This window comes from Pseudomonas sp. WS 5011 (assembly GCF_012985775.1).
GTDB classification, from domain to species: Bacteria; Pseudomonadota; Gammaproteobacteria; order Pseudomonadales; family Pseudomonadaceae; genus Aquipseudomonas; species Aquipseudomonas peli.
On record NZ_JAAQXA010000003.1, the window covers coordinates 230,686 to 326,250 of the forward strand.

Genomic DNA, 95,565 nt, shown 5'->3' on the forward strand with positions numbered 1-95,565 from the left:
CCACCAGCCTGCGCATGAGCGATCTGGGCTATCAGAGCACCGCCCAGTCCGGTCTGACACCCTGCTACAACGACCTGGCCAGCTACACCGACAGCCTGCGCCAGGCCGTCGGCACGCCCTACCCGCCCTATGTGGAAATCGGCGCGAAGAAGGATGGCGAGTGGCTGCAACTGAACACCAATATTCTGCAGATCGAAAACGAGTACTACTCGAATATTCGCCCCAAGCGCGTGACCTACAGCGGTGAGCGGCCAATCCAGGCACTGATGGCCCGTGGCGTGCAATACGTTGAAGTGCGCTGCCTGGACATCAACCCGTTCCTGCCGCTGGGCATTGATCTGAGCGAATCGCGCTTCCTCGACGCCTTCCTGCTGTTCTGCGCATTGGCCGACAGTCCGCTGCTGGAAAGCGGCGAATGCCATGCCTGCACCGACAACTTCCTGGCCGTGGTCAAGGAAGGTCGCCGGCCAGGTCTAGAGCTGCAGCGCAATGGCCAGCCAGTGGTGCTGCAGGCATGGGCCGATGAGTTGCTGGAGCAGATCCGTCCGCTGGCCGAACTGCTCGACCAGAACCACGGCGACAACGCCCATAGCCTGGCCTTGCAGGCGCAACAGGCCAAGGTTGTCGACCCCAGCCTGACGCCTTCCGCTCAAGTGCTGGCGCAACTGCAACAGGGCCAGAGCTTTACCGAGTTCGCCTTGCGCCAGAGCAAGCGGCACGCCGAGTACTTCCGCAGCCAGCCGTTGAGCGCCGAACAGCAAGCGGCCTTCGAAGCCAGCGCCGCCCAGTCGCTACACGACCAAGCCGAACTGGAAGCCCACGAAGAAGGCGACTTTGACAGTTTTGCCGCGGCGTATCAGGCCAGCATCCTGGCTCTGGCTGTTTAACCTGCGGAGAATGCCGGCTCGCGCGCAGCCGGCATTTCGCCAACTGCATCACATAAACTGCCAGCGGTGGCAAAAGCGAGATCAGCGGCGCAGCCCTGCCCAAGCGATGCGGCTAGCATTGCACGGGTAAATCCACTGCGAGCTGCCGCCATGGCCTGCGCCGACCTCAACACGGAAGATGACCAGCACTGGAGCCTGGAAAGCCTTAACAAGGCTTACCAACAGGGCTACATGGCAGGGCTGACCGGGCAAACCAACACCCCACGCGCGCTCGCTGCCGATGTGCTGATCGCTGCCTGGGAAGCAGGCTGGGACGACGGCCACGAGCAATTCGAGCTGCACAAACGCTACAGCGCCTGATCCCTCGCTCTACCCAACCCTCATCTGCACACACCGTTCACGCCCGCAGCACGTCAATCTGCGCGGCTGTGCATCGCCTTGCCTTTGATCGGCGACTGCTTTGCCATAGCGCATTAATTCGATTTTTATTCGATATAAGTCGATAAAAACTCATATAGCGTCTTATATTTTGCTTTTAAAGCCGATTTTTATCGGATATAAATAGGCCATCCACTGTCGTGACTCGCCCGCGAGGCATGGCACAGTCGCCGGCCTCTGCTAGTGTCAGATGACCGCCCCAACTGCTCTTGAGGTGCCAAATCATGCCCCGTATCGTTACTGTCGCCGCCACCCAGATGGCCTGCTCCTGGGATACCGCTGCGAATCTCGCCAACGCCGAGCGCTTGGTGCGTCAGGCCGCCGGCAAGGGCGCACAGATCATCCTGCTGCAAGAGCTGTTCGAGGCGCCGTACTTCTGCCAGAAGCCCAACCCGGACTACCTGCAGCTGGCCACCCCGGCCGAGAGCAACCCGGCGATCCTGCACTTCCAGAAAATTGCCAAGGAACTGCAGGTGGTCCTGCCGATCAGCTTCTATGAACTGGCCGGCCGCGCGCGCTTCAACAGCATCGCGATCATCGACGCAGACGGCAGCAACCTCGGGATTTATCGGAAAAGCCATATCCCGGACGGCCCGGGCTACCACGAGAAGTACTACTTCAACCCCGGCGATACCGGTTTCAAAGTGTGGAACACCCGCTACGCCAAGATCGGCGTGGGCATCTGCTGGGATCAGTGGTTCCCCGAGTGCGCGCGCAGCATGGCGCTACTCGGTGCCGAGATTCTGTTCTACCCAACCGCCATCGGCAGCGAGCCACATGACCCGAGCATCAGCTCGCGCGACCATTGGCAGCGCGTACAGCAGGGCCACGCCGGTGCTAACCTGATGCCGCTGATCGCCAGCAACCGCATCGGCCGTGAAGACCAGGGCGACTACCACATCAACTTCTATGGCTCGTCGTTTATTGCCGACCAGTTCGGCGCCAAGGTGCAGGAAGCAAACGAAACCAGCGAGGCGGTGCTGATGCACAGCTTCGATCTGGATCAGCTGGAGCATATCCGCAGCGCCTGGGGCAGCTTCCGTGACCGCCGCCCGAACCTCTACGGCCCGCTAAAAACCCTCGACGGCCATCTGGCCTCCGAGTAAAACGCCCCTGTAAGAACGCCCCGATAAGATGGGTTGCGACGCGCAGCGTTAATACCCATCCGTCCCCGCTCAATGTTTTGGTGAATTTATGACAACCCTGACGACTACCCCACGCGCCGACGGCTTCCGCATGCCCGCCGAGTGGGAAAGCCACAGCCAAACCTGGATGGTCTGGCCCGAGCGCCCGGACAACTGGCGCTTGGGCGGCAAGCCTGCGCAAGCCGCGTTCACCGCCGTGGCCAGGGCGATTGCCGAATTCGAGCCAGTGACCGTTGGCGTATCCGCCGGCCAGTATGAGAACGCCTGCGAGCGCCTCGCCCACGCCAATATCCGTGTGGTGGAAATCACCACCGACGACGCCTGGGTGCGCGACACCGGGCCGACCTTCGTCACCAACAACAGCGGCGAAGTGCGCGGTGTGGACTGGGCGTTCAACGCCTGGGGCGGCCTGAATGGCGGCCTTTATGCCAACTGGGTACGTGACGATCAGGTAGCCCGCAAGATTCTGCAGATCGAAGGCTGCGCGCGTTATCGCACCGATGAGCTGATCCTCGAAGGCGGCTCGATTCATGTCGATGGCGAAGGCACCCTGATCACCACCGAGGAATGCCTGCTCAACCCCAACCGCAACCCGCACCTTAACCGCGAGCAGATCGAGCAGTACCTGGCTGATCACCTGGCCATCGACACGGTAATCTGGCTGCCGGACGGCCTGTTCAATGACGAAACCGACGGCCACGTCGACAACTTCTGCTGCTACGTGCGCCCCGGTGAAGTGCTGCTGGCCTGGACCGACGACGCCACGGATCCCAACTACCCGCGCTGCCAGGCCGCCATGCGCGTGCTGGAAAGCGTGCGGGATGCCAAGGGCCGTCAGCTGATCGTGCACAAGATGCCGATTCCCGGCCCGCTGTATGCCAGCGATGAAGAATGCGCCGGCGTCGATCTGGTGGCCGGCACCCAGGAGCGTGATCCGTCGATCCGTCTGGCGGGTTCCTACGTCAACTTCCTGATCGTCAACGGCGGCATCATCGCGCCAAAGTTCGACGACCCCAAGGATGCCGAGGCCGAGGCAATTCTGCGTCGCCTGTTCCCTGAGCATCGCGTGGTGATGGTGCCGGGCCGGGAGATTCTGCTGGGCGGCGGCAATATTCACTGCATCACCCAGCAGCAGCCGGGCCCGCAAATGGCTGGTTAAACATTCAAGGTAGGATGTAAAGTTTCGCCCTGCCAGTCCGATACAGTTCTGGTGAGCGCCAGTGGGCTGGCAGGGGAAAATGATGTTCAACAAGGCAATTAAACAAGCGCTCAGCAGCGCGCTGGCTAAACTGCGGGCCGCAGAAGCCAGGAAGATGGCCGTCGACCGTTCGACCGCCATGATTGAATTCAAACCTGACGGCACCATCGTCAGCGCCAACGAAAACCTGCTGGCCACAATGGGTTATCGACTTGAGGAAATCGTTGGTCAGCATCATCGCATCTTCTGTTTTCCCGACTACCAAGCCAGTGCCGAGTACCGGAAGTTCTGGCAGCGCCTGGCCGCGGGTGAGTTCATCCGCGAGCGTTTCCTAAGACGCCACAAGCAAGGCCAGGAAGTCTGGCTAGAGGCCAGTTACAACCCGATCAAGGGTCCTGATGGCCGTATTGAAGGCGTGCTCAAACTGGCTACCGACATTACCGCGCTGGTAGCCCGCGAGCAGGAACAGAACAGCATGGTTGAGGCCATTAGCCGTTCCATGGCCGTAATTGCCTTCAACCCCAAAGGCGAAGTGCTTGAAGCCAATGAAAACTTCGAGCAAACCATGGGTTATCGCCTGAATGAGATTCGCGGCAAACACCACCGCATGTTCTGCACCCGAGAGGAGGCGGACTCCGCCGAATACCGCCGCTTCTGGGAGCGCCTGAACAAAGGCGAGTTCTTCTCCGGTCGCTTCCAGCGCATCAATCGGCATGGCGACACCGTTTGGCTGAGCGCCACGTACAACCCAGTGTTTGACGCCAGCGGCAAGCTCTACAAGGTCGTCAAATTTGCCCGCGATGTCACGGGCCTGGTACGTCAGCAGCAGGCCGAGTCAGAAGCCGCCAAGCTGGCCTACGAGATCTCCCAGCAAACCGATGAAAGCGCCCGCCATGGTGCCAAGGTGATTCGTGAAACCGTTGATGTCGTGCGCGGCATCGCCGATGAGCTGTCACGCGCCGCCGAAGGCATCACCGCTGTCAGCCAGCAATCGGAGATGATCAGCAGCATCGTTCAGGTGATCCGCGGGATTGCCGAGCAAACCAACCTCTTGGCGCTCAATGCGGCCATCGAGGCGGCGCGTGCCGGTGAACAAGGCCGTGGCTTTGCCGTGGTGGCGGATGAGGTGCGCAACCTGGCCGCGCGCACCAGCCAGGCCACCGTGGAGATTGTCGAAGTCGTCAAGCGCAACCATGAACTGGCGCAGGTTTCGGTCGATAGCATGCAGGCAAGCCGTCACAAGGTCGACCAAGGGGTGAACCTGGTCAACCAAGCCGGTGATGTCATCGAAGAAATCCAGAGCGGCGCACGGCAAGTGGTGGATGCCGTACGCCAGTTCGCCGACGCCCTGGAAGAGCACTGATTGCGGCGCGCGAGTCGCGCCGCTAGACCGCTGAGAGCAGCATGCCCGGCCGCCAGCGACTGGGCATACCTCAGTCCTGCATGGCCTCGGTGAATTGCCCAATAGCGTCCACCACGCGCTGCGCTTCGTCGCGGATCTCCAGCATCACCTCGCCTGCTTTGTTGGCGAGCAGCACACCCTGCTCAGCCTTCTGTTTACTGCCTTCCATCCCGCTCACAGCCTGCAAGGCCAGGTCATGATTGAGGCGTACCACGTCATTGATCTCCACCGTGGCCTGGCTGGTGCGCGCCGCCAGGTTGCGCACCTCATCCGCCACCACAGCAAAGCCGCGGCCTTGTTCACCAGCTCGTGCCGCCTCGATGGCCGCATTGAGCGCCAATAGATTGGTTTGTTCGGCAATCCCGCGGATCACCTGAACGATGCTGCTGATGCGTTCTGACTGCGCGCTCAAGGCCTCGATATTGCCTGCTACCTTTGAAAGCTCATCGGCGATGCCGCGCACCACCTGTACCGTCTCTTCCACGGTGGCGGCGCCCTTGATCGCGCTTTCATCGGTTTCCCGGGCGATATCAAACGCCAGTTGCGCGGCAGCGGATTCGGCCTCACGGTGCTCAATCTGATGGGTGATATCAGTGGCGAACTTGACCACGCCATACAGCCGACCACTCGCGTCATACAGTGGGTTGTACGTCGCCCGCAGCCAGACCACACGCCCGCCTTTGGCCAAGCGCTTGAAGCGATCAGCAATGAATTCGCCCTGGTTCAGGCGTTGCCAGAAGCGCCGGTACTCATCACTGGCGGCCTCCTCATGGGTGCAGAACTGGCGGTGATGCACGCCACGGATCTCCTCCAAGCGATAGCCCATGGTGCTGAGGAAGTTTTCATTGGCCTCCTGCACCTCACCCGCCAGGTTGAACTCGATCACGGCAGTGGAACGGTTGATCGCCTGCAGATAGCTGTCGTGCTGATGCTCAACGTGCATGCGCTCGGTGATATCTGCGGCCAGTTTAATCACCTTCACAACCTTACCCTGGGCATCCCGTACTGGCAGGTAGCTGGCTTCCAGCCAGACTTCACCGCCGCCCTTGGCAATGCGCATGTAGCGGTCACTGAAGCTCTCACCGTCAGCCAGACGCTGCCAGAATTTTGCATAAACCGGACTGGCCAGCTGCGCTTGGCTGCAGAACATGCGGTGGTGCTGACCGCGTACTTCTTCCAGGCGATAGCCCATGACGGCGAGAAACGGCGCGTTGGCATCGAGAATCTCGCCCTGGGCGGTGAACTCGATCATGGCGAAGGTTTGTCGGATGGCCCCGATTACTTGCTGGCTGGCCGCCAGCTTTAACTGGCACTGCTGTAATTCACTGTGACTCTTTGATCCGAACATTTAAGCGCCTCAAGCAGGACAAAATTGCTCAGGGCAGATGATCAATAACTCATCCCTGATCAACCAGCGTATCGACACGCGGTGGATAACGTTTAGCTCAGATTCACTGCGCGCGCATGGCCCGCGCCGTACTTTCTGCATCCAGCGTTCGCAACGCCTGGTACTGGCTGACAAATACCTGCCCGCCAAAGCGTTGCAGAAACTCCGAACGCTGCAGTCGATCCATCACCGGCCCCTTCACTTCGGCCAGGTGCAGCTGCACGCCTGCGCTGTGCAGACGCTCGCTGATCGCCTCCAGGGTATCCAGCGCGCTGGCATCAATCTGATTGACCCCGGAGCACATCAACACCAGATGCCGCACGCTTGAGCGCTTGGCAATCAGCGCGCCGATACGCTCTTCCAGAAACCGCGCATTGGGGAAGTACAGGCTTTCATCGACGCGCAGCGACAGCACGCTGGGACTTTCCACGACCTGATAGCGCTCGACATTGCGAAAGTGCTCGCTGCCGGGCAGCTGGCCGACCACCGCCATATGCGGCCGGCTGGTACGCCAGAGAAACAACAGGAGCGACAGACTCACCCCAAGCAGAATACCGGCCTCAACACCGTACAACAGCACGCCGACCAGCGTTGCCAGCTGCGCCATCCCTTCCTGCGGTGAATAGCGCCAGGTGCGGCGCAGGCTGGATACATCAATCAGCCCCATTACCGCGACAATAATGCTCGCGGCCAATACCGCTTGCGGCAGGTGCTGCAGCAACGGCGCCAGCCCCAGAACCGCAGCCAGCATCAACCCCGCCGCAAACACACCCACCAACGGCGTGGCCACATTGCTTTGCAGCGCCAGCGCCGAGCGCGAAAAGCTCGCCGCGACCGGCATGCCACCACTGCATGCGGCAGCGATGTTGGCGGCGCCCTGACCGAGCAGTTCCTGGTCAGGGTTGATCGACTGACGCTTGCGCATCGCCTGACTCTGGGCAATGGACACCGACTCGACAAAGCCCACCAGGGCAATCAACACGGCCGCTGGCAGCAACTCGCGCAACAAGCCCAGCTCCAGGTTCGGCAGCCCCAGTGGCGGTAGACCCGCGGCCACCGTGCCGACCACCCGCACGCCATACGCCTCCAGTTGCAGCAGCGCGCCGAGGGCCATCGCCAACAGCATCAGCAACAACGCACTCAACTGCCTGATACGCAGCGCCAGCGCCTCAGGCACACCGAACAGGCCCAGGTTACGCAGCAGCACCAGCAGCGCCAGGCTACTCAGCCCCAAAAGCAGCGTCGGCAAATGCAGCGCCGGTAACTGCGTATACAGCGCGGGCAGCACCTGAAACAGGGTCAAGCCGTCGGCGGAGATGCCCAATAAATGCTTGAACTGGCTGACCGCAATCAGCAGCGCCGAACCGCTGACAAAACCGGAAATCACCGGATGGCTGAGAAAGTTGGCGACAAAGCCCATCCGCAACAGCCCCATCAGCAGCAGGAACATGCCGACCAACAGGGTCAAGGTGGTGGCCGCTGCCAGATACGCCGCAGTACCAGCGGCAGCCACCGGGGCCAAGGCCGCCGCAGTCATCAGCGATAGCACCGCCACCGGGCCGAACGACAGTGCCACGCCGGGACTGGCCCCGATCAAGGCATAGACAACCAGCGGCAGAATGCTCGCGTACAACCCCGCCACCGCCGGCAACCCGGCAAGCTGCGCATAGGCCAACGCCTGTGGCACCAGCAGCAGACAGACCAGGCAGGCGGCGAGCAGATCGCGGCCTGCCTGATCGCGGTCGTAACGAAGCAAGGTAGTCAGCAGCGTCCACCTAGAGAACATTCAGCGGCACCTTGAGGTAACGCACACCATTGTCTTCGGCGGGCGGCAAATGGCCGGCGCGCATATTCACCTGCACCGAGGGCAGCATCAACGCCGGCATGCCCAGGCTGGCATCGCGGGCCTGACGCATGGCGACAAAGGCCTCCTCGTCGACGCCCTGGTGCACATGCACGTTATGCACGCGCTGCTCGGCCACGGTGGTCTGGTAGCGATGCTGCTCACGCCCCGGCGCCAGGTAGTCGTGGCACATGAATAGTCGGGTGCTGTCTGGCAGGGCAAACAGCCGGGCAATCGAGCGGTACAGCGCACGCGCATCGCCGCCAGGAAAATCGCAGCGCGCGGTGCCGTAATCCGGCATAAACAGGGTGTCCCCAACAAACGCTGCATCGCCGATCAGGTAAGTCATGCAGGCTGGTGTATGCCCAGGGGTATGCAGGGCACGGGCATTTAGCGAGCCGAGCTGAAACACCTGCTCATCACGGAACAACTGATCGAACTGGCGGCCATCAACGGCGAACTCGCTACCGGCATTGAACAACTTGCCGAAGGTGTTCTGCACCACGCGGATCTGCTCACCGATTGCCAATTGCCCACCCAAAGCAGCCTTGAGATAGGGCGCGGCGGACAGGTGGTCGGCATGCACATGGGTTTCCAGCAACCATTGCACGCTTAGGCCCTGCTCGCGCACGTAGGCGATCAAGCGGTCGGCGCTGGTGGTGGCGGTTCGCCCGGCCGCCGCATCGTAATCCAGCACCGAATCGATAATGGCGCAGTGTGAAGTGGCTGGATCACTGACGACATAACTGTAGGTCGAGGTGGCAGGGTCGAAAAAGGCCTGAATGAGCGGGGACATGGCAGCTCCAACCGACCGGCGGTGAAACCGGTCGGTATTGCAGTGGGTTAAGCCTTGGTCTTGCAGGTGCTGATACCCAGCAGCGGGTATAGCGGACAGAAGCGAAACAGACCGGTTGCCAGCGGCACGATGCCGATCAGCCCCCAGAGGCCAATCACGCCGCTCAGGCTCAAGCCCAACAGAATCAGACCTGCGGCAATGCGCAGGCTACGGTCGAGGGTGCCAACATTTGCTTTCATAGTGATCTCCCGATCATCAATTACCCGCGCCGGCGTTCCAGCGCAGCAAACACAACCATTCCCACCAGCATGGCCGCCACGAACAGCAGCACCTGCCAGCGCCCTGTGAGCAGAATCGCCACGGCTGGGCCCGGACAGATGCCAGCAATCCCCCAGCCGACACCGAACAACAGGCTGCCGCCGATCAACCGCCGATCCAGCTCACGTTTGCCCGGTAACTGCATCGGCGCACCAAGCAGACTGCTGCGCTGCGAGCGCGCCCAACTGAACGGCAGAAATGCCACGCCAATCGCCGCCACCATCACCAGGGCCAGCGATGGATCCCAGGCACCGGCCAGGTCGAGAAACGCCAGCACCTTGGCCGGGTTGGCCATGCCTGCGCTAAGCAGGCCGATGCCAAAGGTCACACCGGCGAAAAAGGCCAACAGTTTGCGCATGCTCAAGCCTCCAGCAGATGACGCAGGACAAACACCGTGGCGAAACCGGCGGCCATAAAACTTAAGGTGGCAGCCAGGGAACGCGGTGACAGCCGCGATAAACCACAGACGCCATGCCCGCTGGTGCAACCTGCGCCATAACGGGTGCCGACACCGACCAGCAGACCGGCAACCGTCAGCGCGAGCCAGCCGTTGTCGATCTGAATTTCAGGCAGACGGCTAAACAGCTGCCAGAGCAGCGGCGCGATCAGCACGCCCAGCAGAAATAGGCCCTTCTCGCCCCGCCCTTCACCGCGCTCGAGCAAACTGCCGAGCAGGCCGCTGATGCCGGCCACCCGGCCATTCATTACGGCAAACAAGCTGGCGGCCAGGCCAATCAATGCGCCACCCGCCAGGGCGCTCCAAGGTGTGAAGTTGTACCAATCGATACTCATTGCTCACCTGCGCAGAACAGCTGATACAGGGTGTTGATCACCGCCAGCGCCGCCGGGCTGCTGATGCAGTAATAGATCTGCTTACCCTCACGACGGGTCGCCACCAGCCCTTCACGGCGCAACACCGCCAGTTGCTGCGACAGCGTCGGCTGTTGAATACCCAGCAGCGTTTCCAGCTCGCTGACATTGCGTTCGCCCTGGGAGAGCTGACACAGCAACAACAGGCGATCCGGATTGCCCAGAGCCTTGAGCAACTGCCCCGCCGCATCGGCATTGGCGCGTAGTTGCTGGATATCGAGAGGCGGATGTTCAGGCGTCATGGCAAGCAACTCAATTAAGATAAAAACAATCTATTCTTTTATATATTGAATAGCAAGTACCGCCCGGCCTTCATACAGCGGTCAATCGCAGGCGATAAAAAACCCGGAACGGAGTCCGGGTTTTTTGTTCAGTGCAGGCAGGGCTGGATGCAACAACTCAGCCTACAGCCACCGCAATCAGAGCAGTGGCAGGGTGTAGCTGACGATCAGACGGTTTTCGTCGATGTCGTTCGCGAAGTTGGAACGCACCGACGCGTTACGCCAGCGCACGCCCAGGTTCTTCAACGCCCCCTCCTGGAACACATACATCAACTCGCTATTGCGCTCCCACTCCTTGCCTTCGGAGATCCCGCGACCACGATCGACATTGTCGCCGGTCAAGTAACGAGTCATAAAGGTCAGGCCCGGAATACCGATCGAGGCGAAATTGAAGTCATAACGTGCCTGGTAAGACTTTTCGTCTTTGTTGGCAAAGTCGCCGATCTGCACGTAGTTAACCAGGAACGGGTCAGTGCCATTGATATAGGCGAAGCCGGTGTCACCGCTCATTTTCTGGTAGCCCAGGCCGAAGGCGTGACCATCCAGACCATAGGTAACCATGGCACCTATAGCTGTGTTGTCGATGTTGCTACGGTTGCCGTCGTCAGTGGAGCGCGCATAACGCAGGTCAGTTTTCAGGCTTTGCTTATCGCCCAGAGGCAGTACATGCACGGCGTTAAAGGAATGCTGCTTATACAGCTCGTCCAGGTTGGAATAGTAATAACCGGCCGTCAGATCCTTGGTGATTTTGTAGGTACCGCCAATGAAATCAAAAGCATCAGTCGTGGAACCACCGCTCAAGCGGATACCACGGGTACCTACAGTGCCACGGGTGCTATTGAAGCTATTGGTAACCGAAATATCTTCGTAGTCACTGGAGTTACGATTGTTCACTTCACGCACGTGTGCAGCTTCAAGCATCAGCCCATCGATCTCTTGCGAGACCAGGTGGCCAGCTTCAAACACCTGCGGCAGAAGGCGACTGTCGCTGGATGCGATAGCAGCATTTTTGAACTGCATCTGACCTACGCGCAGGGTGCTGTTGGAAATCTTCGCCTTGGCAGCAACTGCCAGGTCTGAGTAGTTGTCCTGAGAACCACCGGAAGAATTATCAGGGACCAGCAAGCCACTGCCGGCGGTACCGTCACCAGAATCCAGTTTGAAACCGAACATGCCAATAGCATCAGCGCCAAAACCTACTGTACCGTCGGTAAACCCAGAGTTCGCACGCAGAATAAAACCTTGCGCCCACTCTTCTTGCTTGGACTGGCTCTGCGCAGGCGCATCGCTATTGCCCTGGCGGAAATCACGATTGAAGTAGAAGTTACGCGCTTCGAGAGTGGCTTTGCTGTCGCCAATAAAATCGGCATGGGCGACTTGGCTCAGGGACAAGCCCAGGGTGCTAGCCGCGACGGCCAGGGCCAGGGAGGTCTTTCTCATTATGTTTTCTCCAGTTGTGTGTGGGTTGCACATCGGTGCGGGTACTGTCTTCACGGATGAAGCGGCAGGCGCGCACCGAATTCGGGGGTTATTGCAAAGCCAGGCGCCGGACAGGCGAACGGGGGCCGCAGCCAGAGCGGCCTTGCAATAAGCGAGATCAGGTGAGCGCGTGAGAACAGTCAGCGCGAGCTGGGGAATGAGGGCATGGCAGCGGACAGGTCAGCATAATGGCGCAGGTCTCTTCATTTTTATTGTCGGCCCATCAACCAGGCCGTTATGTAGAGAGCCCTACGCAGATACTGTGCCAGCCGCCAAAAACAGCTCGCCGACACGTCTATTACAAGGTTTTACAGGCTTTCCGGGGGAGTGCCGAAGCCTGACCGAAGCAGCGATAAGCGGATTTTTGCCGATAGCAAAATATGAAGAGGCGGTTTATCGCCAGCACGCAGACCGTCATTCCTCGGCGCGTGATCAGTCCACCACCACCTGATTCTTGCCCTGGCGTTTAGCCCGGTACATCGCGGCATCCGCCCGGGCATACAAGGCATCCAGGCTTGCATCTTCGGGGCGCAGGCTGGTGAGGCCCTGGCTCAGGGTGATGCCGAACGTTGTCCCGGCATGGCTGAAACTCAGCCGCCGTGTATCGCGCTGTAACCGCTCGGCAATCTGCTCGGCCAAGGCCGGCTCGCAGCGCGGAAACAACGCGGCAAACTCCTCCCCACCGATGCGTCCGAACAGATCACCACGGCGCAGAGTGGTCGCCCCGCAGTAGGCCAGACGCTGCAGCACCTGATCACCCATCTGGTGGCCATAGCGGTCATTGATCTGCTTGAAGTCATCTAGGTCGAGCAGTAGAAAGGCCAGTGGACTGTTGTATTCACGGGCCTGCTCGAACTCGCGCTGAGCGCATTCGAAGAAGTGCCGACGGTTACTGCTCTGGGTCAGCACATCGGTGGTGGCCAGGCGGTGCAGCTCACCTTCCAGCTGTTTCTTCTCAGTGATGTCTTCGGCAATGCCAACAATAATATGCGGCTTACCCGGCGAGCTTTCACGGCTGACAAAGCACTTATCACTCAGCCAGCGGACCTGGCCATCACCACGGATGATGCGGTACTCGCGCGCTTCGACGGCGCCGGTTTCCAGCACTTGGGCAAAACTTTCGGCGGCGTATTCCAGGTCATCGGGGTAGATGTTGTTGCGCCACTCGTCGTAGCCGGCCAGCAACAGCTCGGTGGAGCGTCCGAAGACGCGCTCATAGGCGGGGCTGACGTAGACCACCCGCTGGGCATTCCAGTCAAATGCCCAGAGCACCGCGTTCACACTGCCAAGTAGGGTGCTGAACAGCTGCTCGCGTTCCTGTAGCCGCGCCACCTCGGCACGCGTGTGCAACAACGCCAGTGTCAGCTCTTCCTGCTCCAGCTGCTGCCTGTTGACTTCATCCATAAACACCGCCGCCGCTCTCAGATAACGGGGATATGACAGCAGCATACGCCAGAAGTTAAAAAGCCCGCCAATAGGCGGGCTTCGTGGGCGTAAAAGACCGTCAGGCCGTCGCCGGACGCAGCGAGTAGGTCTTCAGTTGTTCGGCGAATTCACGCAGCGACTGAATGCCACTGGCTTCGGCCTCAGTGACCCACTGCTTGATGGCTTCAAGCATGTCATGACCATTGGCGCTGGTTTTCACCCAGATTTGCTGCAGGGCCAGGCGCTTCTCGTAGATCACCTTGAGTGCCTGGCTCTGCTCCAGCATGCGCTGGATGCGCGCCTGGTGACCTTCGTCCAGCAGGCTCGGCTCACGCGAGAGCAAACGCTTGGCGCGGTGGAAGTGGTGACGAACCGAAGCATCTGCCTTGGCCAGTTCCTGCTGCACCAACGGTGCGATCACCAACTTGCGGTACTGCGCCATGATCTGGAAGCGGTTGTTGAGGATGGCCATTGCAGTATCCATGTCCAGGCTACGCTTGCCTTCTACCCGGTGGGCGATCGGCGCAACGCGCTGCACCTGGGCCAAACCAAGCAGACTGAACAGCTTGATCCAGAACCAGCCCATGTCGAACTCCCACTTCTTCACCGACAGCTTGGCGCTGTTTGGGTAGGTGTGGTGATTGTTATGCAGCTCTTCACCGCCAATCAGAATGCCCCAGGGCACCAGGTTGGTCGCCGCATCGCGGCACTCGAAGTTGCGGTAGCCAACGGCATGACCAAGGCCATTGATCACGCCCGCCGCCCAGACCGGAATCCACATCATCTGAATAGCCCAGATGGTGATACCAGCAGCACCAAACAGCGCCAGGTCGATGGCGCCCATCAATGCCACGCCGCCAACCGGGAAGCGTGAATAGAGGTTACGTTCGATCCAGTCTTCGGGGCAGTTTTTACCGTAGATGCGCAGGGTTTCCAGGTTCTTCGCCTCTTCGCGGTACAGCTCGGCACCGGTACGCAACACCGTGCCCAGGCCCTTGATCACCGGACTGTGCGGATCATCCACGGTTTCGCATTTGGCATGGTGTTTACGGTGGATTGCCGTCCACTCGCGGGTGTTTTGTGCCGTGGTCAGCCACAGCCAGAAACGGAAGAAGTGCTTCAGCGCAGGGTGCAATTCAAGCGCGCGGTGCGCCGAGTAGCGATGCAGGTAAACCGTGACACTGACGATGGTCACGTGCGTCATCAGCAGAGTGACTGCGATCAGTTGCCAGACCGACAGATCGAGAAAACCGTTGTACCACATGGATCACGTGCCTCATGAAAAAGGAAAGACATGGCTGCTTTTTAGCGCACATCTGTACACATTATCCCTGACCCGGATCAGAAAACCAGTTGGTCTTTTGCATAAGAATGCCGCGCCCTATCTACATCTATAATGCCGGCCTTACACAAAGGACTGACTTTTACCCCATGAATATCCCGCAAAGCCCTTGGCGCTTGACGCTCACCTATGCCTTGGCCGCTGGCCTTTGGGTGTTTTTCAGTGATCGCTTGCTGGCCACTCTGGGCCTGCCGCTGGCGCAACTGGAACGCGTACAACTGCTCAAGGGGCTGGGCTTTGTGCTGCTCACTGCTGGTTTGCTGTACGCCGTTCTGCGCACCCATCGTCAACAGCACAACCAGGTCAACCTGGCGCTGAGCAGCAGTAAGCAGCGCTTGCATCAGGCATTGGAGGCGGCCAAGGACGGTATGTGGGACTGGGATCTGCAAACCCAGAAACTCTATTTCTCCCCCGGCTACTCGGCACTCTTGGGCGTGGGCCCTGAAGCACTGGGCGATGACCCCGACCTCTGGCGGCAGCGACTGCACCCCGATGACCGCGTGCTCTTCGAGCGTAACCTGGAACAGCGCCTGGCCGCCTGCAACCCTGCGCCCTATGAAGTCAACTATCGCCTGCTGCACCAGGACGGCAGCTACCGCTGGATTCAGTCACGCGGACGCCTGTTGCTCGACGAGCATGGCCAGGCCGAACGCCTGATCGGTACCGCCAGCGACATTACCCAGCGCCGCTACGACGAAGACAGCCTGCGCCAGGCCGCTGCGGTCTTCGATGCTACCCAGGAAGGCGTGCTGGTCACCGATGTGCAGCAACACATCGTGCACTGCAACCCGGCTTTTACGCGTATCACCGGTTACAGCCAGGATGAAATCCTCGGCCAGTCACCGGCCATTCTGAAATCCGGACGGCATGACCAAGCCTTTTACGACAGCCTATGGCATGCCCTGCAAAACCGCGGGGCGTGGAGCGGCGAAATTTGGAATCGGCGCAAAAGCGGCGAAATCTACCCGCAGTGGCAATGCATCCGCGTGATTCACGACGAGCAGGGCGAGATCAGCCATTACGTCGCAGTGTTCTCCGATATCAGCGCGTTGAAACGCTCACAACGCGAGTTGGATTACCTGGCGCATCACGACCCATTGAGCAACCTGCCCAACCGCCTGCTGTTCACCGAGCGTGTCGAGCGCGCCCTCGAGCGCGCCACGCATGATGAGCAGCGTGGCGCGGTACTGCTGATTGACCTCGACCATTTCAAGCACATCAACGAAAGCCTCGGCCACACCATCGGTGACATGCTACTCAAGGAGGTGGGCGAGCGCCTCGGCCAGCAGCTCGGCAAGCGTATGACGCTCGCCCGCCTGGGCGGCGACGAGTTCGGCCTACTCGATGAGAGCTGCAGCAGTGCCGAGCAGGCCGCCGTGGTCGCCCAGCGCTTGCAGGCGTGCCTGACCCAGGCCTTCCGAATCAATCAACAGGAGCTGTTCGTCACCGCCAGCATCGGCATCAGCCTCTACCCTGCAGAGGCCACTGATGTCGGCCAGGTGTTGCGCAATGCCGACTCAGCGCTGTTCAAAGCCAAAAGTAACGGCCGCGAAAGCTATGCCTTTTACAGCCAGGAGCTGACTGAACACGCCCGCCAACGCGTCGAACTGGCCAGCGCCCTGCGTCATGCCCTGGATCATCAGGAGCTGCGCGTCTACTACCAACCGCTGGTCTGCCTGCACAGCCAGGAAATGATCGGCGTTGAAGCCCTGGTGCGCTGGCAGCACCCGCAACGCGGGCTGGTGCCGCCCGGCGAATTTATCCCGATTGCCGAAGAAACCGGGCTGATCGGCGCCATCGACGCCTGGGTACTGGAGCAGAGTTGTCGGCAGATGGTCGCCTGGCAGATCGCGGGGTATTCGCTGCGCTTTGTTTCCGTGAATGCCTCCAGTCGCCTGTTCAGCCGGGGTGGGCTGGACCGACGAGTGGCAGAGGTACTGCGTGATACCGGCCTGGCCCCGGCATACCTGGAGCTGGAAGTGACCGAAAGCGCGGTGATGGAAGACCCCGACGCCGCGCTGGCCTTGCTTGAGCGCCTGCGCGCACTCGGTGTCCGCCTGGCGATTGATGACTTCGGCACGGGCTACAGCTCGCTGGCACGCCTCAAGCGCCTACCCGTGCACAAACTTAAACTGGATCAGAGCTTTGTCAGTGGCTTACCGCATGATCAGGACGACGTGGCCATCACGCGAGCCGTCATCGCGTTAGGTCATAGCCTGGGGCTCAAGGTACTGGCCGAAGGCATTGAGCAGCTCGAACAGGTCGAATTGCTCCAACAACTCGGCTGCGACCATGCCCAGGGCTACTATTTCGGTCGCCCGCAACCGGCAGAACACTTGATCGCACACCTGGCGCGCAGCGCCACAACCACGAGCTAAGGCAGCACGCATGCGCGTCATGATTCTGGAAGATGACAGCTGGATCGCCGATCTGCTCAAGCAGATCGTCCTCAGCCTGCGCCCTACCAGCCACGTGGTATGCCTCGACAGCGTCAGCGCGGCCCTGCGCGAATGGCAGCAGCGCCCCGCTGAGCTGGTCATTTGTGATTGGAATCTGCCGGACGGCCCCGGCACCCGCTTGCTTGAGCAGGTGCGCCGCGACAACAGCAGCACGCCGCTGGTAGTGATCACCGGCCGTTCCGACCGCGCCAGCGTACTGGCCGTGCGTGCTTTGAAAATCAGCGCTTTTATCAGCAAGCCCTTTCAGGCCGAGCATGTCGCCGCCAGCCTGGCCGTCTTGCTGCCCTCGACAGGCGATGAGTTACACCACCCGAGCACCGCACACCAGGACCTGCTCAGCCACCTGGCCAACGTGCCCAGTCATGAGCTGCAGTTACCGCTCAAATCACATGTTCGCGATCATCTGCTGCAACGCTTTAGGGGTGAGTCTGTCGACTTACGCCTGTTGGCCAGCAAATGGCAGCACGACCCCGCACTTACCGCACGCCTGCTCGCCGTGGCCAATAGCAGCGCCTACAACCTGGCGGGTAAGCCCTGCATCAGCCTGCTCGACGCGTTGCAGAAACTGGGCGCAGACAACAGCTTGAACCTGGCATTGGGCCTGGCATTACGCCAATGCAGCGTGCTGGATAACGCCCTGCTGCGCCTGTTTGCCCAGGCCCACCTGGACAGCACCGAGTTACTGATTGAGCGCAGCACTCAGCTCGCCCGCCAATGCGCCCTGGACCCAGCGCCGTTCCACACCGCGGCCCTGCTGCACCGCATGGGCGAATTGTGTGTGCTGTACCTGGCGCAGGTTTGGCAGGACAGCGGGCAGTGTTTCAGTGAAGGCCATGTGTTACAGTCCCTGGACCAATTCAGCGGCCCGTTTGCCATCAGTATCAAGGCACAATGGCACGTGCCATTGCAGCTGCGCGAGCTGATCGGCGCGTGCTACAACCTGCCTGCCCACAACCTCAAACGCGAGAACATCCTCATGCGCCTGGCCGCCTGTGAACTCAACAGTGCACCTGATGACCCCGAGTTGGCCCGCCTACGCCGGCTGGCGGGGCTGATCTGAATGGCACTCTGCCTGGCTAGACGCATGACGGAGCTGAAGGATGTTTAAACCCTTCAAACTCAACGCCATCCACGGGATTATCGGCTTGGGTAGCCTGGGCCTGGCGCTGCTTTTCAGCGTGCTCGGCGGTATTGCGCTGAACGAGCGGGAAACCCTGTGGACCCTGCAAATCGCCAAACAGCATGAGCTGCAACGCCTCACCCTGTACAACAGCCAGCATGAGCTGGAGCAACAGGCGCAGCTACTGGCTGAAACCTTAGCGGCCGACGCCTGGCTGGTTGACCTGGTGCGTCAGGCACAGACGCTAACAGGCGGTGCGCCCGCAGACAGACAACACCTCAACGCTATCCGCGACCAGCTCTACACCCGCCTTGCGCCGCGTTGGCGCAACCTGCAAGGCATTCGCCCGTTTAACCTCTCGATCCACCTGGCTCCTTCGGCCGAAGTGCTGCTGCGTGTACATGAACCGCAGTCGTTTGCCGACTTCCCCAGCGCGCAGCGCCCCATGTTGCTCGACAGCCTGAGCGAAGGTGCCGCCAAGGCAGGCCTTACGGTGGATGGCGACGCCCTGAGCATGCGCGCCATTGTGCCATTGACGGTGGACACCCCTGACGGTCGCATGAATGTCGGCGCGCTGGAGGTCAGCCTGGATGTATTGAATAACTTGCCACAGCTGGACCGTGAGCTGGATGCCGGCGTAGCCCTGTTGGTCAAACGTCAGATTCAAACGTCCGCCAGCAGCGATGACGCGCGCAACGCTCCGGCAACACCGCACGCTTACTGGCACCTGGCGGGCTTCTCACAGGTGCAGATACAACACTGGCAAGCAGAGCATCGCCTGCCCGCCCCGGACGCAGGCAATACCTTCACATTGCTGGAGGACCGCGGCCGCACCTACCTGCTCAACCAGGTGCTCTTGAATGACTACCAAGTCGAGCCGGCCAACCCCGAAAGCAGCGTTACCGTCCTGAGCTGGCGTGACATCACCACGCTGTACAGCCTGCACCTGCGCGACAACCACTGGCTGGTGGCCAAGTGGTTACTAGCCTGGCTGGCCGCCGAAATGCTGTTGCTGTTGCTGCTCCAGGCCACACGTCACAGCAGTCAACGGTTTATTCAGCGCCACAACGCCGAACTAGAGGCCAAGCACCAACAAAGCGAAGAGGCGCGCCAGCTACTGGCGTTGATCACCGAAACGCAGGCGGCCTATATCAATGCCGACAATCAGCGCGAATCCTTCGAAACGCTGCTCGGCCGTATTCTGCAAGTCAGTGCCAGTCAGTTCGGCTTTATCGGCGAAATCCGTCGTGACGAAGCCGGTGCGCCCTACCTGCGTACATTCGCCATTAGCAATATCGCCTGGGATGCCCAGAGCAGCGCGTTCTTCGCCGCCCATGCGCCGCAAGGCCTGGAGTTTCGCAACCTCAACAGCCTGTTTGGCCAGGTGATCCGCAGTGGTCATGCACTGATCAGCAACGACCCGGCCAATCACCCGAACCGTGCCGGATTGCCCCCCGGTCACCCGCCGCTATTGGCATTTGCCGGCTTGCCCATTCATGCCAACGGCGAGCTGCGCGGCATGCTCGGTTTGGCGAACCGCGAAGGTGGCTACGACGAAGAGTTCGCCACACAACTGCAACCGCTGCTGACTACTCTCGGCCAGCTGCTCGAAGCCCTGCGCCGCGACCATCAACGCATGCAGACCCAGCAACATATGCAGCGTCAGCAAGCAGCCTTACGCGCGCTCAATGAAATTGCTGCACTGCCTAAGCTGAGCAGCCACGAACAACTGCGCCAGGCCCTGCAACTGGGTGCACAATTCTATGACATGCCAATCGGCATCATCAGCCAGATCGAGGCGGACACCTACCAGGTCAGGGTTCAAGTGTCGCCGCCCGACACCCTGCAGGACGGTCAATGCTTCGTCCTCGGTGACACCTATTGCAGCATTACCCTGCGCAGCAATGATGTAGTCGCCATTGCAGCCATGGGCCAGAGTGAACATGCCGCCCACCCCTGTTACCCGCTGTTTGCCTTGGAAAGCTATATCGGCACCAGCATCTGGGTCACCGGTCAGCGCTTCGGCACCCTGTGCTTCGCGTCCAGCAAGGCGCGCGCGACGCCCTTTGATGAGGCCGATGAAGAGTTTATGCGCCTGTTCGCCCGCTGGGTCGGCGCCACCCTGGAGCGCATGCGCCATGAAGAACAGACCCGCGAAGCGCGCAGCTTTCTGCAGGCGGTGCTCGACTCTGCGACCGGAGTCAGCATCATCACCACCCATACCGACGGCCTGATTACCCTGTTCAACTCCGGCGCCGAACGCCTGCTGGGTTATCGCAGCGCCGAAGTCATTGGCCGCCACACCCCAGCCTTGTTCCACCTGACCGAGGAAATTCAGGCGCGCGGCCAGCAGTTGACTCGCCAGCTGGGCACGGACGTCAGCGGCTTTGCGGTGTTCACCCGCGTTCCCGACCAAGGCGAGCCGGAAACCCGCCAGTGGACCTACCGCCGTAAAAACGGCGAGCTGCGCATCGTCAACCTCACCGTCAGCACCATGCGTGATACACAGGGCGTGATCACCGGTTACCTGGGCATCGCCAGCGACATCAATGACCAGCACATGACCACCCGCGCCCTGCAAAAGAGTGAAAGTCGTTTTCGCGGTCTGGTCAGCAATTTACCGGGCGCGGTGTACCGCTGCCGCAATGACGAAAACTGGTCAATGAGCTACCTGAGCGAGGAGATTTATGCGCTCAGCGGCTACCCTGCCCACGACTTTATCAACAACCGCGTGCGCAGCTTCTCCAGCGTGGTGCACCCGGATGACCTGCCGATCACCTACCGCGCAGTGGCTGCGATTGAGCGTAAGGAGTCCTTCGAACTGACCTACCGCCTGTTGCATGCCGACGGCCGCAGCGTCTGGGTACGGGAAAAGGGCCGCGGCGAATACGACAGCCACGGCGAGTTGCAATGGATTTCCGGCTTCATCTGGGACATCAGCGACCGCAAGGCCGTGGAAGACCAGCTGCGCCTCAGTCAACAGCGTTTCAGCAGCGCCTTCAGCACCGCGCCCCAGGGCATGGCGCTGGTCTCGCTGCAGGGGCAATGGCTGGAGGTCAACGAAGTGCTCTGCGAGATGCTTGGCTACAGCCGCGAAGAGCTGCTGCGCAGCAACTTTCAGCAGATCACCCACCCTGACGACCTGGATGCCGATCTGCAGCATATCGAAGAGCTGCTGGCCGGCGAGATCAATACCTATCAGATGGAGAAGCGCTACCTGGATAGCCAGAGGCGGATCATCTGGGTGCTGATGAGTGTGTCACTGGTACGCGACAGCAACGATGCGCCGGTGCACTTCGTGGTGCAGATTCAGGACTTCAACGAACGTATCGCCGCCGAAATGGCCATCCGTGAGCGCGAGGATTACCTGCGCACCCTGCTCGACAACGTGCTCGACGCAATCGTTACCATCGACCAGCAGGGTTATATCGAAACCTTCAACCACGCCGCCGAGCGCATCTTCGGCTACAGCCACCTGGAGGTTTCCGGGCACCGGGCCACCCTGCTGCTGCCTGAGCCGCAACGTTCAATGCGTGCCCGCTACCTCAACCATTTCCTGAAAACCGGCATCCAGCAGATTCTGGGCAAGGAAATCGAGCTGACCGCCCTGCGCAAGAATGGCGAGAGCTTCGCCATTGAGCTGGCCATTTCGCAGATCAGTCACCAGGGTGAGCGGCGCTTTATTGCGGTCATCCGCGATATTGAAGAGCGCAAACGCATTGAGCGGATGAAGAACGAATTCGTCTCCACCGTCAGCCATGAACTGCGCACGCCGCTGACCGCGATTGCCGGCTCCCTAGGCCTGGTCAATGGCGGCGCGCTGGGAGACGTGCCGGCGGGCATGCAACAGATGCTGCAGATCGCTCAGGACAACAGCCAACGCCTCAACTTGCTGATCAATGACCTGCTCGACATGGAAAAACTGGTGGCCGGCAAGATGCTCTTCGAGCTACAGGACGAAGCACTGCAACCGCTGCTGGAACAGGCCATTGAAGAAAACCAGCCTTACGCCAGCCACTACCAGGTGCACTTGCAGCTACACGACCTGCCTATCAAGACCCGCGTGCGTGTCGACAAACTGCGTCTGGCTCAGGTGCTGGCTAACCTGCTGTCCAATGCCGCGAAGTTCTCACCGCAGGGCCAGACCGTTGATGTGCGCGTGCACGAACAGGGCACGCGCGTTCGCGTCAGCGTGACCGACCACGGGCCCGGTGTTCCAGAGAATTTCCAGGCGCGCATCTTCAGCAAATTCTCCCAGGCGGATGCCACCGATACCCGGCAGAAAGGCGGTACAGGCCTAGGCCTGGCGATCAGCAAGGAAATCATCGAGCGGATGAACGGTCACATCGGTTTCGACTCAAGCCCCGGTCATGGCGCGACTTTCTGGTTTGAACTGACTACCCTGGCCCAAGAAGCCAGCCCTGAGGAAACCCGGCATGTCTGAGCTACAGCGTATTCTGCACGTGGAAGACGACCCCTCCATCCAAGCCGTGGCCAAGCTCGCGCTGGAAGCAGTGGGCGGTTTTCAGGTGCTCAGCTGCTCATCCGGCCAGGACGCCCTGGATCAACTGCAGGGCTTCGCCCCGGACTTTATCCTGCTAGATGTGATGATGCCGGACATGGACGGCCCGCAAACCCTGGTGCAGATCGCCCGGCTGATCGACATCAACCAGGTGCCTGTGGCCTTTATGACCGCCAAGGTGCAACCGGCGGAAATCGCCCATTACCGCAGCCTCGGCGCCCGCGATGTGATCATCAAACCCTTCGACCCGATGCAGCTGGCCGCGCAGGTGCGCCAGATCTGGAGCCTGGCCCATGAGTAAAGGCAAAAGCACCGCTGATGAACTGCAGCAACACCTGCAGCAGTTAAGCAACGCCTTCGCCGTGCGCCTGCAGGTAGAACTGCCCGCCCTCGCACAGAAAGCCGAACGCCTGTTGCACGCCGCCGACCCGCAGGAGCAGCTGCAGCACCTGCAAAGCCTGCGCGACCAATTACACAAACTGGCCGGCGCCGCTGGCACCTTTGGCTTCAGCAGCCTGGGCCAGCGCGCCCGCGAGCTGGAACAGGAAGCCGATCAGTGGCTGGAAACCCTGCAGAAGGAACAACAGAGCCTGCAGGACTTCAGCCACAGCCTGCAGCAACTCGCACTTCAGCAGTTTCAAGCCGAACGTGGGCAGGAAGCCGCCACTCGCGCGGTTAAACCACCACGGCCTAACAGCAGTGCGCGGCGCATTTATATCCTCGAAGATCAATTGGCGATTGGCGAAAACATGCGCCTGACACTGAACAACTTCGGCTATCACGCCGAACACTTCAGCCATATCGCCGACCTCGACCACGCACTGCAACAACAACTGCCCGATGCGCTGATCGTCGACGTCAACCTGCCTGATGAAAGCCTCACCGGCCTGGAATATGCCGCCAGCCTGCAACAACGCCTGGATGAACCGCTGCCGCTGTTGGTGATCACCACCCAGGACGATTTCGCCACCTACCTTGAAGCCGTGCGCGTTGGCGCCATGGGTTTTTTCACCAAGCCAGTCGACATCCCACAACTGGAAAACCGCCTGGAGCGCTGTTTTGCCCAGCAACAGGGGGAACCGTACCGGGTGCTAATCATCGATGATGACCGCGAACTGGCCAGCCGCTTCAGCCTGATTCTGCGCGGCGCCAATATGCTGGTGGAGATGCTTCACGAACCGGCTGATATCTTCGCCCGCATGCGCAGCTTCAACCCCGAGGTGGTGCTGCTGGACGTGAGCATGCCCGGCTGTACCGGTCCCGAGCTGGCGCAGATCATCCGCATGAACGACGACTGGCTGCGTGTGCCCATCGTTTACCTGTCGGCGGAAACCGATATCAACCGGCAGATGAACGCACTGATCAAGGCCGGCGATGACTTCGTCACCAAACCGATTTCCGACAACGCCCTGGTCGCCGCCGTGTTCTCCCGCGCCCAGCGCGCGCGCCTGCTGAGCAATGCGCTGTCGCGCGACAGCCTCACCGGGCTACTCAAACATGCCGACATCAAAGAGCAGGCGGCAGTCGAGCTGGAACGTGCGCAGCGCAGCGGAAAACCCGCCAGCGTGGCCATGCTCGATATCGATTTCTTCAAGAAGGTTAACGACAGTTACGGCCACGCCGCCGGCGACAACGTGATTCGTGCCCTGGCCAACTTGCTGCGCCAGCGCCTGCGGCGCATCGACAGCCTGGGACGTTACGGCGGCGAAGAGTTCCTCGTGGTGCTGCCGGACTGCCCGCCCGATCAAGCCTTACGGATTCTTGATGAAATCCGCCAGCGGTTTGCCGACCTGCACTTTATTGCCGACGGCCAGCAATTCTCGGTCACGCTGAGCGCCGGCATTGCCTCCACCGATGATGCCCCGGCAAGTGCCGACGACCTGCTGGATAAGGCCGACCGCGCGCTCTACACCGCTAAACACGGCGGACGCAATCAAGTGCGATAGCCGCCGTCGAACAGCCCTCTCGACCTGCCAACACCTCACACCCCTGGCCAACGCTCAGCAGGGATGTGCTGCGCCTGCTCGCCAGACAAGCTTTACAAATCATGTCGAAGCCTGAACTCTGCGGCATATTGTTGTACAAAGGTTGTGCAAAACAAATAACCCTGTATCAGGAGATTTTTATGTTTGCCCAACTGACTTCGACCACTCAACGCCTCAAGCGCACGCTCATGCTCACAACTGCCGCACTGACATTCGCGGCAATGCCAGCATTCGCCGACATGCACGGTGACAAGAAAGACATCGTCGACAGCGCGGTTGCCGCCGGCCAATTCAACACCTTGGTGACCGCTGTAACCGCCGCCGGCCTTGCTGAAACCCTCAAAGGTGAAGGCCCTTTCACCGTTTTCGCCCCCACTGACGCGGCGTTTGCCAAGATCCCTAAAGCCGACCTCGATGCTTTATTGGCCGACAAGGAAAAGCTTACCGCCGTGCTCACTTATCACGTCGTACCCGGCAAGCTGATGGCCGCTGACCTGGCCGGGAAAACCAGCCTGAAAACTGTACAAGGTGGTGAGCTGACGCTGGACACCAGCAATGGCGTGACCGTCGACGGTGCAGCCGTCACGAGTGCCGACATTGAAGCCAGTAATGGTGTGATCCATGTCATCGACTCAGTCGTACTGCCCAAGTAAACCGCACCAACGCTGCACAAAAGCCGACCCTGTTTAGGGTCGGCTTTTTTGTTGGCGGACCAATGAGATGTAGCCAGACTTGGCTTTGTGAAATTTATCGCGTAGATTTTCATGAAATTATTTAAATAGAATTTCATGAGGCGCGCCATGTTCAAACAATCCGCCCAGCACATCGGCACCTACTACGCCGGCACCTACCCCGGCGCCATCCCGCTGCGCCCGCGTCTGCAGGAAGCGTTGCAATGCGATGTGCTGATTATCGGCGGTGGTTTCAGCGGGCTGCACACGTCGCTGCGCATGGCACTCGCCGGCAAGAAGGTGGTGCTGCTGGAAGCCAGTCGACTGGCCTGGGCGGCCTCCGGGCGCAACGGTGGTCAGGCGCTGCCGGGTTGGTCCTGCGATATGCCACCGTTTGAGAAGGCATTAGGCCTGGAGCGCGCCCGCCGCCTGTGGGACAGCATGGTCTGGGCCGCCGAAGAAATGCGCGAGCTGCCCGAGCGGCATCAGTTCGATATTGATTACCGCACCGGCGCGATCTATACCGCCGTGCTGCCGCGTCGTGTGCGCCAGTTGCAGGAAAGCCTGGAAGAAGCCGAGCAGAAGTACGGCTATACGCAGCTGAGCTTTATCCCCAAGGACGAACTGCCGCAGTGGATCGCCAGCCCGCGCTACCTCGCTGCCCTGTATGACAGCGGCGCCGCGCATCTCAACCCGCTGAAACTGGCCCAAGGCCTGGCCGATGCTATCGAGAAGGCTGGCGGAAAAATCTTCGAGCAGAGCAAGGCGCTGAGCTATCAGGAAACGGCTGACGGTTACCTGGCCCGCACGGAACAGGGCGAAATTCGCAGCAACGTGCTGGTACTGGCCTGCAATGCCTATATCGACAAGCTCGATCCGCAACTGTCGAAACGCCTGCTGCCGGTCGGCTCCTACCAGGTCGCCACCGCGCCGCTGGACCCGGAGCTGGCGCGCTCACTGTTCCCGCGTGGCACCTGTGCCATCGACAACCAGTTCGTACCGGACTACTTCCGCGTTACCCCGGACAACCGCCTGCTGTTCGGCGGCGGCTGCACCTACCTGGGCGGTATCCCCGCGGACGTGCCAGCAGCCACCCGACCGTACCTGGAGCGGGTGTTCCCGCAACTGCGCGGCGTGCAGATCGACTACGGCTGGGGCGGGCATATCGACTGCACCATGCACCGCACCCCGGATGTCGGCCGCAGCAGGCAGAAGTATTGGCTACAGGGCTTCTCCGGCCACGGCATCCTGCCGACCTTGGCCGCCGCCCGCGCGGTCAGCGACGCGATCCTCGGTGACGCCGACCTGCTCGATCTGTACCAGGGCCTGAGCAACCCGCGCTTCCCCGGCGGTGATCTGCTGGCGGCGCCGATCGAGGCCGTGGGCAAAGCCTGGTATCGCCTGCGCGATGTAATTTAAGGAAGTTGACCATGGATATGCAGGAAGAAGTCGAAGGTCTGGCGATCCTGATCCGCGACCTGCGCAAGCACAAGAACCTCACCCTGGGCGAGCTGGCCGCGCGCATCGACCGTTCGGTGGGCTTTCTGTCCCAGGTCGAGCGCGGCCTGTCGCGCCCAACCGTGGCCGACCTCACCGCGATCTGCGAAACCCTCGGCGTGCCGACCACCTATTTCTACAGCCTTAGCAAGCCGCGCGACGTGCCCTGGGTCACCCGCCCCGGCGAGCGCCGCACGCTGTATTACGCCGGCGGCATCACCGACGTGCTGGCCTCGCCAACTATGGCTGGCGGCTTCTCCATGCTCGAAAGCCGTTTGGACCCGGGCGCCACCAGCGGCGACGGGCATTTGAACGATAGCTCCGAGCAAGGCGGCTTCGTCCTCGAAGGCGAATTGACGATCTGGTACGGCGACGCCGCCGAGCCAGTCATCCTCGGCCCGAATGACAGCTTCCAGCTGCCGCCGCATGCGCAGTTTCGCTACGCCAACCTTTCCGATTCCCCCACACGAGTGCTCTGGGTCTTCACCTGACCCGCGCAGATACCGCCATGACAATAACAACAGCATTCCCCGACCTGCTCAGCGAAGTCCGTGCCTTCCGCAGCGCCCACCCCGAGGTGCGCTATGTCGACCTGATCAGCCTGGATATTCCCGGGCATTTCTACGGTAAGCGCTACCCCATCGACATGCTCGAGAAGGTCGCCGCCGGCAGCCCGCTGAAAATCCCGCAGAACTGCGTGCTGCTCGGCGTGCAGGGCGGCCTGCACCCGATTGGCGATTACTGTTTCAATGACGGCGACCCGGATGCACCGCGCCGGCTGATCCCCGGCACGCTCAAGCCGGTGCGCTGGGAAAGCCAGCCGCTGGGGCAGATGCTGATCAGCTCCGACGGCACCGCTGCGCCCATCGAATTCGAACCACGTGAAGTACTCGCTCGCGTGCTCAAGCGCCTGGCCGCACGCGGTATCCGTCCGGTGGTGGCCTTCGAGCTGGAGTTCTACCTGTTTGATCGCAAGCTGCAGGACGGCCTGCCGCAGTTCCCCCGCGACCCGCTGTGCGGCGATGAAGACGATCAGCCGAACATGCACATCGAACGCCTGTCGCGTTTTGCCGATGTGCTGCACGAGATCGTCGACGCCGCCAATGAGCAGGGCGTGGACGCCAACGTGATTACCGCCGAACTCGGCCCTGGCCAGTTCGAGATCAACTTCGGCCATTGCGACGACGGCCTGCGCGCCGCCGACTGGGCCGCATTGTTCTGCCGCAGCACCCGTGGCGTGGCGCTCAAGCACGGCCAGCGCGCCAGCTTTATGAGCAAGCCCTACCTGCACGCGCCGGGCAGCGGCATGCATGTGCACGTCAGTCTGTACGACGCGGCCGGAAACAACCTGCTCGACGGCGACAACCAGCGCCCGCTGCGCCACGCCGTGGCCGGCTGCCTGGAACTGCTGCCGCACTGCATGCCGATCTTCGCCGCCAACCACAACGCCTTCCGCCGCTACGGCGCCATGGTCAACGCCGCAAGCCGCGCCAGCTGGGGCTTCGAGGACCGCGATGCATGTATCCGCATCCCCGAGTCGGATGGCAAGAACCTGCGCATCGAACACCGCCTGGCCGGCGCCGATGCCAATCCATATCTGGTACTGGCGGCGATTCTCACCGGCATGGAGCACGGTCTGGATGCCGGCCAGGAGCCGATTGCCCCGCTCAATGAGAACCGCCAGAGCGGCATCGACTTCCCCCAGGACATGCTCGGCGCCGTCAGCGCCATGCGCGACCACCCGGTGGTCAACCAGGGGCTGGGCAGCGAGTTCGTCATGGTCTACTGCGAGAACAAGCGCCAGGATCATCTAGCCTTTATGCAGGAAGTCAGTGCGCGGGAATACCGCTGGTTTCTCTAAGAGACAGCGCGTCCGTTGCCTTGGCAGCGGACGCGCGACTTCAACGCAACAGATACACCGCCAGCCCGGCCAACGCCGACACCAGCAACACCTCCATCACCCCGCGTTTGAAGTGCAGCAGCGCCAGCGCCGCGCCCACGGCCAATAGCGCCGACGGCCAGTCGAAAGTGCCGGCAAAACCCTGCGGCCAGAACACGTGATAGGCAAAGAACAGCGCCAGATTAAGGATCACCCCCACCACTGCCGCAGTAATCGCGGTCAGGGGTGCGGTGAATTTCAGCTCGCCGTGGGTGGATTCCACCAGCGGCCCGCCGGCGAGGATGAACAGAAAGGACGGCAGAAAGGTGAACCAGGTGACCAGCGCTGCCGCCAGCGCACCACTGACAAAACCCGAATCGCCGCCGAACACCGGCTGCAGGTAAGCCCCGACAAACGCTACGAACGCAACCACCATGATCAGCGGCCCCGGCGTGGTTTCCCCCAGCGCTAGGCCGTCGATCATCTGCGTCGGGGTCAGCCAGCCGTAATGGCCAATGGCACCCTGATAGACATACGGCAGCACCGCATAGGCGCCGCCAAAGGTCAGCAGCGCCGCCTTGGTAAAGAACCAGGCCATCTGCGTCAGCGTGCCGTCCCAGCCGAACAGCCAGGTCAGCAGGCCCATCGGCAGCAACCAAAGCAGCGCTCCCACCACCACCAGCAGCGCCAGGCGTGATGCGCGAAAGCGCGTATGCGCCAGCGGCGGGCTGTCATCATCGATCAGCGCCGGGCCATAGTTCGCGTCCTGCGCCACATGACCGCCCCCCAGGCTGAACTGTTGCGGCAACAGGCGACCACCGAGATAACCGAGTAGCGCTGCACCAATCACGATCAACGGAAACGGCAGATTGAAGGCAAAGATGGCGACAAAAGACGCACCGGCAATGCCCCACAGCCAGTTGTTCTTCAACGCCCGTGAGCCGATGCGCCAGGCCGCCTGCATGACGATAGCGGTCACCGCCGGCTTGATCCCATAGAAAATCCCCGCCACCAGCGGCACATCACCGAAGGCGATATACAGCCAGGACAGGCCCATCAGGATAAACAGCGACGGCAGCACAAACAGCACCCCGGCGATCACCCCGCCCCAGGTGCGGTGCAACAGCCAGCCGATATAGGTGGCCAGCTGCTGCGCCTCTGGCCCCGGCAGCAGCATGCAGTAGTTCAGCGCATGCAGAAAACGCCGCTCGGACAGCCAGCGGCGCTTCTCCACCAACTCCTGATGCATGATCGCGATCTGTCCAGCCGGCCCGCCGAAGCTGATCAGCCCCAGTTTCAGCCAAAACCAGAAGGCCTCGCCCAGGCTGACGGCGGGTGGCGCAGACGGTGCGGACGATTCAGGCATACAAGCTACTCACGGCAATAAACGCGGTCGCACTATAGCGCGAGCGCGTGACGATTTAAGCGCGCACCGCTCAAGCCCGGACGCAGATTTCCGTATACTGAGCGCCGCTGCATCCCCTTCAACCTGCCCGTGAAGCGCCCCGTGAAAATCCGCCAATCGATAGTAAGCCTGCTGCTGATTTGCAGCTGCGTTGTAGTTGCATCGAACACCCAGGCTGCACCCGCCAAACAACAGGACCTGGCCGCCGGCAGCGCGCTGCTGGTCGATCTGCAAACCAATCAGGTGCTCTACGAGCGTAACGCCGACAGCGTGGTGCCAATTGCTTCGGTGACTAAACTGATGACCGCCATGGTCACCCTCGACGCCAAACTGCCGCTGGATCAGCAGCTGCCGATCATGATTCGTGACACCCATGAAATGCGCGGCGTGTTCTCCCGCGTGCGCGTGGGCAGCGAGCTGAGCCGCCGCGACATGCTGCTGCTGGCCCTGATGGCCTCGGAAAACCGCGCCGCCGCCAGCCTGGCACACCACTACCCGGGCGGCCACGCGGCCTTTGTCGCGGCGATGAACGCCAAGGCCCGCGCCCTGGGCATGAAGCATTCGCGCTTTGTCGAGCCCACCGGCTTGTCGGAACACAACGTCTCCAGTGCCCGCGACCTGGTGCTGATGCTCAAGGCCGCACGCCAGTACCCGCTGATCAGCCAGTTCAGCACCACCTCGGAAAAGACCCAGGCGTTCCGCAAACCCAACTACACCCTGGGTTTTCGCAACACCAACAACCTGGTGCGCAAACCGGGCTGGAGCGTGCAACTGAGCAAAACCGGCTACACCGGCGAAGCCGGCCGCTGCCTGGTGATGAATACCGTGATGAATAACCGCCCGGTAGCGTTCGTGGTGCTGGATGCCTTCGGCAAATACACCCACATGGCCGACGCCAACCGCCTCAAGCGCTGGCTGGAAACCGGCAAGGTCACCGCCGTGCCGCCAGCGGCCATCAGCTACCGCCAGCAGAAACTGGCGCAGCGCCAGGCCAACGCCGCGCAGTAAACCACCCATGCAATAAGGCCCGCAGACAGCGGGCCTTATTCGTTCTGGCAGTCGCTCAGCCGCTGTTCAAGCTAAACAATGGTTGACGTGTGCCGAACACCAGAAAGCGCGCCAGCTCAGGGAGCGGCAACGCCTTGCTGATCAGGTAGCCTTGCACCTGATCGCAGCCGTATTGGCGCAGCAGTGCCAGTTGTTCGGCATTTTCTACGCCCTCGCCCACCACCTGCAGGTTGAGGTTGTGCGCCAGGTTGATCATCGCCCGCACCAATTGGCGATTCTCCGCACGCTCACACATGCCGCCGACAAAGCTCTTGTCGATCTTCAGCAGGGTGATCGGCAAGTTGTTCAAGTGCACAAAGGAAGAGAATCCGGTGCCGAAGTCGTCCAGCGAGAAGCGCACACCGAGGCGACCGAGGGCCAGCATGGTCTGCTGCACCTGATCACTGCGGCGCATCACCGCGGTTTCGGTTAGCTCGAATTCCAGCCACTGCGCATCAACGCCACGCTCTTCGATCAGCCGACTGAGGGTTGGCAGTAGCTGGCTGTCCTGAAACTGACGAAATGACAGGTTGACCGCCATGTGCAGCGCTGGCAGACCACGCCCGCGCAGCCACTGCATATCGCGCAGCGCACGGCTGATCACCCAATACCCGAGCGGTACGATCAGTCCGCTTTCCTCGGCCAGCGGTACAAATTCATTGGGCGCCAGCAGACCATGCACGCTGTGGCGCCAGCGCACCAGCGCTTCCAGGCCGAGGATGCGTCCGGTTTGTAAACACAGACGCGGCTGGTAGTGCAGCTCCAGCTCGTCCCGGCGCAGGGCGCGACGCAGCTCGCTTTCCAGGTCAGCCTGGTTGCGCGCACTGCGGTTGATCCGCTCGTCATAAACATGAAAAGAGCAGCCCTGCTGGCTCTTGGCCTGTTGCATGGCGATATGCGCGTGCCACATCAGTGGGTCGGCGCTGCTCGTGGCGCGGGAATGGGCCAGGCCGAGGCTGCAACCGATCAGCAGACTTTCGCCGTCAATCCAGTAGGGCTCGCCAAGGGCTTCGGTAATCTGCGCGGCTAAGCGCTCTGCGCGCTGCGGGTCGCGTCGGCTGTCGATCAGCAAGGCAAATTCATCGCTGCCCAGGCGCGCCACCTGGTCGCCTGCCTGCAGCTGCGCCTTGATCCGCGCCACCACTTGCAGAATCAGACTGTCGCCACCCTGGTAGCCGAGGGCATCGTTGGCGTGGCGGAAGTTGTCCAGATCGAGGTGGCCGAGGGTCAGGCCACGGCCTTCATACTCGGCCAGGCGCGCGGCCAGTAGGGTCTGGAATCCTTGGCGATTGGCAATGCCGGTAAGGGCATCCTGATCCGCCAGGCGGTGCAAGGTGTCGTTGAGTTTGCCGTACTCACGGGCATAGCGCAGGCAGCGACGCAGCACTTCACTGCTGAGCTGATGACGCACCAGCCAGTCGCAGACACCCTCGGGCTCGACGTCGGGCTCGGCATCCAACAGCAGGACAATCGGCAGGGAACAGCGCCCGGAGGCAGGCAGGTATTGGGGGGTGGTGAGGAGCAAGGCGTTGCTGGGTTTATCGAACAGCGCGCTGGCCGCCTCCCAGGACGGTGCGGTGATCAGCGCATAACCGCTGCCGAGCGCACCCAGACGTTCACGCAGCAACTGCGCCCAGCCCGGCGTTTCCGCCAGCAACAGCAAGCGTAATGGTTCGACGAACGCGGACAAACAACTTCCCCCACAGCACAAATAAAGAGCATTACAACCGCTCGGATGCGTCGTAATCGACGTCTAATCACGCACATCCTTGTGTCAGTGGCGCGTGTCCTGCGGCGAGGCTGGACCCGAAAGTGGCACCAGAGTACTGGAATAGGAAAATTAACCAAGCCTGGCGGTTTGCCATTATGTGCACTGCGACACACTTCCAGATGGTCACGGCACAATGCGCCAGGCCTGTTAAAATGCGCGCCCACTTCACCTGACGATTGATTCCATGTCCCGACTGAACCCCCGGCAGCAGGAAGCCGTGAACTATGTCGGCGGCCCACTTTTGGTGCTCGCCGGCGCAGGCTCCGGCAAGACCAGCGTGATTACCCGCAAGATCGCCCACCTGGTGCAGAACTGCGGCATCCAGGCCCGCCATATCGTCGCCATGACCTTTACCAACAAGGCGGCGCGCGAGATGAAAGAGCGCGTCAGCTCTCTGCTCAAAGGCCCAGAAGCCCGCGGCCTGACGGTCTCGACCTTCCACAACCTGGGCATGAACATCATCCGCAAGGAATACGCGCGCCTGGGCTACAAGCCGGGTTTCTCGATCTTCGATGACGGCGATATCAAGGCGCTGCTCACCGACATCATGCAGAAGGAATATGCCGGTGATGACGGTGCGGACGAGATCAAGAACATCATCGACAGCTGGAAGAATGACCTGATCCTGCCCGAGCAGGCCCTGGCCGGCGCACGCAACCCCAAGGAGCAGACTGCGGCCATCGTCTACCTGCACTACCAGCGTACCCTGCGCGCCTACAACGCGGTGGATTTCAACGACCTGATCCTGCTGCCGGTGATGCTGTTTCAGGAACACGCTGACATCCTGGAAAAATGGCAGAACCGCATCCGCTACCTGCTGGTCGACGAATACCAGGACACCAACGCCAGCCAGTACCTGCTGGTAAAGCTGTTGGTGGGCATGCGCAACCAGTTCACCGTGGTCGGCGACGATGACCAGTCGATCTACGCCTGGCGCGGTGCGCGCCCGGAAAACCTGATGCTGCTGAAAGAGGATTACCCCTCGTTGAAGGTGGTGATGCTGGAGCAGAACTATCGCTCCACCAGCCGCATCCTCAAGTGCGCCAACATCCTCATTGCCAACAACCCACATGCCTTCGAAAAACAGCTGTGGAGCGAGATGGGCATGGGCGACGAGATCCGCGTGATCCGCTGCCGCAACGAAGACGCCGAGTGTGAACGGGTGGCACTGGAAATCCTCACCGAGCACCTGCGCACCCAGCGCCCTTACAGCGATTACGCCATCCTCTACCGCGGTAACTACCAGGCCAAACTGATGGAGCTGAAGCTGCAGCACCATCAGATTCCCTATCGCCTCTCGGGCGGCACCAGCTTCTTCGCCCGCCAGGAGGTGAAGGACCTGATGAGTTACTTCCGCCTGCTGGTCAACCCAGATGATGACAACGCCTTTCTGCGCGTGATCAACGTGCCGCGCCGCGAAATCGGCTCGACCACCCTGGAAAAGCTCGGCAACTACGCCACCAACCGCAAGATCAGCATGTACGCTGCCGCCGGCGAGATCGGCCTGGGCGAGCAACTGGATGCGCGCTACACCGAGCGCCTGGCGCGCTTTACCAAATGGATGGACCGGGTGCGCCAGGAATGCGCGCAGAACGATCCGATTGCGGCGATCCGCAGCATGGTGATGGACATCGACTACGAGAACTGGCTGCGGCAGAACGCCTCCAGCGACAAAGTCGCCGACGCGCGAATGGGCAACGTCTGGTTCCTCGTCGAGGCGCTGAAGAACACCCTGGAGCGCGACGAAGAGGGTGACATGACCATCGAGGATGCTATCGGCAAGCTGGTGCTGCGCGACATGCTCGAACGCCAGCAGGAAGAAGAGGAAGGCGCCGAAGGTGTGCAGATGATGACCCTGCACGCGTCCAAAGGCCTGGAATACCCCTCGGTGTATATTCTCGGCGTGGAGGAAGAAATCCTCCCGCACCGCTCCAGTATCGAGGCCGATACGGTCGAAGAAGAGCGGCGTCTGGCCTATGTCGGCATCACCCGCGCCAAACGCAACCTGACCATGACCTTTGCCGCCAAGCGCAAACAGTACGGCGAAATCATCGACTGCTCGCCGAGTCGTTTCCTTGATGAATTGCCGCCTGAAGATCTGGTCTGGGAAGGCCTGGAAGACGCTGCACCGGAGGTCAAAGCCGCCACCGGCAACTCGGCGCTGGCCAATATGCGCGCCCTGCTAAAAAAATAACCGGCAACACGGCGCGGGCACAGATAGACGTATTTCGTCACCGCATGCATCCGCGCTACGCTGCACCATTACATCCCGGCGCAGACCGGGTATCAGAAAGAACGATGAGGGTAACCGCGTGGAAGCGCTGAAACAGAAGATTCGCGATGAAGGCACCGTGCTCTCGGAGCATGTACTCAAGGTTGATGCCTTTCTCAATCACCAGATCGACCCCAAGCTGATGCAGCAGATCGGTCATGAATTTGCCCAGCGTTTTGCCGGCCAGAACATTACCAAGATCGTCACCATCGAAGCCTCAGGCATTGCTCCGGCAGTGATGGCGGGCCTGGAGTTAGGCGTACCGGTGATTTTTGCGCGCAAGTACCAGTCACTGACGCTCAAGGACGACTTGTACATCTCCAAGGTGTTTTCCTTCACCAAGCAGACCGAAAGCACGCTGGCCATTTCGGCCAAGCACTTGGGCGCCCACGACCATGTGCTGTTGATTGACGATTTTCTCGCCAACGGCCATGCCGCCCGCGCCCTTATTGATCTGATCGGCCAGGCCGGCGCGAGCATTGCCGGTATCGGTGTGGTGATCGAAAAATCCTTCCAGCGCGGCCGCGCCGAGCTGGACGCACAGGGTTATCGGGTCGAGTCGCTGGCGCGCATTGATTCACTCAAGGATGGTCAGGTCAGCTTTATCGACTAAGAGCTGTAGCCCACCGGGAATTGCTTTGAGCCGTTTCTAGCGCCCACAAAAAAGCCGCCTTTTCAGGCGGCTTTTTCACAGCAGCGTCAGGCGACTTACAGGCCGGACATCTTCTGGATTGCGCCACGCAGCTCGTCATCCGAGCAATCGGCACAGGTGCCTTTCGGCGGCATGGCGTTGATGCCGGCAATCGCGGTTTTCAGGATAGCGTCGATACCACCTTCTTTATCAGCACGTGCCTTCCAGGCAGCGGTGTCGCCAATTTTCGGCGCACCCAGGATACCTGGGGTGTGGCAGGCACCGCAGTGCTTGGCAATGATGTCATCGGCAGTACGCGCACCGCCGCCAGCAGCAACGGCTACAGCACCCACGCCCTTGCATTCTTCACCCATCACACAGACTTGGCCAACCGGCTTCAGTCGGTCAGCAATGGCATCGTCGGTCGTGGCCTGAGCAGTCACTGCCCACAGGGCCAATACGGTAGCCGGTGCTACCAGGAGCTTTTTAATCAGGTTCACGGTACACCCTCTTCGTGGCTAGTCACGCTCGCGGCCACGGTTTCGCGAGCGGGTAGCAGTATAACGGCAAGCCGGGCTGGCCGAAACAACCCAGATTGTCGCAGGGTTATTTAGAAATTGGCCGGCGTAGTCGCACTGATCAGCCGGGCAGGCTGTTCGAATGGGTTACGGAAACGGTGCGGCTTGCTGCTCTCGAAGTAGTAGCTATCGCCCGGTTCGAGGATAAAAACCTCGTCGCCGACGGTCAGTTCCAGCTTGCCTTCAACCAGCATGCCGGCCTCTTCACCTTCGTGGGCGTACATCTCATCACCGGTGTCAGTGCCGCTCGGGTAGGTTTCATCGAGGAAGGAAATGGCCCGGCTGGGATGCGCCTTACCCACCAGTTTCATGGTGATGGCCCCACTGCAGATATCGGTGAGTTCGGCGGCGCGATAGACCACCTGAGCCTGGCTATCCTGCTCCACATCCAGGGAGAAGAACTCCACCAGGGACATGGGGATACCCGCCAGCACCTTTTTCAACGAACTGATCGAAGGGCTTACGCTGTTCTTCTCGATCATCGAAATGGTGCTGTTGGTGACGCCCGCCCGTTTGGCGAGTTCACGCTGGGAAAGGCCTTTGAGTTTGCGAATGGATTGCAGGCGTACACCGACGTCCAATGCTGGAGTCCCCCTTGGGAGTGATACGAAAAAGTCGCCGTATCATGGCATAGCGTTCAGAATTTACAACACTCGCGTTCAAACTCGTCCACAGCGTGGCTGTTAGTGCTCGAGGTAGAGCAGCGGCGCCCTTCGCAGGTTGCAAAAAAGCTGATAAGGAATACTGCCGGCCTGGGTGGCCACGTCGCTGGCGAGGACCTGTTTACCCCACAGTTCGACCCGGCTGCCCAGGCCCGCTTGTGGCAGATCAGTCAAATCGACGGTGAGCATGTCCATCGACACGCGGCCGATCAGGCGGGTCAGTTGGCCGTCCACCGCCACTGGCGTACCGGTAGGTGCATGGCGTGGGTAACCGTCGGCATAGCCCATGGCAACTACGCCAACGCGTGTAGGCCGCTCGCTGACAAAGCGTGCGCCATAGCCCACCGGCTCGCAGGCCGGCAGTTCGCGCACGCTGATGATCTTCGACTCCAGAGTCATCACCGGCTGCAACCGCGCAGCCACGGCCTGCACCTGTTCGAACGGTGTGGCGCCGTAGAGCATGATGCCGGGACGCACCCAGTCGCTCGGCACATTGGGCCAACCCAATACGGCTGGCGAATTGCGCAGGCTGACCTCGGCGACTATGCCCTGGCGCGCCTGCTGAAACACCGCCAACTGCTCAGCACTGCGCGGGCAATCCAGCTCGTCGGCACGGGCGAAGTGGCTCATCAGCACAATCTTCGCCACCTTGCCGCTGGCCAGCAGGCGCTGATAGGCCGCCTGGTAATCGGCCGGGTGTAGGCCGACGCGGTGCATGCCGCTGTCCATCTTTAGCCACACCGTCAACGGGCCACGAACAGCACTGCGCTCAATCGCCTCCAGCTGCCACAGCGAATGCACCACGCACCACAGCTCGTGCTGCTCGATCAGCGGCAATTCGTCGGCCTCGAAAAAACCCTCCAGCAACAGGATCGGCCCGCGAATACCGGCCTCGCGCAGCTGCAGCGCTTCCTCGATACAGGCCACGGCAAAACCATCGGCCTGCTCCTGCAACGCCTGGGCACAACGCACCGCGCCATGGCCGTAGGCATCCGCCTTGATCACCGCCAGGGCGCGGGCGCCGCTGACTTCACGGGCCAGTTGGTAGTTGTGACGCAAGGCTTGCAGGTCGATCAGGGCGCGGGCAGGACGCATGACGTTCTCGGCTATCAGCAGTTTTCAGAAGTAAAAAAGCCCGGTGTGATGGCCGGGCAAACACTTATCGCAAACGGGACGGGCCGATTTACAGGGCGGCCACGATCATCATTTCCACCAGCACCTCAGGCTTGTACATCTTCGCCTCGACGCAGGCCCGAGCAGGCGCCGCGCCTGGCGCGACCCAGGCATCCCAGACCTGATTAAGCCCGGCGTAATCGCGGTCCATGTCCTTCAGGTAGATGGTCACGGAAAGGATCTTCGACTTGTCGCTGCCGGCCTCGGCCAACATGCGGTCGGTGTTGGCCAGGGTTTCGCGGGTTTGCTGCACGATGTCGCCGCTGTAGTCGTCCGCCAGTTGCCCGGCCAGGTAGACCGTGCCGTTATGGATGACGATTTCGCTGTAACGACTTTCAGTGTGCAGGCGCTGTACTGACATGCTTGTGACTCTCCTGGGAACGGCTGTAACGGGAAATATCCAGGCCTTCGGCGCTGATCTGCGGACGCTTTTTCGCCATCAGATCGGCAAGCAGGCGACCGGAGCCGCAGGCCATGGTCCAGCCCAGTGTGCCGTGACCGGTGTTGAGGAACAAATTGCGCAAGCCGGTGGCACCGACAATCGGCGTGCCGTCCGGGGTGGCCGGGCGCAGGCCGGTCCAGAATTCGGCCTGGCGCAGATCGCCGCCCTGCGGGTAGAGATCGGCGGTAATCATTTCCAGGGTTTCGCGGCGACGCGGGTTGAGGCTCAGGTCAAAACCGGCAATTTCCGCCATGCCGCCCACGCGGATGCGGTTATCAAAACGGGTGATCGCCACCTTGTAGGTTTCATCGAGGATGGTCGAAGTCGGCGCCATCGCCACATTGGTGATTGGCACGGTCAGCGAGTATCCCTTAAGCGGGTATACCGGCGCCTTGATGCCCAGCGGCTTGAGCAGTTGCGGGCTGAAGCTGCCGAGCGCCAGCACGTAGCGGTCGGCGGTTTCCAGCTTGCCGTCGATCCACACGCCATTGACCCGGTCGCCCACGGCGTCGATCCGCTGAATGTCCTGACCGAAGCGGAATTCCACCCCCAGCGCCTTGGCCATCTCGGCCAATTTGGTGGTGAACAGCTGGCAATCGCCAGTCTGGTCGTTGGGCAGACGCAGCGCGCCGGCCAGTTTGTCGGTCACAGCAGCAAGGGCCGGTTCAACGCGGGCAATACCGGCGCGGTCGAGCACTTCATAGGGCACACCGGATTGCTGCAGCACGGCGATATCTTTCGCCGCGTTGTCCAGTTGCGCCTGGGTGCGGAACAGTTGGGTGGTGCCCAGGCTGCGGCCTTCGTAGGCGATGCCGGTTTCCGCGCGCAGCTCGTCGAGGCAGTCGCGGCTGTACTCGGACAAACGCACCATGCGCTCCTTGTTCACCGCGTAACGGCTGGCGGTGCAGTTGCGCAGCATCTGCGCCATCCACAGGTATTGGTCGATATCGGCGGTGGCCTTGATCGCCAGCGGTGCGTGTTTTTGCAGCAGCCACTTGATCGCTTTCAGCGGCACGCCTGGGGCAGCCCATGGCGAAGCGTAGCCAGGAGACACCTGGCCAGCGTTGGCGAAGCTGGTTTCCATGGCCGGGGCGTGCTGCCGGTCGACCACCACCACTTCAAAACCCTGACGCGCAAGGTAATACGCACTGGCTGTACCAATCACACCGCTGCCGAGAACTAAAACCCGCATGCCGCTCTCCTCGCCGCGACAATGCGCGACGGATAATTCCTGAGATCACAATTGAGCGCAGTATAGGAAGAGATCAGCAGTGCTTTTCACTATATAAATAGCTATATTTGGCGACAATTCTTGGCAAAATCGCCTTATACAGAGGGGTATCCACCGTGCGCACCCAACATCAGAGCCGCCGCGAACTGGACAAGATCGACCGCAACATCCTGCGGATCCTGCAGGAAGATGGGCGCATCAGCTTTACCGAGCTGGGTGAGCGGGTCGGCCTGTCGACCACGCCCTGCACCGAACGTGTACGCCGCCTGGAGCGCGAAGGGATCATCATGGGCTACCACGCCCGGCTCAACCCGCAGCAGCTCAAGGCCAGCCTGTTGGTGTTTGTCGAGATCAGCCTGGACTACAAATCCGGCGACACCTTCGAGGAGTTCCGCCGCGCGGTGCTGAAGCTGCCGCACGTGCTCGAATGCCACCTGGTATCTGGCGACTTCGACTACCTGGTGAAGGCGCGGATCAACGAAATGGCCAGCTACCGCAAGCTGCTCGGCGACATCCTGCTCAAGCTGCCGCACGTGCGTGAGTCGAAGAGCTACATCGTGATGGAAGAAGTGAAAGAGAGCCTGAGCCTGCCGATTGCCGACTAGCCGTCAGACTAGAACTTGGCGGGTAGTCGCAATCAACTGATGCACCTGCTTTGCCACAGCCGGTTCGATCATCTGCTCCGGTCCCTGGCCGCGCGGGCACGGCAGGCTTGGCGTGGTGCCGAACAGCCGGCAGATCAGCGGGCGCTGGTCATACACCGTGCACCCTTGCGGGCCGAGGTGTACGCAGTTGTACTCAGCCAGCGCGGCGTCATGCTCGGCATCACTCTTTACCGGCAGCCGCGACATCTCTTCGGATGAGGCCGTGACCGGGCCGCAGCAATCGTGGCAGCCTGGCACACAGGCAAAACTGGGAATCTGCAAACGCAGCTGATCGATCTTGCGACTGGTGCAACTCATGGACGTGATCCTGAAACACAGGCCGGCATAGTAACCGTGCCCAAAGTTGAATCGCGACAGGAGCAGCGGCTAACCGACGAAAATCCGCTTATTTCGCGATTGCCTCTTGGCGTTTGGCAAATTCGACGCTTATGCTTCGTAAAATTTTCCAAACACAATAATCAGGATTCCACACATGAACGCCCGCGTTCACCAGTCGGTTCACAGCAGCCAGCACGCCAACTCCTATTACGCCGCCAGCGCCAATCGCCAACTCGACTACCCCGCCCTGGGCGGTGAGTTGCGCACCGATGTGTGCATCGTCGGCGGTGGTTTTTCCGGCCTTAATACAGCCATTGAGCTGGCACAGAAAGGCCTCTCGGTGGTCCTGCTGGAAGCGCATAAGATTGGCTGGGGCGCCAGCGGGCGCAACGGCGGCCAACTGATTCGTGGCGTCGGCCATGGCGTGGAGCAATTTGAATCGGTGATTGGCGCGCAAGGCGTGCGCGAGCTGAAACTGATGGGCCTCGAAGCGGTGGAAATCGTCCGCCAGCGTATCGAGCAGTTCAACATCGACTGCGACCTGACCTGGGGCTACTGCGACCTGGCCAACAAACCTAGCCACCTCGCCGACTTCGCCGAAGACATGGCCGAACTCAAACAGCTGGGTTATCGCCATGAAATGCGCCTGCTGCAACCGGAGCAGATGCACGAAGTAGTCGGCTCCAACCGCTACGTGGGTGGCATGATCGACATGGGCTCCGGCCACCTGCACCCGCTCAATCTGGCCCTCGGCGAAGCCGCCGCGGCGCAGAGCCTGGGCGTACAACTGTTCGAGAATTCGGCAGTGACGCGCATCGACTATGGCAGTGAGGTCAAGGTTCACACTGCCCAAGGCGTGGTGCGCGCAACTACCCTAGTGCTCGGTTGCAACGCTTACCTGAATGGCCTGAACAGCAATCTGGGCGGTAAGGTGCTGCCCGCCGGCAGCTACGTGATCGCCACAGAACCGCTGTCCGAAGCCGAAGCGCAGGCGATCATTCCGCAGAACATGGCACTGTGTGACCAGCGCGTGGCCCTGGATTATTACCGCCTGTCCGCCGACCGGCGCTTACTGTTTGGCGGTGCCTGCCATTATTCCGGCCGCGATCCTGCAGACATCGCCGGTTATATGCGACCGAAAATGCTGGAAGTCTTCCCGCATCTGAGCGACGTGAAAATTGACTACCAATGGGGCGGCATGATCGGCATCGGCGCCAACCGCCTGCCGCAGATCGGCCGGCTCAAGGAACAGCCCAACGTGTATTACGCCCAGGCCTACTCGGGCCACGGCGTCAACGCCACGCACCTGGCCGGCAAACTGCTCGGCGAGGCCATCGCAGGCCAGGCCAGCAGCGGATTCGACCTATTCGCCAAGGTGCCGCACATGACCTTCCCCGGCGGCAAACACCTGCGCTCGCCGCTGCTCGCCCTGGGCATGCTCTGGCACCGGATGAAAGAGCTGGTCTGAGAATCAACTTATGATCTGCTGCGCGTCGGCCCTACTGCGTTAAAAACAGGCTCGGAATGCTCATGTACAGCTCGTACACTCCGCTTCCTCGCCTGTTTTTGCCTTGCAGGACTCTAGCTCGCGAGATCCTAAGCAGATTCTGAGCGTTTTGCGCATTCCCCTCACAGCTTCCAGAACGGCAGCTGCGCCTCGCGCAGGGCCTGCCTGCGGCTTAGCCCGATATCCTTGAGCTGTTCATCGGTCAGCCTCAGCAGCGCGCGGCGAGTCGTCAGGCGCTGCCAGAATGCGTTCCAGCGGCGTACAGCTTGCTTCGCCGCATCCTTTTGAGCATACAGATGCCCGCCCGCAGACTGCTGCAGCTCGCCTGATTTCATTGTCAGCCTGACATCACTCAACCCGTTCATCGCCTGCTCCTGCCCGTAAGCCTGATGGGAGGTCATGATGAGTGACACGGGAAAAGCATGACAGATTCAAAGATATACTTTTAAATCCATACAGATTTCAGAAGCCAAGCTCTGAATGGTGGATTTATCGCCTATCTGTACTGGCTTGGTGCGCCACACAGAGAAATTGCGAGGCAACTGTTATGACGCTTTACGTCAACCTGGCCGAGTTGCTCGGCGCCCGTATTGAGCAGGGTTTGTATCGCCCCGGCGATCGCCTGCCCTCCGTGCGCGCCCTCAGCCTGGAACATGGTGTGAGCCTGAGCACCGTACAGCAGGCCTACCGCCACCTGGAGGATCAGGGCCTGGCCACGCCCAAGCCCAAGTCCGGCTACTTTGTGCCCCAGGCTCGCCAGCAGCCGGCGCTGCCGATGGTCAGCCGCGCCGCCCAGCGACCGGTGGATATTTCCCAGTGGGACCAGGTGCTCGAACTGATCAGCAGGCCGCCAGGCGGTGATGTGCTGCAACTGGGGCGTGGCATGCCGGATATCAGCAGCCCAACCCTGAAACCGCTGCTGCGCACCCTGTCACGCATGAGCCGCCGCCAGGAGGTCAAGGAGCTGAGCTATGGCAGCCTGTATGGTGACCCTGGCCTACGCGCACAACTGTCACGCCTGATGCTCGATTCCGGCTGCCAGATCGCCATTGAAGAAATCGTCACCACCACCGGCTGCCACGAAGCCCTGTCCGTGGCCATTCGCGCCGTGTGCGAGCCGGGCGACATCGTGGCCGTGGATTCACCGAGCTTTCATGGCGTGATGCAAGCACTCAAGGGCTACGGCATGAAGGCCCTGGAGCTGCCCACCGACCCGCTCACCGGGATCAGCCTGGAGGCGCTTGAGCTCGCGCTGGAGCAATGGCCGATCAAGGCCATCCAGCTCACCCCCAACTGCAACAACCCGCTCGGTTACATCATGCCGGAGGCCAACAAGCGCGCCCTGCTGGCCCTGGCGCAGCGCTATGACGTGGCGATTATCGAGGATGATGTTTACGGCGAGCTGGCCTACAGCTACCCACGCCCGCGCAGCATCAAATCATTCGACGAGGACGGTCGCGTGCTGTTCTGCAGCTCGTTTTCCAAAACCCTGGCGCCCGGCCTGCGGGCTGGCTGGATTGCCCCGGGTCGCTACCTGCAACAGGTGCTGCACCTCAAATACATGAGCACCGGCATGGCCGCACAACTGCCCCAGCTCGCCCTGGCCGAGTACATCGCCAGCGGGCATTACGAGCCGCATCTACGCCGCATGCGCAGCCAATACATGCGCAACCGCGATTGCATGATCGACTGGGTCAGCCGCTACTTCCCCGCCGGCACGCGAGTCAGCCGGCCCCAGGGCGGCTTTATGCTGTGGCTGGAGCTGCCAAAGGGCTTTGACAGCCAGCGCCTGAACCGTGTGCTGCAGCCATACAACATCCAGATCGCGCCCGGCAGCATCTTTTCCGCCGCCGGCAAATACCGCAATTGCCTGCGCATCAACTACGCCGGTCAACCCACTCCAGCACTTGAACAGTCAATTCGCCAGGTCGGCGAATGCGTGGCAGCGCTGCTCGCCGAGCAACAACTCGTACACAACAGCGCAGAAGTTGCGGTCACGCCTTGATGGCCGCCACCTCGCTGAATGCCCCCCGCTGAAACGCCAGCCAGACAAACAGCGCCGCGCCAATCGCCATCAGGATCGGCAGCGCATGACCGCTGACCCACTGACTGGCGGCACCGGTCGACAGCGGCCCGAGCAGACAACCCGCACCCCAGAGCAGGGCAATGTGAGAGTTGGCGCGCACCAGCGCATCGTCACGATAGCGCTGCCCGACCAGAATCAGCGACAGGGTGTACAGGCCGCCCGCGCTGGCGCCAAACAGCACCAGCACGACCCAGATCAGCGGCGTGTGCAGCAATGACGGAATGCTCAGGCTCGACAGCAACAGCACCACCCCGCAGCAGCGGAATAGCGTCTGCCGTGGTACACGGTCGGCCATCCAGCCAATCGGCAATTGCAGCGCCGCATCGCCCACCACCACCGCACTGACCATGATCAACGCCATCTGCTGGGCAAAGCCTTCGCGCACCAGGTACACCGGCAGCAGCGTCAGCACCATCGCCTCGAACGCGGCAAACAGCACCACCGCCCAGGCAATCGCTGGCGAAGTCCGGCAGAACGCCAGGATGCCGCGCCCAGACGCACTCTGCGCATCGACCTTGGGCGCTCCATCGCGGCCCAACAGCAGCAGGCTACCGCCCACCAGCAGCGCGGCAGAGAACCAGAAGCCGCGGTCACTTTCCGTACCCAGCAGGGTCAGCAGCAGCGGCCCGCACAGCTGGCTGAGCGCAAAGCCGGTGCCGTACAACGCCACCAGACGGCCACGCAGACGGTCCTCGACCAGCTGATTGATCCAGCTTTCGCCGAGCACAAACACCACGGTCAAGGAGATGCCAATCAGCAGACGCAGCAGCAGCCACAGCGGATAGCTCGGCATCACGCTCAGCAGCGCTACCGAGGCGGCGCTGGCCAGTAGACACAGGCGCAGGGTCTGCGGCGTGCCGAACCAACCGGCCAAGTGCCCGGTCAGCCGCGCGCCGAGCAACACACCAACGGCCGGCATGCCCGCCATCACACCAATCGCAAAGGGGCCATAACCCCAGGACTCAAGGCGAAACGACACCAACGGCAGCGTCACGCCCAACGCCAACCCGACGATTACCACCGCCGCACTGACGGCGAAATAGGTCATCCAATTCATTTTTCTCACTACATTCCCTGGCTCGCTCAACACCCGTTGCACAGATGCAAAACGGCCGGGCTCCATAGGAACCCGGCCGCAAATGGATTTAGTGGACCAAACCCGTCAGAGCTACGGGACTAAGGCCAGGCAAGGCGCCCCGGAGCTTTTAAGCGCAGCGTACTGCAGTACGTGAGCATTAAAAGCGAGGACGCAACGCAGCATGGCCGACGGCCCGGAGGTCGTCCCGGTAGCGTTACAGCTTGATCCAGGTCGCCTTAATCTCGGTGTACTTGTCGAAGGCATGCAGCGACTTGTCACGGCCATTACCGGACTGCTTGAAGCCGCCGAACGGTGCGGTCATATCGCCGCCGTCGTATTGGTTGACCCACATGCTGCCAACACGCAGCGCCTTGGCAGCCAGGTGCGCCTTGGACAGGTTGCTGGTCCAGATGGCGGCTGCCAGGCCGTAGATACTGTCGTTGGCGATCTGGATCGCTTCTTCGGTGCTGTCGAACGGAATCACCGTCAGCACCGGGCCGAAGATTTCTTCCTGAGCGATGCGCATGGCGTTGTGCGCGTCATCGAAGATGGTCGGCTCAACGTACTGGCCGCCTGTTTCTTCCAAGGTGCGCTTGCCGCCGCAAAGCAGCTTGGCCTGATCCTTGTGGCCGGCGTCGATATAGCCGAGCACGGCATTAAGGTGACCGGCATCGACCAGCGCGCCGACTTTGGTGTCAGGGTCCAGGGCATGACCGGCTTTCCAGTCCTGCATGGCTTCCAGGACCATTGGCATGAAGGTGTCCTTGATCGAGCGTTCCACCAGCAAGCGCGAGCCAGCGGTGCACATCTCGCCCTGATTGAAGCAGATCGCTGCAGCAGCGGCTTCGGCCGCGGCTTTGAGGTCCGGCGCATCGGCGAAGACGATATTCGCGCTCTTGCCGCCAGCTTCCAGCCAGACGCGCTTCATGTTCGATTCGCCAGCGTAGATCATCAGCTGCTTGGCGATCTTGGTCGAGCCGGTGAACACCAGGGTGTCGACATCCATATGCAGCGCCAGCGCCTTGCCAACGGTGTGGCCGTAACCTGGCAGCACGTTGAGTACGCCAGCCGGGATGCCAGCTTCCAGCGCCAGCTGGGCCATGCGCAGGGCGGTCAGCGGGGATTTTTCGGACGGTTTGACGATCACCGAGTTGCCGGTGGCCAAGGCCGGGCCGAGCTTCCAGGCGGTCATGATCATCGGGAAGTTCCACGGCACGATGGCCGCAACGACGCCAACCGGCTCACGGGTAACCAGGCCCAGCTCGTCATGCGGGGTGGCGGCCACTTCGTCATAGATTTTGTCGACTGCTTCGCCGCTCCAGCGAATCGCCCGCGAGGCACCCGGCACGTCGACACCCAGGGAATCGCTGATCGGCTTGCCCATGTCGAGGGTTTCCAGCAGGGCCAGCTCTTCAGCGTGCTGATCCATCAGGTCGGCAAAACGGATCATGATGCGCTTGCGCTGCGCCGGCGCCATACGCGACCAGACGCCGGACTCGAAAGTGGCGCGGGCATCAGCGACGGCCAACTCGGCATCGGCCAGGTCACAGCTGGCTACCAGGCCGAGCAGGCGTCCGTCGACCGGGCTGATGCACTCAAAGGTGGCCCCGGAGACGGCGGCACGGTACTCGCCATTAACAAAGGCGCGGCCTTCGATCTTCAGGTTCTTAGCGCGCTGCTCCCAGTCGGCACGAGTCAGGCTAGTCATTGCTACATCCTCTATCGCTAGTAAAGCGCCGCTGGTGGTCGCTGCGCTGTCAATTATTCTGCATGGGGCCGCAAGAACCTGCTCACCCAATCCTGCCGGCAACACTAAACCAGCGGCCTGCACACTTCCAATATTTTTTACAAAAACTGGCAAAGCCGCCTTGTTATGTGTGCTTTATTAAACATAGACTGCCGAAATTACCGCCCAAACCGACAACAAGCCTGGCCTAAACCGGCGCTCAATTCCTACCGGACATGCTTATGAATATCGAAAAGATCGTCGACTTCGCCACCGCCACCACTACACCTGAACATTACCGTCCGGCAGCAGAGAAAGTGCTCAAGGGCGACCCCGAGCAAAGCGTGCGCAACCACTACGGCAGCCCGTGTGGTCAGTTCAATACGGGGATCTGGGAAGGCGACGTCGGCCACTGGACCATCAACTACACCGAACACGAGTACTGCGAGATTCTGCAGGGTGTCTCGGTGCTGCGCGACCAGGACGGCAACGCCAAGACCCTGCGCGCCGGCGACCGTTTTGTTATCCCGGCCGGCTTTTCCGGTACCTGGGAAGTGCTGGAGCCCTGCCGCAAGGTCTATGTGATCTTCGAGCAAGCCAGCCGCTGATCAGGCCACTCTTCATGCGTCATCCTTTGCCCGCCTTTATGGCGGGCTTTTTGTGGCCTGCACATCACGACAGTAAATCGCAGGCAAGAAAAAGCCCGCTATAAAAGCGGGCTTTTTCGGCAAGGCGCCAGATCAATTACTTGATCTTGCCTTCCTTGTACATCACGTGCTTACGCACAACCGGATCGAATTTTTTGATTTCGATTTTGTCCGGAGTGGTGCGCTTGTTTTTGTCGGTAGTGTAGAAGTGACCAGTACCGGCACTCGAGATCAAACGGATCAATTCACGCATGACTTTCTCCTTAAACCTTTTCGCCGCGAGCACGCAGCTCGGACAGAACGACGTCAATACCACGCTTGTCGATGCAACGCATGCCTTTGGCAGAAACGCGCAGACGCACGAAACGGTTCTCAGACTCGACCCAGAAGCGGTGATGCTGCAGGTTCGGCAGGAAACGACGACGGGTTTTGTTGTTTGCGTGGGAAATGTTATTCCCGGTTACCGGACCCTTACCGGTAACTTGACAGACTCTCGACATGCCTCAGCCCTCTAAAACCACATGCCCAACCCGGCATGGGTTGGCCGCTAATTATTCAATCTTGGCGCTCAGCGCCGCGTATCTCGAGGGTCTTACCGGCCGTACCTGAAAGCGCAAGAACCGGGCCCCTACAAAAGAGCGCTGCTTTATACCAGAAAGCCCCCAGCGCAACAAGGTTAAACGCACATCTCCCGGCGAGCTTCGCACTGCAATTTCCGCTTCCAGACCTGCCAGCAACAGCAATAGCGCAGATCGACCGCTCGTCGCCAAGACTGATTGCCCTGCCCTCAGTTAATAGCCTAGGGTAAGACCTGCGCCAGCGTCCCCACGCGACCAAGGAGTTTGCCATGCGTCTCGCCGCCCTACCGCTACTGCTCGTTCCACTGATTACGCCCGCCCTGACCCAGGCCAGTACGCTCAGCGTCTGCACTGAGGCCAGCCCAGATGGCTTTGATGTGGTGCAGTACAATTCGCTGACCACCACCAACGCCTCAGCCGACGTGCTGATGAACCGCCTGGTGGATTTCGATGCGACCAGCGGCACACTGCAGCCGAGCCTGGCGCAAGCCTGGGAAGTCAGCCCGGATGGCCTGAGTTACAGCTTCACCCTGCGCCCGGACGTGCAGTTCCACAAGACCGAGTACTTCACCCCCAGCCGCCCACTAAATGCCGATGACGTGCTGTTCAGCTTTAAGCGCATGCTTGATCAGGCGCACCCGTGGCACAAGGTCGCCCCCAGTGGTTATCCCCACGCCCAGTCGATGCAGCTGCCCAGCCTGATCAAATCCATCGAAAAAACCGGCGAACACAGCCTGCGTTTTAGCCTTAATCGCCCGGATGCCACCTTTCTCGCCACCTTGAGCATGGGCTTCGCGTCTATTTATTCCGCCGAGTACGCGGCGCAATTACTGGCAGCCGGTACGCCGGAAACCCTCAACAGCCAGCCCATCGGCACAGGGCCGTTTGTCTTCAAGCGCTTCCAGAAGGACGCCAGCGTGCGCTACAGCGCCAACCCTAGCTACTTCGCAGGCAAGCCTGCGGTGGACAATCTGGTATTCGCGATCACACCCGACGCCAACGTGCGCTTGCAGAAGTTACGCCGCGGTGAGTGCCATATCGCACTGTCGCCGAAACCACAGGATGTTCAGGCGATCAGCGCTGATAACAACCTGAAAAGCGCCCACACCGCAGCCTTTATGACCGCCTTCGTCGGCATCAACAGTCAGCATCCACCGCTGGATCAACCCGCCGTACGCCAGGCGATCAACCTGGCGTTCGATAAATCCAGCTATCTCAAGGCAGTATTCGAGAACAGCGCCGAGGCCGCCAACGGGCCCTACCCGCCCAATACCTGGAGCTACGCCAGCGAACTGCCTGGTTACCCCCACGACCCGCAGAAAGCCCGCGACCTGCTCAAGCAGGCCGGCCTGGCCGATGGCTTCAGCACCACCATCTGGACCCGCCACACGGGCAGCGTACTCAACCCCAACCCGAGTCTGGGTGCGCAGTTGCTACAGGCAGACTTAGACAAGGTCGGCATCAAAGCGGAAATCCGCGTGATTGAATGGGGCGAGCTAATTCGCCGCGCCAAGGCCGGCGAGCACGACCTGCTGTTTATGGGCTGGGCCGGCGACAACGGTGACCCGGACAACTTCCTCACCCCGCAGTTTGCCTGCGCCTCGCTCGAATCCGGGCTGAACTTCGCGCGTTATTGCGACCCGCAACTGGATAAGCTGATCAGTGACGGCAAAAGCACCAGCGACCAGATTCAGCGCAGCCAGGTATATAAGGAAGCGCAGCAAATCATCCAGCAGCAGGCGCTGTGGCTACCACTGGCCCACCCGACGGCCTACGCGCTAACGCGCAAGCAAGTCGAGGGTTATCAGGTCAGCCCGTTCGGTCGCCAGGACTTTTCCAAGGTACGCCTGGCGCCTTAGAGCCAACCGTACTCGGCCATCGACAGTGGCTCACCGTCGCCGACGATAAAGTGGTCGAGTACGCGCACATCCACCAGCTCCAGCGCCTCTTTAAGGCGGCGGGTCAGCACCCGATCCGCCTGACTGGGCTCGGCGACACCGGACGGATGGTTATGGGTCAGAATCAGCGCAGCCGCGTTGTGCGCCAAGGCGCGCTTGACTACCTGACGGGGGTAGACACTGGCACTGTCGATGGAGCCATGAAATAGCGCTTCAAAGGCCAGCACTCGGTGCTTGGAATCAAGAAACAGACAGCCGAACACCTCATGCGGCTCATGCCGCAGTAACGCCTTCAGGTAATCACGCACAGCCTGCGGACTTTCTAACGCGGAATCGCGGCGCAGTTGTTCGGCCAGGTGCCGACGTGCCATCTCCAGCACCGCCTGCAGCTGGGCGAATTTGGCGGGCCCCAGGCCTAGCCGCTGACTGAACGAAGACAGGTCGGCCTGTAACAAAGCACGCAGGCTGCCGAAGTCGCCCAACAGGTGACGCGCCAGATCCACAGCGCTCTGCCCGGCCACCCCGGTGCGCAAGAAAATTGCCAACAACTCAGCGTCGGTGAGCGCGGCGGCGCCTTGAGCGAGGAGTTTTTCCCGTGGGCGCTCGGCCGCCGGCCAATCACGAATACTCATCACACCTCCATGTGTGCTAAAAGGCGCGACAAAGCGCCACGTCAGCGAGCGCAAAGCCAAGCCAGGCAAGCACTTGGCAGCGCTACTCGCATACAACCCTTGTGCTATCGTAGCCCAACTTTTACGCGGCGACCGGCCTGGGGAGGTGTCAGCGTCGCGGTGTATACCCATCTCTATAAAAGGCAGGCCTATGCAGCGGCTGTATCGGAAACGCATCATTGTTGGCGTGGGCGGCGGTATTGCCGCGTATAAAAGTGCTGAGCTGATTCGCCGACTCAAGGACCAGGACGCCGATGTACGCGTGGTCATGACCAAAGGCGGCCGTGAGTTTATTACGCCACTGACCCTGCAAGCCCTGTCCGGGCATCCGGTGCACCTCGACCTGCTCGACCCCGAGGCCGAAGCGGCCATGGGCCACATCGAGCTGGCACGCTGGGCTGACTTGGTCCTCATCGCCCCCGCCACCGCCGACCTCATGGCGCGCCTGGCTCAGGGTGTCGCCGATGACCTGCTGACCACGTTGGTACTGGCCACCGACGCCACCGTCGCTCTCGCACCGGCAATGAACCAGGCCATGTGGCGCGACCCGGCGACCCAGGCTAACGCAGAGCTGCTCAGCGCGCGGGGCCTACACCTGTTTGGCCCTGCCGCCGGCAGCCAGGCCTGCGGCGATGTCGGCCTGGGTCGTATGCTCGAAGCGGAACAGCTGGTGCAGTGTGCCGCTGACTGCTTCCAGCATCAGGCACTGACCGGCAAGCATGTGCTGATCACAGCGGGCCCTACCCAGGAAAACATCGACCCGGTGCGCTACATCACCAACCACAGCTCCGGCAAAATGGGTTTTGCCCTCGCCGAAGCGGCAGCCGAGGCCGGCGCTAAAGTCACCCTGATCAGCGGCCCAGTACACCTGCCAACCCCTGAGCGCGTTACCCGCATCAACGTCACCAGCGCCCGCGACATGCTCGCCGCCTGCGAAGCCGTGATGCCCTGCGACCTGCTGATCGCCGCCGCTGCGGTGGCCGATTACCGCCCGGAAGTGGTCGCCCAGCACAAATTGAAAAAAGACCCCACCAGTGGTGATGGCCTGCTCCTGCAAATGGTCCGCAACCCGGATATTCTCGCCACCCTGGCGGGGCGCAGTGATCGGCCGTTCAGCGTCGGCTTTGCCGCCGAAACCGAGAATCTGCTGGAGTACGCCTCGCGCAAACTGCGCGACAAGAATCTCGACCTGATTGTCGCCAATGACGTGGCCAACCCCAGCATCGGCTTCAACAGCGAAGAAAACGCCATCACCATCATCGACCGTGAACTGCAACAAAGCAGCTTTGCCCAGACCAGCAAGAGCAAGATTGCCCGCCAGCTGGTGAGCTTTATTGCCGAGCGCATGGCCAGCTGCTGACGCCCACTTACCGAATAGAGCCCGATATGCACGCCTTACAAGCCAAGATCCTCGACCCGCGCCTGGGCACCGAATTTCCGCTGCCGCACTACGCCACACCGGGCTCCGCCGGCCTCGACCTGCGCGCCATGCTCAAGCAGGAGCTGGTGCTTGAGCCGGGTCAAACCGTGTTGATCCCCACTGGCCTGTCGATCTACATCGGCGACCCCGGCCTGGCCGCTATGATCCTGCCGCGCTCGGGCCTGGGCCACAAACACGGCATCGTGCTGGGAAACCTCGTCGGCCTGATCGACTCGGACTACCAGGGCGAATTGATGGTGTCTTGCTGGAACCGCGGACAAAGCGCCTTCACCATCGCCATCGGCGAACGCATCGCCCAGCTGATTCTGGTCCCGGTGGTGCAAGCGCATTTCGAACTGGTTGAACAGTTCGATGAGAGTCAGCGCGGTGCAGGCGGCTTTGGCCACTCCGGTAGCCATTGATTGCCTTAATCTAATTTCCAGGATGAATTGCCGAGGAGACGCTGCATGAAACTCTTCAAGCGCACGGCCAAGGACACTGACGAGACAACCGCCAGCGCCCAACTGACCAGCGCCCCCGCCGAGGCCAAAGCGGCCAAGAACAGCCCCAACGCCCTGTTACCGGGCATGCTGGCTGCCTTGATCGGCATCATCCTGGCCGGTGCACTGCTGTGGTTTGGCCCGCTTAACAGTGCTTACCAGCAGCAACTGCAACAACTCAGTCAGGCCTGGGGCGGTGGTCAGGCGACTGTGCTGCAGAAAGCCCTGCAACAGCTGAGCGCCGACACCCAGGCGGCTGCGCGCAACCCGCAACTGCTGCAGGCCCTACAAAGCCAGGACGTCACTCAGGTACGCGCAGCCGAACGCAACCTCACCTACTGGTACGGGGTAGTCGACGCGCACCTCAATGCCCGCGGCCAGGCTGTGCAGGACATGGGCCGCAGCGCGCCGATGAACTTCGCCGCACTGGACATGCTGCGCCGCGCCGAAAACGGCCAGACGCCTGCACCCGAGGCCTACAAGGTCGGCCAACGCTGGCTGGTGTATAGCGCCGCGCCGCTGCGCCTAAGCGAAGGTGAGCCGCTGCATGGCACCCTGCTGCTGGCTGTAGACTTGGAGCGTCTGCTCGCTAGCCTGCCAGTAATGCCTGCCGAAATCGGCCAGATCCAGCTGATCCAGCAATTCAACAACACCGCTGCCCAAGTCCTGGCCCAGCGCGGTGACGCGCAAGGCAACGCGCAAGCATTCAGCACCGGCAACCCCAACTGGACGGTCAGCTTTACGCCTGGCCCGTCACTGACCAACCCGGTGTTCTCGCCGCTGCTGCTGGCCATCGCCGGGCTACTGGCTCTGGCTGGCGCCATTACCGGCCTTTACCTGCTGCAGAGCAGCCTGCAACGCCACCTGCGTGACGACGTGCTGCAGCTGGGGCAGATGCTCAAGGAGCTGTCCGCCGGCAAGGCCGTCAAGGCGTTCAGCCTGAGCCTGCCTGCTCTGGATATCCTGGCGCAGAACCTCGCACGCATGCCGCGCCGCGCCACGGAACAGGCCGCCGCCCCGACTGCCAATGCAGGCGCAGCCAATCCAGGCGTCGCCGCTATGCAGACGCCTGCCAGCGCCATGGTCGACCCACTGTTTCAGGACACCGACATCCTCGATATCGATATTCTCGATGAAGACCAGGACCTGCTCGGCCTCGATGAACCGGCGCCAGCCCCCGTGCAGGCGAAAGCACCCAAACTGCCGGCCGATATCTTCCGCGCCTACGATATTCGTGGCGTAGTCGGTCGCACCCTGAATGCCGAAACTGCCTACTGGATCGGCCGCGCCATCGGCTCGCAAAGCCTGGCCCAGGGCGAGCCGAACATCGCCGTCGGCCGCGACGGCCGTCTATCCGGCCCAGAGCTGGCGCAGCAGCTGATCCAGGGTCTGCTCGACTGCGGCTGCAACGTCAGCGATGTCGGCATGGTGCCGACGCCCGTGGTGTATTACGCCGGGCATATCCTCACCGGCAAATCAGCGGTGATGCTCACTGGCAGCCACAACCCACGCGATTACAACGGGTTCAAGATCGTCATCGCCGGCGACACCCTGGCCAACGAACAGATTCAGGCGCTGAAAGCACGCATCGACAACAACGATCTGGCCAGTGGCGTCGGCACGGTCGAGCAGGTTGACGTGCTGGAGCGCTACTTCAAGCAGATCCGCGACGATATCGCCATGGCCAAGCCCATGCGCGTGGTAGTCGATTGCGGCAACGGCGTAGCCGGAGTGATCGCCCCACAATTGATCGAGGCCCTTGGCTGCTCGGTTATTCCGCTGTACTGCGAAGTCGACGGCAACTTCCCCAACCATCACCCGGACCCCGGCAAGCCGGAAAACCTGGCGGACCTGATTGCCAAGGTGAAAAGCGAGAAAGCCGATATCGGCCTGGCCTTCGACGGCGACGGCGACCGCGTCGGTGTGGTGACCAATACCGGTACCGTCGTCTACCCCGACCGCCTGCTGATGCTGTTCGCCAAAGACGTGGTGTCACGCAACCCCGGCGCGGACATCATCTTCGACGTCAAATGCACGCGCCGCCTGACCCCGCTGATCAGCGGCTACGGTGGCCGCCCGGTGATGTGGAAAACCGGCCACTCGCTGATCAAGAAAAAAATGAAAGAAACCGGCGCGCTGCTGGCCGGCGAAATGAGCGGGCATATCTTCTTCAAGGAGCGCTGGTTTGGCTTTGACGATGGCATCTATGCCGCCGCCCGTCTGCTGGAAATCCTCAGCCAGGATCGCCGCGACGCCGAACACGTGTTCAGCGCCTTCCCCAATGACATTGCCACCCCGGAAATCAACATCCAGGTCACCGAGCAGAGCAAGTTCAGCATCATCGAACGCCTGCAGCGCGACGGTGTATGGGGTGAAGGCAATATCACCAACCTCGATGGCGTACGCGTCGACTACCCCAAAGGCTGGGGCCTGGTGCGCGCGTCCAACACCACGCCGGTGCTGGTACTGCGCTTCGAGGCGGAAACCGAAGAAGAACTTGAACGGATCAAGGAAGTCTTCCGTGCCCAGCTGTACAGCACGGTGCCCGACCTCGATCTGCCGTTCTGATTGATTAGCGAATTTTCTACTGGAGCCCTGCATGACCCTCGAACGTGATGCCGCCACCAACGTCGCCAAGGTACTGTCCGAAGCGCTGCCGTATATCCGCCGCTTCGTCGGCAAGACGCTGGTGATCAAATACGGCGGCAACGCCATGGAAAGCGAAGAGCTCAAGCAAGGCTTCGCCCGCGACATCGTGCTGATGAAAGCGGTGGGTATCAACCCGGTAGTCGTCCACGGCGGCGGCCCGCAAATCGGTGATCTGCTCAAGCGTCTGTCCATCGAAAGTCACTTTGTCGACGGTATGCGCGTCACCGATACCGCGACCATGGACGTGGTGGAAATGGTCCTCGGCGGCCAGGTCAACAAGAGCATCGTCAATCTGATCAACCAGCACGGCGGCAGCGCCATCGGCCTGACCGGTAAGGATGCCCAGCTGATCCGCGCCAAGAAACTTACCGTGACCCGGCAGACGCCGGAGATGACCCAGCCGGAAATCATCGATATCGGCCATGTCGGCGAAGTCACCGGGGTCAACATCGACCTGCTGAACATGCTGGTCAAGGGCGACTTTATTCCGGTCATTGCACCGATTGGCGTCGGTCAGGATGGCGAGTCATACAACATCAACGCTGACTTGGTGGCTGGCAAGGTGGCCGAAGCGCTGAAAGCCGAAAAGCTGATGCTGCTGACCAACATCGCCGGCCTGATGGACAAGCAAGGCCAGGTGCTCACCGGCCTGACCACCGAACAGGTCGATAGCCTGATCGCGGACGGCACCATTTATGGCGGTATGCTGCCGAAGATCCGCTGCGCCCTGGAAGCGGTGCAAGGCGGGGTGACCAGCGCACATATCATCGACGGTCGCGTACCGAACGCCGTGCTGCTGGAAATCTTCACCGACAGCGGTGTGGGTACCCTGATCTGCAACCGTAAGCGCCACTGAGCGCCTGCGTAAAATGCGAATCAGCCGGGTAATCCTGGCTGATTCAGCCGCCTGATAGCCTGCTGCAACCCTTGCAGCAGGACGCCGCAACACCGAAGCTCAGTGATCCCACTGCCAGCCAGAGGTGTACCGCATGCCAAACGCGCCATCCCGTGAAATCTTCAGCTTTTTCCACACGCTGCGCGTGCGCTGGGCCGAAGTCGACCCGCAGAGCATCGTGTTCAACGGTCACTACCTGACCTACGCCGATGTCGCTATCACCGAATACTTCCGTGCCCTGGACATCCGCTATCCGGACGATTTGAGCCGCGACGGCGGGGATTTCTTCGCCATCAAGACCGTGTTGGAGTACTTGGCCCCCGCCCGTTTTGATGACGAGTTGAACATTGGCATCCGCGTCGCACGCCTGGGCCGCTCCAGCCTGAGCTTTGCCATGGGCATCTGGTGTGGCGAGCAGGCGCTGACCGCCGGAGAAGTGATTTATGTGCACGCGGACAATGCAAGCCGCAGCAGCAGTCAGCTACCGGCATGGTTGAGGGAGAAGATTCTGGCCTTTGAGCGCTGCGCGCCCGAGCAATAAAGCTACCGGTTGCGACCCAACAGCTCCTTGAGGCGATCACGATCAGCATTGAAACTGCTGTCCGCCTCTTTACGTGCAGCCTGATAACGCAGGATGTCGCCCTTGAGACGTTCCTGTTCGGCTTTCTGGTTATCGATCTGCGCCAGCAAATGTGCCGGCACTGCACGCCCAGCACGCTCATGATCAGCGGCCTGACTTTGCAGGTTGGCCTGCTGCGTACGCACCGACTGCAGGTTGCCGCGCGCCACACCAATCAAGCCATCCAACTCGGCCAGCTTGCGCTCACGCGCGCGCTCGACATCGTCTGGCGTGCTGTATAGCCGCAGCAGCTGTGCATCAGAGCTGGCGCGGGCCTTCTCAGCAAGGATGTGCTTCATTTCCTCCGGGCTGGGCGCCGGCGGAATCACCTGAACCACTCGTCCCTGGTCATTCAGTACTTCATAGCCCTTGCTGATGTGCTCCGGCGGCACACCCTGACGGCTAAGCACTGTGGTGCCCTTGTCATCGACGTAGCGGTACAACTCAGCCGCACCCGCCACAACCGGCAGCAGTAGGCCTAGCAACAGCGAACAGCAGGTCAGGGCAGGTCTATGCATCGATGCAGCACCTTATCGACAGGTTAGATTCCGTATTCGGCGCGGTAAGCTTGTACCGCCGGCAGATACTGCTTGAGTTCAGCATCCTCTGCCAGATATTCCAGTACCTGCTCGAGTGACACAATGCTCACCACCGGCATGCCGTAGTCACGCTCGACCTCCTGAATCGCCGAAAGCTCACCTTTGCCGCGCTCCTGGCGGTTCAATGCGATCAGCACACCGGCGGCCTGTGCACCCTGAGCCTGAATGATCTGCATCACTTCACGAATCGCCGTACCAGCGGTAATCACGTCATCGATGATCAGCACACGACCCGCCAGCGGAGCGCCCACCAGGGTGCCACCTTCGCCATGATCCTTGGCTTCCTTGCGGTTGAAACACCAGGGCATATCACGCTGATGGTGCTCGGCCAGCGCCACCGCCGTGGTCGCCGCCAGCGGAATGCCCTTGTAGGCCGGGCCAAACAGCACGTCGAAGTCGATACCGCTGTCCACCACGGCCGCTGCATAGAAACGCCCGAGCTGAGCCAGGGCCAAACCGCTGTCAAACAGCCCGGCATTGAAGAAATAAGGACTGATGCGCCCGGATTTGAGAGTGAACTGACCGAAGCGCAGGACCCCACGCTCGATGGCAAAACGGATGAAATCACGTTGATACGCTTGCATTAAAAAGCCCCGGACAGCACGGATTTACTAGGTAATTTAGCTAATAGAGGTGAGCTCGGGTATCATACACGCACGTGATTTTGGGGGCCATTTATGCGGATAATCAGTGTGAACGTGAATGGTATTCATGCTGCAGTCGAGCGCGGTTTGCTCAGTTGGCTGCAAGCACAGAATGCCGACGTCATCTGCCTGCAGGACACCCGCGCCTCCGCCTTTGAACTGGACGACCAAGCCCTCCAACTGGATGGCTATTTCCTCTATGCCTGCGATGCAGAAGTGCCCAGCCAAGGTGGCGTGGCGCTGTATTCGCGGTTGCAACCCAAGGCGGTAATCAGCGGCCTCGGCTTTGAAATGGCCGATCGCTACGGGCGCTACCTGCAGGCCGATTTCGACAAAGTAAGTATTGCCACCATGCTGATGCCTTCGGGACAGCAGGGTGATGAAAGCTTGAATCAGAAATTCAAGTTTATGGACGACTTCACCCATTATTTGGACAAGCAGCGCCGCAAGCGCCGCGAGTACATCTACTGCGGCTCGTTCTACGTGGCACACCAGAAGCTCGACGTGAAGAATTGGCGCGACTGCCAGCAATCACCCGGCTTCCTCGCCCCTGAACGCGCCTGGCTGGATGAAGTGATTGGCACCATGGGCTATGTCGACGCACTGCGCGAAGTCAGCCGCGAAGGCGACCAGTTCAGCTGGTGGCCGGACAGCGAGCAGGCCGAGATGCTTAACCTCGGCTATCGCTTCGACTACCAGCTGCTCACGCCCGGCATGCGCCGCAGCATCCGCAGTGCCCGCCTGCCGCGTCAGCCACGCTTCTCGCAGCACGCGCCGCTGATCGTCGATTACGACTGGATGCTCAGCGTATAGCCTGATCTGCAGACAATAAATAGCCGGCATTTAGCCGGCTTTTTATTGTCTGCAGAGCGCCTATTTCACCAAGCGCCAGGCGAATGGATAGCGATAGGCCTGGCCTTCATTGGCTTTTATCCCGGCAATAATCGTCAGCACCAACGCCGCGATGCTAACCAGCAGCAGCAGCGGGAAACCGATTACCACCACCATCAGCAGGAAGCACAGCAGCGCAGCCAGAGCCACGCTGATCTGGAAGTTCAGCGCTTCCTTGCCCTGAGCATCGACGAACGGATCAAGGTCCTTCTTGATCTGCCAGACGATCAACGGCCCAAGCAGATTGCCAAAGGGAATCACCAGCCCGAGAAAGGCCGCGAAGTGGCAAAACATAGCCCACTGACGGGCTTCAGGACCGGGAACCGGTTGTGGCGCTTGGAACTCGTCGCTCATGGTGCTTCTCCGTGCGTGATGGGCGTGTAATACAGCTCAATCAGTCTGCCAGTGCTGCTTGTTGCAACTCGAACAGCTCAGTCATGCCTTTCTGCGCCAACGCCAGCATGGCGTTCAGCTCCGCAGGCTGGAACGGCGCGCCTTCGGCAGTGCCCTGCACTTCGATAAAACCACCAGCGCTGGTCATCACCACGTTGAGGTCGGTCTCGGCGGCGGAATCTTCCAGGTAATCCAGATCCAGCACCGGCTCGCCCTGGTACATGCCCACCGATACGGCGGCAATCATCTGCTTGAGCGGATCACCACCTTTCAGACCGCCACGTTTCTTGATCACTTTCAGCGCGTCGACCAGGGCCACCATGGCACCGGTGATGGACGCGGTGCGAGTGCCACCGTCAGCCTGGATCACGTCGCAGTCAACGTACAGGGTGTTCTCGCCTAGCTTCGACATATCCAATGCGGCGCGCAGCGAACGGCCGATCAGACGCTGGATTTCCAGGGTGCGGCCGCCCTGCTTACCACGGCTGGCTTCACGCTGGTTACGGTCGCCAGTGGCGCGCGGCAGCATGCCGTACTCGGCAGTCAACCAACCCTGGCCCTGCCCTTTGAGAAAGCGCGGAACGCCCGACTCGACACTGACCGTGCAAATCACTTTGGTATCGCCAAATTCCACCAGCACCGAACCCTCGGCATGTTTGGTGTAGTTGCGGGTGATGCGAATCGAGCGCAACTGATCGGCGGCGCGGCCACTAGGACGTTTCATCTAGGAATTCCTGCTCTGAATAAAAAATCTGCTCGGCATTATAGGGCCGTAAGCCCGTAGCGGGTGTGCCGAATTGGGAGCGGCCGACGCACTGCGCTACAATCCTGCGCCTTTCGTTCCGACTTTTCGCGAGGTTCACCCATGATCCACAGCATGACTGCCTTCGCCCGCGCCGAACAGGCGAGCGCCAACGGCACCCTGAGCTGGGAGCTGCGCTCGGTCAACCATCGCTACCTGGAACCTCATCTGCGCCTGCCGGAAAGCTTCCGCGACCTCGAAGGTGCGGTGCGCGAAGCACTGCGCAACGGCCTGTCGCGCGGCAAAGTCGAATGCACCCTGCGCTTTAGCGACGACAATGCCGGCAAAGCCCTGCAAGTGGATCTTGAACGCGCCGCCCAGCTGGTCGCCGCCGCCGAAAGAGTGGCCGGCTTGATCAAGCAACCTGCCGCACTCAACCCGCTGGAAGTGCTGGGCTGGCCAGGCGTACTGGTGGCCGATGCAGCTGACCCACAAGCATTGAATCAGAGCGCCCTGAGCCTGTTCACCGAGGCCTTGAACGAACTGAAGAACGGCCGCGAGCGCGAAGGCAGCGAACTGGCCAAGCTGCTCAATGAACGCCTGGATAGCATTCTTGAGCAGGTAGTCGCCCTGCGCGAACTGGTGCCGCAGATGCTCGCCGGACAACGGCAGAAGATTCTCGACCGCTGCGCCGAGATGCAGGCCGAGCTGGACCCGCAGCGCCTGGAACAAGAGCTAGTGATCCTGGCGCAGAAAAGTGATGTCGCCGAAGAGCTGGATCGCCTCAGCACCCACGTCAGCGAAGTGCGCCGCGTGCTGAAAACCGGCGGCCAGGCCGGTCGCCGCCTGGACTTCCTGATGCAGGAACTGAACCGCGAAGCCAACACCCTCGGCTCCAAGGCCTTCGACACCCGCAGCACTCAGGCGGCAGTAAACCTCAAAGTGCTGATCGAGCAGATGCGCGAACAAGTGCAGAACATCGAGTAAGACAAACCGCTACTGCTACTCTTCGAACAACGCGTTCCAGGATTGATCCATGAGCATAACCACCGGCACCCTCTACATCATTTCCGCCCCGTCCGGCGCAGGCAAAACCAGCCTGGTCAAAGCGCTGATCGACAGCGAGGCGCAGATCCGAGTCTCCGTGTCGCACACCACCCGCGCCATGCGCCCGGGCGAAGTGGATGGGGTGAATTACCACTTCGTCAGCCGCGAGCAGTTCCACGCCATGCTCGACAAGACCGAGTTCCTTGAGCACGCGGAAGTCTTCGGCAACCTCTATGGCACCTCGCAGGAATGGGTCAAACAGACCCTGCGCGACGGCTTCGACCTGATTCTGGAGATCGACTGGCAAGGCGCGCAGCAGGTACGCCGGCTGATGCCGGAAGCCAAATCAATCTTTATTCTGCCGCCGACCCAGGAAGCGCTGCGCCACCGCCTGACCAACCGCGGCCAGGACAGCGGCGAGATCATCGAGCGACGCATGCGTGAAGCCGTCAGCGAGATGAGCCACTACGTCGAATACGACTACCTGCTGATCAACGATGACTTCGCCCACGCCTTGAGCGATCTGAAGGCGATTTTCCGCGCCAATCAGCTGCTGCAAGGCCCGCAACAGCAACGCCACAGCGGCTTACTCAGCGAGTTATTGGTCTGACTTATTACGCTGCGGCAAATCAAAGCTTCCCTTAATGCTGGTGATTTTTTAGACTATCCAGTCCGCTCGCCCATTTGGGCCCAGCTCTATTACGCATTTGCTACGAGGAACACCATGGCCCGCGTTACCGTCGAAGATTGCCTGGATCACGTTGATAACCGCTTCGAGCTGGTCATGCTCGCTACCAAGCGCTCGCGCCAACTGGCTACCGGTGGCAAAGAGCCGAAGCTGGCTTGGGAAAATGACAAGCCAACCGTAGTCGCGCTGCGCGAAATCGCTGCTGGCCTGATGAGCTACGACGTCATCGCCCAAGACGATATCGTTGAAGAAGAACCACTGTTTGCTGCATTCGAGGAAGAGGCTAACGAGCCTCTGTAAGCCTATGCCGGGTCGACGTCGTCAGGCGCATGGTCATCTGAATCGGCAAGGGGAACGCCCATGCCGAGCATAGACGCCCTCGCCGACAGACTTTCGACCTACCTCGACGGCGACCAGGTCAACCTGGTTCGCCGCGCCTATTTCTACGCCGAACAAGCCCACGACGGCCAACGCCGCCGCAGCGGCGAAGCTTACGTCACCCATCCCTTAGCGGTGGCGAGCATCCTGGCAGACATGCACATGGACCATCAGAGCCTGATGGCCGCGATGCTGCATGACGTGATCGAAGACACCGGTATCGCCAAGGAAGCCCTGGACGCGCAGTTCGGCGAATCCGTGGCTGAACTGGTTGATGGGGTCAGCAAACTGACCCAGATGAACTTCGAGACCAAAGCCGAGGCCCAGGCCGAGAACTTCCAGAAAATGGCCATGGCCATGGCCCGCGATATCCGGGTGATTCTGGTCAAACTGGCCGACCGTCTGCACAACATGCGCACCCTGGAAGTGCTGTCCGGCGAAAAACGCCGACGCATCGCCAAGGAAACCCTGGAAATCTACGCACCGATTGCCAACCGTCTGGGCATGCACAGCATGCGCATCGAGTTCGAAGACCTGGGCTTCAAGGCCATGCATCCGATGCGCTCCGAGCGCATCCGCACAGCGGTCAAGCGTGCTCGTGGCAACCGCAAGGAAATCGTCAACAAGATCGAAGAGTCGATCACTCACTGCCTGGCCCGCGAAGGCATGGAAGGCGAGGTGATGGGCCGCGAGAAGCACCTCTACGGCATCTACCAGAAGATGCGTGGCAAGCGCCGGGCGTTCAACGAAATCATGGACGTCTACGCCTTCCGCATCGTCGTCGACAAGGTCGACACCTGTTACCGCGTTCTCGGCGCCGTGCATAACCTGTACAAGCCCCTGCCCGGCCGCTTCAAGGATTACATCGCGATCCCCAAGGCCAACGGCTACCAGTCGCTGCACACCACACTGTTCGGCATGCACGGCGTACCGATCGAGATCCAGATCCGTACCCGTGAGATGGAAGAGCTGGCCAACAACGGCATCGCCGCGCACTGGCTGTACAAATCCAACGAGGAAGACCAGCCCAAGGGCAGCCACGCCCGCGCGCGGCAGTGGGTCAAGGGCGTGCTGGAGATGCAGCAACGCGCCGGCAACTCGCTGGAATTTATCGAGAGCGTGAAGATCGACCTGTTCCCCGACGAGGTCTACGTGTTCACGCCCAAGGGCCGCATCATGGAGCTGCCGAAAGGCTCCACGGCGGTCGACTTCGCCTACGCGGTACACACCGATGTCGGCAACACCTGCATCGCCTGCCGCATCAACCGCCGCCTGGCGCCGCTGTCGCAAGCCCTGGAAAGTGGCTCTACGGTGGAAATCGTCACCGCTCCCGGCGCTCGGCCAAACCCGGCCTGGCTGAGCTTCGTGGTCACCGGCAAGGCCCGCACGCATATTCGTCACGCCCTGAAACTGCAGCGCCGCTCGGAATCCATCAGCCTTGGCGAACGCCTGCTGAACAAAGTGCTCGCCGGTTTCGACAGCCGCGTCGACAAGCTCTCGCCCGAACGGGTGCAGGTGGTGCTCGCCGAGTACCATCAGGACGTCATCGAAGACCTGCTCGAAGACATCGGCCTGGGCAACCGCATGGCCTATGTGGTGGCGCGTCGCCTGCTGAGTGACAGCAACGAAGCCCTGCCGAGCAGCGAAGGCCCGTTGGCGATTCGCGGCACCGAGGGCCTGGTGCTGAGCTACGCCAAATGCTGCACGCCGATTCCGGGCGACCCGATTGTCGGCCACCTGTCCGCCGGCAAAGGCATGGTGGTGCACCTGGACAGCTGCAAGAACATTGGCGAGATCCGCCACAACCCGGAAAAATGCATCCAGTTGTCCTGGGCCAAGGACGTTACCGGCGAGTTCAATGTCGAGCTGCGCGTCGAGCTGGAACACCAGCGCGGTCTGATCGCCCTGCTGGCAGGCAGCGTGAATGCCGCCGACGGCAATATCGAGAAGATCAGCATGGACGAGCGCGATGGCCGCATCAGCGTCGTGCAGCTGGTGGTCAGCGTGCATGACCGCGTACATCTAGCCCGCGTGATCAAGAAGCTGCGCGCCCTGACCGGGGTGATCCGCATCACCCGCGCGCGCGCCTGATCGGCGAATACCCGAATTGAACAGCGCAATCAGCCGCCAGCTGTACTTTGACAGCCGCTGTGGCTTTCACCCAACCTAGGCAATCTAACTGGCAGCGTGCCGATGGCGCTGCAGTGTTCCCCCACATCAGCTTTACAGGAGTTCCCATGAGCAAGAGCGTTATCACCAGCGACAAGGCCCCAGCCGCAATCGGCACCTACTCCCAGGCGATCAAAGCGGGCAACACCGTGTACATGTCCGGACAGATCCCGCTGGACCCGAAAACAATGGAGCTGGTGGAAGGCTTCGAAGCCCAGACCGTGCAGGTATTTGAGAACCTCAAGGCCGTAGCCGAAGCCGCTGGCGGTTCGTTTAAGGACATCGTCAAGCTGAACATCTTCCTCACCGACCTGTCGCACTTCGCCAAGGTCAATGAAGTCATGGGCCGTTACTTCGAGCAGCCCTACCCGGCCCGCGCCGCCATCGGCGTAGCCGCCCTGCCACGTGGCTCGCAGGTAGAAATGGACGCTATTCTGGTTCTCGAATAAGCCCCTCGGCGGGGTCGCGGTCCCGCCCTTCTCTCTTGAGGACGCCGCATGCGTTGCCTGTTTGTTGCCCTGCTCACCGGCGTCCTGCTCAGCGGTTGCGCCAGCACACCGCAAGACCCAAGCGGCACTTGGATCAACCAGGCCGCCATTGAAGCTGCCGTCGAAAGCGGCAATCTGCGCGAAGCCTTGCTGGCTTATGGGCCTAACCTGGAGTGGCAGCTCGACAGCCCGCGCCAGCTGGCCAGTTTCAGCAACGGTTTTGAACGTGGTGAAGGGCGTTTTAAACGCCAGGCAGATGGCGAGCTGCGTGTGCACTTCTACGGCGACTTTGAAGAAAGCCTAAGCCTCAACAATGACGAGCTGATTCAGGCGCAGAGCGATACCTGGCCGGAGCAGCGCTTTGTCCGCGCACCGACAGCCCCAGGTCCACTTACACCGCCAGGGAGCAGCTTCGAGCAGGCGTTGTACAGCGCCTACCTGGGCGGCACCTGGTTGATTGAGGAAGGTCTGGGCCAAGGCGGTCTGGTACTGTTCCAGGCCGACGGCAGCTTGCAGGGCCTACCAGGCGCCGAGCGTTATGCGTTGTGTCTCGCAGGTGATTGCGCGGCTATGAGCGGCGAGTTCGACAGCCTCTGGCTGCAGCTGGGCGACCAAGGACAGGGCTGGCTGTTCGAGCGTGAAGGCGACCAGTTGCGCGTCTTTGAAGCGCTCAATCGCTCACAGATCGATGAAATGCCCAACTACTACAAAGGCCAGCAGCGCTGGCTGCTGGAGTTGCGCTAGATAGTTAGGCCGAACTCGATAGGCGGTGAGGGAAGGCCCCATGCATGCCACGCCACTGGATCAGCGCCGGTGCAACTAGATCGACTCATCCAGTCGCTCATCGACGCAAAAGGGGAGGTATAGCAGGCATATATCTGAATCTGTCAGTGAATATGCCGAACTGCAGCGGCCAATACGGTCAAGGGCACTGGATCGCCGCACTACTGGCCTGAACCCATGCCGTCTGCCAACCCATATCGTGGGTTGCATCAACCTCGACTACCTCCACGCAACGACCCTGTAACTTCCGTGCGTACCCTTGCGCCAGCGAGGGCGGAACAACAGTATCGGATCGGCCAACCAGATGGCGTTGCTCAATGTCTTTGAGCTTCTCGACGTCGGCCAAAGGGTCCAGTGAGCCTTTCAGAGTAGAGAGGCCGTGCAGTACCACCCAAGCCTCTGGATCGATGTTGCCGGCCATTGTCTGAATCTTACTGACGTCGTCGCGCTGCGCGGCCAAAAGCAGAGCGATAGCGCCGCCTCCCGAGTAACCAATCAACTCCAGGCTGTGGGATTGATAGGTGTTCTTCAACATGTCCAGCGCCTCGCTCATGCTTTGAATCACGCCTGGAGCGAAACGGCCGTCGGTCCAGACTTGCACATCGCAACCATCGTTCTGAATGTATTGGCAAGGTCTGGCCAAGTAAACCGCTGGCGTAGCGTCACCTATGGCCAGCAGGGCAACCATGGGGTTATGCGGCGTCGGATCGAGACTTGGCTGAGAAGATGTCGCCCAGGCATGACCATCACCTTCGATATAAACTCGCAAAATCGGCAGTTTCCGTTGCAAACGCTGTTCCGGCACCAGCGCTTGCAGGGGGAATGGGCTGCTTGGAACGCTCAGAACGCTGTGCCCGGCCTCGCCGCTCAGGTCCTCTAGCCGTACCGCAGATGAACAACCGGGCACCAGCGAGGCAATAATAAGCGCGGCGATCAGTTGATTTTTCCCCATGCAGGCTCCTAATCAGGGGGTGGCTCGTATAGGCACACCGAGCGAAAAAGCCCGCCAAGGCGGGCTTTGCAAGGGCCGTAGACTAGGGTTAGAAGTCGTAACGCACTTTGGCGCTAAAGGTATCGGCGTTGAAGTCGGTTTTGCCCAAGTAGTTATAGCTGGCACCTAGGGTCACCGCGCCGAGGTAGTAGTCCACGCCCACCGCGGCTTCATAGCTGGTGCGCGCGGGCTTGGCACCAGATGTTACGAACGGCGTACCGCCGAGCACAAAGGTCGAGGTGCTGGCAGCCTGATCAGCGATGAAGTCGTGGTACGCCATCAGTGTGGCTTGCGGCTCAAGGGTGCCCTGACCGAGGGGGAAATTGCCGGCCAATCGTACACCCGCCCCCAGTTCGCCGACTTCAAAACGCTGCTCCTCGATCATGAGCGCAGCAGAAGACCCCTTCTCACGATAACCGTCGATATTCACCTGGCTGTAACGAGCGGCAAGACGCGGCTCGACTAACAGTTCGTCACTCATCTGATAGCTGTAGCCACCGATCAGGTTAAGACCCAACAAGTCGCTGTCGTAGTCGCCCTTGGCCGTGGTGCCGGCGACTTCACGCTTGCCGCTGTTGTCATTGAACCCATAGGTGAGGCTACCATCGAGGAAGAAATTACCTTGTTCGAAGCCGCTATAGAGGGTGAAGGCATGCCCGTCCACTTCGGTCTGGTTGCCAATCTCGCCATTGACGTCGGTGTTTACAAAGCTATAGGCCAGCCCCATTGTGAGCTGGTCATACAGCTTTCCGTCGGCGCCCACGGCAATGCCGCGGCTGTAGGCGTTATAACCGGCAACGCCGTCGCGCAGATCCTGGTCTGCATCGCTGTATAGCGCCTGTAGCCAAACACCCGTTTCCTTCAATACATCCCCCGAGGACTGCCCCTCACGGGTGCTACTAGTGCGGTTGCCCGCGGCGCTGGCGATCAGGGCCTGGCCGGTCAGCGCGGCCTGAGTGGAGCTGCCGCTGACCTCTGGTACCAGTTGCTCGGCGAGCGCGGCGAGCGCCACCGGATCTTCCGAGGCGGCGATAAAGGCTAAACGCACGGGATCGTTCGGCGCGCTTTGCGCCAACTGGTTGATCACCACCCCGCTAAACGCAGCACCGGCGGCCTGTGCATTGCTCGAAGCGCCGCCGCTCGCGATGATTTCGCCAACTTCGGTTGCATTCTTAGTGGTGACCCTGGCAATAACCTGGGTGCCCGAGACCTGGAAGGTGTCGACGTTCAACAGCGTAGAGCTGCTGCTCACGCTAAGCCCGGAGTCATCGACACTGCCGGCTTGGATCAGGGTGTAGCTGTTGCCCTGGGCGGAAAAATCAGTGCCATTGACGCTCAGCTTGATTTGCGCACCCTGGTCGAATTCGGCAAAGCCCGACACGTCCAATAGCGGTGTGTTGGCCTGGGTGGCACCACTCAGGTTCAGGCCCAGGGAAGAGTTGCCGGCGACCCACAGATTACCGTCGATGACGGTATGCACCTGCAGTAACTCGAGGTGACCGGGGTTGCCGCTGTTGTAGCCACCGACTTCGACCGCTTCGGCGGTTTCAATCCGTGCACCGTCGAATTCGACATTATTCTCGACTGTCACATAAGTGCCGAGCCCAAGGATATTGCCCTGGATCTTGCCACCCTTCCAGTCGAGGCCAATGTAGCGGCCATTGGCCTGGATAGCTGCCTGGCCACCGCTGATCAGCCCGCCATTCTGCTCGATGTAGATTTCATGATCCTGTTCGCCAGCGTCCAGGCCATCGATATAAATGCCGAAGTTTTCACCACTGATGGTGCCGTCGTTGGTGATCGCATACAGAAACGCATTGTCGACATGGATACCATTGGCACCAGATCCTATCGCCGCCACGGTGCCGTGATTGATTACATCGAGAAGAGTACTGTCGAGCAAAAAAATGCCTCTGGCACGGGCACCCTCGGCGGTGATGCTGCCGTTGTTAATCAAGGAGTCGACTGCCGATTGCGAACCGGAGAACTCCAGCCCGCGGACGACCTCCTCCTCCTCGTCCGGGAACGTCCATGGCTCGCCCGTGGCACTCAGGTTGGCGTTATTGACCAGATTGCCCCAGATAGAGGTGTCTTCAAAATTGGCCGCTGCAGCCAGCAAGCGATTCACGGTGATGTCGCCGTTAAGCGTCAACCCGGTATGAATAACCGTACCCTCCCCCATATCCACACCGTCGGCATTGTCATAGACCAGATCGTCGATCGAGGAGCCAACGGTGATAGAGGCATCGATGGTCAGTCCATTCTGGAAGGTAACGCCTCTCAGCTCGATGGCATCGAATCTGTTCTGATCCACAGCGCTGCCCAGGTAGCTGCCGGAAATCGTGACCGGGTCGGCATGGTAGGTACCCACCTCCAATATCGCGATATTGGCCAACGTCAACGTTTCAGCAGATGTAGACAGGGTGGCGCTGGATACGGCGAGGGCGAGCAGGGTTTTACGCAAGGTAGCAGGCGTCATGAATCATTCCTTTAGCGGTGACCAGGGTTTCACGGCGAGTAATACGAGCCTGTCGTTCCTGCTCTGGTAACAGTCGCTTCGCTGTTCGATCCCTACGCGGCAGGCGCCTATATGCGGGCGCATCGAATACAGACGTGGCCTGTTGCAAGCGCATCAGTAACGGAACTAGCCAGTTGCCACTAGTTTTTGCCAACAGCCCATGGCTGCGCATCCCCAAAATTGGCTAAGGGCGATTGCTTGTCGGAGCTGGCGGGCGCTAGAGTGGCTGGATGGCATCACTCCGTGCCGAACCGAGGATCAGTGGATGGAAATTTCTGAACCCGCAGGTCTCGGGAGCCTTATCGGCAGCATTTACGAGGCTGCCCTCGATAGCCAACGCTGGGATAGTTTTCTGGCGGGATTCTCCGCACGGTTGAGATCTCATGCGGCGATTATCTGGGCTTATGATTTCAGTGATCGCAGCGCTGAGATAGATGGCGCCGCTGGTGTGATTTCCAACGTCCATGGTATCGACCCGGCTGCGCTGGGCAGCTTCGCCACCTACTACTCCGAACGCAATGTCTGGACCGAAGACCCGCAGCTCCACCGCAGCGGACAAGTAGTCACCTCCTCCAGCCTTTATCCGGATAACCAGTTGAAGCGCTCGGAGTACTACAACGACTGGCTGCGCCATCAAGACTTTTTCTATTCCTCTGCCGCCATCGTCGAGAAGCGCGATGACCGCTCGCTGAACGTGACACTGCTGCGCTCTGAAGCAGCGGGTGGCTATAGCGAACAGGAAACCCGCATCATCGCTGCGCTGATGCCCCACTTGCAGGCTGCTTTCGCCCTGCACCGCCGGCTGTATCGGCTTGATGCGCTATCGCAAAGCTCGATCAGCGTGCTTGAGGCCAGCCCATTCGGCGTGGTGTTGCTTGACGATCGCGCTCAGGTACTGCATGCCAATACGCTGGCGCACAGCCTGGCGAAAAGTTCAGGCCTGCTGCATCTGGGTATGAGCGGCAGCATTCGCGCAACCTATGCTGCGCAAGACGCGCAGCTGCAACGTCGCCTGCACCATGCGGTACAAACAGGTGACGGCAATATAGGGGATAGCGGTGGCGCACTGCGTCTGCGTGGTCTCGCGGGTACACAACTCGACCTGATCATCACGCCATTACCCAGTTGGGCCTCACCATTCGGTGAACGCAGTGCGGCAGCAGCGTTCCTCAGTAATCCGCAAGCGACTATAGGCTCGCTGGCGCAGATGCTACGCAGTCTCTATGGCATGACACCGGCAGAGGCGCGTCTAACCGAGGCACTGGTCAATGGTCTGACGCCCCAAGAATATGCCGAACGCCAACAAGTCTCGCTGCATACGGTGCGCGCCCAATTCAAATCTGCCGCGGCCAGAGTTGGTACTACTCGCCAAACAGAGCTAGTACGCATCGTACTAACCGGCCCAGCTGTACTGCGCCAGGCAGGATCAACCACCTGCTTGGCCTTAGCAGATGATTGCTGATTGAGGCATTTCTTAGATCCAGGAACTTGTGCGCGAGGCAGGATGAGCGCGAGGAAATAGAATCAGGCCAGACTGCATACTCTGCACAGAATTCGTGTCGTTATTTGCAACCTCGCCACCCAACTGAATTTAACTTGGCGAAGTAAGCATTACCGATGCCCCGAAACGAATTCAAGGCATATAGCGTGAGCTAACCTTTCGGTGCAGCACCTGCTTTGCTCAATAGCACACCATAACCCTCGCGGTAGCTCGGGTACTGCGGTGTCCAACCCAAGGCGCGAGCACGGGCGTTGCTGCAGCGTTTGCTACCGGAACGGCGCACCGTTGAGTCGTCGGACCAATGACTGATTTCCAGCTGCTCACGCAACCACGCTACCACCTCATGCAGCGGCGCAGGCTGATCGTCGACGCCGATATAGCAGTTATCCAACGCCACGCTACGGGCATCGGCCTGCAGCAGATAGGCCAGTAACCCAGCCGCGTCATCGACATGAATGCGGTTGCCATACAACGGCGGCTCACTGACCACCCGATAGCCCTGACGCACTTGCTTGAGCAACCACTCGCGGCCGGGACCATAGAGGCCGGTGAGGCGCACCAGGCTGGCAGGTAGCCCGCTGTTCAACGCCAGTTGTTCAGCCTCGCGCATAATGCGGCCGGAATAGCTGCCAGCCTCTGCAGGGGACTGCTCATCCACCCATTCACCGAGTTGTTGGCCATAGACGCCACTGCTGGAAACAAACAACACACGCTTGGGTCGTTGGCCCTGTTGTGCCAGCCAGCCCAGGACACGGCGCAGACCGTCGACGTAGGCGGCGCGGTAGCCGGCCTCGTCGTGGTCGGTGGCGGCCGCGCAATACACCAGGTAATCCAGCGGTTCGCTCGGCCAGGCGGCCGGGCAGGCATCGGCATGCAGATCGCCGGCTACCGGGCGAATACCCTGTGGCAGCAGCGCCACACTGCGGCGCAGGCCATACACCGTCCAGCCTGCAGCGTTTAGCTGCTGACCCAGACGGCCGCCGACATCACCACAGCCGGCAATCATCAGTGTCTTACTCATCGTTGCGTATTCCTTAGGGGCTGTTGCTTATCAGGGCAACAGTGCCACCAAGCTGGCCTGTTGCACCAGCTCCAGCAGCGGCTGCGGATACACACCGAGGAAGAACGCCAGCAACGCGACGAACAGCAACATCACACCACCCGCCTGCTGCCCCCAATGCAGAGGCGCGTCATGGCGGCGCAGGTTCGGCTCGACCATAAACAGGGTGACCATCACCCGCAGGTAATAGAACACACCGATGGCACTGCCGATCACGAGGGCGGCGAGCAGCCACCACTGCTGCGATTGCACACCAGCAGCGACCACGTAGAACTTGCCGATAAACCCGGCCGTCAGCGGAATACCAGCCAACGACAGCATCATCACGGTGAGCACCGCTGTCAGGTAAGGGCGGCGCCAGAACAGCCCACGGTATTCATACAGAGCATCGGCATCACGGCCGCTGTAGGGCGTCGACATCAGGGTAATTACGCCGAATGCACCCAGGCTGGTCAGCACATAGGTGGCCAGGTACACGCCAACCGCTTCCACAGCCAAGCCCTTGCTGGCGATCAACGCCACCAGCAGGTAGCCAAAGTGGGCAATGGAGGAATAACCGAGCAGACGCTTGAGGTTGTTCTGCAACAGCGCCAGCAGGTTGCCGAAGATGATCGAGGCGATGGCGATCAGCGTCAGCAGGTCATTCAACCAGCCGCCTGCGGTGGCCGGCGACATCTGATACAGACGCAGCAGCACGGCAAACACCGCGACCTTGCTGGCCGTGGCGAGAAAGGCCGCCACCGGAGCCGGCGCGCCCTCGTAAACGTCCGGGGTCCACAAATGGAACGGCACCAGCGACAGTTTGAACGCCAGACCGATCAGCATCATGCCCACGCCCAACTGCGCCAGCATGCTCGGCAGGCCATCAGCGGCCAATTTGGCGCCGATGCCGGCGAAGGTCAGGTTGCCGGACTCGGCATACAGCAACGCCATGCCGAACAGCAGAAACGCAGAGCCTGCGGCGGACAGCACCATGTACTTGATGCCGGCTTCCAGCGAGCGCTTGTTGAAGAAGGCGTAAGCGATCATGCCGTAGGTCGGCACCGAGAGCAGTTCCAGGCCAATAAACAGGCCTGCCAGATGCTGCGCGCTGACCAGCACCAGACCGCCAGCGGCAGACAGCAGCATCAGCAGGTACAGCTCTTCGCGGTTACCCGGGTAACCCTTGCCGGACTCGCCACCCAGGTAGGCGTGAGTCAAAGTCACACAGGCCAGGGTCGCGGCCAGCACCAGAGCCATGTAATAGCAGGCGAATTTATCCACCAGCAGCAGCGGCGTGACCTCGATGGGCGTTACGCCCAGGGCCGGCAGCAGTGACAGCAGGGCCAGGTTGAGGCCCAGCACCGAGAGGCCGAAGGTCAGCGTGTGGTTGCGCTTCCAGGCGATGGCCAGCATCACCAGCACCACCGTGGCACTGGTGATCAGCAGCGGCAGCAGCGCGATAAAGTGTTGAGTCGTGAATTCCATACGCTACTTACCGGGCCGGAACAGGTTGATTGAGGGCACTACCCAGCCACTGCTGCACGCCTTGCATGCTGGCGGTGGAGGTGTCGAGCACCGGCTGCGGGTAAACACCGAGCAGGATCAGCAGCACAGCGAGGCCGAGCACCATGCTCAGCTCGCGCAGCTGCAGCCCAGGCAAGGCAGTGTCCGCCTTGGCAGGGCCGAAGTAGGCGCGGTGAATCATGATCAGCGAGTAAACCGAGCCGAACACCAGACCAGTGGCGGCCAATACGGTGACCCATGGCGCGCTCTGAAAGCTGCCGATCAAAATCAGGAACTCACCGACGAAGTTACCGGTACCCGGCAGGCCCAGCGCCGCAGCGGCAAAGAACAGGCTCAGCGCCGGCAGCCAGGGCATACGCGCCCAAATGCCGCCCATCTCACGCATGTCGCGAGTATGCAGGCGCTCGTACAGCTGACCGCAGAGGATAAACAGCGCCGCGGCAGACAGGCCGTGGGCGAGCATCTGCACCACAGCGCCCTGCAGGGCGATCTCGCTGGCCGAGTAGATGGCGATCAGCACGAAGCCCATGTGCGACACGCTGGAATAGGCCACCAGGCGCTTGATGTCGGTCTGCGCAAACGACAGCAGTGCGCCGTAGATGATGGCGAACACGCCAAGCCACTGGGCGATCGGCGCAAACTCGGCCGAGGCATTGGGGAACAGCGGCAGTGCAAAGCGCATCAGGCCATAGGCGGCAGTTTTCAGCAGGATACCGGCCAGATCCACGGAGCCTGCGGTCGGCGCCTGGGCGTGGGCGTCCGGCAGCCAGGAGTGGAATGGCACCACCGGGAACTTCACCGCGAAGGCGATAAAGAAGCCGAGCATCAGGATGTACTCGGTACCGGCCGCCATCTTGGTGTTGAGCAGATCGGCATAGTTGAAGGTCAGCACGCCAGTCTGGTCGAAGTGCACAAACACCAGGCCGAGAATCGCCAGCAACATGATCAGGCCGCTGGCCTGAGTGAAGATAAAGAACTTGGTGGCGGCGGTGATGCGAGTTTTGCCGTCGCTGCCGCTATGACCCCAGAGCGCGATGAGGAAATACATCGGCACCAGCATCATTTCCCAGAAGAAGAAGAACAGGAACAGGTCAACGGCAAGGAACACGCCGACCACGCCGCCAAGAATCCACATCAGGTTGAGATGGAAGAAGCCTACGCGGTTCTGGATCTCGTTCCACGAACAGAGCACCGAGAGCACACCGAGCAGGCCGGTGAGGCTGATCATCAGCACCGACAGGCCGTCTAGTGCCAGGTGCACACTGATGCCGAAACGCTCGATCCACGGCAGTTGGAACTCGGCCGCCCACTGCGGCGCAGCACCCGGCGCAGGCGCCAAGCTGAAGTCGCCAGTGGCCCACAGCCACAGACTCAGACCGAACAGCAAGGCCATGGTCAGCAGGGCGATCCAGCGCGGCAGGATGTTGCCGAAGCACTCGCACTGCCAGCACAGCAGGCCGCCGATAAAGGGGATCAGGATTAGCCAGGGCAGAATCATGACGGGCTATTTTCCTTAATTCAGAAACAGGAGAACGGCGAGCACCAGCACGGCGCCCCCGGCTATCGATGTGGCGTACCAACGCACCTGGCCGGTCTCGCTGCTGGCCAGCAAGGCGTTGCCGCCACGCGCCAGACGCGGAATCAGGCCAATGCTGCGGTCGATCGGGTCGTGCCCGAGCAACCGGCAAAGCAACAGGTACGGTCGCACAAACAACTTGTCGTATAGCCAGTCGAAGCCCCAGGCCGCGAACCACCAGGCCGAGAGGAAGCGCCCCGGCGCGCTCTGCGCCACTGCCGTGGCGAAGCTGCGCTTGCCGAGGAACAGCAGCGCAGCCAGGACGATGCCGATGATGGCAATGGCCCCCGAGGCGATTTCCAGGCTGTGCTTAGCATCACCGCCGGCATGGCCGACGCTTTGCGGCAACACGCCCGCCAAGGGTGGGCTGATCAGCGCGCCAATAAAGGTCGACAGCACAATCAGGGTGACCAGCGGCAGCCAGTGTGCGATGCCATGGCCGGCATGGGCTTCAGTCTTCTGCTCGCCATGAAAGGCGATAAAGATCAGGCGGAAGGTGTAGATCGAGGTCAGGAAGGCGCCCGCGAGGCCGGCATACAGCAACCACTGATGACCGCTGGCAAAAGCTTCCCAGAGGATCTCGTCTTTCGAGTAGAAACCGGCCGTGATCAGCGGCAACGCCGCCAGGGCCGCACCGCCGACGATAAAGCTGGCGTAGGCCAACGGCAGTTTCTTCCACAGACCGCCCATCTTGAAGATGTTCTGCTCGTGGTGGCAGGCGTTGATCACCGCACCAGAAGCGAGGAACAGCAGGGCCTTGAAGAAGGCGTGGGTCATCAGGTGGAAGATCGCCGCATCCCAGGCGCCAACGCCCAAAGCGAGGAACATGTAGCCGATCTGGCTCATGGTCGAATAAGCGAGGATGCGCTTGATGTCGGTCTGCACCAGCGCGGCGAAGCCGGCCAGCACCAGAGTCACACCGCCGACAATGCCAACCAGTTCGAGAATCTCCGGGGTCAGCAGGAACAGGCCATGGGTCCGTGCGATCAAGTAAACGCCGGCGGTAACCATGGTCGCCGCGTGGATCAGTGCGGAAACCGGCGTCGGACCGGCCATCGCATCGGCCAGCCAGGTTTGCAGCGGCAGTTGGGCGGATTTACCGACTGCGCCGCCGAGCAGCATCAGCGTGGCGATCCACAGCCAGCTATCGCCTTCCACGTACTTCTGCGGCGCCAGCACCATCAGCTCCTGAATATTCAGGGTGCCCAAGTGGAGGAACAGGATAAACAGGCCGATGGCCATAAACACGTCGCCTATACGGGTGACGATAAAGGCCTTGAGCGCCGCGTTGCCGTTGGCGGTGTGCTTGAAGTAGAAGCCGATCAGCAGGTAGGAGCACAGCCCCACGCCTTCCCAGCCGAAGTACAACACCAGCAGGTTATCGCCGAGCACCAGCAAAAGCATGCTGAAGATAAACAGGTTGGTGTAGGCGAAGAAACGCGAGTAGCCCTCTTCACCGCGCATATACCAACTGGCAAACAGGTGGATCAGGAAACCCACACCGGTAACCACGCCGAGCATGGTCAGCGACAAACCATCCAGGTACAGGGTGAAGCTTGGCGCAAAACCGGCCACGCTCATCCACTGCCACAACACCTGGGTAAACACGCCGTTTTCCGGCGGATTGAGGTTGAACTGCACGATCACCCAGGCCGCCGTCAGCGCGGGCAAGCCCACCGAACCAACGCCAATCAGAGCGGAGAGGTTCTCGGAGAAACGCCCGCGCGAGAAGGCCAGAAGAAACCAGCCCAGCAGCGGAAATACACAGGTCAGGAATAGAAGGTTCATCCGCGCATCTCGCTGGCAGCGTCGACATCGAGGGTGTTGAAGCGGCGATACAGCTGCAACAGGATCGCCAGGCCAATACTGGCTTCGGCGGCGGCCAGAGTGATCACCAGGATAAACATCACCTGGCCGTCAGGCTGGGCCCAACGGCTGCCGGCCACCACAAAAGCCAGGGCGGTGGCATTCATCATCACTTCCAGGCTCATCAGCACAAAAAGGATATTGCGCCGCACCATCAGGCCAATAAGGCCGAGGCTAAATAGCACGCCGGCCAGCGCCAGGCCGTGCTCCAGGGGAATCGCATTCATGCCGTTGGCTCCTTGGCATCGTGACGGCCGAGGTGATAGGCCGCGACCAGCGCAGCGAGCAGCAGCATCGAAGCCAACTCCACCGCCAGCAGGTATGGCCCGTACAGGGCGATACCGACGGCCTTGGCATCAATGGTCTGCAAACCGAGGGCCGCGCCGCTGGGCGACTGAAACAGCACATAGAGCAATTGCCCCAGCAACAACGCCGAGAGAATCGCCGGGCCGGTCCAGATACCGGGCGTCAGCCACTGGCGTTCCTGCTCGACCGCCGCCGGGCCGAGGTTGAGCATCATCACCACAAACACGAACAGCACCATGATCGCGCCGGCGTAAACGATGATCTCCAGCGCGCCGGCAAAGGGCGCGCCGAGGGCGAAGAAGGTCATCGCCACGGCCAGCAGCGAGAGAATCAGATACAGCAGGGCATGCACCGGATTGCTCGCGGTGATCACCCTGAATGTGGCCGCCACGGCAACGCCGGCGGCGAGGTAGAAAGCGAATTCCATGTCCCCTCCTTAGGGCAGTAGGCCTTTGACGTTGATCGGTTCAGCTTCGTTTTGCGCGGCGCCTTTCGGCTTGCCGGCAATGGCCATACCGGCGACGCGGTAGAAGTTGTAGTCCGGGTTCTTGCCCGGACCGCTGATCAGCAGGTCTTCTTTCTCGTACACCAGGTCCTGGCGCTTGAACTCGCCCATCTCGAAATCCGGGGTGAGTTGGATCGCAGTGGTCGGGCAGGCTTCTTCGCACAGGCCGCAGAAGATGCAGCGCGAGAAGTTAATGCGGAAGAAATCCGGGTACCAACGGCCATCCGGGGTTTCCGCCTTCTGCAGCGAGATACAGCCAACCGGACAGGCCACCGCACACAGGTTGCAGGCCACGCAGCGCTCTTCGCCGTCGGGGTCGCGGGTCAGCACGATGCGGCCGCGATAGCGTGGCGGCAGGTATACCGCTTCTTCCGGGTATTGCAGGGTGTCGCGCTTGCGAAAGCCATGGCTGAAGACCATGGCCATGCTGCGCAGTTGGGTGTAGGTGCCGTGCACCACATCCCGTATGTATTTGAACATTCTGTGGTTCTCCTTACTGGGCCGCGGCCAGCACAAGTGCGCCGGTCACCAGCAGGTTGATCAGGGTCAGCGGCAGACAGAACTTCCAGCTGAAGGCCATGACCTGGTCATACCGTGGCCGCGGAATCGAGGCGCGCAGCAGGATGAAGATCATGATGAAGAAGCAGGTTTTCAGGGCGAACCAGAAAAACGGAATCTGCGGCAAGATGCCAAACGGCCCGTGCCAACCGCCGAAGAACAGCGTTACCAGCAGCGCCGAGATGGTGATGATGCCGATATATTCACCGACGAAGAACATGCCCCATTTCATCCCGGCATATTCGATGTGGTAACCGTCGGCCAGCTCCTGCTCGGCTTCCGGCTGGTCGAAGGGGTGACGGTGAGTCACCGCCACGCCGGCGATAAAGAAGGTACAGAAGCCGAAGAACTGCGGAATGATGAACCAGAGGTTTTCCGCCTGGTAATCAACGATATCGCGCATGTTGAACGAGCCAACCTGGGCGACGATGCCCATCAGCGCCAGCGCCAGAAACACCTCGTAGGACACCGTCTGCGCCGAGGCGCGCAGCGCACCGAGCAGGGCAAACTTGTTGTTACTCGCCCAGCCAGCGAACAGCACGGCATACACCGACAGCCCGGCCATGGCGAAGAAGAACAGAATGCCGATATTCAGGTCCGCGACGCCCCAGTTCGGGGTGACCGGGATAATCGCAAAGGCCATCAACATGGCGGCGAAGGCGATCATCGGCGCCAAGATAAAGATGAACTTGTCGGCGAACGGCGGCGTCCAGTCCTCCTTGAAGAACATCTTGATCATGTCGGCCGCGATCTGAAACATGCCGAACGGCCCGACCCGGTTGGGGCCGTAGCGGTCCTGCCACCAGCCCAGCAGGCGCCGTTCGACAAAGCTCAGCAGCGCGCCGCAAACCACCACCACCAGCAGAATCACGATGGCTTTGAGTACGGCGATCAGCACGTCCAGCACTTCGGGGGTCAGCCAACTCATTGCGCGGCCTCCTCAATGCGGGTGACCACGCTACCTGCGATCAGCGCCGGCATGCCCGCCAAACCGACGGGCAAACCGACCACGCCGATGGCCAGCTCTTCGGTGATCTGCAGCGGCAGACGCAGGGTCTGCCCAGCGACTGTCAGGCTCAGCAGCGCGCCATCACTCACCCCCAGACGATCCGCTTCGGCCTTGGCCAGCAGCGCGTAAGATGCGGGAATGCGCTCTTGCAGCGGCGCGGCGCCGGCCGAGGTTTCTTCACTGCCGAACAGGTGATGCAGCGCCACGGCCTGCAAGGTGCCCGGAGCCGGGTTAAAGGCGGCCGGTACGCTGAACCAGGGCAAGACCACGCCTTTGGCTTCCAGCAGACGCACACCGGGGTCACCAGCACGCAGATGGCCGCCGACTTCGTCCTGGAACTTGTTCCAGGCTTGCGGCGAGTTCCAGCCCGGCGACCAGGCGAATGGAATCTGCTGACGGTCTTCCTTGCTGCCGGAATAGCCTTCCATGGAGAAGGAGAAGGCCGAGTCCTGGTCCTGCGGTTGGCGCGGCTCATGCACGCTGATATTGGCGCGCATGGCAGTGCGACCGCTGTAACGGTGCGGCTCGCGGGCCAGCTTGAGGCCCTTGATGCGGAAGGTGGCGTTGGGCGCAGCTTCACCGATGCGCGCCAGCAGGCTGTTGCTGGCAGCAACGGCAGCGGTCACCGCATCCAGCTGGGTCCAGTCGAGCGGCTTGCCTTGCAGGGTGCTGTGCAGCGCATGCAGCCAACGCCAGCCTTCGCGAATCAGGATAGTGGCATCGTAGTAGCTCGGTTCGAACACCTGGAAGAAGCGCTGGGCGCGGCCTTCGAAGCTGACCAGGGTGCCATCGCCTTCGGCGAAGCTGGCAACCGGCAGCAGCAGATGGGCTTTTTCGCTGGTGGCGGTGTGCTGATGGTCAGCGACAATCACCAGCTTGGCAGCCGCCAATGCGGCATCTACCTGGGCTGCATCAGCGCGGCGGTACAGGTCGTTTTCCAGCACGATCACGGCATCGGCCTGGCCAGTCGTCAGCGCTTGCAGCGCCGCATCGACAGACTCGCCCCCCAGCAGGGCCAGGCCAATGCTGTTGGCTTCTGGTACCACCAGGCTGATGGAAGCGTTCTTTTCGCGATTCTTCAGCGCGCTGGCGATATTCGCTGCGGCTTCGATCAGGCTCTTCTCGCCCAGGGATGCCCCGGCAACGATCAGCGGACGCTTGGCTTCAAGTAGCGCTTCGGCAATCAACTGCACCAACTCGCCGACATCTGCATCCAGCCCGTTAACCGCTGGTGCGCTCGGGTCGATGGCGTGGGCCACGGCGAAACCGATACGGGCCAAGTCGGCCGGTGCGGCATGCACGCAGGCTTCGGCAATATCATCCAGGCGCGTAGCAGTGACGCTGGCGATAAATAGCGGATGCAGCGCGTCCTGAGCGACGTTCTGCACGGCGGCCATATGCCAGTCCTGAATCTTCATTGATGCGGCGATTTCAGTGGCCTTGCCCTTGACCGCCTGACGCAGGGCCAGAGCCATGCGTGCGGCGGTCTGGGTCAGATCTTCACCGAGGATAAACACCGCGTCGTGCTGCTCCACTTCACGCAGGGTCGGCACCGGCAGCGGGCCGTTTTGCAGGATGTCGCGGATCAGGCGGATATTTTCCAGCTCGCCTGCAGCGATACCGGAGTAGAAGTTGGTCTCGCCGACCAGCTCGCGCAGGGCAAAGTTGCTTTCCAGGCTGGCGCGTGGCGAGCCGATGCCGATCACCCGTTTGCCCTTGAGCAGCTCGGCGGCCTTGTCCAGCGCGGCATCGATGCCGAGCTTTTCGCCACCGTCTTTATTGATCAGCAGCGGCTGGCGCGGACGGTCGCTGCGATTGACGTAGCCGTAACCGAAACGGCCGCGGTCACAGAGGAAATACTGGTTCACATCGCCGTTGAAGCGGTTCTCGATGCGTCGCAGTTCGCCGTAGCGCTCGCCCGGGCTGGTGTTACAGCCGCTGGCACAGCCATGGCAGATGCTCGGGGCAAACTGCATGTCCCACTTGCGGTTGTAGCGTTCGGAGTGAGTCTTGTCGGTGAACACACCGGTCGGGCAAACCTCGACCAGGTTGCCGGAGAATTCGCTTTCCAGCACGCCATCTTCGACCCGGCCGAAGTACACGTTGTCGTGCGCGCCATACACACCCAGGTCAGTACCGCCGGCGTAATCCTTGTAGTAGCGCACGCAGCGGTAGCAGGCGATGCAGCGGTTCATCTCATGAGAGATAAACGGGCCGAGCTGCTGGTTCTGGTGGGTGCGCTTGGTGAAGCGATAACGGCGCTGGTTGTGGCCAGTCATCACCGTCATGTCCTGCAGGTGGCAATGGCCGCCTTCCTCGCACACTGGGCAGTCATGCGGGTGGTTGGTCATCAGCCACTCGACAACGCTGGCGCGGAACGCCTTGGATTCTTCATCGTCGATGCTGATCCAGGTGTTGTCGGTGGCCGGCGTCATGCACGACATGACGATGCGCCCGCGCGTATCGTTTTCATCGGTGTACTGCTTGACCGCGCACTGGCGGCAGGCGCCGACGCTACCGAGCGCCGGGTGCCAGCAGAAGTAAGGGATATCGAGACCGAGGGACAGGCAGGCCTGCAGCAGGTTGTCCGCCCCATCGACTTCGAAATCTTTGCCGTCTACGTGGATAGTGGCCATGGTTCAGGTTTCTTCTTTGCCCACCGAAGCGGGCTTGGCTAATGGAATCACGTTGTGCTGCGGGGCCAGGTCAGTGGCCGCCAGAGCGCCATTTTTACGCGGGGACGAATTGCCCCGTCGTTGCCGGAGCCGCCGAGCTGGCCACGCCAGCCTCGAACTCCGAACGGAAATACTTGATCGCACTGCCCAACGGCTCAACCGCACCCGGTGCATGGGCGCAGAAGGTTTTGCCCGGGCCGAGGAAGTTGACCAGACCGAGTAGCGTGTCGATGTCCTGCTGCGTGCCTTGCTTGCGCTCCAGCGCGCGGAGGATCTTCACACTCCACGGCAGGCCGTCGCGGCACGGCGTACACCAGCCGCAGGATTCGCGGGCGAAGAACTCTTCCATATTGCGCAACAGCGAGACCATGCTGATGCTGTCGTCCACCGCCAGTGCCAGGCCGGTGCCCATGCGCGTGCCGACCTTGCCGATTCCGCCGGCATACATCAGCGCATCCAGGTGCTCGGGCAGCAGGAAGCCGGTGCCGGCACCGCCGGGTTGCCAGCACTTGAGGGTGTAGCCATCGCGCATGCCGCCGGCGTAATCCTCGAACAGCTCGCGAGCGCTGACGCCGAAGGGCAGCTCCCACAAGCCGGGGTTCTTCACCTTACCGGAGAAGCCCATCAGCTTGGTGCCGTGGTCTTCGCTGTCCGGGCGGGCCAAGCTCTTGTACCAGTCCACACCATTACCGACGATGGCCGGCACGTTGCACAAGGTCTCGACGTTGTTCACGCAGGTCGGCTTGCCCCACACGCCGACGGCGGCCGGGAACGGCGGCTTGGCACGCGGGTTGGCGCGGCGGCCTTCGAGGGAGTTGATCAGCGCGGTTTCTTCACCGCAGATATAGCGCCCGGCACCGGTGTGCACGAACAACTCGAAATCGAAACCGCTGCCGAGAATGTTCTTGCCCAGCAGGCCGGCGGCCTTGGCTTCCTCAATGGCGCGGTTCAGATTCGTCGCCGCATCGACGTACTCGCCGCGCAGGAAGATATAGCCGCGATAGGCCTTGAGCGCCCGCGCGGAAATCAGCATGCCTTCCACCAGCAAGTGCGGCAGCTGCTCCATCAGCATGCGGTCCTTCCAGGTATTCGGTTCCATCTCATCCGCGTTGCACAGCAGGTAGCGGATGTTCATGGATTCGTCGGCGGGCATCAGGCCCCACTTCACCCCGGTGGGGAAGCCGGCACCACCACGGCCCTTGAGGCCGGAGTCTTTCACCGTTTGCACGATATCGGCCTGGGCCATTTCGCTCAGCGCCTTGCGTGCGGCGGCGTAGCCATTCTTCGCCTGGTATTCCTCCAGCCATACCGGCTGGGCGTCGTCACGCAAGCGCCAGGTCAGCGGATGGCTTTCCTCGCTGCGGGCGATCTTGTTGGCCGGGCCGATGGAGGTCAGCGTCTTGATGCTCATACGTAGGCCTCCAGCAGTTTGGCGACGCCGTCAGGTTGCACGTCGCCAAAGGTGTCGTCGTCGATCATCAGCGCCGGGGCCTTGTCGCAGTTGCCCAGGCAGCACACCGGCAGCAGGGTAAAGCGGTTGTCGTGGGTGGTCTCGCCGAGGCCGATACCGAGCTGCTTGTGCATTTCGGCGACGACCGACTCATGGCCACCGACATAGCAGGTCATGCTGTCGCACACGCGGATAATGTGGCGGCCCACCGGCTGACGGAAAATCTGACTATAGAAGGTGGCCACGCCTTCGACGTCGCTGGCGGGAATACCGAGAATTTCGCCAATCGCATCGGCGGCGCCATCCGGCACCCAGCCACGGGTTTTCTGCACGATTTTCAGCGCTTCAATCGACGCCGCACGCGGGTCTTCGTAGTGGTGCATCTCATGCTCGATGGCCGCATGTTCGGCTTCGCTGAGGATGAAACGATCAGTCTGGATTAGCGTGTTGCTGTTGGTTGTCTGGATCATGTCAGCGGTCCACGTCGGCCATAACGAAGTCGATACTGCCCAGGTACGCAATCAGGTCGGCGACCATGCTGCCGCGAATCACTGAAGGGATCTGCTGCAGGTGCGGGAAGCTCGGCGTGCGAATACGCGTGCGGTAGCTCATGGTGCTGCCGTCGCTGGTCAGGTAGTAGCTGTTGATGCCCTTGGTCGCCTCGATCATCTGGAAGCTCTCGTTGGCCGGCATCACCGGACCCCAGGAAACCTGCAGGAAGTGGGTGATCAGGGTTTCGATGTGCTGCAGCGTGCGCTCTTTCGGCGGCGGCGTGGTCAGCGGGTGATCGGCCTTGTACGGGCCTTCCGGCATATTGCGCAGGCACTGATCGATGATCTTGATGCTCTGGCGCATCTCTTCCACACGCACCATACAGCGGTCGTAGGCATCGCCATTGGCGGCCAGCGGCACTTCGAACTCAAAGTTCTCGTAGCCGGAATACGGCCGCGCCTTGCGCAGGTCGAAGTCGCAGCCGGTCGCGCGCAAGCCAGCACCGGTGGTGCCCCACTCCAGCGCTTCCTTGGTGTTGTACTGCGCCACACCGATGGTCCGCGCCTTGAGGATGCTGTTCTGCAGCGCAGCCTTTTCGTACTCGTCGAGGCGCTTGGGCAGCCAGTCGACGAACTCCTTGACCAGACGATCCCAGCCACGCGGCAGGTCGTGAGCGACGCCGCCGATGCGGTACCAGGCCGGATGCAGGCGGAAGCCGGTGATGGCTTCGATCACCTTGTAGGCGCGCTGACGGTCGGTGAAGGTAAAGAACACCGGAGTCATAGCGCCGACGTCCTGGATATAGGTGCCGAGGAACAGCAGGTGGCTGGTGATACGGAAGAACTCAGCCAACATGATGCGGATCACGTCGACCCGCTGCGGCACGGTGATGCCCGCGAGTTTTTCCACGGCCAGCACGTACGGCAGGTTGTTCATCACCCCGCCGAGGTAGTCGATGCGATCGGTGTAAGGAATAAAGCTGTGCCAGCTCTGCCGTTCGGCCATCTTCTCGGCGCCACGGTGGTGGTAACCAACCTCGGGCACGCAATCGACGATCTCTTCACCGTCGAGTTGCAGGATGATGCGGAACGCACCGTGAGCCGACGGGTGATTGGGGCCGAGGTTGAGGAACATATAGTCCTCATGCTCGCCGCCACGCTTCATACCCCAGTCTTCCGGCTTGAAGCGCGCGGCTTCTTCTTCCAGCTGCTGTTTGGCCAGGGTCAGGCTGAACGGATCGAACTCGGTGGCGCGCGCCGGGTAATCCTTGCGCAGCGGGTGACCTTCCCAGGTCGGCGGCATCATGATTCGCGTCAAGTGCGGGTGGCCGCTGAAGTGGATGCCGTAGAGGTCCCATACTTCGCGCTCGTACCAGTTGGCATTGGGCCAGATGCTGGTGACGCTGGGCACATTGAGGTCGCGCTCGCTCAAGGCAACCTTGAGCATGATGTCGCTGTTCCGCTCCAGCGACATCAGGTGATAGAACACGGTGAAATCCGCACCCGGCAGACCGCGACGCTGGGTACGCAGGCGCTCGTCGACGCCATGCAGGTCATACAACATGACGTAGGGGCGCGGCAGATTGCGCAGAAAGGTCAGGATCTCGACCAGCCGCTCGCGGGCCACCCACAGCACCGGCATGCCGGTACGGGTGCTCTGTGCGGTAAAGGCGTCAGCGCCAAAACGGGAATTCAGTTCGACGACCACATCTTGGTCGTCAGCCTTGTACGGCGGTATGGACAGAATGCTGTCTGCAGTCATGGTCTCGGTCGCTATCGGTCAACGGCGTCAGTAGGCGGGCTCACGCGAGCCCAGGCTCACACTTCGTCGGGGCTACGCAGATTGGTCACGGCGATCCGCTGCTCGCGACGCTGTTCTTTCTGCGAAGGCATGTCGGCACGGTAAACACCCTGATCACCGACCACCCAGGACAACGGCCGGCGCTCCTGACCGATGGATTCCTGCAGCAGCATCAAGCCCTGCAGAAATGCCTCGGGACGGGGCGGGCAACCAGGAATATAGACGTCGACCGGCAGGAACTTGTCGACCCCCTGGACCACGGAGTAGATGTCGTACATGCCGCCAGAGTTGGCGCAGGAGCCCATCGAGATCACCCACTTGGGTTCCAGCATCTGCTCGTACAGACGCTGGATGACCGGAGCCATCTTGATAAAGCAGGTGCCAGCGATGACCATGAAGTCCGCCTGGCGTGGGGAGGCTCGAATCACTTCCGCACCAAACCGGGCCACGTCGTGCGGTGCGGTAAAGGCGGTGGTCATCTCCACATAGCAGCAGGACAGGCCGAAGTTGTATGGCCACAGGGAGTTCTTGCGCCCCCAGTTCACTGCACCATTGAGGACATCTGAGAGCTTGCCCATGTAGATGTTCTTGTGGACTTGATCATCTAGCAGCGGGTCGGAAACAGTCTCCCGCTCGCCGACCGGATAGCGCTCATTGGGCGCATCCGGATCGATCCGAGTAAGTTTGTAGTGCATTGCCAAAGCCTCATTGTTTTAGCTTCGCCTGCCGCTCACGACGACCCTGAGGTGCCCAATCGAGCGCCCCAATCCGCCAAAGGTAGACAAGACCTGCCAACAGAATTGCTATAAAGACTGTAGCTTCGATTAGCCCAGCCCAGCCGCTTTCGCGCACTGAAACGGCCCAAGCGAAGAGAAAGAGGGCTTCGACATCGAAGATCACGAAGAGCATCGCGACCAAATAGAATTTAGCTGACAGGCGCAGGCGCGCACTGCCGACGGGCAACATGCCAGACTCAAAGGGTTCGTTCTTGCTGCGGCCCCAGGCTTTGCTGCCCAGCAGGCTGGAAAGGCCAAGCATAAAGCCAATCAGCCCGAAGACTCCGAGCAGGAAAACAGCAAAAGCCCAGTTATGGGACATGGTCGTTACCGCATCAGGCATGCCGGTACTCCTTAGGCAAAAGGAACGGCTTGTAAAATTTTATTATGGCGAACGCGACCCCAAACCGGGTCACTCGCAAAGTATGGCGCAATTCTATGCGCACAACGTTTTAGTAACTAATTATTTTCTGTTCACAAAGCGACAAAAATGCGTAGCCAATCGCCAAAACTCTCTCAACACATCAACCACCGGCGTTGAACCGCATCAGCAGTTGGTTCGATTGAATACAGCCGCTATGCTTGGCTGCATCTCAATGGATAAAGACTATGACCCTCACCGAACTGCGCTACATAGTCACCCTCGCTCAGGAACAACATTTCGGCCGTGCAGCTGAACGTTGTCACGTCAGCCAGCCAACGCTGTCGGTGGGGGTGAAAAAACTCGAAGATGAGCTCGGTGTGCTGATCTTCGAACGCAGCAAAAGCGCAGTGCGCCTTACGCCTGTAGGTGAAGGCATTGTGACCCAGGCGCAGAAGGTGCTGGAGCAGGCCCAAGGCATTCGCGAACTGGCCCAGGCTGGCAAGAACCAGATGGCCGCCCCTCTGAAAATCGGCGCGATTTACACCGTCGGGCCTTACCTGTTTCCGCATCTGATTCCGCAACTGCATCGCGTCGCTCCGCAGATGCCGCTGTATATCGAAGAAAACTTCACCCACGTGTTGCGTGACAAGCTGCGCAACGGTGAGCTGGACGCGATCATCATCGCCTTGCCGTTCCACGAAGCCGATGTGCTGACCAAGCCGCTGTACGACGAACCCTTCTATGCCCTGCTGCCCGCCGGCCATCCGTGGGCGGAACTGAAGACCATCGACAGCAAGCTGCTGAATGACAAGAGCCTGCTGTTGCTCGGTGAAGGCCACTGCTTCCGCGATCAGGTACTGGAAGCCTGCCCAACCCTGCGCAAGGGCGGCGAAGACAGTGCCAAGCACACCACCGTGGAATCCAGCTCGCTGGAAACCATCCGCCACATGGTCGCCTCGGGCCTTGGCGTGTCGATCCTGCCGTTCTCCGCTGTCGACAGCCATCATTACGCCCCTGGGGTAATCGAAGTGCGCCCGCTCAGCCCGCCCACACCGTTCCGCACCGTAGCCATCGCCTGGCGCGCCAGTTTCCCCCGGCCGAATGCCATTGAAGTCCTGACCGACTCGATCCGCCTGTGCTCGGTGGCCAAACCACTGCCCAAGAGCAGCTAACACAGGCCATGACCGAATTGGCCGCGGTTTCTGTTACCGCGCTGAAAGGCGTGGGCGCTGCCCTGGCTGAAAAGCTCGCCAAGGTTGGCCTGGAAACCCTGCAGGACGTGCTGTTCCACCTGCCGCTGCGCTATCAGGACCGCACCCGCATCGTGCCGATTGGCGCGCTGCGCCCCGGTCAGGATGCTGTGGTAGAAGGCATCGTCGCCGGCGCCGATGTGGTCATGGGGCGGCGGCGCAGCCTGCTCGTGCGCTTGCAGGACGGCAGCGGCACCCTGTCTTTACGCTTCTACCACTTCAGTCAGGCGCAAAAGGAAGGCCTTAAACGCGGCACACAGGTGCGCTGCTACGGTGAAGTGCGACCTGGTTCTTCGGGTCTGGAAATTTATCACCCGGAATACCGTGCGCTGTCTGGCAGCGAGCCGATTGCCGTGGAACAGACCCTGACGCCGATCTACCCGACCACCGAAGGCCTCACCCAGCAACGCCTGCGTCAGCTTAGTGAACAAGCCCTGGCGCGCCTCGGCCCGCACAGCCTGCCGGATTGGCTGCCGCGCGAGCTGGCCGACGATTACCAGCTCAGCCCGCTCGATCAGGCCATTCGCTATTTGCATCGACCTCCGCCGGATGCTGACCTGGAAGAACTCGCCGAAGGCCGCCATTGGGCCCAGCACCGCCTGGCCTTCGAGGAATTGCTGACTCACCAACTGTCGCTGCAACGCCTGCGCGAAAGTGTTCGCGCGCAGCAAGCCCCAGCGCTACCCCTGGCGAAAAGACTGCCGCAGCAATACCTGGCCAACCTGGGGTTTACCCCCACCGGCGCACAACAACGGGTCGGAGCGGAAATCGCCTACGACCTCAGCCAGAGCGAGCCGATGCTGCGCCTGGTGCAAGGCGATGTCGGCGCAGGCAAGACCGTGGTCGCCGCTTTTGCCGCACTGCAGGCACTGGAGGCCGGCTATCAGGTGGCGCTGATGGCCCCCACCGAGATTCTTGCCGAGCAGCACTTCATCAACTTCAGCAAATGGCTCGCGCCGCTGGGTATCGAAGTCGCCTGGCTGGCCGGCAAGCTAAAGGGCAAGGCCCGCGCCAGCGCCCTGGAGCAGATTGCTGGCGGCGCCCCAATGGTGGTGGGCACCCACGCGCTGTTTCAGGAGGAAGTGCGCTTTGCCAAACTGGCGCTGGTGATCATCGATGAACAGCACCGCTTTGGCGTGCAACAGCGCCTGGCCCTGCGGCAGAAAGGCATCGGCGGGCGTATGTGCCCGCACCAACTGATCATGACCGCCACGCCGATCCCACGAACCCTGGCGATGAGCGCTTACGCTGACCTCGACACGTCGATCCTTGATGAACTGCCGCCTGGCCGGACACCCGTGAACACCCTGGTCATCGCCGACAGTCGTCGCCTGGAAGTGGTCGAGCGTGTGCGTCTGGCATGCAACGAAGGGCGCCAGGCGTATTGGGTCTGCACACTGATCGAGGAATCCGAAGAGCTGACCTGCCAGGCCGCGGAAACCACCTTCGAGGATTTATCGGCGGCGCTCGGCGGGCTGAATGTGGGCTTGATTCACGGGCGCATGAAACCGGCAGAAAAAGCCCCGGTGATGGACCAGTTCAAGCAGGGTCGGCTGCAGCTGTTGGTCGCCACTACCGTGATCGAAGTCGGCGTCGACGTACCCAATGCCAGCCTGATGATCATCGAGAATCCGGAGCGCCTGGGCCTGGCTCAGCTGCATCAGCTGCGCGGCCGGGTCGGGCGCGGCAGCGCTGCCAGCCATTGCCTGCTGCTCTATCACCCGCCATTGTCACAGCTGGGCCGCGAACGCCTGGCAATCATGCGCGAGACCTGCGATGGCTTCGTGATTGCCGAAAAGGATCTGGAATTGCGCGGGCCCGGTGAAATGCTCGGCACTCGCCAGACCGGCTTGCTGCAGTTCAAGGTCGCCGACCTGATGCGTGATGCCGACCTGCTTCCAGCAGTGCGCGATGCCGCGCAAACCCTGCTGGAACACTGGCCGCAGCATGTCAGCCCGCTACTTGAACGCTGGCTACGGCATGGCCAACAATACGGACAAGTGTGAGCGAGAGTCTGCTGGCGTTTCGTTCGCAGGCTGCGTTGCTGCGCAAAATCTCGCCAGGCTAAACGGAGGACGCAGGTAATGGTGTTGCCTTGCCAAGTCCTCCAACAGCGTATGGCGAGATTTTTCGCGCAACCCGAAGGGCGGGGTCTGTTTTAGCGCGATGCTGCGTTTCTCGACACTCATTTGGCACACCATACTTCGTGTCTCGTGCCTTGCCTCGTGCTAAAACAGACTCCAGCGCGGCCGCTAACGAAACGCCAACAGACCCAAACAGCACAACTGTCGTCTGCGCCGCATTTTCCTGATCCCGCTGTATATACTCGGGGTATTGCTACTTCTGCTGGATACCGTCATGACCGAACTTGCCCTTGCTCCCGAGACCGCTCCGCGCCCGCCAGCGGTGATTCTGCAGTTGCTGGAAAAGCTCGGCCTGCCCTATCAAGTCTGCCGTGATCTACCGGGTCTGGCGGTCGCGCAGCGGCTTCAGGCGGTGTTGCTGGATGACGCAGTGGGCGCGCTGCTGGTGCTCTATCCACAGAGTCAGCTACTCGACCTCAACCGCCTGACTGAACTGACCGGCCGCCAGCTAACGGCCGTCAAGCCGGAGCGCCTGGAGCGGATGCTCGGCAAGCACAACCTGAAAGTGCTACCCGGCCTACCGCCTTTGACCAGCTCGCCGTGCCTGTATGACGAACGCCTGCTGGACGTGCCAAGCCTGTACATCGAGTCGGGCCAGCCTGGTGTGCTGCTGGAACTGGCCATTGATGCGTTCAAAAGCCTGCTGAGCAAAGCCAGCGCCGCGCGCTTTGGTGAGCCGCTGAGCAATATCCGCCTGAACCTCGACCGCCCAGACGACGACCGCGCGGAAATCACCCTGGCGGTGCAAGCCTTTACAGCCCGGCGCATTCAGCAGCGCCTGGAAGAAACCATCGAAATCCCCCCCCTGCCGGAAACTGCGCAAAAAATCATCAAATTGCGCGTCGACCCGGAAGCCACGGTCGATGACATCACCGGCGTGGTCGAAACCGATCCAGCCCTGGCCGCCCAGGTGGTCAGCTGGGCCGCCTCACCTTATTACGCCGCACCCGGTAAGATCCGCTCGGTGGAAGATGCCATTGTCCGCGTGCTGGGCTTTGATCTGGTGATCAACCTGGCCCTCGGCCTAGCACTGGGCAAAACCCTGAGCCTGCCCAAAGATCAACCGCAGCACGCGACGCCTTACTGGCAACAGGCGATCTACAGCGCAGCCGTAATCGAAGGGCTGACCCGCGCCATCCCGCGCGCGCAGCGCCCGGAAGCCGGCCTGACCTACCTCGCCGGCCTGCTGCATAACTTCGGGTATCTGGTGCTGGCACATGTGTTTCCGCCGCACTTCTCGCTGATCTGCCGGCACCTGGAGGTCAACCCGCACCTGTCGCACAGCTATATCGAGCAACATCTGCTCGGTATCAGTCGCGAACAGATCGGCGCCTGGCTGATGCGTTACTGGGATATGCCGGAAGAACTGGCCAGCGCCCTGCGCTTCCAGCATGACCCGGAATATATCGGCCCCCACGCCACCTACCCGAACTTGGTGTGCCTGTCGGTCAGCCTGCTGCGTAATCGGGGTATCGGTGCCGGCCCGCAGAGCGAGATTCCACAAAGCCTGTTCGACAACCTAGGCATTAGCCGGGAAAAAGCCGAAGACGCCGTGAGCAAGGTGCTGGCCGCCGAAGTCGCGCTGCGCGAACTGGCCGCGCAATTTCACCCTGCGAACTAAAGCGGGCTGAACAGAAAAAGGGGCCCACGGGCCCCTTTTTCATGGCTGCCAGCTGACTATTTCTTCAGCTGCGCGCGCCGTGCGGCAAACAATTCCGGCAGCACCTGCACACTGCTATCGAGCAACTGCGCTACGTCTGGCTGCTCATACAGGGCGGCATATTCGGCCAGCTTTTCACTGGGCATCTGCCGGTAGGCATACAACATAAAGGACTCTACCGCTTGCGCGCTGGAAGCCCGCAGCGCGTCTTCCTGGGCCTTGGTTTGAGTGCTCAGCGCTTTTTCGTCGATGCTTTCGCCACGCCCCTGCAACGCCAGAAACGCCTGGGTTTTGCCGACTTCATAGCGCAACAAGGTGGCCAGGGTCGTGGTGTGTGCGGCAGCATCCAGGCGACGGACCAAGGCAAGACGCTCCTCACGCGGCGGGCGCTCGCCCAGCTGTTTGCGGTAAGCCGCCAGGCCTTCTGCTCCACCCTCACCGACCGAACGCTCGGCGGCAGTAAAGCCCTGCGCCAACGGGCTTTCCAGCAGGCTCTTGGCCTTTACCAACTGGGCTTGATCGAGTTTACCGGTCAGCTTCTTGGCCAAGTCCAGGCACAGGCCATCGGCGGCAAACACCTTGGCCAACTGCGCTTGCTGTTTATCGCTCAGCCCGCGTTGCACCAGCGGCGCGCTCTGTTCGCAGAGCAAACGGATGCCTGCCAGCTCGAATAACGGCGCAAAGGCTTCGGCTTTGGGGGGCGTAGCATGGGCAAGGGAGGTGGAAAACAGCAGGGCACTCAGCAACAAACGCATGGGCAAACTCTCACTAGGGCTATACCCAGCCTAGCGAAAGCAGCGCGCGCCGGCCAGCCCTGGCGCACGCAGATGAGCCTCAGGCAGCTTTTTTAGCCGCGTCTTTCTTCTTCGGCATCAGGTATTTGGTCAGGCCCTGGAACCAGATGACCAGCGCCGGGTTGCCCTGGATTTGGATGTCCTTGTTCTGGATGCCCTGCATAAACGCCAGCTGCTTGTTCTTCGCGCTCATGGTAGCGAAACCATAGGCGGCATCCTTAAAGCCCAAGGCGAAAGCCGGCTCAGTGGCCGCGCCGCGCTTGCTAGTGATGCGCTGATCTTTGACGATGAAGTGACGGGCAACTTTGCCATCCAAGGTGTGCAGTTGGAATACCATGTTGCGATCGACCAACTGCTGCTGGAATGCCGGGTTTTCACGGCTGGCCTTGGCCATCAGGCGGCCCAGCATCCACAGAAGAAAACGAAATTTCATGCGCAAGGCCTCGCAAAGGGTAGGGAAAAGGCGGCGCATTGTAGCGGTTTGCAGCGGGGACTACATCCGGCTGAAAGAAGGGCGTGAGCACGCCAGCCGGTAGGGGCGACCCGGAGCCGAAGGCTCCGGGCTGAGGACTCAGTTAACCGCGTCTTTCAATAACCCGCAGAAAACCGTTTCAAAATTCACGTTTTGCAATTTATTTATTCATAATCATGCACTTACAATGTATAAATCCATGCTACTGCGCTAATCGTTTCAATTCAACCCCTCAGCCCCCTAGATTCGTTGCGGAGGGATCAGGATCGCCGTGATTTTGAAACAGCGACCGCTCGGTGACTCCCCCAACACGATCTATGAGCTGCCAGAAAATGATACGTTTTGATAAATCGGTGCCTCCAAAGCTGCTTGTAATACACGAACATCCCGTCCTCCGCGCCCAGGCTCGCAAGCATCTGGAGTCATCCGGATACACGGTGGTTGAAGCAGGTAGCTGTAGAGAGGCTATCGCAATCATGCATACCTGCACCTTCGCAGGAATAATTGTCGATAACGATATGGCTGATTATGAGGCTGCATCTCCACTTTCCGCTCGGAGCGCTACTGGAAACTCTAATATCCCGTGCATAGTACTTGCAACAACTCGGGTTATTCGAAAGCCGGATAAAGATTTCAACACAGCCTTAGATGATTACTTGTATAAGCCTTTCAAACCTAGCGCTCTAGCCAAGCATGTACATCAATTAATAAAGACCTCTGTTGAGATCGAGCATTTAAGGCTTGTATGCCCCGCAGCCTACGCATTGGCAGGGACAACAGGAATTAACCTCACAAAATTCAAACTTCCTTTTAAACAGATGATTGTGCTTCATGCTCTTGTCAGCAACTCACCTCGCGTTGTGAGCAAAGCATGTTTCGTAGACGTTCTATATTCACACAAGAGCCCGCCAATAAATCCTTATAATGCGGTAGAGTCCTTAGTTTTTCATTTACGTAAAAGACTACGCGCCGAAGAATCAAATGTGAGTATAAAATCTGTTCGAGGCGTTGGGTATAGAGCTTCCATTAACCAAATACAGAATTCGATAAAAAATGTTAATTTTCTGAAGCTCTAAAAATCCAGCCTCTACGAAATATCGGGATTGAAAGCCGCGTCTTTACCGGATTTACTTTATCAAATTAAACGTTTAAAACATCCTAGTACACCTATCACCGACTATGGGTGCCGGACTTGGTGATGAAGGTATTTCTTCGAATTTAACGATGACTTGTTCGTTACTTAATACGCTGAGGGCAGGAAGTGCTTAGACGGTTCTTCTGACCGGGATGCCCTTCTCAATGAGGTGAAGGCTGTCAAACTGCCCATGATCGTTATGAACGATGACGACCCTAACGACCGGGCGTGTCCATATTGTCTGGGTGAGCGCCCTCGGCCAAGAAGCCAACAGGCTCATTTTCCCGTCCTTTAGTCGCCGCAACGCGGAACATATTGTGCTGCCACTCTGGCGTGGGCGTCATCAAGCGTACCGCTTCGTCTGAGAGCTTAGCTATCAAGGCATACTTGTGGGTCTTTCTCTTTTGCATCAGGTTAATCCTCGGCATATGTGCGCGCGTAAACATCTACCAAGCCTCGCAATCGGTACATGCACCCGATCGAAGCAACACGCGCAACAGCGCTGCAACCGTCGCAGATCCGTTTATCAGTCATGCCTCAACGTCTGAGTCCTAACATCAATGCCCACGCCCCCTAATTTCTTAGTCGATGACATGGTCAACCACACACTCGCAACTCCCACTTCACCTGACCCATTAGGCGTCAACACTTCAAAAACAAGCCAACAACTGCTGCCTGTAATGCTGGGAAAAACTCACCTGATGACTTGGCTCGACTGAAAAGCCCTCTAGTGAAATGGTGCTCGTAGCTCCAGCCCCAATAGCCTGCTCTTTGCCACATCCAATACTGTTATCTTGTTGGCGCTGATGGAAAATTGACCCACCCTGCCGATTGAAATTTGACCCAGGGCGGATTGCTGATTTTGTTACCAGCAACTGTGGATAAGTCTACCAGCGCAGCTGCTGTTGCCCCCACTCCTTCG

The 95,565-nt window shown here is 60.7% G+C and carries 85 protein-coding genes (1 of these 85 only partly in view); 39 read left to right on the top strand and 46 right to left on the bottom strand.

Going from position 1 to position 95,565, the window contains the following annotated elements:
• The 5 genes from gshA to HBN63_RS05110 all read left to right on the top strand — a co-directional run.
• Positions 1 to 887, top strand: the 3' portion of a protein-coding gene (gshA, locus tag HBN63_RS05090; protein ID WP_170048640.1) for a glutamate--cysteine ligase. The gene continues 694 nt to the left of window position 1, outside the view; the window shows 887 of its 1,581 coding nt (coding positions 695–1,581); its start codon lies beyond the left edge, outside the window; the stop codon is at positions 885 to 887.
• Between the two features lie 150 nt (positions 888 to 1,037).
• Positions 1,038 to 1,247 (top strand): ribosome modulation factor, encoded by a 210-nt coding sequence (locus HBN63_RS05095; protein WP_160085920.1) that lies wholly within the window; start codon positions 1,038 to 1,040, stop codon positions 1,245 to 1,247.
• A 302-nt stretch (positions 1,248 to 1,549) separates the two neighbouring features.
• Entirely contained in the window at positions 1,550 to 2,431 is an 882-nt protein-coding gene (gene aguB / locus HBN63_RS05100; protein WP_167143683.1) for an N-carbamoylputrescine amidase, read from the top strand.
• A gap of 88 nt (positions 2,432 to 2,519) precedes the next feature.
• On the top strand, positions 2,520 to 3,629 hold the full coding sequence (aguA, locus tag HBN63_RS05105) for an agmatine deiminase (protein WP_170048641.1): 1,110 nt from the start codon (positions 2,520 to 2,522) through the stop codon (positions 3,627 to 3,629).
• Positions 3,630 to 3,783: 154 nt separating this feature from the next.
• Positions 3,784 to 5,031 carry a methyl-accepting chemotaxis protein gene (locus tag HBN63_RS05110; protein WP_262498883.1) on the top strand — a complete coding sequence of 416 codons (1,248 nt, stop codon included), beginning with the start codon at positions 3,784 to 3,786 and terminating at the stop codon, positions 5,029 to 5,031.
• A 70-nt stretch (positions 5,032 to 5,101) separates the two neighbouring features.
• Here the strand turns inward: HBN63_RS05110 and HBN63_RS22085 are convergent, their stop codons facing one another.
• The 10 genes from HBN63_RS22085 to desA form a co-directional block, all read right to left on the bottom strand.
• A complete protein-coding gene (locus HBN63_RS22085) occupies positions 5,102 to 6,418 on the bottom strand; it encodes a PAS domain-containing methyl-accepting chemotaxis protein (protein ID WP_170048642.1) in 1,317 nt (438 codons plus the stop codon).
• Between the two features lie 103 nt (positions 6,419 to 6,521).
• Entirely contained in the window at positions 6,522 to 8,243 is a 1,722-nt protein-coding gene (sulP, locus tag HBN63_RS05120; RefSeq protein ID WP_170048643.1) for a sulfate permease, read from the bottom strand.
• Positions 8,233 to 9,096, bottom strand: a complete 864-nt coding sequence (locus tag HBN63_RS05125) for an MBL fold metallo-hydrolase (RefSeq protein WP_170048644.1) — start codon at positions 9,094 to 9,096, stop codon at positions 8,233 to 8,235. The genes sulP and HBN63_RS05125 overlap by 11 nt, the downstream gene beginning before the upstream one ends.
• 47 nt (positions 9,097 to 9,143) lie before the next feature.
• Positions 9,144 to 9,335 (bottom strand): DUF2892 domain-containing protein, encoded by a 192-nt coding sequence (locus HBN63_RS05130; protein ID WP_090250448.1) that lies wholly within the window; start codon positions 9,333 to 9,335, stop codon positions 9,144 to 9,146.
• Positions 9,336 to 9,355: 20 nt separating this feature from the next.
• Positions 9,356 to 9,772 carry a DUF6691 family protein gene (locus tag HBN63_RS05135; protein ID WP_170048645.1) on the bottom strand — a complete coding sequence of 139 codons (417 nt, stop codon included), beginning with the start codon at positions 9,770 to 9,772 and terminating at the stop codon, positions 9,356 to 9,358.
• Between the two features lie 2 nt (positions 9,773 to 9,774).
• The gene (locus HBN63_RS05140; RefSeq protein WP_170048646.1) at positions 9,775 to 10,206 is read right to left on the bottom strand and encodes a YeeE/YedE family protein; all 432 of its coding nucleotides are present in this window, start codon (positions 10,204 to 10,206) and stop codon (positions 9,775 to 9,777) included.
• Entirely contained in the window at positions 10,203 to 10,526 is a 324-nt protein-coding gene (locus HBN63_RS05145; RefSeq protein WP_160085940.1) for a metalloregulator ArsR/SmtB family transcription factor, read from the bottom strand. Before HBN63_RS05145 ends, HBN63_RS05140 begins: the two co-directional genes overlap by 4 nt.
• A gap of 177 nt (positions 10,527 to 10,703) precedes the next feature.
• Complete coding sequence (locus HBN63_RS05150) at positions 10,704 to 12,005, bottom strand: OprD family porin (protein ID WP_170048647.1); 1,302 nt, start codon at positions 12,003 to 12,005, stop codon at positions 10,704 to 10,706.
• Positions 12,006 to 12,476: 471 nt separating this feature from the next.
• On the bottom strand, positions 12,477 to 13,448 hold the full coding sequence (locus HBN63_RS05155) for a sensor domain-containing diguanylate cyclase (RefSeq protein ID WP_170048648.1): 972 nt from the start codon (positions 13,446 to 13,448) through the stop codon (positions 12,477 to 12,479).
• A gap of 100 nt (positions 13,449 to 13,548) precedes the next feature.
• A complete protein-coding gene (gene desA / locus HBN63_RS05160; protein ID WP_090250462.1) occupies positions 13,549 to 14,733 on the bottom strand; it encodes a delta-9 fatty acid desaturase DesA in 1,185 nt (394 codons plus the stop codon).
• A 167-nt stretch (positions 14,734 to 14,900) separates the two neighbouring features.
• Between desA and dibA the strand changes: the two genes are divergently transcribed.
• The 9 genes from dibA to HBN63_RS05205 all read left to right on the top strand — a co-directional run bounded on the left by dibA (position 14,901) and on the right by HBN63_RS05205 (position 28,926).
• Entirely contained in the window at positions 14,901 to 17,189 is a 2,289-nt protein-coding gene (dibA, locus tag HBN63_RS05165; RefSeq protein WP_170048649.1) for a phosphodiesterase DibA, read from the top strand.
• A 10-nt stretch (positions 17,190 to 17,199) separates the two neighbouring features.
• Positions 17,200 to 18,330: an HDOD domain-containing protein gene (locus HBN63_RS05170; protein WP_170048650.1), complete on the top strand. Its 1,131-nt coding sequence runs from the start codon at positions 17,200 to 17,202 to the stop codon at positions 18,328 to 18,330.
• Between the two features lie 40 nt (positions 18,331 to 18,370).
• The gene (locus HBN63_RS05175; RefSeq protein WP_170048651.1) at positions 18,371 to 22,834 is read left to right on the top strand and encodes a PAS domain S-box protein; all 4,464 of its coding nucleotides are present in this window, start codon (positions 18,371 to 18,373) and stop codon (positions 22,832 to 22,834) included.
• Positions 22,827 to 23,213 (top strand): response regulator, encoded by a 387-nt coding sequence (locus HBN63_RS05180; protein WP_170048652.1) that lies wholly within the window; start codon positions 22,827 to 22,829, stop codon positions 23,211 to 23,213. The genes HBN63_RS05175 and HBN63_RS05180 overlap by 8 nt, the downstream gene beginning before the upstream one ends.
• A complete protein-coding gene (locus tag HBN63_RS05185) occupies positions 23,206 to 24,858 on the top strand; it encodes a diguanylate cyclase (protein WP_170048653.1) in 1,653 nt (550 codons plus the stop codon). Before HBN63_RS05180 ends, HBN63_RS05185 begins: the two co-directional genes overlap by 8 nt.
• 65 nt (positions 24,859 to 24,923) lie before the next feature.
• Positions 24,924 to 25,550 carry a fasciclin domain-containing protein gene (locus tag HBN63_RS05190; protein WP_282874681.1) on the top strand — a complete coding sequence of 209 codons (627 nt, stop codon included), beginning with the start codon at positions 24,924 to 24,926 and terminating at the stop codon, positions 25,548 to 25,550.
• Between the two features lie 147 nt (positions 25,551 to 25,697).
• The gene (locus tag HBN63_RS05195; protein ID WP_170048654.1) at positions 25,698 to 26,987 is read left to right on the top strand and encodes an FAD-binding oxidoreductase; all 1,290 of its coding nucleotides are present in this window, start codon (positions 25,698 to 25,700) and stop codon (positions 26,985 to 26,987) included.
• An 11-nt stretch (positions 26,988 to 26,998) separates the two neighbouring features.
• Positions 26,999 to 27,556: an XRE family transcriptional regulator gene (locus tag HBN63_RS05200; protein WP_170048655.1), complete on the top strand. Its 558-nt coding sequence runs from the start codon at positions 26,999 to 27,001 to the stop codon at positions 27,554 to 27,556.
• Between the two features lie 23 nt (positions 27,557 to 27,579).
• Positions 27,580 to 28,926 carry a glutamine synthetase family protein gene (locus tag HBN63_RS05205; protein ID WP_170048697.1) on the top strand — a complete coding sequence of 449 codons (1,347 nt, stop codon included), beginning with the start codon at positions 27,580 to 27,582 and terminating at the stop codon, positions 28,924 to 28,926.
• 40 nt (positions 28,927 to 28,966) lie between these two features.
• Here the strand turns inward: HBN63_RS05205 and chrA are convergent, their stop codons facing one another.
• A complete protein-coding gene (gene chrA, locus HBN63_RS05210; protein WP_170048656.1) occupies positions 28,967 to 30,310 on the bottom strand; it encodes a chromate efflux transporter in 1,344 nt (447 codons plus the stop codon).
• 141 nt (positions 30,311 to 30,451) lie between these two features.
• On the opposite strand from chrA, the gene pbpG reads away from it, so the two are divergent.
• On the top strand, positions 30,452 to 31,357 hold the full coding sequence (pbpG, locus tag HBN63_RS05215) for a D-alanyl-D-alanine endopeptidase (protein WP_170048657.1): 906 nt from the start codon (positions 30,452 to 30,454) through the stop codon (positions 31,355 to 31,357).
• Positions 31,358 to 31,412: 55 nt separating this feature from the next.
• Here pbpG and HBN63_RS05220 read toward each other — a convergent pair whose 3' ends face one another.
• Positions 31,413 to 33,086, bottom strand: a complete 1,674-nt coding sequence (locus HBN63_RS05220) for a bifunctional diguanylate cyclase/phosphodiesterase (protein WP_170048658.1) — start codon at positions 33,084 to 33,086, stop codon at positions 31,413 to 31,415.
• 265 nt (positions 33,087 to 33,351) lie between these two features.
• Between HBN63_RS05220 and rep the strand changes: the two genes are divergently transcribed.
• The gene (gene rep / locus HBN63_RS05225) at positions 33,352 to 35,361 is read left to right on the top strand and encodes a DNA helicase Rep (RefSeq protein WP_170048659.1); all 2,010 of its coding nucleotides are present in this window, start codon (positions 33,352 to 33,354) and stop codon (positions 35,359 to 35,361) included.
• Between the two features lie 118 nt (positions 35,362 to 35,479).
• Positions 35,480 to 36,052: a xanthine phosphoribosyltransferase gene (locus HBN63_RS05230; protein WP_090250497.1), complete on the top strand. Its 573-nt coding sequence runs from the start codon at positions 35,480 to 35,482 to the stop codon at positions 36,050 to 36,052.
• A gap of 95 nt (positions 36,053 to 36,147) precedes the next feature.
• Here HBN63_RS05230 and HBN63_RS05235 read toward each other — a convergent pair whose 3' ends face one another.
• From HBN63_RS05235 to dadA, 5 genes are all read right to left on the bottom strand, one after another.
• Entirely contained in the window at positions 36,148 to 36,570 is a 423-nt protein-coding gene (locus tag HBN63_RS05235) for a c-type cytochrome (RefSeq protein WP_090250499.1), read from the bottom strand.
• Between the two features lie 110 nt (positions 36,571 to 36,680).
• Positions 36,681 to 37,229, bottom strand: a complete 549-nt coding sequence (locus HBN63_RS05240; protein ID WP_090250501.1) for a cupin domain-containing protein — start codon at positions 37,227 to 37,229, stop codon at positions 36,681 to 36,683.
• 102 nt (positions 37,230 to 37,331) lie between these two features.
• Positions 37,332 to 38,405, bottom strand: coding sequence for an alanine racemase (alr, locus tag HBN63_RS05245; RefSeq protein WP_170048660.1), 1,074 nt, complete (start codon positions 38,403 to 38,405; stop codon positions 37,332 to 37,334).
• 88 nt (positions 38,406 to 38,493) lie between these two features.
• Positions 38,494 to 38,844: a RidA family protein gene (locus HBN63_RS05250; RefSeq protein WP_090250506.1), complete on the bottom strand. Its 351-nt coding sequence runs from the start codon at positions 38,842 to 38,844 to the stop codon at positions 38,494 to 38,496.
• Positions 38,819 to 40,117, bottom strand: coding sequence for a D-amino acid dehydrogenase (gene dadA / locus HBN63_RS05255; protein WP_090250509.1), 1,299 nt, complete (start codon positions 40,115 to 40,117; stop codon positions 38,819 to 38,821). The genes HBN63_RS05250 and dadA overlap by 26 nt, the downstream gene beginning before the upstream one ends.
• Before the next feature lie 155 nt (positions 40,118 to 40,272).
• On the opposite strand from dadA, the gene dadR reads away from it, so the two are divergent.
• A complete protein-coding gene (dadR, locus tag HBN63_RS05260; protein WP_090250512.1) occupies positions 40,273 to 40,761 on the top strand; it encodes a transcriptional regulator DadR in 489 nt (162 codons plus the stop codon).
• Positions 40,762 to 40,764: 3 nt separating this feature from the next.
• Here dadR and HBN63_RS05265 read toward each other — a convergent pair whose 3' ends face one another.
• On the bottom strand, positions 40,765 to 41,118 hold the full coding sequence (locus HBN63_RS05265) for a YkgJ family cysteine cluster protein (RefSeq protein ID WP_160085973.1): 354 nt from the start codon (positions 41,116 to 41,118) through the stop codon (positions 40,765 to 40,767).
• A gap of 175 nt (positions 41,119 to 41,293) precedes the next feature.
• Between HBN63_RS05265 and HBN63_RS05270 the strand changes: the two genes are divergently transcribed.
• Complete coding sequence (locus HBN63_RS05270) at positions 41,294 to 42,607, top strand: FAD-binding oxidoreductase (RefSeq protein ID WP_170048661.1); 1,314 nt, start codon at positions 41,294 to 41,296, stop codon at positions 42,605 to 42,607.
• 161 nt (positions 42,608 to 42,768) lie between these two features.
• Here HBN63_RS05270 and HBN63_RS05275 read toward each other — a convergent pair whose 3' ends face one another.
• The gene (locus HBN63_RS05275; protein WP_170048662.1) at positions 42,769 to 43,011 is read right to left on the bottom strand and encodes a DUF1127 domain-containing protein; all 243 of its coding nucleotides are present in this window, start codon (positions 43,009 to 43,011) and stop codon (positions 42,769 to 42,771) included.
• 182 nt (positions 43,012 to 43,193) lie between these two features.
• On the opposite strand from HBN63_RS05275, the gene HBN63_RS05280 reads away from it, so the two are divergent.
• Positions 43,194 to 44,651, top strand: coding sequence for a PLP-dependent aminotransferase family protein (locus HBN63_RS05280; RefSeq protein WP_170048663.1), 1,458 nt, complete (start codon positions 43,194 to 43,196; stop codon positions 44,649 to 44,651).
• On the opposite strand, the gene HBN63_RS05285 is transcribed toward HBN63_RS05280, so the two are convergent.
• Together HBN63_RS05285 and HBN63_RS05290 are read right to left on the bottom strand one after the other, a co-directional pair.
• Positions 44,641 to 45,789 carry an MFS transporter gene (locus HBN63_RS05285; protein ID WP_170048664.1) on the bottom strand — a complete coding sequence of 383 codons (1,149 nt, stop codon included), beginning with the start codon at positions 45,787 to 45,789 and terminating at the stop codon, positions 44,641 to 44,643. The genes HBN63_RS05280 and HBN63_RS05285 overlap by 11 nt on opposite strands.
• A gap of 235 nt (positions 45,790 to 46,024) precedes the next feature.
• Entirely contained in the window at positions 46,025 to 47,518 is a 1,494-nt protein-coding gene (locus HBN63_RS05290) for an aldehyde dehydrogenase (protein WP_170048665.1), read from the bottom strand.
• Between the two features lie 260 nt (positions 47,519 to 47,778).
• Between HBN63_RS05290 and HBN63_RS05295 the strand changes: the two genes are divergently transcribed.
• Entirely contained in the window at positions 47,779 to 48,144 is a 366-nt protein-coding gene (locus HBN63_RS05295; protein WP_160085985.1) for a cupin domain-containing protein, read from the top strand.
• A gap of 136 nt (positions 48,145 to 48,280) precedes the next feature.
• Here the strand turns inward: HBN63_RS05295 and rpmG are convergent, their stop codons facing one another.
• Positions 48,281 to 48,436 (bottom strand): 50S ribosomal protein L33, encoded by a 156-nt coding sequence (gene rpmG, locus HBN63_RS05300; RefSeq protein WP_022960960.1) that lies wholly within the window; start codon positions 48,434 to 48,436, stop codon positions 48,281 to 48,283.
• A 10-nt stretch (positions 48,437 to 48,446) separates the two neighbouring features.
• Complete coding sequence (rpmB, locus tag HBN63_RS05305; protein ID WP_090240685.1) at positions 48,447 to 48,683, bottom strand: 50S ribosomal protein L28; 237 nt, start codon at positions 48,681 to 48,683, stop codon at positions 48,447 to 48,449.
• A 347-nt stretch (positions 48,684 to 49,030) separates the two neighbouring features.
• Between rpmB and HBN63_RS05310 the strand changes: the two genes are divergently transcribed.
• Positions 49,031 to 50,620: an ABC transporter substrate-binding protein gene (locus HBN63_RS05310; RefSeq protein ID WP_170048666.1), complete on the top strand. Its 1,590-nt coding sequence runs from the start codon at positions 49,031 to 49,033 to the stop codon at positions 50,618 to 50,620.
• Here HBN63_RS05310 and radC read toward each other — a convergent pair.
• Entirely contained in the window at positions 50,617 to 51,291 is a 675-nt protein-coding gene (gene radC / locus HBN63_RS05315; protein WP_170048667.1) for a DNA repair protein RadC, read from the bottom strand. The genes HBN63_RS05310 and radC overlap by 4 nt on opposite strands.
• Positions 51,292 to 51,481: 190 nt before the next feature.
• Between radC and coaBC the strand changes: the two genes are divergently transcribed.
• The 5 genes from coaBC to HBN63_RS05340 all read left to right on the top strand — a co-directional run bounded on the left by coaBC (position 51,482) and on the right by HBN63_RS05340 (position 57,335).
• Entirely contained in the window at positions 51,482 to 52,690 is a 1,209-nt protein-coding gene (coaBC, locus tag HBN63_RS05320; RefSeq protein WP_170048668.1) for a bifunctional phosphopantothenoylcysteine decarboxylase/phosphopantothenate--cysteine ligase CoaBC, read from the top strand.
• Positions 52,691 to 52,716: 26 nt separating this feature from the next.
• Entirely contained in the window at positions 52,717 to 53,172 is a 456-nt protein-coding gene (dut, locus tag HBN63_RS05325) for a dUTP diphosphatase (RefSeq protein ID WP_090250542.1), read from the top strand.
• A 1,257-nt stretch (positions 53,173 to 54,429) separates the two neighbouring features.
• The gene (gene algC / locus HBN63_RS21685; protein ID WP_289238749.1) at positions 54,430 to 55,818 is read left to right on the top strand and encodes a phosphomannomutase/phosphoglucomutase; all 1,389 of its coding nucleotides are present in this window, start codon (positions 54,430 to 54,432) and stop codon (positions 55,816 to 55,818) included.
• 31 nt (positions 55,819 to 55,849) lie between these two features.
• Positions 55,850 to 56,755 carry an acetylglutamate kinase gene (gene argB / locus HBN63_RS05335; RefSeq protein ID WP_090250547.1) on the top strand — a complete coding sequence of 302 codons (906 nt, stop codon included), beginning with the start codon at positions 55,850 to 55,852 and terminating at the stop codon, positions 56,753 to 56,755.
• A gap of 133 nt (positions 56,756 to 56,888) precedes the next feature.
• Positions 56,889 to 57,335 carry a thioesterase family protein gene (locus HBN63_RS05340; RefSeq protein WP_170048670.1) on the top strand — a complete coding sequence of 149 codons (447 nt, stop codon included), beginning with the start codon at positions 56,889 to 56,891 and terminating at the stop codon, positions 57,333 to 57,335.
• Positions 57,336 to 57,337: 2 nt separating this feature from the next.
• Here HBN63_RS05340 and HBN63_RS05345 read toward each other — a convergent pair whose 3' ends face one another.
• Together HBN63_RS05345 and pyrE are read right to left on the bottom strand one after the other, a co-directional pair.
• On the bottom strand, positions 57,338 to 57,931 hold the full coding sequence (locus HBN63_RS05345) for a DUF4124 domain-containing protein (RefSeq protein ID WP_170048671.1): 594 nt from the start codon (positions 57,929 to 57,931) through the stop codon (positions 57,338 to 57,340).
• A gap of 23 nt (positions 57,932 to 57,954) precedes the next feature.
• Positions 57,955 to 58,596 (bottom strand): orotate phosphoribosyltransferase, encoded by a 642-nt coding sequence (pyrE, locus tag HBN63_RS05350; protein WP_167143793.1) that lies wholly within the window; start codon positions 58,594 to 58,596, stop codon positions 57,955 to 57,957.
• A 93-nt stretch (positions 58,597 to 58,689) separates the two neighbouring features.
• Between pyrE and HBN63_RS05355 the strand changes: the two genes are divergently transcribed.
• Positions 58,690 to 59,469: an exodeoxyribonuclease III gene (locus tag HBN63_RS05355; protein WP_090250555.1), complete on the top strand. Its 780-nt coding sequence runs from the start codon at positions 58,690 to 58,692 to the stop codon at positions 59,467 to 59,469.
• A 60-nt stretch (positions 59,470 to 59,529) separates the two neighbouring features.
• On the opposite strand, the gene HBN63_RS05360 is transcribed toward HBN63_RS05355, so the two are convergent.
• On the bottom strand, positions 59,530 to 59,901 hold the full coding sequence (locus HBN63_RS05360) for a DUF4870 domain-containing protein (protein WP_170048672.1): 372 nt from the start codon (positions 59,899 to 59,901) through the stop codon (positions 59,530 to 59,532).
• Positions 59,902 to 59,941: 40 nt separating this feature from the next.
• Entirely contained in the window at positions 59,942 to 60,664 is a 723-nt protein-coding gene (gene rph, locus HBN63_RS05365; protein WP_090250558.1) for a ribonuclease PH, read from the bottom strand.
• Positions 60,665 to 60,805: 141 nt separating this feature from the next.
• Between rph and HBN63_RS05370 the strand changes: the two genes are divergently transcribed.
• From HBN63_RS05370 to HBN63_RS05395, 6 genes are all read left to right on the top strand, one after another.
• On the top strand, positions 60,806 to 61,669 hold the full coding sequence (locus HBN63_RS05370; protein ID WP_170048673.1) for a YicC/YloC family endoribonuclease: 864 nt from the start codon (positions 60,806 to 60,808) through the stop codon (positions 61,667 to 61,669).
• 49 nt (positions 61,670 to 61,718) lie between these two features.
• Complete coding sequence (gmk, locus tag HBN63_RS05375; RefSeq protein WP_090250563.1) at positions 61,719 to 62,339, top strand: guanylate kinase; 621 nt, start codon at positions 61,719 to 61,721, stop codon at positions 62,337 to 62,339.
• 114 nt (positions 62,340 to 62,453) lie between these two features.
• Complete coding sequence (rpoZ, locus tag HBN63_RS05380) at positions 62,454 to 62,717, top strand: DNA-directed RNA polymerase subunit omega (RefSeq protein WP_090250565.1); 264 nt, start codon at positions 62,454 to 62,456, stop codon at positions 62,715 to 62,717.
• Between the two features lie 60 nt (positions 62,718 to 62,777).
• A complete protein-coding gene (spoT, locus tag HBN63_RS05385; protein WP_170048674.1) occupies positions 62,778 to 64,886 on the top strand; it encodes a bifunctional GTP diphosphokinase/guanosine-3',5'-bis pyrophosphate 3'-pyrophosphohydrolase in 2,109 nt (702 codons plus the stop codon).
• Between the two features lie 146 nt (positions 64,887 to 65,032).
• Positions 65,033 to 65,413, top strand: coding sequence for a RidA family protein (locus HBN63_RS05390; RefSeq protein WP_090250570.1), 381 nt, complete (start codon positions 65,033 to 65,035; stop codon positions 65,411 to 65,413).
• Between the two features lie 48 nt (positions 65,414 to 65,461).
• Positions 65,462 to 66,196: a hypothetical protein gene (locus tag HBN63_RS05395; protein ID WP_170048675.1), complete on the top strand. Its 735-nt coding sequence runs from the start codon at positions 65,462 to 65,464 to the stop codon at positions 66,194 to 66,196.
• 178 nt (positions 66,197 to 66,374) lie between these two features.
• Here the strand turns inward: HBN63_RS05395 and HBN63_RS05400 are convergent, their stop codons facing one another.
• On the bottom strand, positions 66,375 to 67,187 hold the full coding sequence (locus tag HBN63_RS05400) for an alpha/beta hydrolase (protein WP_170048676.1): 813 nt from the start codon (positions 67,185 to 67,187) through the stop codon (positions 66,375 to 66,377).
• Positions 67,188 to 67,275: 88 nt separating this feature from the next.
• On the bottom strand, positions 67,276 to 69,705 hold the full coding sequence (locus tag HBN63_RS05405; RefSeq protein ID WP_170048677.1) for an autotransporter outer membrane beta-barrel domain-containing protein: 2,430 nt from the start codon (positions 69,703 to 69,705) through the stop codon (positions 67,276 to 67,278).
• Between the two features lie 304 nt (positions 69,706 to 70,009).
• On the opposite strand from HBN63_RS05405, the gene HBN63_RS05410 reads away from it, so the two are divergent.
• Positions 70,010 to 71,206, top strand: a complete 1,197-nt coding sequence (locus HBN63_RS05410; RefSeq protein WP_170048678.1) for a helix-turn-helix transcriptional regulator — start codon at positions 70,010 to 70,012, stop codon at positions 71,204 to 71,206.
• 190 nt (positions 71,207 to 71,396) lie between these two features.
• On the opposite strand, the gene HBN63_RS05415 is transcribed toward HBN63_RS05410, so the two are convergent.
• The 14 genes from HBN63_RS05415 to HBN63_RS05480 all read right to left on the bottom strand — a co-directional run bounded on the left by HBN63_RS05415 (position 71,397) and on the right by HBN63_RS05480 (position 87,167).
• A complete protein-coding gene (locus tag HBN63_RS05415) occupies positions 71,397 to 72,266 on the bottom strand; it encodes an SDR family oxidoreductase (protein ID WP_170048679.1) in 870 nt (289 codons plus the stop codon).
• Between the two features lie 30 nt (positions 72,267 to 72,296).
• Positions 72,297 to 73,772 (bottom strand): NADH-quinone oxidoreductase subunit NuoN, encoded by a 1,476-nt coding sequence (gene nuoN / locus HBN63_RS05420; protein WP_170048680.1) that lies wholly within the window; start codon positions 73,770 to 73,772, stop codon positions 72,297 to 72,299.
• Between the two features lie 7 nt (positions 73,773 to 73,779).
• The gene (gene nuoM / locus HBN63_RS05425) at positions 73,780 to 75,309 is read right to left on the bottom strand and encodes an NADH-quinone oxidoreductase subunit M (protein ID WP_170048681.1); all 1,530 of its coding nucleotides are present in this window, start codon (positions 75,307 to 75,309) and stop codon (positions 73,780 to 73,782) included.
• Between the two features lie 15 nt (positions 75,310 to 75,324).
• The gene (gene nuoL, locus HBN63_RS05430) at positions 75,325 to 77,175 is read right to left on the bottom strand and encodes an NADH-quinone oxidoreductase subunit L (RefSeq protein ID WP_170048682.1); all 1,851 of its coding nucleotides are present in this window, start codon (positions 77,173 to 77,175) and stop codon (positions 75,325 to 75,327) included.
• Positions 77,172 to 77,480 (bottom strand): NADH-quinone oxidoreductase subunit NuoK, encoded by a 309-nt coding sequence (gene nuoK / locus HBN63_RS05435; protein ID WP_090250586.1) that lies wholly within the window; start codon positions 77,478 to 77,480, stop codon positions 77,172 to 77,174. Before nuoK ends, nuoL begins: the two co-directional genes overlap by 4 nt.
• Positions 77,477 to 77,986, bottom strand: coding sequence for an NADH-quinone oxidoreductase subunit J (gene nuoJ, locus HBN63_RS05440; RefSeq protein ID WP_090250589.1), 510 nt, complete (start codon positions 77,984 to 77,986; stop codon positions 77,477 to 77,479). The genes nuoK and nuoJ overlap by 4 nt, the downstream gene beginning before the upstream one ends.
• A 9-nt stretch (positions 77,987 to 77,995) precedes the next feature.
• Positions 77,996 to 78,544: an NADH-quinone oxidoreductase subunit NuoI gene (nuoI, locus tag HBN63_RS05445; protein WP_090250592.1), complete on the bottom strand. Its 549-nt coding sequence runs from the start codon at positions 78,542 to 78,544 to the stop codon at positions 77,996 to 77,998.
• A gap of 13 nt (positions 78,545 to 78,557) precedes the next feature.
• The gene (gene nuoH, locus HBN63_RS05450) at positions 78,558 to 79,550 is read right to left on the bottom strand and encodes an NADH-quinone oxidoreductase subunit NuoH (RefSeq protein ID WP_170048683.1); all 993 of its coding nucleotides are present in this window, start codon (positions 79,548 to 79,550) and stop codon (positions 78,558 to 78,560) included.
• Positions 79,547 to 82,267, bottom strand: a complete 2,721-nt coding sequence (gene nuoG, locus HBN63_RS05455; RefSeq protein ID WP_170048684.1) for an NADH-quinone oxidoreductase subunit NuoG — start codon at positions 82,265 to 82,267, stop codon at positions 79,547 to 79,549. Before nuoG ends, nuoH begins: the two co-directional genes overlap by 4 nt.
• Positions 82,268 to 82,361: 94 nt before the next feature.
• Positions 82,362 to 83,717 (bottom strand): NADH-quinone oxidoreductase subunit NuoF, encoded by a 1,356-nt coding sequence (nuoF, locus tag HBN63_RS05460; RefSeq protein WP_170048685.1) that lies wholly within the window; start codon positions 83,715 to 83,717, stop codon positions 82,362 to 82,364.
• Positions 83,714 to 84,226 carry an NADH-quinone oxidoreductase subunit NuoE gene (gene nuoE, locus HBN63_RS05465; RefSeq protein WP_170048686.1) on the bottom strand — a complete coding sequence of 171 codons (513 nt, stop codon included), beginning with the start codon at positions 84,224 to 84,226 and terminating at the stop codon, positions 83,714 to 83,716. Before nuoE ends, nuoF begins: the two co-directional genes overlap by 4 nt.
• Position 84,227: 1 nt before the next feature.
• Positions 84,228 to 86,009 carry an NADH-quinone oxidoreductase subunit C/D gene (nuoC, locus tag HBN63_RS05470; RefSeq protein WP_090250602.1) on the bottom strand — a complete coding sequence of 594 codons (1,782 nt, stop codon included), beginning with the start codon at positions 86,007 to 86,009 and terminating at the stop codon, positions 84,228 to 84,230.
• 56 nt (positions 86,010 to 86,065) lie between these two features.
• A complete protein-coding gene (locus HBN63_RS05475) occupies positions 86,066 to 86,743 on the bottom strand; it encodes an NADH-quinone oxidoreductase subunit B (protein ID WP_170048687.1) in 678 nt (225 codons plus the stop codon).
• A 10-nt stretch (positions 86,744 to 86,753) separates the two neighbouring features.
• Positions 86,754 to 87,167, bottom strand: coding sequence for an NADH-quinone oxidoreductase subunit A (locus tag HBN63_RS05480; RefSeq protein ID WP_090250607.1), 414 nt, complete (start codon positions 87,165 to 87,167; stop codon positions 86,754 to 86,756).
• Between the two features lie 266 nt (positions 87,168 to 87,433).
• On the opposite strand from HBN63_RS05480, the gene HBN63_RS05485 reads away from it, so the two are divergent.
• The 3 genes from HBN63_RS05485 to HBN63_RS05495 all read left to right on the top strand — a co-directional run bounded on the left by HBN63_RS05485 (position 87,434) and on the right by HBN63_RS05495 (position 92,203).
• Entirely contained in the window at positions 87,434 to 88,360 is a 927-nt protein-coding gene (locus HBN63_RS05485; RefSeq protein WP_090250610.1) for a hydrogen peroxide-inducible genes activator, read from the top strand.
• 8 nt (positions 88,361 to 88,368) lie between these two features.
• Positions 88,369 to 90,444: an ATP-dependent DNA helicase RecG gene (gene recG, locus HBN63_RS05490; protein ID WP_170048688.1), complete on the top strand. Its 2,076-nt coding sequence runs from the start codon at positions 88,369 to 88,371 to the stop codon at positions 90,442 to 90,444.
• Between the two features lie 352 nt (positions 90,445 to 90,796).
• Positions 90,797 to 92,203 (top strand): aminoacyl-tRNA deacylase and HDOD domain-containing protein, encoded by a 1,407-nt coding sequence (locus HBN63_RS05495; RefSeq protein ID WP_170048689.1) that lies wholly within the window; start codon positions 90,797 to 90,799, stop codon positions 92,201 to 92,203.
• A 56-nt stretch (positions 92,204 to 92,259) separates the two neighbouring features.
• On the opposite strand, the gene HBN63_RS05500 is transcribed toward HBN63_RS05495, so the two are convergent.
• Together HBN63_RS05500 and HBN63_RS05505 are read right to left on the bottom strand one after the other, a co-directional pair.
• Complete coding sequence (locus HBN63_RS05500) at positions 92,260 to 92,997, bottom strand: hypothetical protein (protein WP_170048690.1); 738 nt, start codon at positions 92,995 to 92,997, stop codon at positions 92,260 to 92,262.
• 79 nt (positions 92,998 to 93,076) lie between these two features.
• Positions 93,077 to 93,469, bottom strand: coding sequence for a helicase (locus HBN63_RS05505; RefSeq protein WP_090251339.1), 393 nt, complete (start codon positions 93,467 to 93,469; stop codon positions 93,077 to 93,079).
• Between the two features lie 371 nt (positions 93,470 to 93,840).
• On the opposite strand from HBN63_RS05505, the gene HBN63_RS05510 reads away from it, so the two are divergent.
• Positions 93,841 to 94,584 carry a winged helix-turn-helix domain-containing protein gene (locus HBN63_RS05510; RefSeq protein ID WP_170048691.1) on the top strand — a complete coding sequence of 248 codons (744 nt, stop codon included), beginning with the start codon at positions 93,841 to 93,843 and terminating at the stop codon, positions 94,582 to 94,584.
• The last annotated feature ends 981 nt before the right edge of the window (positions 94,585 to 95,565 follow it).

What these genes read in the sequence shown, in the direction of transcription:
- HBN63_RS05390 (WP_090250570.1), top strand. Translation starts at nt 65,033, where the DNA reads ATGAGCAAGAGCGTTATCACCAGCGACAAGGCCCCAGCCGCAATCGGC.
- nuoC (WP_090250602.1), bottom strand. Translation starts at nt 86,009, where the DNA reads ATGACTGCAGACAGCATTCTGTCCATACCGCCGTACAAGGCTGACGAC.
- HBN63_RS05290 (WP_170048665.1), bottom strand. Translation starts at nt 47,518, where the DNA reads ATGACTAGCCTGACTCGTGCCGACTGGGAGCAGCGCGCTAAGAACCTG.
- alr (WP_170048660.1), bottom strand. Translation starts at nt 38,405, where the DNA reads ATGCGTCCTGCCCGCGCCCTGATCGACCTGCAAGCCTTGCGTCACAAC.
- HBN63_RS05370 (WP_170048673.1), top strand. Translation starts at nt 60,806, where the DNA reads ATGATCCACAGCATGACTGCCTTCGCCCGCGCCGAACAGGCGAGCGCC.
- HBN63_RS05250 (WP_090250506.1), bottom strand. Translation starts at nt 38,844, where the DNA reads ATGTCAGTACAGCGCCTGCACACTGAAAGTCGTTACAGCGAAATCGTC.
- HBN63_RS05295 (WP_160085985.1), top strand. Translation starts at nt 47,779, where the DNA reads ATGAATATCGAAAAGATCGTCGACTTCGCCACCGCCACCACTACACCT.
- nuoI (WP_090250592.1), bottom strand. Translation starts at nt 78,544, where the DNA reads ATGTTCAAATACATACGGGATGTGGTGCACGGCACCTACACCCAACTG.
- aguA (WP_170048641.1), top strand. Translation starts at nt 2,520, where the DNA reads ATGACAACCCTGACGACTACCCCACGCGCCGACGGCTTCCGCATGCCC.
- HBN63_RS05150 (WP_170048647.1), bottom strand. Translation starts at nt 12,005, where the DNA reads ATGAGAAAGACCTCCCTGGCCCTGGCCGTCGCGGCTAGCACCCTGGGC.
- argB (WP_090250547.1), top strand. Translation starts at nt 55,850, where the DNA reads ATGACCCTCGAACGTGATGCCGCCACCAACGTCGCCAAGGTACTGTCC.
- HBN63_RS05265 (WP_160085973.1), bottom strand. Translation starts at nt 41,118, where the DNA reads ATGAGTTGCACCAGTCGCAAGATCGATCAGCTGCGTTTGCAGATTCCC.
- HBN63_RS05145 (WP_160085940.1), bottom strand. Translation starts at nt 10,526, where the DNA reads ATGACGCCTGAACATCCGCCTCTCGATATCCAGCAACTACGCGCCAAT.
- HBN63_RS05505 (WP_090251339.1), bottom strand. Translation starts at nt 93,469, where the DNA reads ATGAAATTTCGTTTTCTTCTGTGGATGCTGGGCCGCCTGATGGCCAAG.
- rpoZ (WP_090250565.1), top strand. Translation starts at nt 62,454, where the DNA reads ATGGCCCGCGTTACCGTCGAAGATTGCCTGGATCACGTTGATAACCGC.
- HBN63_RS05510 (WP_170048691.1), top strand. Translation starts at nt 93,841, where the DNA reads ATGATACGTTTTGATAAATCGGTGCCTCCAAAGCTGCTTGTAATACAC.
- rph (WP_090250558.1), bottom strand. Translation starts at nt 60,664, where the DNA reads ATGAAACGTCCTAGTGGCCGCGCCGCCGATCAGTTGCGCTCGATTCGC.
- aguB (WP_167143683.1), top strand. Translation starts at nt 1,550, where the DNA reads ATGCCCCGTATCGTTACTGTCGCCGCCACCCAGATGGCCTGCTCCTGG.
- HBN63_RS05140 (WP_170048646.1), bottom strand. Translation starts at nt 10,206, where the DNA reads ATGAGTATCGATTGGTACAACTTCACACCTTGGAGCGCCCTGGCGGGT.
- HBN63_RS05200 (WP_170048655.1), top strand. Translation starts at nt 26,999, where the DNA reads ATGGATATGCAGGAAGAAGTCGAAGGTCTGGCGATCCTGATCCGCGAC.
- HBN63_RS05485 (WP_090250610.1), top strand. Translation starts at nt 87,434, where the DNA reads ATGACCCTCACCGAACTGCGCTACATAGTCACCCTCGCTCAGGAACAA.
- HBN63_RS05280 (WP_170048663.1), top strand. Translation starts at nt 43,194, where the DNA reads ATGACGCTTTACGTCAACCTGGCCGAGTTGCTCGGCGCCCGTATTGAG.
- HBN63_RS05410 (WP_170048678.1), top strand. Translation starts at nt 70,010, where the DNA reads ATGGAAATTTCTGAACCCGCAGGTCTCGGGAGCCTTATCGGCAGCATT.
- HBN63_RS05495 (WP_170048689.1), top strand. Translation starts at nt 90,797, where the DNA reads ATGACCGAACTTGCCCTTGCTCCCGAGACCGCTCCGCGCCCGCCAGCG.
- HBN63_RS05285 (WP_170048664.1), bottom strand. Translation starts at nt 45,789, where the DNA reads ATGAATTGGATGACCTATTTCGCCGTCAGTGCGGCGGTGGTAATCGTC.
- nuoJ (WP_090250589.1), bottom strand. Translation starts at nt 77,986, where the DNA reads ATGGAATTCGCTTTCTACCTCGCCGCCGGCGTTGCCGTGGCGGCCACA.
- HBN63_RS05360 (WP_170048672.1), bottom strand. Translation starts at nt 59,901, where the DNA reads ATGAGCGACGAGTTCCAAGCGCCACAACCGGTTCCCGGTCCTGAAGCC.
- nuoL (WP_170048682.1), bottom strand. Translation starts at nt 77,175, where the DNA reads ATGAACCTTCTATTCCTGACCTGTGTATTTCCGCTGCTGGGCTGGTTT.
- desA (WP_090250462.1), bottom strand. Translation starts at nt 14,733, where the DNA reads ATGTGGTACAACGGTTTTCTCGATCTGTCGGTCTGGCAACTGATCGCA.
- HBN63_RS05125 (WP_170048644.1), bottom strand. Translation starts at nt 9,096, where the DNA reads ATGTCCCCGCTCATTCAGGCCTTTTTCGACCCTGCCACCTCGACCTAC.
- HBN63_RS05180 (WP_170048652.1), top strand. Translation starts at nt 22,827, where the DNA reads ATGTCTGAGCTACAGCGTATTCTGCACGTGGAAGACGACCCCTCCATC.
- HBN63_RS05480 (WP_090250607.1), bottom strand. Translation starts at nt 87,167, where the DNA reads ATGCCTGATGCGGTAACGACCATGTCCCATAACTGGGCTTTTGCTGTT.
- radC (WP_170048667.1), bottom strand. Translation starts at nt 51,291, where the DNA reads ATGAGTATTCGTGATTGGCCGGCGGCCGAGCGCCCACGGGAAAAACTC.
- HBN63_RS05395 (WP_170048675.1), top strand. Translation starts at nt 65,462, where the DNA reads ATGCGTTGCCTGTTTGTTGCCCTGCTCACCGGCGTCCTGCTCAGCGGT.
- rpmB (WP_090240685.1), bottom strand. Translation starts at nt 48,683, where the DNA reads ATGTCGAGAGTCTGTCAAGTTACCGGTAAGGGTCCGGTAACCGGGAAT.
- HBN63_RS05405 (WP_170048677.1), bottom strand. Translation starts at nt 69,705, where the DNA reads ATGACGCCTGCTACCTTGCGTAAAACCCTGCTCGCCCTCGCCGTATCC.
- rep (WP_170048659.1), top strand. Translation starts at nt 33,352, where the DNA reads ATGTCCCGACTGAACCCCCGGCAGCAGGAAGCCGTGAACTATGTCGGC.
- chrA (WP_170048656.1), bottom strand. Translation starts at nt 30,310, where the DNA reads ATGCCTGAATCGTCCGCACCGTCTGCGCCACCCGCCGTCAGCCTGGGC.
- HBN63_RS05195 (WP_170048654.1), top strand. Translation starts at nt 25,698, where the DNA reads ATGTTCAAACAATCCGCCCAGCACATCGGCACCTACTACGCCGGCACC.
- HBN63_RS05170 (WP_170048650.1), top strand. Translation starts at nt 17,200, where the DNA reads ATGCGCGTCATGATTCTGGAAGATGACAGCTGGATCGCCGATCTGCTC.
- HBN63_RS05275 (WP_170048662.1), bottom strand. Translation starts at nt 43,011, where the DNA reads ATGAACGGGTTGAGTGATGTCAGGCTGACAATGAAATCAGGCGAGCTG.
- dadA (WP_090250509.1), bottom strand. Translation starts at nt 40,117, where the DNA reads ATGCGGGTTTTAGTTCTCGGCAGCGGTGTGATTGGTACAGCCAGTGCG.
- nuoK (WP_090250586.1), bottom strand. Translation starts at nt 77,480, where the DNA reads ATGAATGCGATTCCCCTGGAGCACGGCCTGGCGCTGGCCGGCGTGCTA.
- HBN63_RS05135 (WP_170048645.1), bottom strand. Translation starts at nt 9,772, where the DNA reads ATGCGCAAACTGTTGGCCTTTTTCGCCGGTGTGACCTTTGGCATCGGC.
- HBN63_RS05110 (WP_262498883.1), top strand. Translation starts at nt 3,784, where the DNA reads ATGGCCGTCGACCGTTCGACCGCCATGATTGAATTCAAACCTGACGGC.
- HBN63_RS05415 (WP_170048679.1), bottom strand. Translation starts at nt 72,266, where the DNA reads ATGAGTAAGACACTGATGATTGCCGGCTGTGGTGATGTCGGCGGCCGT.
- HBN63_RS05185 (WP_170048653.1), top strand. Translation starts at nt 23,206, where the DNA reads ATGAGTAAAGGCAAAAGCACCGCTGATGAACTGCAGCAACACCTGCAG.
- nuoM (WP_170048681.1), bottom strand. Translation starts at nt 75,309, where the DNA reads ATGATTCTGCCCTGGCTAATCCTGATCCCCTTTATCGGCGGCCTGCTG.
- HBN63_RS05355 (WP_090250555.1), top strand. Translation starts at nt 58,690, where the DNA reads ATGCGGATAATCAGTGTGAACGTGAATGGTATTCATGCTGCAGTCGAG.
- spoT (WP_170048674.1), top strand. Translation starts at nt 62,778, where the DNA reads ATGCCGAGCATAGACGCCCTCGCCGACAGACTTTCGACCTACCTCGAC.
- HBN63_RS05095 (WP_160085920.1), top strand. Translation starts at nt 1,038, where the DNA reads ATGGCCTGCGCCGACCTCAACACGGAAGATGACCAGCACTGGAGCCTG.
- HBN63_RS05340 (WP_170048670.1), top strand. Translation starts at nt 56,889, where the DNA reads ATGCCAAACGCGCCATCCCGTGAAATCTTCAGCTTTTTCCACACGCTG.
- HBN63_RS05475 (WP_170048687.1), bottom strand. Translation starts at nt 86,743, where the DNA reads ATGCACTACAAACTTACTCGGATCGATCCGGATGCGCCCAATGAGCGC.
- HBN63_RS05345 (WP_170048671.1), bottom strand. Translation starts at nt 57,931, where the DNA reads ATGCATAGACCTGCCCTGACCTGCTGTTCGCTGTTGCTAGGCCTACTG.
- nuoE (WP_170048686.1), bottom strand. Translation starts at nt 84,226, where the DNA reads ATGATCCAGACAACCAACAGCAACACGCTAATCCAGACTGATCGTTTC.
- recG (WP_170048688.1), top strand. Translation starts at nt 88,369, where the DNA reads ATGACCGAATTGGCCGCGGTTTCTGTTACCGCGCTGAAAGGCGTGGGC.
- HBN63_RS22085 (WP_170048642.1), bottom strand. Translation starts at nt 6,418, where the DNA reads ATGTTCGGATCAAAGAGTCACAGTGAATTACAGCAGTGCCAGTTAAAG.
- rpmG (WP_022960960.1), bottom strand. Translation starts at nt 48,436, where the DNA reads ATGCGTGAATTGATCCGTTTGATCTCGAGTGCCGGTACTGGTCACTTC.
- nuoH (WP_170048683.1), bottom strand. Translation starts at nt 79,550, where the DNA reads ATGAGTTGGCTGACCCCCGAAGTGCTGGACGTGCTGATCGCCGTACTC.
- coaBC (WP_170048668.1), top strand. Translation starts at nt 51,482, where the DNA reads ATGCAGCGGCTGTATCGGAAACGCATCATTGTTGGCGTGGGCGGCGGT.
- HBN63_RS05130 (WP_090250448.1), bottom strand. Translation starts at nt 9,335, where the DNA reads ATGAAAGCAAATGTTGGCACCCTCGACCGTAGCCTGCGCATTGCCGCA.
- HBN63_RS05175 (WP_170048651.1), top strand. Translation starts at nt 18,371, where the DNA reads ATGTTTAAACCCTTCAAACTCAACGCCATCCACGGGATTATCGGCTTG.
- nuoN (WP_170048680.1), bottom strand. Translation starts at nt 73,772, where the DNA reads ATGGAATTCACGACTCAACACTTTATCGCGCTGCTGCCGCTGCTGATC.
- nuoF (WP_170048685.1), bottom strand. Translation starts at nt 83,717, where the DNA reads ATGAGCATCAAGACGCTGACCTCCATCGGCCCGGCCAACAAGATCGCC.
- dut (WP_090250542.1), top strand. Translation starts at nt 52,717, where the DNA reads ATGCACGCCTTACAAGCCAAGATCCTCGACCCGCGCCTGGGCACCGAA.
- HBN63_RS05270 (WP_170048661.1), top strand. Translation starts at nt 41,294, where the DNA reads ATGAACGCCCGCGTTCACCAGTCGGTTCACAGCAGCCAGCACGCCAAC.
- nuoG (WP_170048684.1), bottom strand. Translation starts at nt 82,267, where the DNA reads ATGGCCACTATCCACGTAGACGGCAAAGATTTCGAAGTCGATGGGGCG.
- HBN63_RS05310 (WP_170048666.1), top strand. Translation starts at nt 49,031, where the DNA reads ATGCGTCTCGCCGCCCTACCGCTACTGCTCGTTCCACTGATTACGCCC.
- gmk (WP_090250563.1), top strand. Translation starts at nt 61,719, where the DNA reads ATGAGCATAACCACCGGCACCCTCTACATCATTTCCGCCCCGTCCGGC.
- HBN63_RS05155 (WP_170048648.1), bottom strand. Translation starts at nt 13,448, where the DNA reads ATGGATGAAGTCAACAGGCAGCAGCTGGAGCAGGAAGAGCTGACACTG.
- dibA (WP_170048649.1), top strand. Translation starts at nt 14,901, where the DNA reads ATGAATATCCCGCAAAGCCCTTGGCGCTTGACGCTCACCTATGCCTTG.
- HBN63_RS05400 (WP_170048676.1), bottom strand. Translation starts at nt 67,187, where the DNA reads ATGGGGAAAAATCAACTGATCGCCGCGCTTATTATTGCCTCGCTGGTG.
- sulP (WP_170048643.1), bottom strand. Translation starts at nt 8,243, where the DNA reads ATGTTCTCTAGGTGGACGCTGCTGACTACCTTGCTTCGTTACGACCGC.
- HBN63_RS05500 (WP_170048690.1), bottom strand. Translation starts at nt 92,997, where the DNA reads ATGCGTTTGTTGCTGAGTGCCCTGCTGTTTTCCACCTCCCTTGCCCAT.
- pyrE (WP_167143793.1), bottom strand. Translation starts at nt 58,596, where the DNA reads ATGCAAGCGTATCAACGTGATTTCATCCGTTTTGCCATCGAGCGTGGG.